Source organism: Inquilinus ginsengisoli (assembly GCF_031453975.1).
GTDB lineage: Bacteria > Pseudomonadota > Alphaproteobacteria > DSM-16000 > Inquilinaceae > Inquilinus > Inquilinus ginsengisoli_A.
This window is the reverse complement of record NZ_JAVDPW010000011.1, coordinates 113473-227813: the sequence shown is the minus strand read 5'-3', so window position 1 is coordinate 227813 and position 114341 is coordinate 113473. Positions and strand designations below refer to the sequence as shown.

Annotated in this window: 99 protein-coding genes (2 of these 99 only partly in view); 47 read left to right on the top strand and 52 right to left on the bottom strand. The window is 70.3% G+C overall.

Features of this window, described 5'->3' with window-relative positions:
- Positions 1-532: the 3' portion of an MlaA family lipoprotein gene (locus E9232_RS29050; protein WP_309800176.1), read on the top strand. Its footprint begins 296 nt before the window's first position; the window shows 532 of its 828 coding nt (coding positions 297-828); the start codon falls outside the window, past its left edge; it ends in the stop codon at positions 530-532.
- A 49-nt stretch (positions 533-581) separates the two neighbouring features.
- Here the strand turns inward: E9232_RS29050 and E9232_RS29045 are convergent, their stop codons facing one another.
- Positions 582-1220, bottom strand: a complete 639-nt coding sequence (locus tag E9232_RS29045; protein ID WP_309800173.1) for an ABC transporter substrate-binding protein — start codon at positions 1218-1220, stop codon at positions 582-584.
- Between the two features lie 58 nt (positions 1221-1278).
- On the bottom strand, positions 1279-3228 hold the full coding sequence (gene dxs, locus E9232_RS29040; protein WP_309800168.1) for a 1-deoxy-D-xylulose-5-phosphate synthase: 1950 nt from the start codon (positions 3226-3228) through the stop codon (positions 1279-1281).
- Between the two features lie 239 nt (positions 3229-3467).
- Between dxs and ispH the strand changes: the two genes are divergently transcribed.
- Together ispH and hpnH are read left to right on the top strand one after the other, a co-directional pair.
- The gene (ispH, locus tag E9232_RS29035) at positions 3468-4406 is read left to right on the top strand and encodes a 4-hydroxy-3-methylbut-2-enyl diphosphate reductase (protein ID WP_309800166.1); all 939 of its coding nucleotides are present in this window, start codon (positions 3468-3470) and stop codon (positions 4404-4406) included.
- Between the two features lie 107 nt (positions 4407-4513).
- Entirely contained in the window at positions 4514-5608 is a 1095-nt protein-coding gene (gene hpnH, locus E9232_RS29030; RefSeq protein ID WP_441740755.1) for an adenosyl-hopene transferase HpnH, read from the top strand.
- Here the strand turns inward: hpnH and E9232_RS29025 are convergent.
- The 5 genes from E9232_RS29025 to E9232_RS29005 all read right to left on the bottom strand — a co-directional run bounded on the left by E9232_RS29025 (position 5555) and on the right by E9232_RS29005 (position 11725).
- Positions 5555-6217: a phosphorylase family protein gene (locus E9232_RS29025; RefSeq protein WP_309800161.1), complete on the bottom strand. Its 663-nt coding sequence runs from the start codon at positions 6215-6217 to the stop codon at positions 5555-5557. The genes hpnH and E9232_RS29025 overlap by 54 nt on opposite strands.
- 292 nt (positions 6218-6509) lie before the next feature.
- Positions 6510-8459, bottom strand: a complete 1950-nt coding sequence (gene shc / locus E9232_RS29020; RefSeq protein ID WP_309800158.1) for a squalene--hopene cyclase — start codon at positions 8457-8459, stop codon at positions 6510-6512.
- The gene (locus tag E9232_RS29015; RefSeq protein WP_309800156.1) at positions 8456-9631 is read right to left on the bottom strand and encodes a glycosyltransferase; all 1176 of its coding nucleotides are present in this window, start codon (positions 9629-9631) and stop codon (positions 8456-8458) included. Before E9232_RS29015 ends, shc begins: the two co-directional genes overlap by 4 nt.
- A gap of 8 nt (positions 9632-9639) precedes the next feature.
- A complete protein-coding gene (hpnA, locus tag E9232_RS29010; RefSeq protein WP_309800153.1) occupies positions 9640-10635 on the bottom strand; it encodes a hopanoid-associated sugar epimerase in 996 nt (331 codons plus the stop codon).
- A gap of 334 nt (positions 10636-10969) precedes the next feature.
- On the bottom strand, positions 10970-11725 hold the full coding sequence (locus E9232_RS29005) for an SDR family oxidoreductase (protein ID WP_309800150.1): 756 nt from the start codon (positions 11723-11725) through the stop codon (positions 10970-10972).
- Positions 11726-12291: 566 nt separating this feature from the next.
- Here E9232_RS29005 and E9232_RS29000 point away from each other — a divergent pair.
- Together E9232_RS29000 and hpnE are read left to right on the top strand one after the other, a co-directional pair.
- A complete protein-coding gene (locus E9232_RS29000) occupies positions 12292-14019 on the top strand; it encodes a squalene/phytoene synthase family protein (protein ID WP_309800147.1) in 1728 nt (575 codons plus the stop codon).
- Complete coding sequence (gene hpnE / locus E9232_RS28995; RefSeq protein ID WP_309800144.1) at positions 14016-15278, top strand: hydroxysqualene dehydroxylase HpnE; 1263 nt, start codon at positions 14016-14018, stop codon at positions 15276-15278. The genes E9232_RS29000 and hpnE overlap by 4 nt, the downstream gene beginning before the upstream one ends.
- Before the next feature lie 154 nt (positions 15279-15432).
- Here the strand turns inward: hpnE and E9232_RS28990 are convergent, their stop codons facing one another.
- From E9232_RS28990 to E9232_RS28980, 3 genes are all read right to left on the bottom strand, one after another.
- Entirely contained in the window at positions 15433-16470 is a 1038-nt protein-coding gene (locus tag E9232_RS28990; RefSeq protein ID WP_309800141.1) for an LLM class flavin-dependent oxidoreductase, read from the bottom strand.
- Positions 16471-16712: 242 nt separating this feature from the next.
- On the bottom strand, positions 16713-17507 hold the full coding sequence (locus E9232_RS28985; RefSeq protein WP_309800138.1) for a phytanoyl-CoA dioxygenase family protein: 795 nt from the start codon (positions 17505-17507) through the stop codon (positions 16713-16715).
- A 2-nt stretch (positions 17508-17509) separates the two neighbouring features.
- Positions 17510-18268 (bottom strand): phosphocholine cytidylyltransferase family protein, encoded by a 759-nt coding sequence (locus E9232_RS28980; protein ID WP_309800137.1) that lies wholly within the window; start codon positions 18266-18268, stop codon positions 17510-17512.
- A gap of 126 nt (positions 18269-18394) precedes the next feature.
- Between E9232_RS28980 and aepX the strand changes: the two genes are divergently transcribed.
- The 5 genes from aepX to E9232_RS28955 all read left to right on the top strand — a co-directional run bounded on the left by aepX (position 18395) and on the right by E9232_RS28955 (position 23980).
- Entirely contained in the window at positions 18395-20071 is a 1677-nt protein-coding gene (gene aepX, locus E9232_RS28975; RefSeq protein ID WP_309800135.1) for a phosphoenolpyruvate mutase, read from the top strand.
- Between the two features lie 207 nt (positions 20072-20278).
- Entirely contained in the window at positions 20279-21448 is a 1170-nt protein-coding gene (gene aepY, locus E9232_RS28970) for a phosphonopyruvate decarboxylase (protein WP_309800132.1), read from the top strand.
- On the top strand, positions 21445-22449 hold the full coding sequence (locus E9232_RS28965; protein ID WP_309800130.1) for a lysylphosphatidylglycerol synthase domain-containing protein: 1005 nt from the start codon (positions 21445-21447) through the stop codon (positions 22447-22449). Before aepY ends, E9232_RS28965 begins: the two co-directional genes overlap by 4 nt.
- Positions 22446-23552 carry a 2-aminoethylphosphonate--pyruvate transaminase gene (locus E9232_RS28960; RefSeq protein WP_309800128.1) on the top strand — a complete coding sequence of 369 codons (1107 nt, stop codon included), beginning with the start codon at positions 22446-22448 and terminating at the stop codon, positions 23550-23552. Before E9232_RS28965 ends, E9232_RS28960 begins: the two co-directional genes overlap by 4 nt.
- Positions 23549-23980 carry a DUF2141 domain-containing protein gene (locus E9232_RS28955; RefSeq protein WP_309800125.1) on the top strand — a complete coding sequence of 144 codons (432 nt, stop codon included), beginning with the start codon at positions 23549-23551 and terminating at the stop codon, positions 23978-23980. The genes E9232_RS28960 and E9232_RS28955 overlap by 4 nt, the downstream gene beginning before the upstream one ends.
- Here the strand turns inward: E9232_RS28955 and E9232_RS28950 are convergent.
- The gene (locus E9232_RS28950) at positions 23971-24603 is read right to left on the bottom strand and encodes a CDP-alcohol phosphatidyltransferase family protein (RefSeq protein WP_309800123.1); all 633 of its coding nucleotides are present in this window, start codon (positions 24601-24603) and stop codon (positions 23971-23973) included. The genes E9232_RS28955 and E9232_RS28950 overlap by 10 nt on opposite strands.
- 236 nt (positions 24604-24839) lie before the next feature.
- Here E9232_RS28950 and E9232_RS28945 point away from each other — a divergent pair, with 236 nt between their 5' ends.
- Both E9232_RS28945 and E9232_RS28940 read left to right on the top strand, forming a co-directional pair.
- Entirely contained in the window at positions 24840-25436 is a 597-nt protein-coding gene (locus E9232_RS28945; RefSeq protein ID WP_309800121.1) for a YcbK family protein, read from the top strand.
- A 180-nt stretch (positions 25437-25616) separates the two neighbouring features.
- The gene (locus tag E9232_RS28940) at positions 25617-26381 is read left to right on the top strand and encodes a tetratricopeptide repeat protein (protein ID WP_309800119.1); all 765 of its coding nucleotides are present in this window, start codon (positions 25617-25619) and stop codon (positions 26379-26381) included.
- Positions 26382-26418: 37 nt separating this feature from the next.
- Here E9232_RS28940 and E9232_RS28935 read toward each other — a convergent pair whose 3' ends face one another.
- The 7 genes from E9232_RS28935 to E9232_RS28905 form a co-directional block, all read right to left on the bottom strand.
- Positions 26419-27111, bottom strand: coding sequence for a CpaD family pilus assembly lipoprotein (locus E9232_RS28935; RefSeq protein WP_309800117.1), 693 nt, complete (start codon positions 27109-27111; stop codon positions 26419-26421).
- 8 nt (positions 27112-27119) lie between these two features.
- Positions 27120-28748, bottom strand: coding sequence for a type II and III secretion system protein family protein (locus tag E9232_RS28930; protein ID WP_309800116.1), 1629 nt, complete (start codon positions 28746-28748; stop codon positions 27120-27122).
- Between the two features lie 8 nt (positions 28749-28756).
- Positions 28757-30853, bottom strand: a complete 2097-nt coding sequence (gene sctV, locus E9232_RS28925; RefSeq protein ID WP_309800114.1) for a type III secretion system export apparatus subunit SctV — start codon at positions 30851-30853, stop codon at positions 28757-28759.
- A complete protein-coding gene (locus E9232_RS28920) occupies positions 30850-31185 on the bottom strand; it encodes a hypothetical protein (protein ID WP_309800112.1) in 336 nt (111 codons plus the stop codon). Before E9232_RS28920 ends, sctV begins: the two co-directional genes overlap by 4 nt.
- 5 nt (positions 31186-31190) lie before the next feature.
- The gene (locus E9232_RS28915; RefSeq protein WP_309800110.1) at positions 31191-31565 is read right to left on the bottom strand and encodes a hypothetical protein; all 375 of its coding nucleotides are present in this window, start codon (positions 31563-31565) and stop codon (positions 31191-31193) included.
- A gap of 30 nt (positions 31566-31595) precedes the next feature.
- On the bottom strand, positions 31596-32579 hold the full coding sequence (locus E9232_RS28910) for a SctD/MshK family protein (protein WP_309800108.1): 984 nt from the start codon (positions 32577-32579) through the stop codon (positions 31596-31598).
- A gap of 111 nt (positions 32580-32690) precedes the next feature.
- The gene (locus E9232_RS28905) at positions 32691-32867 is read right to left on the bottom strand and encodes a hypothetical protein (RefSeq protein WP_309800105.1); all 177 of its coding nucleotides are present in this window, start codon (positions 32865-32867) and stop codon (positions 32691-32693) included.
- Positions 32868-33312: 445 nt separating this feature from the next.
- Here E9232_RS28905 and E9232_RS28900 point away from each other — a divergent pair, with 445 nt between their 5' ends.
- The 13 genes from E9232_RS28900 to E9232_RS28840 all read left to right on the top strand — a co-directional run bounded on the left by E9232_RS28900 (position 33313) and on the right by E9232_RS28840 (position 42798).
- Entirely contained in the window at positions 33313-34008 is a 696-nt protein-coding gene (locus E9232_RS28900) for a secretin N-terminal domain-containing protein (protein WP_309800103.1), read from the top strand.
- A gap of 47 nt (positions 34009-34055) precedes the next feature.
- The gene (locus E9232_RS28895) at positions 34056-34544 is read left to right on the top strand and encodes a hypothetical protein (RefSeq protein WP_309800101.1); all 489 of its coding nucleotides are present in this window, start codon (positions 34056-34058) and stop codon (positions 34542-34544) included.
- Positions 34545-34550: 6 nt separating this feature from the next.
- Positions 34551-35354: a type III secretion system inner membrane ring lipoprotein SctJ gene (sctJ, locus tag E9232_RS28890; RefSeq protein WP_309800100.1), complete on the top strand. Its 804-nt coding sequence runs from the start codon at positions 34551-34553 to the stop codon at positions 35352-35354.
- Positions 35351-36013, top strand: coding sequence for a SctK family type III secretion system sorting platform protein (locus E9232_RS28885; protein ID WP_309800097.1), 663 nt, complete (start codon positions 35351-35353; stop codon positions 36011-36013). The genes sctJ and E9232_RS28885 overlap by 4 nt, the downstream gene beginning before the upstream one ends.
- The gene (gene sctL, locus E9232_RS28880) at positions 36006-36629 is read left to right on the top strand and encodes a type III secretion system stator protein SctL (protein ID WP_309800095.1); all 624 of its coding nucleotides are present in this window, start codon (positions 36006-36008) and stop codon (positions 36627-36629) included. Before E9232_RS28885 ends, sctL begins: the two co-directional genes overlap by 8 nt.
- Positions 36626-37978, top strand: coding sequence for a FliI/YscN family ATPase (locus E9232_RS28875; protein WP_309800093.1), 1353 nt, complete (start codon positions 36626-36628; stop codon positions 37976-37978). The genes sctL and E9232_RS28875 overlap by 4 nt, the downstream gene beginning before the upstream one ends.
- The gene (gene sctO / locus E9232_RS28870) at positions 37975-38460 is read left to right on the top strand and encodes a type III secretion system stalk subunit SctO (protein ID WP_309800091.1); all 486 of its coding nucleotides are present in this window, start codon (positions 37975-37977) and stop codon (positions 38458-38460) included. Before E9232_RS28875 ends, sctO begins: the two co-directional genes overlap by 4 nt.
- A complete protein-coding gene (gene sctQ / locus E9232_RS28865) occupies positions 38457-39551 on the top strand; it encodes a type III secretion system cytoplasmic ring protein SctQ (RefSeq protein ID WP_309800089.1) in 1095 nt (364 codons plus the stop codon). Before sctO ends, sctQ begins: the two co-directional genes overlap by 4 nt.
- The gene (sctR, locus tag E9232_RS28860) at positions 39544-40197 is read left to right on the top strand and encodes a type III secretion system export apparatus subunit SctR (protein ID WP_309800086.1); all 654 of its coding nucleotides are present in this window, start codon (positions 39544-39546) and stop codon (positions 40195-40197) included. Before sctQ ends, sctR begins: the two co-directional genes overlap by 8 nt.
- Positions 40198-40204: 7 nt before the next feature.
- Positions 40205-40504 (top strand): type III secretion system export apparatus subunit SctS, encoded by a 300-nt coding sequence (gene sctS / locus E9232_RS28855; RefSeq protein ID WP_309800084.1) that lies wholly within the window; start codon positions 40205-40207, stop codon positions 40502-40504.
- The gene (gene sctT / locus E9232_RS28850) at positions 40501-41307 is read left to right on the top strand and encodes a type III secretion system export apparatus subunit SctT (RefSeq protein WP_309800082.1); all 807 of its coding nucleotides are present in this window, start codon (positions 40501-40503) and stop codon (positions 41305-41307) included. Before sctS ends, sctT begins: the two co-directional genes overlap by 4 nt.
- Positions 41304-42305 (top strand): EscU/YscU/HrcU family type III secretion system export apparatus switch protein, encoded by a 1002-nt coding sequence (locus tag E9232_RS28845; protein ID WP_309800081.1) that lies wholly within the window; start codon positions 41304-41306, stop codon positions 42303-42305. The genes sctT and E9232_RS28845 overlap by 4 nt, the downstream gene beginning before the upstream one ends.
- A 91-nt stretch (positions 42306-42396) precedes the next feature.
- Entirely contained in the window at positions 42397-42798 is a 402-nt protein-coding gene (locus E9232_RS28840; RefSeq protein WP_309800079.1) for a DOPA 4,5-dioxygenase family protein, read from the top strand.
- 28 nt (positions 42799-42826) lie between these two features.
- Here the strand turns inward: E9232_RS28840 and E9232_RS28835 are convergent, their stop codons facing one another.
- Positions 42827-43450: a TetR/AcrR family transcriptional regulator gene (locus E9232_RS28835; RefSeq protein WP_309800077.1), complete on the bottom strand. Its 624-nt coding sequence runs from the start codon at positions 43448-43450 to the stop codon at positions 42827-42829.
- Positions 43451-43755: 305 nt separating this feature from the next.
- Here E9232_RS28835 and E9232_RS28830 point away from each other — a divergent pair, with 305 nt between their 5' ends.
- Positions 43756-46920, top strand: coding sequence for an efflux RND transporter permease subunit (locus E9232_RS28830; RefSeq protein ID WP_309800074.1), 3165 nt, complete (start codon positions 43756-43758; stop codon positions 46918-46920).
- Positions 46921-46938: 18 nt separating this feature from the next.
- Entirely contained in the window at positions 46939-48105 is a 1167-nt protein-coding gene (locus E9232_RS28825) for an efflux RND transporter periplasmic adaptor subunit (RefSeq protein WP_309800072.1), read from the top strand.
- Positions 48106-48129: 24 nt separating this feature from the next.
- Here E9232_RS28825 and E9232_RS28820 read toward each other — a convergent pair whose 3' ends face one another.
- Positions 48130-49197, bottom strand: a complete 1068-nt coding sequence (locus E9232_RS28820; protein ID WP_309800070.1) for a LacI family DNA-binding transcriptional regulator — start codon at positions 49195-49197, stop codon at positions 48130-48132.
- Positions 49198-49483: 286 nt separating this feature from the next.
- Between E9232_RS28820 and E9232_RS28815 the strand changes: the two genes are divergently transcribed.
- The 5 genes from E9232_RS28815 to E9232_RS28795 all read left to right on the top strand — a co-directional run bounded on the left by E9232_RS28815 (position 49484) and on the right by E9232_RS28795 (position 54595).
- Positions 49484-50287 carry an ABC transporter ATP-binding protein gene (locus tag E9232_RS28815; RefSeq protein WP_309800068.1) on the top strand — a complete coding sequence of 268 codons (804 nt, stop codon included), beginning with the start codon at positions 49484-49486 and terminating at the stop codon, positions 50285-50287.
- Positions 50288-50289: 2 nt separating this feature from the next.
- Complete coding sequence (locus tag E9232_RS28810; RefSeq protein ID WP_309800309.1) at positions 50290-51138, top strand: ABC transporter permease; 849 nt, start codon at positions 50290-50292, stop codon at positions 51136-51138.
- Between the two features lie 94 nt (positions 51139-51232).
- Positions 51233-52279, top strand: coding sequence for an ABC transporter substrate-binding protein (locus tag E9232_RS28805; RefSeq protein ID WP_309800066.1), 1047 nt, complete (start codon positions 51233-51235; stop codon positions 52277-52279).
- A gap of 16 nt (positions 52280-52295) precedes the next feature.
- Entirely contained in the window at positions 52296-53600 is a 1305-nt protein-coding gene (locus E9232_RS28800; protein ID WP_309800063.1) for a M24 family metallopeptidase, read from the top strand.
- Positions 53597-54595 (top strand): amidohydrolase family protein, encoded by a 999-nt coding sequence (locus tag E9232_RS28795; protein ID WP_309800060.1) that lies wholly within the window; start codon positions 53597-53599, stop codon positions 54593-54595. Before E9232_RS28800 ends, E9232_RS28795 begins: the two co-directional genes overlap by 4 nt.
- Positions 54596-54602: 7 nt before the next feature.
- Here E9232_RS28795 and E9232_RS28790 read toward each other — a convergent pair whose 3' ends face one another.
- Positions 54603-55250 carry an SGNH/GDSL hydrolase family protein gene (locus E9232_RS28790; RefSeq protein ID WP_309800058.1) on the bottom strand — a complete coding sequence of 216 codons (648 nt, stop codon included), beginning with the start codon at positions 55248-55250 and terminating at the stop codon, positions 54603-54605.
- Positions 55251-55266: 16 nt separating this feature from the next.
- On the bottom strand, positions 55267-56772 hold the full coding sequence (locus E9232_RS28785) for a serine hydrolase domain-containing protein (RefSeq protein WP_309800056.1): 1506 nt from the start codon (positions 56770-56772) through the stop codon (positions 55267-55269).
- 125 nt (positions 56773-56897) lie between these two features.
- Between E9232_RS28785 and E9232_RS28780 the strand changes: the two genes are divergently transcribed.
- The 3 genes from E9232_RS28780 to E9232_RS28770 all read left to right on the top strand — a co-directional run bounded on the left by E9232_RS28780 (position 56898) and on the right by E9232_RS28770 (position 59417).
- A complete protein-coding gene (locus tag E9232_RS28780) occupies positions 56898-57803 on the top strand; it encodes a GntR family transcriptional regulator (protein WP_309800054.1) in 906 nt (301 codons plus the stop codon).
- 116 nt (positions 57804-57919) lie between these two features.
- Positions 57920-58984: an isocitrate/isopropylmalate dehydrogenase family protein gene (locus E9232_RS28775; RefSeq protein WP_309800052.1), complete on the top strand. Its 1065-nt coding sequence runs from the start codon at positions 57920-57922 to the stop codon at positions 58982-58984.
- A gap of 13 nt (positions 58985-58997) precedes the next feature.
- Positions 58998-59417: a cupin domain-containing protein gene (locus E9232_RS28770; RefSeq protein WP_309800050.1), complete on the top strand. Its 420-nt coding sequence runs from the start codon at positions 58998-59000 to the stop codon at positions 59415-59417.
- 31 nt (positions 59418-59448) lie between these two features.
- Here E9232_RS28770 and E9232_RS28765 read toward each other — a convergent pair whose 3' ends face one another.
- The 12 genes from E9232_RS28765 to E9232_RS28710 all read right to left on the bottom strand — a co-directional run bounded on the left by E9232_RS28765 (position 59449) and on the right by E9232_RS28710 (position 73226).
- Positions 59449-60534, bottom strand: coding sequence for a pyridoxal phosphate-dependent aminotransferase (locus E9232_RS28765; RefSeq protein ID WP_309800048.1), 1086 nt, complete (start codon positions 60532-60534; stop codon positions 59449-59451).
- A gap of 45 nt (positions 60535-60579) precedes the next feature.
- On the bottom strand, positions 60580-61539 hold the full coding sequence (locus E9232_RS28760; RefSeq protein WP_309800046.1) for a threonine/serine dehydratase: 960 nt from the start codon (positions 61537-61539) through the stop codon (positions 60580-60582).
- A complete protein-coding gene (locus E9232_RS28755) occupies positions 61536-62363 on the bottom strand; it encodes a helix-turn-helix transcriptional regulator (protein ID WP_309800045.1) in 828 nt (275 codons plus the stop codon). Before E9232_RS28755 ends, E9232_RS28760 begins: the two co-directional genes overlap by 4 nt.
- Before the next feature lie 19 nt (positions 62364-62382).
- Complete coding sequence (locus E9232_RS28750) at positions 62383-63930, bottom strand: ABC transporter substrate-binding protein (protein ID WP_309800043.1); 1548 nt, start codon at positions 63928-63930, stop codon at positions 62383-62385.
- A 61-nt stretch (positions 63931-63991) separates the two neighbouring features.
- Entirely contained in the window at positions 63992-64924 is a 933-nt protein-coding gene (locus E9232_RS28745; RefSeq protein ID WP_309800040.1) for a Rossmann-fold NAD(P)-binding domain-containing protein, read from the bottom strand.
- Positions 64925-64951: 27 nt separating this feature from the next.
- The gene (locus E9232_RS28740; protein ID WP_309800037.1) at positions 64952-66634 is read right to left on the bottom strand and encodes an ABC transporter ATP-binding protein; all 1683 of its coding nucleotides are present in this window, start codon (positions 66632-66634) and stop codon (positions 64952-64954) included.
- On the bottom strand, positions 66631-67452 hold the full coding sequence (locus tag E9232_RS28735; protein WP_309800035.1) for an ABC transporter permease: 822 nt from the start codon (positions 67450-67452) through the stop codon (positions 66631-66633). Before E9232_RS28735 ends, E9232_RS28740 begins: the two co-directional genes overlap by 4 nt.
- Positions 67453-67504: 52 nt before the next feature.
- The gene (locus tag E9232_RS28730; RefSeq protein ID WP_309800033.1) at positions 67505-68449 is read right to left on the bottom strand and encodes an ABC transporter permease; all 945 of its coding nucleotides are present in this window, start codon (positions 68447-68449) and stop codon (positions 67505-67507) included.
- Positions 68450-68489: 40 nt separating this feature from the next.
- Positions 68490-70043 carry an ABC transporter substrate-binding protein gene (locus E9232_RS28725; protein WP_309800031.1) on the bottom strand — a complete coding sequence of 518 codons (1554 nt, stop codon included), beginning with the start codon at positions 70041-70043 and terminating at the stop codon, positions 68490-68492.
- Positions 70044-70105: 62 nt separating this feature from the next.
- Positions 70106-70984 (bottom strand): alpha/beta hydrolase family protein, encoded by an 879-nt coding sequence (locus E9232_RS28720; protein ID WP_309800030.1) that lies wholly within the window; start codon positions 70982-70984, stop codon positions 70106-70108.
- A 4-nt stretch (positions 70985-70988) separates the two neighbouring features.
- A complete protein-coding gene (locus E9232_RS28715) occupies positions 70989-72065 on the bottom strand; it encodes an amidohydrolase family protein (RefSeq protein ID WP_309800028.1) in 1077 nt (358 codons plus the stop codon).
- 273 nt (positions 72066-72338) lie between these two features.
- Positions 72339-73226 (bottom strand): GntR family transcriptional regulator, encoded by an 888-nt coding sequence (locus tag E9232_RS28710; RefSeq protein WP_309800026.1) that lies wholly within the window; start codon positions 73224-73226, stop codon positions 72339-72341.
- Positions 73227-73345: 119 nt separating this feature from the next.
- Between E9232_RS28710 and acnA the strand changes: the two genes are divergently transcribed.
- The 3 genes from acnA to E9232_RS28695 all read left to right on the top strand — a co-directional run bounded on the left by acnA (position 73346) and on the right by E9232_RS28695 (position 80249).
- Positions 73346-75958, top strand: coding sequence for an aconitate hydratase AcnA (gene acnA / locus E9232_RS28705; RefSeq protein WP_309800023.1), 2613 nt, complete (start codon positions 73346-73348; stop codon positions 75956-75958).
- 230 nt (positions 75959-76188) lie between these two features.
- Positions 76189-76680, top strand: coding sequence for a (2Fe-2S)-binding protein (locus E9232_RS28700; RefSeq protein ID WP_445351994.1), 492 nt, complete (start codon positions 76189-76191; stop codon positions 76678-76680).
- Positions 76677-80249 (top strand): molybdopterin cofactor-binding domain-containing protein, encoded by a 3573-nt coding sequence (locus E9232_RS28695; RefSeq protein ID WP_309800020.1) that lies wholly within the window; start codon positions 76677-76679, stop codon positions 80247-80249. Before E9232_RS28700 ends, E9232_RS28695 begins: the two co-directional genes overlap by 4 nt.
- A 38-nt stretch (positions 80250-80287) precedes the next feature.
- Here E9232_RS28695 and E9232_RS28690 read toward each other — a convergent pair whose 3' ends face one another.
- The 3 genes from E9232_RS28690 to E9232_RS28680 all read right to left on the bottom strand — a co-directional run bounded on the left by E9232_RS28690 (position 80288) and on the right by E9232_RS28680 (position 85304).
- A complete protein-coding gene (locus tag E9232_RS28690) occupies positions 80288-81250 on the bottom strand; it encodes an OmpA family protein (RefSeq protein ID WP_309800019.1) in 963 nt (320 codons plus the stop codon).
- Positions 81251-81795: 545 nt separating this feature from the next.
- Positions 81796-84153, bottom strand: a complete 2358-nt coding sequence (locus tag E9232_RS28685; protein ID WP_309800017.1) for a xanthine dehydrogenase family protein molybdopterin-binding subunit — start codon at positions 84151-84153, stop codon at positions 81796-81798.
- A 200-nt stretch (positions 84154-84353) separates the two neighbouring features.
- Positions 84354-85304, bottom strand: a complete 951-nt coding sequence (locus tag E9232_RS28680; RefSeq protein WP_309800015.1) for an AraC family transcriptional regulator — start codon at positions 85302-85304, stop codon at positions 84354-84356.
- A gap of 147 nt (positions 85305-85451) precedes the next feature.
- On the opposite strand from E9232_RS28680, the gene E9232_RS28675 reads away from it, so the two are divergent.
- Positions 85452-86660 (top strand): MFS transporter, encoded by a 1209-nt coding sequence (locus tag E9232_RS28675; protein ID WP_309800014.1) that lies wholly within the window; start codon positions 85452-85454, stop codon positions 86658-86660.
- A gap of 123 nt (positions 86661-86783) precedes the next feature.
- Positions 86784-87716 (top strand): succinylglutamate desuccinylase/aspartoacylase family protein, encoded by a 933-nt coding sequence (locus E9232_RS28670; RefSeq protein WP_309800012.1) that lies wholly within the window; start codon positions 86784-86786, stop codon positions 87714-87716.
- Between the two features lie 29 nt (positions 87717-87745).
- On the opposite strand, the gene E9232_RS28665 is transcribed toward E9232_RS28670, so the two are convergent.
- Positions 87746-88756, bottom strand: coding sequence for a LacI family DNA-binding transcriptional regulator (locus tag E9232_RS28665; RefSeq protein WP_309800010.1), 1011 nt, complete (start codon positions 88754-88756; stop codon positions 87746-87748).
- Positions 88757-88927: 171 nt separating this feature from the next.
- Here E9232_RS28665 and E9232_RS28660 point away from each other — a divergent pair, with 171 nt between their 5' ends.
- Genes E9232_RS28660 through E9232_RS28645 form a run of 4 tightly spaced genes read left to right on the top strand, consistent with a single transcriptional unit; the run spans position 88928 to position 93324 of the window.
- Positions 88928-89872 (top strand): sugar ABC transporter substrate-binding protein, encoded by a 945-nt coding sequence (locus E9232_RS28660; RefSeq protein ID WP_309800006.1) that lies wholly within the window; start codon positions 88928-88930, stop codon positions 89870-89872.
- 49 nt (positions 89873-89921) lie between these two features.
- On the top strand, positions 89922-91484 hold the full coding sequence (locus E9232_RS28655) for a sugar ABC transporter ATP-binding protein (protein WP_309800004.1): 1563 nt from the start codon (positions 89922-89924) through the stop codon (positions 91482-91484).
- On the top strand, positions 91481-92476 hold the full coding sequence (locus E9232_RS28650) for an ABC transporter permease (protein WP_309800002.1): 996 nt from the start codon (positions 91481-91483) through the stop codon (positions 92474-92476). Before E9232_RS28655 ends, E9232_RS28650 begins: the two co-directional genes overlap by 4 nt.
- Before the next feature lie 11 nt (positions 92477-92487).
- Complete coding sequence (locus E9232_RS28645) at positions 92488-93324, top strand: N-acyl homoserine lactonase family protein (RefSeq protein ID WP_309800000.1); 837 nt, start codon at positions 92488-92490, stop codon at positions 93322-93324.
- 25 nt (positions 93325-93349) lie between these two features.
- Here the strand turns inward: E9232_RS28645 and E9232_RS28640 are convergent, their stop codons facing one another.
- From E9232_RS28640 to E9232_RS28615, 6 genes are read right to left on the bottom strand one after another with little or no spacing between them, the layout of a single operon-like run.
- On the bottom strand, positions 93350-94345 hold the full coding sequence (locus E9232_RS28640; protein ID WP_309799998.1) for a carbohydrate kinase family protein: 996 nt from the start codon (positions 94343-94345) through the stop codon (positions 93350-93352).
- Positions 94333-95430 carry an ABC transporter ATP-binding protein gene (locus E9232_RS28635; RefSeq protein ID WP_309799996.1) on the bottom strand — a complete coding sequence of 366 codons (1098 nt, stop codon included), beginning with the start codon at positions 95428-95430 and terminating at the stop codon, positions 94333-94335. Before E9232_RS28635 ends, E9232_RS28640 begins: the two co-directional genes overlap by 13 nt.
- Before the next feature lies 1 nt (position 95431).
- Positions 95432-96931 carry an argininosuccinate lyase gene (gene argH / locus E9232_RS28630; protein ID WP_309799994.1) on the bottom strand — a complete coding sequence of 500 codons (1500 nt, stop codon included), beginning with the start codon at positions 96929-96931 and terminating at the stop codon, positions 95432-95434.
- Positions 96932-96933: 2 nt separating this feature from the next.
- Complete coding sequence (locus E9232_RS28625) at positions 96934-97776, bottom strand: carbohydrate ABC transporter permease (protein ID WP_309799993.1); 843 nt, start codon at positions 97774-97776, stop codon at positions 96934-96936.
- Positions 97776-98672 carry a carbohydrate ABC transporter permease gene (locus E9232_RS28620; RefSeq protein ID WP_309799992.1) on the bottom strand — a complete coding sequence of 299 codons (897 nt, stop codon included), beginning with the start codon at positions 98670-98672 and terminating at the stop codon, positions 97776-97778. Before E9232_RS28620 ends, E9232_RS28625 begins: the two co-directional genes overlap by 1 nt.
- Positions 98673-98723: 51 nt before the next feature.
- On the bottom strand, positions 98724-99998 hold the full coding sequence (locus tag E9232_RS28615; protein WP_309799990.1) for a sugar ABC transporter substrate-binding protein: 1275 nt from the start codon (positions 99996-99998) through the stop codon (positions 98724-98726).
- A 156-nt stretch (positions 99999-100154) separates the two neighbouring features.
- Here E9232_RS28615 and E9232_RS28610 point away from each other — a divergent pair, with 156 nt between their 5' ends.
- Together E9232_RS28610 and E9232_RS28605 are read left to right on the top strand one after the other, a co-directional pair.
- Positions 100155-101351: an ROK family transcriptional regulator gene (locus tag E9232_RS28610; protein ID WP_309799988.1), complete on the top strand. Its 1197-nt coding sequence runs from the start codon at positions 100155-100157 to the stop codon at positions 101349-101351.
- Positions 101338-103785: a PIG-L family deacetylase gene (locus tag E9232_RS28605; protein ID WP_309799985.1), complete on the top strand. Its 2448-nt coding sequence runs from the start codon at positions 101338-101340 to the stop codon at positions 103783-103785. The genes E9232_RS28610 and E9232_RS28605 overlap by 14 nt, the downstream gene beginning before the upstream one ends.
- A gap of 8 nt (positions 103786-103793) precedes the next feature.
- On the opposite strand, the gene E9232_RS28600 is transcribed toward E9232_RS28605, so the two are convergent.
- Positions 103794-106655: a hypothetical protein gene (locus tag E9232_RS28600; RefSeq protein WP_374710664.1), complete on the bottom strand. Its 2862-nt coding sequence runs from the start codon at positions 106653-106655 to the stop codon at positions 103794-103796.
- Between the two features lie 259 nt (positions 106656-106914).
- On the opposite strand from E9232_RS28600, the gene E9232_RS28595 reads away from it, so the two are divergent.
- Entirely contained in the window at positions 106915-107142 is a 228-nt protein-coding gene (locus tag E9232_RS28595) for a hypothetical protein (RefSeq protein ID WP_309799981.1), read from the top strand.
- A gap of 96 nt (positions 107143-107238) precedes the next feature.
- On the opposite strand, the gene E9232_RS28590 is transcribed toward E9232_RS28595, so the two are convergent.
- The 7 genes in view from E9232_RS28590 to E9232_RS28560 are tightly spaced (at most 50 nt apart) and all read right to left on the bottom strand, a layout consistent with a single transcriptional unit that may run on beyond the window.
- Positions 107239-108006, bottom strand: a complete 768-nt coding sequence (locus E9232_RS28590) for an SDR family oxidoreductase (RefSeq protein WP_309799979.1) — start codon at positions 108004-108006, stop codon at positions 107239-107241.
- A 15-nt stretch (positions 108007-108021) separates the two neighbouring features.
- The gene (locus E9232_RS28585; RefSeq protein ID WP_309799977.1) at positions 108022-109539 is read right to left on the bottom strand and encodes a sugar ABC transporter ATP-binding protein; all 1518 of its coding nucleotides are present in this window, start codon (positions 109537-109539) and stop codon (positions 108022-108024) included.
- Positions 109539-110468, bottom strand: coding sequence for a sugar ABC transporter substrate-binding protein (locus tag E9232_RS28580; RefSeq protein ID WP_309799976.1), 930 nt, complete (start codon positions 110466-110468; stop codon positions 109539-109541). The genes E9232_RS28585 and E9232_RS28580 overlap by 1 nt, the downstream gene beginning before the upstream one ends.
- A 50-nt stretch (positions 110469-110518) precedes the next feature.
- The gene (locus E9232_RS28575) at positions 110519-111502 is read right to left on the bottom strand and encodes an ABC transporter permease (protein ID WP_309799974.1); all 984 of its coding nucleotides are present in this window, start codon (positions 111500-111502) and stop codon (positions 110519-110521) included.
- 37 nt (positions 111503-111539) lie between these two features.
- The gene (locus E9232_RS28570) at positions 111540-113018 is read right to left on the bottom strand and encodes an FGGY-family carbohydrate kinase (protein WP_309799973.1); all 1479 of its coding nucleotides are present in this window, start codon (positions 113016-113018) and stop codon (positions 111540-111542) included.
- A gap of 2 nt (positions 113019-113020) precedes the next feature.
- A complete protein-coding gene (locus E9232_RS28565) occupies positions 113021-113971 on the bottom strand; it encodes a transketolase family protein (protein ID WP_309799971.1) in 951 nt (316 codons plus the stop codon).
- A protein-coding gene (locus E9232_RS28560; RefSeq protein ID WP_309799969.1) for a transketolase crosses the window boundary here: on the bottom strand, positions 113968-114341 show its 3' end. The gene runs 490 nt beyond the window's last position; the window shows 374 of its 864 coding nt (coding positions 491-864); its start codon lies off the right edge, out of view; the stop codon is at positions 113968-113970. The genes E9232_RS28565 and E9232_RS28560 overlap by 4 nt, the downstream gene beginning before the upstream one ends.

Here is a 114341-nt window from a genome sequence, read left to right as displayed (position 1 = left end):
CCTGAACAAGGTGCTGCAGGGCGATCCCGGCGCGGCTGGCAAGACGCTGCTGCGGTTCCTGGCGAATTCCACCTTCGGCCTCGGCGGCCTGTTCGACGTCGCCACCCCGCGCGGCGTGACCCACCAGCCGGCCGGCGATTTCGGCGCGACGCTGTACAGCTGGGGCATCGGCGAAGGCCCCTATCTGGTGCTGCCGCTGCTCGGCCCGTCCAACCCGCGCGACACGGTCGGCTTCGCGGTCGATTCGGTCAGCAGCCCCTGGGGCTACATCGTCAACATCCCGACCGAGGCGAGCGTCGGCATGTTCGTGGCCAAGGGCATCGACATCCGGTCGCGCACGGTCGATGCCAGCGACGAGCTGGAGCGCAACTCGGTCGACTACTATGCGACGCTGCGCAGCGTGTTCCGGCAGTACCGCCAGGCCGAGCTCGACGGCAACAAGGCCCCGGCCGACGGCGATCTCTACAACGACCCGGCCGCCGGCGCCGGTGGCGGCACCTTGCCGTCGTCCCAGCTGCCGACCATTCCCTGACCAGGCCGTCCCGGCGGAGGCATCGCCTCCGCCGGAAACCGGCCGGGGATCACTTTTTCGGCGTCAGCTCGACGATCTTGCTTTCGATCATCTTGACCAGCCCATCGCCGCCGCCGCTGCGCAGCGTCGCCCCGAAATCGGAGCGGTAGTTGGCGAGTTGGCTGATGGTGCCGTTCAGATACACGTCGATGATCTGCCAGCTCGGCCCGTTGGCCCGCAGGCGGTAGTTCAGCGCCACCGCGCCGCCATTGGCCATGACCAGCTTGGTCGCGACCACCTGGTCGCCGCCGGTGACCGACGTGGCGGCGGCGCTTTCAAACTTCTCACCGTTATAGCCGGCGAAGCGGGCGGCATAGGTCGTGATGCTGAAGCGGCGGAACACGTCGACGATCTTCTGCTGCTGGTCCGGCTTCAGGGACGCCCAGTCCGGACCGACGGAGATCCGCGCCATCAGCGGCAGGTTGAACACCTGGTCGAGCACCGGAGCGAGCTTCTGATAACGGCCCTGGAACCCCAGCGAATCGGCATTCTTCATGACGTCGAGCAGGGCTTGGTCGAGGGTGTCGATGACCTGGCGCGGCGAGGTGGCCGCCGCGGCCTGCTGGGACGCCGCCGGTGCTGCGGCGAGCGGAAGCGGGAGCAGCAGCGCGAGGGCCACGGCGAGGCGGGGAAGGACAGGCGAGCGCATGGTCTTCTTCCGATCTGGGACGGTTGTGGACGGTCGCCACCGAAGTTCACGAAGCGGTTTAGCCAACCAATGATGGTTTCAACCCGGCCTCGTGCCGAGAAGTTCCGAGCGCCGTGAGCGCCGTCGCCACGATGTGGGCGGCGTTCAACGCCGCGGCTTCGTACTGGGCGGCCGGCGTGTCGTGGTCGATGAAGCGGTCGGGCAGCACCATCGGCCGGATCTTCAACCCGGCGTCGAGCGCCCCGCTGACCGCGAGATGGTGCAGCACATGTGACCCGAAGCCGCCGATCGCGCCTTCCTCGATCACGATCAGCACCTCGTGCTCACGGGCCAGCCGATCGACCAGCGCGGCGTCCAGCGGCTTGGCGAATCGGGCGTCGGCGACCGTGGTGCGCAGGCCGAGCGCGTCCAGCTCCTCCGCCGCCTTCAGGCTCTCCTGCAGCCGGGTGCCGAGGCTGAGGATGGCGATCGGGCCGCCGCCCTCGCGGATGATTCGGCCGCGGCCGATCTCCAGCGGCTCGCCCCGCGCCGGCAACGCGGCACCGGTGCCCTCGCCGCGGGGATAGCGCACCGCCGAGGGCCGGTCGTCGATCGCCGCCGCGGTCGCGACCATGTGCATCAGCTCGGCCTCGTCGGCCGGCGCCATGATCACGATGCCCGGCACCATGCCGAGATAGCCGATGTCGAAGCTACCGGCATGGGTGGCGCCGTCGGCGCCGACCAGCCCGGCCCGGTCGATGGCGAAGCGGACCGGCAGCGACTGGATGGCGACGTCGTGGATCACCTGGTCGTAGGCGCGCTGCAGGAAGGTCGAATAGATCGCGCAGAACGGCTTCATCCCCTCCGCCGCCAGGCCGGCGGCGAAAGTGACCGCATGCTGCTCGGCGATGCCGACATCGAAGGTGCGGTCGGGGAAGCGCTTGGCGAAGGCATCGATGCCGGTGCCCGAGGGCATCGCGGCGGTGATGCCGACCACCAGCGGGTCCGCCTCGGCCTCGGCCACCAGGGCGCGGCCGAACACCGCGGTGTAGCTGGGCGCGGCCGGCGTCGCCTTGACCTGGGTGCCGGTGACCACGTCGAACCTGGCGACGGCGTGCAGCTTGTCCGCGGTCTGGGCGGCCGGAGCGTAGCCATGGCCCTTCTCGGTCACGACATGGACCAGGATCGGCCCCGGGTCGCGCCAGTCGCGCACATTGCGCAGCACCGGCAGCAGGTGGTCGAGATTGTGCCCGTCGATCGGGCCGACATAGGAAAAGCCCATCTCCTCGAACAACGTGCCGCCGGTGACGAAGCCGCGGGCATACTCCTCGGCCTTCTTCGCCGCCCGGGCCACCGGCGACGGCATCATGGCGGTGACATCACGCACCAGGTGCCGCAGCGAGCGGTAGGGTCGCGACGAGATCAGCCGCGACAAATACGCGCTCATGGCCCCCACCGGCGGCGCGATCGACATGTCGTTGTCGTTGAGCACGACGATCAGCCGCGACGCCATCGCCCCGGCATTGTTCATCGCCTCATAGGCCATCCCGGCGCTCATCGACCCGTCGCCGATCACGGCGATGACGTTGCGCTGCTCGCCCTTCGCGTCGCGGGCCACGGCCATGCCGAGCGCGGCGGAGATCGAGGTCGAGCTGTGGGCGGCGCCGAACGGGTCGTATTCGCTCTCCGACCGCCGGGTGAAGCCGGACAGCCCGCCGCCCTGACGCAATGTGCGAATACGGTCCCGCCGGTCGGTCAGGATCTTGTGCGGGTAGGCCTGGTGCCCCACATCCCAGATCAGCCGGTCGTTCGGCGTGTCGAACACGGCATGCAGGGCGACGGTCAGCTCGACCACGCCGAGGCCGGCGCCGAGATGACCGCCGGTGACCGAGACGGCATCCAACAGCTCGGTGCGCAGCTCGTCCGCGATCTGCTTGAGCGCGTCGTCGTCATTGAGGTTGCGGAGGCTGGCAGGTCCCTGAAGCTGATCGAGGAGCGGTGTTCGACTATCCGTCCCGGGTCGTCCCATCAAACGTCGCTCCCAAATCTCCTCGGCGGAGGCATCGTCCCGATATCGCGCTCCGGCGGCCTACAGAGTAAGCACATCTGCGGGTGGCGAGCAATTTGACGATTGGCAAGAGGGCATCTCCGTTGCGGTTCCGTCATGGTCACGCGTAGTGACACACGAAGTTGACGCGTTGTATGTTTCAAATGAGAGCGATTCACTCTGGCGTCCCCCTGCTTCCAAGCCAGACCCAAAGGTGCCGTATGCGGATCATCTTGGCCCAACCCCGAGGCTTTTGCGCCGGCGTTGAGCGAGCCATAGAAATTGTCGAGCGGGCGTTGGAGATCTACGGCCAGCCCGTGTATGTCCGCCACGAGATCGTGCACAACCGGCACGTGGTCGAGAGCCTGCGCGCCAAGGGCGCCCGGTTCGTCGACGAGCTCGACGAGGTTCCGGCCGGCAGCATCACGATCTTCAGCGCGCATGGTGTCGCCCAGGCGGTCGAGGCGGATGCCGAGCAGCGGGGGCTGCAGGTGATCGACGCCACCTGCCCGCTGGTCTCGAAGGTCCATATCGAGGGCCGGCGTTATGCGGCACAGGATCGCACCGTCATCCTGATCGGCCATGCCGGCCACGCCGAGGTCGAGGGCACCACGGGGCAGATCCCCGGCGGCGTGACCCTGATCTCGTCGGTCGAGGATGTGGCCACGCTGCAGGTGCCGGACCCGGACAAGGTGTCCTACATCACCCAGACCACGCTGAGCGTCGACGACACCAAGGCCGTCATCGACGCGCTGAAGGTCAAGTTCCCGGCGATCGTCGGGCCGGACACCAGGGACATCTGCTACGCCACCCAGAACCGCCAGGGCGCGGTGCGGGAACTGGCGCAGATCGTCGATGTCCTCTTGGTGATCGGGGCCCGCAACAGCTCCAATTCCAATCGGCTGCGCGAGATCGGCGACGAGCTCGGCGTGCCGAGCTACCTGATCGACGACGCCTCGGGCCTGGACCCGGAATGGCTGGTCGGCAAGAATACCGTCGGCGTCACCGCCGGCGCCTCCGCACCGGACAGCCTGGTGCAGGAACTCGTCGAAACTCTGCAACGCTTCGGTGAGGTCGAGGTCTCGACCCTGCAGGGCGTCGCCGAAAACATCCGCTTCCGCCTGCCCTCCCAGTTGACCGTGCCGGTCCCTGCCGAGTAGGCAGGGCCGCACGGCCTGGGTTTCGGCTGAAAGTCTGTGAAGGTCCCATGGGTATTCCGCTTCAACAGCAGATCCGTATTGGCGCTTATCTTCTCAAGCAGCACGTCTTGGGAACCAAGCGCTATCCGATGGTCCTGATGCTGGAACCGCTGTTCCGGTGCAACCTGGCTTGCGCCGGCTGCGGCAAGATCGACTATCCCGACGAGATCCTGAACCAGCGCCTGTCGGTGGCCGACTGCCTGCAGGCGGTGGATGATTCGGGCGTGCCCGTGGTCTCGATCGCCGGCGGCGAGCCGCTGCTGCACAAGGAGATGGCGGAGGTGGTGCAGGGCATCATCGACCGCAAGAAGTACGTCTACCTGTGCACCAATGCGCTGCTGATGGAGAAGAAGCTCGACCAGTACAAGCCGAGTCCATTCCTGATCTGGTCGGTCCATCTCGACGGCGACCAGGAGGACCACGACCGGTCGGTGTGCCAGGACGGCGTCTATGACCGCGCGGTCAAGGCGATCAAGGCCGCCAAGGCCCGCGGCTTCCGCGTCAACATCAACTGCACGCTGTTCAACAACGCCGTGCCGGAGCGCGTCGCGGCCTTCTTCGACGACGTCAAGGAGATGGGCGTCGACGCCATCACGGTCTCGCCCGGCTATGCCTATGAGCGGGCGCCGGACCAGGAGCATTTCCTGAGCCGTCAGACCACCAAGCAGCTGTTCCGCGACATCTTCAAGCGCGGCGAGAACGGCAAGCGCTGGTCGTTCAGCCAGTCCACGATGTTCCTCGACTTCCTGGCCGGCAACCAGACCTATCACTGCACGCCCTGGGGCAACCCGACGCGCACCTATTTCGGCTGGCAGCGGCCCTGCTACCTCCTGGGCGAGGGCTATGCCCAGACCTACAAGGAGCTGATGGAAGACACCGACTGGGACAAGTACGGCACCGGCAACTACGAGAAGTGCGCCAACTGCATGGTGCATTCCGGCTACGAGGCCAGCGCGGTCAAGGACATGTTCCGCAACCCGCTGAAGGCCTTCCTGGTCAGCATGCGCGGCATCCGCACCGAAGGGAAGATGGCGCCCGAGATCTCGCTCGACCGTCAGCGTCCCGCCGAGTTCGTGTTCTCGTCCCACGTCCAGAAGGCGCTGGACAAGCTACGCCACACCCCGAAGGTGGCCGCGGCGAAGGGCGCCGGCGGCGGCAAGTAGCGCCGCCATTGCCGCACCGCTCTGCCGCCCCAGGCGGATGAGCGCCGGTAACTGACCAGGGCTGCGGGCCAGGGCCCGCAGCACCGGCCCCACCGCGGGCCTTCCCTCCGCATCCAGACCGACCAGCGCGGCCGGCGGCAGCCCATGCGCCGCCGGGTCCGCCACGGCCCGCAGCACGCCGAAGGGCAGCCCGGCCGCCACGGCGGCGGCTGCGAGCGCAGCACTCTCCAGATCGACGATGTCGGCGCCGCTGTCGCGGTGCAGCGCGGCCTTGGCCGCCGAGGTGTCGACGATGACGTCCCCGCCCCAGACCACACCCCGTGAGGCGCCCGGCAGGGCGGCCGCCAGCTGCACCGCCAAGCCGGGATCGCAGGCGTGATCGCCGGCGCGGGTACGGACCGCGGTGCCGATCACCAGGTCGCCGCTGCGCAGGCCCGGCGCCAGTCCGCCGGCGATGCCGAAGCTGAGCAGCGCCGTGGCGCCCTGCGCCACCAGGTCCCGTGCCAGCGCCTCCGCCCGCGCCGGATCGCTGGCCGAGCACAGCACCAGCGGCGAGATCGCCCGTGCGATCTCCGCCTCCCTGGCCAGGCCGGTCAGGATGCCGAGCATGGGTCGCTCCTCATCCAGACCAGCCCGTCATCCCGTGCGCGCTGCGGCGCGAAGTGCCGCTGCGCAGACACGGGATCCCGTCGCGGCCCAGAGGAGATCCCCGCTTTCGCGGGGATGACGATGAGGGGGAGAGGTAGGATTTCCCTCTGCAGAGACCGTCTGGAAGCGCGTTGGCGTGAGTCGGCTGGTGGTGGCGCCGAGAACCGGCGCGCAGCGGACGTTTGGTCCGTGAGCACCGGAAGCGCAGGCGCCGCCATCAGACGGCCGCGCCGGCGCGCTTCCAAGCGGTCTCTCACATCCCGACCTCGATCCGGCCGCTGTTGCTGTCGCGCAGGCGGCGGTAGCGGGACAGGGCCCAGGTCGGGAAGAAGGCGGGGTAGCCGTGATAGCGCAGGTAGAACACCCGGGGGAAGCCGACCGCGGTGAAGCTGGGCTCGTCCCACAGCCCGTCGGGGCGCTGCTGCGCCGAGATCCAGGCGATGCCCCGGGCCACCGCGGGATGGTCGGTCTCGCCCGCCGCCATCAGCGCCAGCACCGCCCAGGCGGTCTGCGACGCGGTCGAGGTGGCCGGCGTCATCTCCGGCTTGCCGGCATAATAGCTGTCGCCGGATTCGCCCCAGCCGCCATCCTCGCGCTGCTGCGCCAGCAGCCAGGCCACGGCGCGGCGGATATAGGGCGCTTGCATGTCGGCCGCGACCGCGTTGAGGGCGCACAGCACCGACCAGGTGCCGTAGATATAGTTGGTGCCCCAGCGCCCGAACCAGGAGCCGTCGGCCTCCTGCTCGCGCCGCAGGAACTCCAGCCCGCGCGCCACCACCGGATCGTCTGCGCGCCTACCTAGCTGGCCGAGCATGCTGAGGCAGCGCGCCGTGACATCCGATGTCGGCGGGTCGAGCAGCGCGCCGTGGTCGGCGAAGGGGATGTGGTTGAGGTAGTGGTAGGTGTTGTCGACCTCGAACGCCGCCCAGCCGCCATTCTTGCTCTGCAGCCCGACCAACCATTCGACGCCGCGGTCGATCGCCTCGCGGTAGCGCTCCGGGTCGGCGCGGTGCATCGCCATCACCACCACCGCGGTGTCGTCGAGGTCGGGATAGTGCGGGTTGGCGTACTGGAAGGCCCAGCCGCCGGGCCGCACATCCGGCCGTCGGTCGGCCCAGTCGCCCTTGACGTCCAGCACCTGCTTGCCGACCAGCCAGTCGAGGCCCCGCTTCGCCCGCGCCACCGCCTCAGGGTCGCCGGCATCCAGCAGCGCATGGGCGGTCAGGGCGGTGTCCCACACCGGCGACAGGCAGGGCTGGGCGTAGGTGACGCCGTCGACGGTCTCGACCAGCTTCTCGACCGAGGCCCAGGCGGTCTTGAGGTCCGGATGGTCGTCCGGATAGCCCAGGCATTTGAACATCATCACGGAATTGGCCATGGCCGGGTAGATCGCGCCCAGCCCGTCCTCGCCGTTCAGCCGCTCGGTGACGAAGGCCACGGCCTTGTCGACCGACTTACGCCGCCGCGGGAAGAACGGCTCGATCGGCCGCAGCATGCCGTCCAGGCGGCGGAAGAACCGGCCCCAGAAGGTGCCGTCGGCATGGACGTGCCAGTTCTTCACGTTCTCCGGCGGCTCGACCATCAACTCCTGGATCGACAGCGCGCCGGGTGAGGCCGGCCGCGGCTTCTTCGCCATCAGCACCAGCAGCGGCACGATCACCGTCCGGCTCCAGTACGACACCTTATTGAGCTGGAACGGGAACCAGGAGGGCAGCACCATGATCTGCACCGGCATCACCGGCACCGCCCGCCACGGCACCTGCTCGAACAGGGCCAGCAGGATGCGGGTGAAGACATTGGCGCGGGCGGCGCCGCCGGCGGCCAGGATGGCGGCGCGGGCGCGGGCCATGTGCGGCGCGTCGACATCGTCGCCCGCCGCCTTCAGCGCGAAATAGGCCTTCACGCTGGCGCTGATGTTGAACGGCCCGTCATGCCACAGCGGCCAGCCGTCATGCGTGGCCGACTGGATGCCGCGGATGTAGGTGGCCAGCAGCGCCTCCTTCTCGCGGTCGACCACGCCGAGGAAGTGCTTCAGCAGGATGTATTCGGCCGGGATGGTGGCGTCGGCCTCGAGGATGAACGCCCAGTGGCCGTCCTCGCGCTGCAGGCCGAGCAGCCCGTCCACGCCGCGGCCGATCGCCTCGTCGAGGGTGGTGCGCGTGGGCGTGGCGAGGTCGGCGGTCTGGGGGCTGTGCATGGTCATGGCGAGGGGTTTCGGGGCTGACGGGACGGGGCGGGCGAGGCGCCGGGCTGGTCGTAGACGCGGCCCTTCCAGGCCCCGCCGACGCCGGCCCAGTGGCGCCGCGCCGAATCGATCGTGGCGCCGAGATAGACCAGCGCCGCGACCGGCAGGAACGGCGCCCACAAAGGCGAGCGCCGGTAGAACAGCAGCATGGGCAGGTAGCACCCGCTCATGATCGCCCAGGCGGCCAGGGCGACATATCGCGCCGCCCCCTGCCCCGCGATCGTCACGACCGGCGGCACCAGGTAGGTGACGACCAGGCCGGCGACGGTCCCGGCCAGCAGCCAGGGCGAATAGCGCAGCTGGGTATAGGCCGTCCGGGCCACCATGCGCCAGATCTCGCCGACATGACCGTAATCGCGCAGGCTTTCCGCCTCGTCGGTGAGGTCGAGCCGGATCCGGCCGTGGCGCTTCAGCGCTGCCGCCAGGGTGCAGTCGTCGATCAGCGCGTCGCGGATGGACTCGATGCCGCCGATCCGGGCCAGGGCGGTGCGCCGCACCAGCATGCAGCCGCCGCCGGCGCCGGCGGTCGGCCGGTCGGCGCGGTTCACCCAGGCGAAGGGGTACAGCATCTTGAAGAAGAACACGAAGGGCGGGATCAGCCAGCGTTCGGCGGCGGCGACGCAGCGCAGCCGCACCATCTGCGACACCAGGTCGAGCCGGTCGATCTCGCCCCGCGCCACCAGCTGCGCCAGATTGCCCGGCCGGTGGATGATGTCGCCGTCGGTCAGCAGGACCCAGCGCGCGTCCGGCGCCACCCGCTCCGCCGCCGCCACGCCCTGCGACACCGCCCACATCTTGCCGACCCAGCCGGGCTGCAGCGGCGTGCCGAAAATGACGGTCAGCCGGTCGGCGGCGCCGACCTCCGCCGCCGCGGCGCGGGCCAGGTCGGCGGTGCCGTCGGTCGACTGGTCGTCGACCACCACCACCTGCAGCCGGCCGGCATAGGCCTGGCGCAGCAGCGAGCCGACGGTGCCGCCGATGCCCTCGGCCTCGTTGCGCGCCGGGATCACCACCACGACATCGGGCCAGCTGGACGGCAGCGGCGCCTCGGGCGCGGTCGCGGTCTCCCAGAACCGGCCGCGGAACAGCCACAGGTTGAGCCAGACGACGAGGCTGGCAATCGCGAGCACCAGGCCGATCATTTCAGGTAGCCGTTGGTCCGGAACCAGTCGAGCGCATCGACCAGAGCCTGCCCCGCCGGGCGCGGCCGGTAGTCCAACGCACCCCTGGCCTTGTCGGAGGAGAAGAACATGGTGTGCCGCGCCATGCGCAGCGCGTCGCGGGTCACCATCGGCTCCTTGCCGGTCAGGCGCGACACCGCCTCGGCCACCAGCGCCACCGGCCAGATCGGGCCGAGCGGCAGCCGGATCTTCGGCGCCCGGCGCCCCACCAGGACGGCGATCTCGGCCAGGATGGCGGACAGGGTGAAATCCTCGCCGCCCAGGATGTAGCGCTCGCCGGGTGCGCCCCGGGCGAAGGCGGCCAGGTGGCCCTGGGCGACGTCGTCGACATGGACCAGGTTGAGGCCGGTGTCGACGAAGGCGGGGATCCGCCCGGTCGCGGCCTCGACGATGATCCGGCCGGTCGGGGTCGGCTTGACGTCGCGCGGCCCGATCGGGGTCGAGGGGTTGACGATCACCACCGGCAGGCCGGTCTCGGCGGCCGCCAGCCGCGCCGCATCCTCGGCCAGGAACTTCGAACGCTTGTAGGGGCCGATCATCTCGGCCGCGGTCGCCAGCGTGGTCTCGTCGGCCGGCCGGCCGTCGGGCCGGTGGCCCAGCGTCGCCACGCTGGAGGTGTAGACGGCGCGGGCCACCCCGGCGGCGGCGGCGGCGCGCAGGATCGCGGCGGTGCCGTCGACATTGGCCCGGTACATCGCCTGCGGGTCGCGGACCCACAGGCGATAGTCGGCCGCGACATGGAACAGGGCGGTGCAGCCGGCCAGCGCCGGGGCCAGGGTGGCAGGATCGGCGAGGTCGCCCTCGACCGGCTCGACCTCCAGCCCGGCGAGGTTGCGCCGGTCGCTGGCCGGGCGGACCAGCGCCTTGACCCGGTGGCCCTGAGCCAGCAGCGCGCGGGCGACCGCCGAGCCGACGAAGCCGGTGGCCCCGGTGACGAGGGCGATCTCGCTCATGCGGCCCCGCGGCCGCCGATTGAACGCCCGCCCGTCGAACGCGGGACCTGTCTCGGCAGTGTCATCATGGCGGCGAGACTGTCGAAGCGGGCCCGCCACCGCAACTTAAAAGGACGTAGCCCTCCCCGGCCCCTGCTGCATGCGGGGGGTCGGCGGATGAAAGCTGGCACCTTGCATGGCCTCTCCACCCCCTTTCGTCATTGCGAGCGCAGCGAAGCAATCCATGGCGCCGCCTGGCATGGATTGCTTCGTCGGCTCGCCTCCTCGCAATGACGAAGAGGGGTGTGGCGCGGCTGAAAGGCGACGCGAAGGGCTGCGGTGGCCGACCACGTCTTCAGTCCGGGTTCATCGCCGCGAAGGTGGCGTCGTAGCGACCGTCCCGCTCGGCCCAGCGCCGAGCGCGGTCGCGCTCGACCAGCACCTCGCCCCGGGGATGGTCTCCCCGCTCCAGCAGCTGCATCACCTCCGCGACATAGGCGGCGACCGGCATGGCGCGCGGGTCGGAGGCCCGGCGGGCGCCGGTCAGCGCCGTCTGCACATAGGGCGGCGCGAGTTCGAGCACTTCGACGGGGACGCTGCGGAGCTGGTGACGCAGCGACTGGAGCCAGGAGTGCAGGAACGCCTTGCTGGCGCAGTAGGCCGGGAAGTCGGCACGGGGCACGAAGGCGAGGTTGGAGCTGGTGGCGATGATGGTCGCGTCCGGCCGTCCTTTCAGCACCGGCAGCAGCGCCGCCGTCACGCGCAGCACGCCCAGGATGTTGGTCTCCACGATCGCCTGGGCGTCGGCGGCATCCCAGCCGTCTGCCGCCATGTCCTCCGCCCGCGAGATGCCGGCGTTGGCGATCAGCACATTGAGGTCGGGAAAGCGCGCGCGAATTTCGGTCGCGAGGCGGGACAGCGCGGCCGGGTCATTGAGGTCGAGCGACATCCCGACCAGGCCGGGGCGACCGGCCGTGACTTCGTCCAGCAGGGCCTGCCGCCGCCCGGTGACGATGACGCGGTTGCCGCGCTGGTGCAGGGCCTCGGCCAGTGCCCGGCCGATGCCGCTGGTGCCGCCGGCGATCAGGATCGTGTTGCCGGTGATCTTCATGATTGCTGCCTTTCGTCATGAGAAAGGCGACGGCGGCCCCTGCCGCGAGCCATCCCGGGACGACAGCCGACGTCGCGGCGGGGACAGGCCCGGCCAGGATGGATGTGTCGAGCGGGCGAGCCGCAGAGCAGGAGAGTGAGGACATACCGTCGCGCCTTTTGCCTCGAGATCTCCCTGCTGGGACCTTCTCGACCAAGGACGCGTTGGATGACGGTAACGCCTACGGCAGCGCCATCGAGGCGGCTGCGGGCGGATGGTTAACGCCTGGGGAGCCCGACCGTCAAGCGGCCATGGCGTGTCGCCTCCCCCGCCTCCCCCTTCGTCATTGCGAGCGCAGCGAAGCAATCCATGGCGCCGCCTGACATGGATTGCTGCGTCGGCTGCGCCTCCTCGCAATGACGAAGAAGAGTGCGGGACAGGGGACAGTGCGGCGCTTGGTCCGCCGGCCTTTGCCTTGACAATTCCGGGGGGTCTGCGATCTGGTGGCCCGGTTCAGGGCCGCGCGACGGTTCAGCCGTCGCGCCGTCGTTTCCCGATCGGCCCTGGCCGATAGTAGACAGGCGATCATGACCGTGCCGGCCGACCGAGCCATTGCCGACTCTTCTCCGCCCGCCGGCGGTGCGCCCACTGCCGTGGAGGTGGCGGCGTCCAAGACCTCGCGCCAGGAGAACTTCCCCGTCGGGTCCTGGCTGCTGCCCAAGGCGCTGCGGCCGCATATCGCCGCCTTCTACCGCTTCGCCCGCACCGCCGACGACATCGGCGACGACCCCGACCTGGCACCGGCGGAGAAGCTGGCCCGGCTGGACGCGCTGGAGGCGGGGCTGACCGGGCCGGGGCCCGACTCCACCACCGCGATCCGCGCCTCGATCGCCGCGACCGGCGTCGGGCTGGTGGATTGCCGCGACATCCTCACCGCCTTCCGCCGCGATTCCGAGAATCGCAGCTGCGCCAGCTGGGACGACCTGATCGACTATTGCCGCTACTCCGCCAACCCGGTCGGGCGCTACCTGCTGCGGCTGCACGGCCAGGCGGAATCGACCTTCCCGGCCGGCGACGCGCTGTGCACCGTGCTGCAGATCCTGAACCACCTGCAGGATTGCGGCGACGACTGGCGCAAGCTGCGCCGCATCTATGTGCCGACCGACTGGATCGCGGCGGCCGGCGGCATCGACCGCTTCTTCACCGCCGACGAGGCCTCGGCCCGGCTGCGCCGTCCGGTGCTGGACCGCTGCCTCGACCTGGTCGACGCCATGCTCGACACCGCCACCACCCTGCCCGGCCAACTGACCTCGCGGCCGCTGGCGGCGGAGGTCAGCGTCATGCTGTGGCTGGCGCGCCGGCTGGCCGCCAGGCTGCGCGCCGGCGACCCGCTGCTGGGCCGGGTGGCGCTGGGCAAGAGCGACTTCGCCAGGGCGCTGCGCCCCGGCCTGTCGGTGATGGCCTTCGGCGCCAGGCCGCTGGACGATGCGACGCTGGTGCGGATGGCGGTCTTCCGCGCCAAATCCTCCTTCGCCGCCGGCATGCGCATCCTGCCGCCGGACGGCCGCCGCGCCATCTACGCCGTCTACGGCTTCTGCCGCCAGGTCGACGACATCGCCGATTCCACCGCGACGGTCGAGGAGAAGATCGCCGACCTCGCCGCCTGGCGCGAACGGCTGGACCGCATCTTCGCCGGCCGGGGCGAAGACCCGCTGGACCGCGAGATGATCTGGGCGATCCGGCGCTTCGACCTGCCGCGCGCCGAATTCGACGGCATGCTCGACGGCATGACCATCGACGCCGCGGCGGAGGTGCGGATCGCCGACCGCGCCGGGCTGGCGCATTACGCCCGCTGCGTCGCCGGCACCGTCGGCGTCCTGGCGGTCAAGATCTTCGGCTGCCCCGATGCGGCCAGCGAGGCCTTCGCCGTGGCCCAGGGCGAGGCGCTGCAGCTGACCAACATCCTGCGCGACGTCGACGAGGATGCCGGGCTGGGCCGGCTGTACCTGCCGGAGAGCTGGCTGCGCGAAGCCGGCATCTCGACCGACGCGCCGATCCCCACCATCGTCGCCGACCCACGGATCGCCCAGGTCTGCGCCCGGCTGGCGGCCGACATCGTGCCGCTCTACGCCGCCCTGCCCGGCCTGATGCCGCCGGGCACCGAGAAGCGGATGAAGGCGGCGCTGATCATGCAGCACAGCTATCGCCGCATCTTCGAGATGCTGCAGGCCCGCGGCTACACCGACCGCCGCGTCCGGCCGCGCCTGTCGAAGCGCGAGAAGCTCGGCATCCTGCTGTCGGCCCTGCTGAAGTGACGGCGCATGTGATCGGCGGCGGCCTCGCCGGGCTGGCCGCCGCGGTCGAGCTCGCCCGCACCGGCATCCCCGCCGTGGTGTACGAGGCCACGGCACGCCCCGGCGGCCGCTGCCGCGCCTTCCACGAGCCGGTGCTGGACCGCATCATCGACAACGGCAACCACTTGGTGCTGTCGGGCAACCGCAACGTGCGGCGCTATCTCGAGCTGATCGGCGCGGCCGACCGGCTGGCCGCCCCGGCCCGGCCGGGCTTCCGCTTCGTCGACCTGACCCGCGGCCGCGAGTTCACCCTGCGGCCCAACCGCGGGTCGCTGCCGTGGTGGATCCTGCGCGCCGGGCGCCGGGTGCCGGACACCCGGGCCGGCGACTATCTGGCGCTGCGCCGCCTGTCCAAGGCCGGGCCGGCCGACACCGTGGCCCAGGCCTTCCCGGCCGGCGAGCTGTATCGCTGCCTGATCGAGCCGCTGGCGGTCTCGGCCCTCAACACCCCCGCCGACGAGGCCTCGGCCCGCGGCCTGTGGGCGGTGGTGGAGCAGACCCTGGCCAAGGGCGGCGCCCAGACCATTCCGCTGATCGCCCGCAACGACCTGGCCGACACCTTCATCAACCCGGCGCTGGACTTCCTGCACCGCCGCCGCGTCACGGTGCGGACCGGGACCCGGATCAAGGCGCTGCATCTCGACGACGGCCGGGTCGAGGCGCTGGAGCTGGACCAGGGGCTGCTGCCGCTGGCGCCGGACGACCAGGTGGTGCTGGCGGTGCCGCCGGCGATCGCCGCCCGGCTGGTGCCGGGGTTGGTGGTGCCGGAGGCGGACGAGCCGATCGTCAACGGCCATTTCGCCATCCCGCTGCGGGACGAGCCGCACGACATCGCCGGCATCGTCGGCGGCACGGCGCATTGGGTGTTCCGCCGCCCCGGCATCGCCAGCACCACGGTCAGCGCCGCCCGCGACCTGGTGGACGCGCCGGCGGAGGCGATCGCGGCGCTTCTGTGGGCCGATGTGGTGCGGGCCTTCCCGGACCTGGCCGGCGACCTGCCGCTGTACCGAATCATCAAGGAGAAGCGGGCGACCATCCGCCAGACCCCGGCCGACGAGGCCCGGCGTCCGCCCTGCTCCACCGGCTTCGCCAATCTGTGGCTGGCGGGCGACTGGACCGCGACCGGCTTGCCGGCGACGATCGAAGGCAGCCTGCTGTCCGGCTTCCGCGCCGCCGAGCACATCCGCGGCCGCGGCACGGCCCGTGGCCGGAAGCGGTGATCGTTGGGTTCTGTTGCGGGTTTAATTTTTATTGTCATGCCACGGCTTGACCGTGGCATCCAGGGACGGCCAGAGCGGCTCTCGATGGCCCCTGGATTGCCCGGTCAAGCCGGGCAATGACAGTGATGGGGATGGTGGGCCGGCGCCCTACGCATCATGCCGAGGCCAGCATGTCCCGCACCAGCGGCGCCACCTTGCTGCCGAACAGCTCGATGCTGCGCATCAGCTTGGGGTGCGGCAGGGTGCCGGCGCTGTACTTCATCTGGAAGCGCGCGGCGCCCAGCGCCGTGACCGTGGCGACGATCTTGCGGGCGACCGTCTCCGGCGACCCGACATAGAGCGAGCCGTGCTCGGCCTCGCGCTCGAACTCGTCCTGCCCCATCGGCGGCCAGCCGCGCTCGCCGCCGATGCGGTCGCGCATACGCTTGTAGTCGGGGTACAACTCCTCGCGCGCCTGGGCGTCGGTGTCGGCGACATAGCCGGGCGAGTGGATGCCGATCGGCAGCACCGGCTTGCCCAGCTGCGCAAAGGCGCGGTGGTACAGGTCGACATAGGGCCGGAAGCGCTTGGGGTCGCCGCCGATGATGGCCAGCGCCAGCGGCAGCTCGTAGCGCGCGGCGCGGACCACCGATTCCGGGCTGCCGCCGACGCCGATCCAGGTCTTCAGCCGCCCGGTCTCGACCGGCGGAAACACGCTCTGGTTGCGCAGCGGCGGGCGGGTGGTGCCCTGCCAGGTCACCGGCTCCTGCCGCAGCAGCGCCGCGAACAGGTCCAGCTTCTCCTCGAACAGCGTCTCGTAGTCGCTCAGCGCGAAGCCGAACAGCGGGAAGGATTCGGTGAAGGAGCCGCGACCGAGGATGACCTCGGCCCGCCCGTTCGACGCGGCATCGAGGGTGGAGAAGCGTTGGAAGACGCGGATCGGGTCGTCGGAGCTGAGCACCGTGACCGCGGAGCCGAGATGGATCCGGCTGGTGCGGCCGGCGATCGCCGCCAGCAGCACCTCGGGCGCGGACACCGCGAAATCGGCGCGGTGATGCTCGCCGACGCCGAAATAGTCGATGCCGAGCTGGTCGGCCAGCACGCCTTCCTCGATGACGTCGCGCAGCACCTGCCCGTGCGGCAGCAAGGCGCCGTCCGCACCAGTGGTGACGTCGCCGAAAGTGTCCAGGCCGAGTTCGAGGGGCTGTGCCATCAGGGTCTCTAGGTCGCGGGAATCGTCACCGCAGAGATGGCCCCCGGGCGCGGCCGGTCAACGGCGCCCGCGGAAACAGACTGTCCTACGGATGGATCTTCTCGCCCGCGCGCTCCGTCGCAGCGCTCCCCAATTGTCATGCCACGGCTTGACCGTGGCATCCAGGGGCGGCCAGAGCAGCTCTCGGTGGCTCCTGGATTGCCCCGGTCGAGCCGGGCAATGATAGGAAGAGGAAGCCGCGACTACACCCGGAACTTGTAGGCCTTGCCCGGCTCGCGCTCGATGTCGGGCGGGAAGTTGGCCCGCTTCTCCGCAAAGTAGCGCTCGCGGTGGTCGCCATCGGCCAGGCGGTTGTAGGTCAGGTACAGGATGCGCCGCGCCTTGTCGGTCAGGTTCGGCTTCGAGGCGTGCGGGGCGTAGCTGTCGAAGAACAGCACGTCGCCCGGTTCGGTCGTCACCGGGTCCAGCGTGAAGCCCGCCATCTGGGCGTCGGTCAGCGGCTTCCACTCCTCGCCGATCATCCCCGTCAGGCGCGGCGTGTCCGCCATCTCCAGGCAGCCGTTCTCGACCGTGGCGCGGTCGACCGAGACCATCACGGTGAGGAAGATCGGGGCGTAGCGCGACCAGCCGGCCTGCTGGTCCTGGTGCGGCTCGAACCCGGCGCCGCCCGCCATCTTGAAGTTGATCTTCTCCTTGTACAGGCAGGAGGGACCTTCGAGCAGCTGCTCCACCGCCTGGAACAGCCGGCCGCCGCGGACCAGCCCGTCGAACTGCGGGTGGTAGGGGCAGAAGTTCTCGATCCGCTGCACCACGCGCTGGTTCGGGTCCAGCAGGCTGGGCTCGTAATAGACCATGTGCTTGCCCGGCTCTTCGGGCATGGCGCTGAGCTCGTCGGTCCAGCGGGTGATCGCCGCGGTCTCGGCCGCGTCGAAGAAGCCGCGGGCGGCGACCCAGCCGGTGCGCCCGTAGGCCGCAAGGTCTTCGGCGGAAAGCGGGCCGGCTGCGCCGGTGCGGCCGGGGGGCAGGGAATCGGGCATTCTCAACGCTCCAACTGCGGCAGGATCTCCTGTCGCGCGCGGGTGACATCCACGTCGAAGTCGATCTCGGTCCAGGGCAGGTCGCTGATGTCGGCGACGCCGAAACGGCCGGGCTCGGCCAGGATCAGGTCGCGGATCGCTTCCTCATACTCCACAGTGGTGATGCCCTGGCCGACATACCAGTCGGTGCGCTCACCGAGCGCACGCGCCATATCGGGCGAGAAGCGGAAAAAGCCGACCGATTCCCCGTGCCAGTCATGGGCGTGCTCGGGCTTCTTGCGGAAGTCGACGATGACGTCGCCGCGGAAGCAGATCTTCACCGGCTCGTCGCCCGGCTCGATCTCGCGGTCGACCAGCAGCGTGTTCTCCGGCGCCGCGGCCAGCAGCCGGCCGATCATGGCGGCGCCGTACAGCACGTCGCCATCCATCAGCACGACCGGGGCGCCGGACGACAACAGGTCGCGCTGGGCCCACAGCGAGACCAGGCTGCCCTCGCGGTAGCGCGGGTTCTCGACGAAGCGGATGCGGCTGGTGAGGCCGAGCCGCTCGATCTCATGCCGGATCGAGTCGCCCTCATGCCCGATGGTGATCGAGATGTCTTCGACCCCATTGGCGTGAAGCGCGGCGATATGCCGTTCCAGCAGCGATCGGCCGCCGAACTGAAGGAGGATTTTTGGGCCGTCCACGGCCGTTCCCAGGCGTCGCCCGACCCCGGCCGCGAGGATGATCGCGGCGGTCGAACGCCCATCGCTATATGACAAGACCGTGATGCTCCGGTTGCATTTTTCGGACGCAGGATGAAGATACAGGCCGATATGGCGGCCCGGCAAGGCGCTGGACGTCTGAGATTCCGCAACCCGGACATCCGGTTCAGGACTGAAGACGCGATGAAGGCTTTCGAAGAGACCGCCTCGGCGGGCCCGTCCAGCGGCGCTGCCGCCGAGCGGAATGGACGCCCGAAGACGGTGTTCGCGGCGCTGCGCGAGGAGATCGCCTCCCCGTCGCTGTCCTTCCTGATGGAGGCCCATAACGGCCTGTCGGCCAAGATCGTCGAGGAAGCCGGCTTCCGCGGCATCTGGGCGTCCGGCCTGACCGGATCGGCCAGCCTGGGGCTGCGCGACAGCAACGAGGCGTCCTGGACCCAGGTGCTGGACACCCTCGAATACATGGCGGATGCCACCAGCCTGCCGATCCTGGTCGACGGCGACACCGGCTACGGCAACTTCAACAATGTCCGCCGCCTGGTGCGCAAGCTGTGCGAGCGCGGCATCGCCGGGGTCTGCATCGAGGACAAGCTGTTCCCGAAGACCAACTCCTTCATCGGCGAAGCCCAGCCGCTGGCGGACATCGATGAGTTCTGCGGCCGCATCAAGGCCGGCAAGGACAGCCAGACCGACGACGACTTCATCCTGGTCGCCCGGGTCGAGGCCCTGATCTCCGGCCGCGGCATGGAAGAGGCGCTGCGCCGGGCCGAGGCCTATCACGCGGCCGGGGCCGATGCGATCCTGATCCATTCCAAGAAGTCGACCGCGACCGAGATCTTCGAGTTCACCGAGCGCTGGGCCAACCGGTCGCCGGTGGTGATCGTGCCGACCATGTACTACGCCACCTCGACCGACCTGTTCCGCCAGGCCGGCATCTCGACCATCATCTGGGCCAACCACCTGCTGCGGTCGTCGATGACCGCGATGCGCGAAACCGCCCGGCGGATCTTCGAGGACCAGTCGTTGCGCGAGGTCGAAGGCCGGGTGGCCAGCGTCCGCGACATCTTCGCCCTGGTCGGCAATGCCGAGCTGGAGGCGGCGGAGCGCCGCTACCTCCCCGGCAAGGCGGCGCCCAAGGCCGTGGTGCTGGCGGCGTCGCGCGGCGACCTCGGCGACCTCACCCGCGACCAGCCGAAATGCATGATCGACGTGCGCGGCCAGTCGCTGCTGCAGCGCCTGGTCTCGACGCTGGGCGACAGCGGCCTGCGCGACGTCACCGTGGTCCGCGGCTACCGCAAGGAGGCCGTGGCCGTCCCCGGCATCAAGACCGTCGACAACGACCGCTTCGCCGAGACCGGCGAGGTGTTCTCGCTGGCCCAGGCGCGCAAGGCGCTGGATGGCGAGGCGGTGGTCGCCTATGGCGACGTGCTGTTCCGCCGCTACATCCTGGACGGGCTGATGTCGAGCGAGGGCGATATCGTCGTCGCCGTCGACGGGTTGAGCCTGTCGGTCAAGGACCCGAAGAAGACCGTGCGCGACCTGGTGGCCGCCGACCGGCCCTATTCCGGCAGCTATCTCGACGACACGCCGGTGCATCTGAAGTCGATGTCCGAGTCGATCCCGTCGGCCGAGGTCAGCGGCGAATGGATCGGCCTGGCCCGGTTCAGCACCCAAGGCGCCGCCTGGCTGCGCGAGGAGATCGACCTGATCGAGGCCGAAGGGCTGCTGGAGACGGCGGATTTGCCGCTGCTGCTGACCCGCCTGGCGGCCAAGCATCCGGTGGTGGTGCAGTACTTCACCGCCCATTGGCTGGATGTCGACACGCTGAGCGACCTGGCCGACGCGCGCAACTTCACCTAGAGCCGGCCACCCCAACTATCAGCTTTTATTGTCATTGCCCGGCTCGACCGTGGCATGACAATAGAAGTCGAGGGCGCTTTCCAAGACCTGATATGGGTCCGAATGATACATAAGGTCGCGTGGTGGGCGTCGCCCACAACCCAGCCCGTACCGGAAATGCAAGCAGATGCGCTTCCATCCCGGGTCCTGGCGCTCTAGAACGTCGGCATGATCACCGCAGACGATTTCATCGCGGCGGCGAAGACGCGTGGCCACGACTTCTACACCGGCGTGCCGTGCAGCTTCCTGACCCCGCTGATCAACGGCGTGCTGTCGAGCCAAGCCCTGACCTATGTCGGTGCGGCCAGCGAGGGCGAGGCGGTGGCGATTGCCGCCGGCGCCTGGCTGGCCGGCCGCAACACCGTGGTCATGTGCCAGAACTCCGGCCTGGGCAACGCGGTCAACCCGCTGACCTCGCTGAACGCGCCGTTCCGCATCCCGACGCTGTTCGTCACCACCTGGCGCGGCCAGCCCGGCCAGCCGGACGAGCCGCAGCACGAGGTGATGGGCCGCATCACCCAGGACCTGCTGAGCCTGATGGAGATCCCGCAGGCGCCGTTCCCGGCCACGCCGGAGGCCCTGGGCCCGGCGCTGGACGAGGCCGTGGCGGAGATGGCCGGCGGCATCCCCTATGCCTTCGTGATGAAGAAGGGCGATGTGCGCGACGAGGACCTGCAGGCGCTGCCCCGCACCCTGCCGCGCCCCGGCCGCCGCGCCGACTGGCCGGAGGCCGGACCGCGCCCGACCCGCGCTGCGGTGCTGGAGCGCTTCCTGACCCTGACCGACGACCGTACCGCCGTGGTCGCCACCACCGGCAAGGCCGGCCGCGAGTTGTTCACCCTGGCCGACCGGAAGCAGCACATCTACCAGGTCGGGTCGATGGGCGGTGCCTCCGGCATGGCGCTGGGCGTGGCGCTGAACACCAAGGCACCGATGGTGGTGCTGGATGGCGACGGTGCCGCGCTGATGAAGCTGGGCACCTTCGCCACCATCGGCGCCCAGGCGCCTGACAATCTGATCCACATCCTGCTCGACAACGGCGTGCATGATTCGACTGGTGGCCAGGCCACCGTCTCCGCCTCGGTCGATTTCGCCGCCGTCGCGCTGGCTTGCGGCTATCAATTCGCCGCGTCCTGCAGCAGCCTGGACGGTTTCGAGGCGGCGTTCCGCGCCGCGTCCGAATCCCCGCGCCCCGCTCTGATCCATGTCCGCATCGCCCCGGGATCGATGGAGAAGCTTGGCCGCCCGACAGTCGGGCCGGTCGACGTCGCCCGGCGCTTTAAAGACTTCCTTGCCGGCATCCGCCCGGCCGCAGCGAGTGTCGGCGCCGCATCATGAAATGGCCCGCCTGCATCGGGATCGCCGTCGGCCTGACGGTCGCGGTCGTGCTGGTCTGGCTGACCGGCGCGGCGGAGATCTGGGCGGCGCTGGCCGGCGCCGGCTGGGGCATCCTGGCCGTCATCGCCCTGCACTTCCCGCAATTCCTGTTCTCGTCACTGGGTTGGCGGGTGCTGGTGCCGGAGCGGCCGGTGCCGCCCTTGACCTTCTTCATCCGGCTGCGCTGGATCCGCGAGGCGATCAATTCGCTGCTGCCGGTGGCGCAGATCGGCGGCGAGCTGATCACCGCCCGGCTGCTGGCCATGCGCGGCGTGCCGCTGAACCGGTCCGGCGCCGCCATCGTCGTCGACCTGACGACGCAGATGGCCAGCCAGGTGGTGTTCACCGTGTTCGGCCTGGTGCTGCTGTTCCTGGGCGCCCATGACGGGGCGATGACGCCCTGGATCATCGCCGGCGCCGGCGTCGGCCTCGTGCTGGTGGTACTGTTCGTCGGCGCCCAGCGCTTCGGCATGTTCAAGGTGCTGGAACGGGCCCTGATCCGCTTGGCCGACAAGTTCGGCTGGTCGTCGCTGGGCGAGGTCTCCGGCCTGCACGATTCGATCGTGTCGCTGTATGGCGACCATGCCCGCCGGGTCTGGACCTCGGGCGGCCACCACCTGGTGTCCTGGCTGCTGGGCTGCCTGGAGATCTGGGCGACGATGTGGGCGCTGGGTCTCGAGCCCAGCCTGCGCGAGGCGGTCATCATCGAGAGCCTGGCCCAGGCCGTCCGCGTCGCCGGGGTGCTGGTGCCGGGCGCGCTGGGGGTGCAGGAGGGCGGCTTCATCGTCATCTGCGGCCTGCTGGGCATCCCGCCGCACAGCGCCGTGGCCATGGCCCTGATCCGCCGCATCCGCGAGATCGCGCTGGGCGTCCCCGGCCTGGTCGCCTGGCAGATCATGGAAGGCAAGCACCTGGCCCGGCGCCGCGCCCGGGCCCGTGCGGCATCGGAGGCGTCGTCATGACGCGCAGCCCGGAAGACCCGATTCTGCTGACCCCGGGGCCGCTGACCACCGCGATCGAGACCCGCCGCGCCATGCTGCGCGACTGGGGCTCGCGCGACCGCGCCTTCATCGCCATGACCGCCGAGCTGCGGCAGCGGCTGCTGGACGTTGCCCATGGCGGGACCAGCCATGTCGCCATCCCGCTGCAGGGCAGCGGCACCTTCATCGTCGAGGCCGCGATCGCCACGCTGCTGCGGCCGGCGGACAAGCTGCTGGTGCTGGTCAACGGCGCCTATGGCGAGCGCATGGTCGAGATCGCGCGGCGCCTGGGCCGCTCGGTCGAGGCCCTGCGCTGGCCGGAGGACCGCCCGGTCGACCCGGCCAAGCTGGACCGGGCGCTGGCGGCGGATCCCAAGATCACCCATATCGCGCTGGTGCATTGCGAGACCACTTCGGGCCTGCTGAACCCGCTCGAGCCGGTGGCCGAGGTCGTCGCCGACCATGGCCGGGCGCTGATCCTGGACGCCATGAGCAGCTTCGGCGTCCTGCCGATCGACCTGTCGACGACGAAGGTCGCGGCGGTGCTGGCGTCGAGCAACAAGGGCCTGGAAGGCGTGCCCGGCCTGGGCTTCGCCCTGGTCGAGCGCGCCACCATCGTGGCGGCGAAGGGCAACAGCCCGTCGCTGAGCTTCGACCTGCACGACCAGTGGCGCGGCTTCGAGGGCAACGGCCAGTGGCGCTTCACCCCGCCGGTGCAGGTGGTGGCGGCGCTGGTCGAGGCACTGCGCCTGCTGGAGGCGGAGGGCGGCGCCCCCGCGCGGCTGCGGCGCTACCAGGACAATTTCGACACGCTGGCCGAGGGCATGGCGCGGCTGGGCTTCCACCTGTTCCTCGACCCGGAGGAGCAGGCGCCGATCATCGCCACCTTCCATCCGCTGGACGATCCGCACTTTGCCTTCGATCGCTTCTACACGGCGCTGGCGGCGCGCGGCTTCCTGATCTATCCAGGGAAGCTGACCAAGGCCGAGAGCTTCCGCATCGGCTGCATCGGCGCCCTGGGCCGCGCCGACTTCGAGGCCCTGCTGGTCGCCGTCGAAGAGGCATTGGGGGAGTTGCGCCGATGAAGGCCCTGCATGCTCTTGCCTTCGCCACCGCCGCCCTGCTGGTCCTGGGCAGCGGCGTGGTCGCCGCGGCAACGGTCGAGATCACCGTCACCAACATCCATGAGGCCAAGGGCACCATCCGGATGTCGCTGTGCCCGGAGGCGCTGTTCCTGAAGGACAACTGCCCCTACAGCGGCAGCGCCCCGGCGGTCGCCGGGCAGACCACCGTCGTGATCACCAACGTCCAGCCCGGGATCTACGCCGCCCAGGGCTACCAGGACGTCAACGACAACCACGAGATCGACCGCACCCTGCTGGGCGTTCCGGAAGAGGGCGTCGCCTTCTCGCGCAATCCGTCCTATCTGTTCTCGCCGCCGGACTTTAAGGACGCCTCGTTCACCGTCGGCCCCCGCGAAGCGCTGATCAGCGTCCGCCTGCGCTACTTCTGAGCCCCCGATGGCGCACCCGACTCCGGCGCGCCCTCCCGCGTCCGGCGCGACAGCAGGCCCAGCCCGGCCGCGATCGCCGGGGTGATCACCGCGGCCGCGATCAGCATCGGCCAGGTCAGGTCCACCCACACCAGCACCGGCACCACCGCCAGGGCATCGTCGGGGTCGAGCACCACGCCGCGACGGCGCATGGCGTAGCGCGACAGCTCGACCACCTTGATCACGTTGAGCTGCCAGAACAGCACCGCGATGCTGATCCCGGCCGCAAGCCCGAGCAGGATCGGCTCGACGCCGCCCCCGTCCCGCGCCAGCCCGATGCCGATGCCGATGAAGGCGATCGCCTCGGAGAAGCAGTCGGTGACCAGGTCGTAGCGGTGGCCGCCGGGGGTCATCCGGCCGGTCTGCCGGGCCAGTTCGCCATCGGCCCGATCGAACAGCATCGACACCAGGAAGAGCACCCCGCCGAGATCGACCCAGAGGCCGCCGCCCTGGGCGAAGGCGACCGCCGCGGCGATGCCCGTGACCAACCGCACCGTGGTCAGCTGGTTGGGGGTGACGCCGGTCGGCGCGATCCGCCGGACCAGGGGACGAACGATGCGATGGATCAGGGTGTCGTGGCTCATCCGGTTCCGCTACCTCCAAGCCCCCCTTTTGAGGGCCTTCCGCCTTCCAATTTGGGGGCCTCAATTGTCTCTAAACCATCCCTTGCGAATGATCCGCTATGATCTCAGCATGCCGCCGATGCTCCAGCCTCCGGTCTGCAACACACGTGCGGCGGGATTGCAATCCGTCGCCGGCCCGGCAAAATGCTATACAAAACCGGGCTGAAGTATCTTCGCCTGTCGAGGATGGTTTTCGTATGACCGCGTCTCTTCCGTCCCGGGCCTTCGGCCCGACCCTGACCCGGCGTGCCGCGCTGGGGGTCGTCGGCGGCATCGCGCTGGCCGGCCCGGCCGCCCGTGCCCTGCCCCCGGCAGCCCGCCCGGGATCGCTGCTGGACGAGTTGCACGACCGGGTGACGCCGTATCTGGAGCTGGGCCACGCCCACACCGGCGAGAGCTATGTCGGCCAGTTCTACGGCGCCGGCGGCTACGACGTCACCGAGCTGCAGAAGCTGGACTGGTTCCTGCGCGACTGGCGCCAGAAGCAGAGCGTGCAGATGGACCCCCGGCTGTTCTGGGCCCTGGCGGTGATCCGCACGGTGTGCCAGCGCGCCGGCTTCAGCGGCAAGGCGACGATCAATTCCGGCTACCGCACGCTGCAGACCAACTCCTCGCTCGAAGGCACCGCGCGGAATTCGCTGCACATGGCCGGCCGCGCCATCGACCTGACCTTCGAGAAGGTGCCGCCGAGCCAGCTGGTCGGCTGCGCCCTGGCGCTGCAGATCGGCGGCGTCGGGCAGTATCCCGGCTTCACCCATATCGATTCCGGCAACCTGCGCACCTGGGAAGGCTGACCGCCGCCCGCGGTCCCCAGGACGCGCGGCGCCCGGGCGCGGATGCCGGACCGGATTCCCAATCCCAGGGTCGACGCGGCGGCGGGATCGTTCTATCCATGAGCCAGGGATTCGTGACCTTTCCAAGCGCGCCCGCCAGAGGCGCACCGGACTCGCTGCTTCAAGGGGGAGCCCGCCGCCATGACATTCCACCTCGCCCGTGCCGCCGTTGTCGCCGCCACCCTAATCGTTGTGGGATGCGGTGAATCCTCGACCACGTCACTGCTGCGGATGGGCGACAACATCCGCACGGCCGGCGACCCCGACACCGCCATCACCCTGTACCAGAAGGCGGCGACGGAGGACCCCAGCAACCCGCAGCCGATGGTCAAGCTGGGCGACGCGCTGGTGCAGACCGGCGACCCGGCGCGGGCCGCGGGCTACTACAACGCCGCCCTGGCGATCGATTCCGACAATGTCGATGCGCTGCGCGGCCTGGGCAAGGTGCAACTGGCCCAGGGCAGGCCGCAAGAAGCCATCGCGGTGCTGGACCAGGCCCTGGCGAAGAAGCCGGACGACGTGCCAACGGTCCTGGCCAAGGGCACGGCCCTGGCCCTGCTGGGCCGGCCGAAGGAGGCGCAAGTGCTGTATCAGCGGGCGCTGACCAAGGCGCCGAGCAATGTCAGCCTGAAGACCAACCTCGCCTTGTCCTACGCCCTGGCCGGCGAGACCGGCGAGGCGGTGCGGGTGATGCGCGAGGCGGCGGCGGCGGCCGACGCCACCACGGTGCAGCAGCGCAACCTGGCCCTGGTCCTGGCCCTGGACGGCAAGACCCAGGATGCCCGCAGCGTCGCGGCCGCGGCCCTGCCGGCGAAGGAGGCGCGTAGCCTGCTGAACGCCGCGCGCCGGATCCGCGGAATCAAGGACCCGGCGCGCCGGGCCCAGGCGATCGGTACCATCGGATAGGTCCGGACGCCCGCCGGGGCGTGGCCGGCCGGGCGGATCAGGGAGACGTGGTGCCGCCGGTGGTGGCCCCGCTGCCGGCCCCGGTCGTGTCGCTGGGCGGCAGCACCGCCCCCGCTTGGCTGCCGGCGTCGTCCGGGCTGGACAGCCCGTTGGCCTCGCCGGCGCCCGGCAGTTGCAGGTAGCGTTCGGCCGCGCGCACCGAGGGGTTGGCGAAGGCCGGCCCGGTCGGCCGCCCGCGGAACAGGTCGCCCTTGCGCTCGACCTGCAGCGCCATGTTGATGTCGCTGGAGCAGCCCAGCGGCAGGTCCTCCGGCAGCGATCCGTCCGGGTTCAGGCAGCGCTTGGGCCACAGCACCCCCTGCCCCGCCGCGGCCACCTGCACCTCGTCGCCGACGCCGGGGTCGTCGACCAGCGCGACGTTGTAGCGCCCCGCGCCGCGCAGCACCGCCGACACCGCCTGCTGCCGCGCCGCGGCCCGCGGCCCGCCGGCCGCCACCGTGACTGTCGCCCCGGGGCTGAGCCCGGCGCCGCGGATGAAGTCGACCAGGCGCGTGCGCTCGGTTGCGCTCAGGCTCGACGCCTGTGGCGCGAACAGCACCGGATGCGCCACCGGGGTCGACAGGGTGGTGTAGCCGTCCTCCGGCCAGTCCGGAATCTTGTGGTCGCAGGCCGCCAGGAAACCGGCCAGGACCAGGGCCGCCACATGGTGCGGTCGGAGCGGGAACGTCATCGCGAGTCCTATTCGAGCACGAAGCCGGCGCTGCCGCCGGTCATGGAGGGGGACGAGCGCGCGCGCCGCACCGTCGGCTCGGTGCGCTGGGCCGGCAAGGCGAGCGCCTTCGGCGTGTCGGTCGGCTTCATCAGGAACGGGGTGATCAGGATCACCAGCTCGGTCTCGTTGCGCTTGTACCGGCTCGACTGGAACAGCTTGCCGATGATCGGGATGTCGCCGAGCACCGGGATCTGGTCGGCCACGTTCGACATGTTGCGCTGGAACATCCCGGCCAGGGCGAAGGTCTGGCCCGAGCCCAGCTCGATCGTGGTCTCGGCCCGGCGAACGATCAGCGACGGCACCGAAAAGCCGCCGCTCTCCACCCGGGCGTCGTCGCTGAGCTCGCTGACCTCGGGCTTCACCCGCATCGCGATGCGCTCGCCCGGCAGCACGGTCGGGGTGAAGGACAGCGACACGCCGAACTGCTTGTACTGGATGGTCACCGTCTCGTTGCCCTGCGGCACCGGGATCGGGAATTCGCCGCCGGCCAGGAAGTTCGCGGTCTCGCCGCTGACCGCGGTCAGGGTCGGCTCGGCCAGGATGTTGACCACGCCTTCGCGCTGCAGCGCGTCGATCACGGCGTCCACGTTGTAGCCGCCGCTGTGGTACCCCGCGGTGGCGGTGCCGACCCCGCCGACCCCGGGGAAGCCGCCGCTGACCAGGCCGATGTTGAACTTGCCGATGTCGAACATCGACTGCCAGTTGACGCCGAGATTCTGCACCGCGTTGCGTTGGACCTCGGCGAAGCGGACGCGGATGCCGACCTGCTGCGACCCCTGCACCGTGTTGAGGTTCATCGCGCCGCCGGCGTTGCTGCCGAGTTGCTGGGCCAGGGCGTCGAGCTTCATCGCGCTGCCGAGATCCGGCGCCGTGCCTGACGTCACCGGCCGGTCCTGGATGTAGCCCAGCTGGCCGGAGCCGGCGGGCGCCACCCGTGCCGCCTCGCGCTGGGCCGCCATCTCGTCCTGGCTGACCCGGACATTGGCCGCCGCCACCACCTGGTCGGCGCCGCTGAGGGCGAACAGGTTGGTGGTGCCGGTGGACACGCCGTAGATGTAGGCCGACCGGGCCGACACCATCTCGACGTCGAGCACGTTGGGGTTGGCCACCAGCACGGTCTGCACCGGCTGCGAGAAGGTCAGCAGGTTGCCCTGCCCGACCTTCATCTCCAGCATCGACCGGCTGGGCGTCACCACCGGCGAGACCGTCATCGCCCGCGGCGGCGCCGGCGACACCGTCATGCCCGAGGTTCCAGGCGCCGGGGTTCCGGGGACGGTGGGCAGCGGCTCGCCCGGCACGGCCTGCGGCACCGCAGACGGCGGCGGTTCCGGCGGCGCGGTGACGATCTTCGGCGCGGTGGCGGGAGCCCGCATCGCGGTGACGTCCTCACCCGGCATGCCGGGCGCGGCCTGGGCCGACATGGTCGGCGACACCGGCTGGGCCGGCGCCGGCTGGACCGTCATGCCGGGCGTTTCGGTCTGGGCCCAGGCGTCGTTGACCGTGACGCCCGTGACCGTGGCGGCCGCAAGCGCGATCAGCAGGCCGGTCGGAAGCAGGGCGCGGCGCAATCGACCCAGGGATCGTGATCCGTCCATATCCCCCCTCATTCCGCGGCCGCCCGGTCGAGCCCGGCCTCCGCGTCCGTGCGGCCGCGCCGACCGGTCAGGCGGACCACCGCCACCGGCTGCACCGTGTAGTCCGGCGCGATCTCGGCATAGGACAGGACCGCCGCGTCGATCTGGTTGCGGGCCAGGGTCTGGCGCAGGAAGCGGCGGGTGTCGAGCGCGGTCAGGATCGCCGGCGGCCGGCCGGCGGCCCCGACCCGGGCGAGGTGGCCGCGGATGGTGTCGACCAGCTCCTCGGCCTGGCCTTCCGGCAGGGCGAGATAGGCGCCGACCGAGGTCTGCCGGATCGACTGGCGGACCAGGTCCTCGGCGCCGCGGTCGAGGATCAGCGCGTGGATCACCTTCCGTTCGTCGGCATGGGCGTGGCAGATCTGCCGCTTCAGCCCACCGCGGACATATTCGGTCAGCAGGATCACGTCCTGCTCCTTCGGTCCCCACTCGGCCAGCGTCTCCAGCACCAGCCGGTGGTTGCGCAGCGACACGCCCTCCTCCAGCAGCCGGCGGAAGACGTCGGCGACCTGGTTGATCGACAGGTTGCGCTGGGCCTCACGCACCAGGTCGCCGCGCGTCGCCTCGATGCCCCTGAGGAAGGCCTGGGTCTCCTGGATGCCGAGGAAATGCGGGGCGTAGCGGCGCAGCGCCCGGGTCAGCGCCTCGGCCACGATCTCCTCCGCCGTGGCATGGCCGACCCCGGCCTCGGCCAGCGCCGCCTCGTGCCGGGCGTCGATCCAGTGCGCCGGCGCGCCGCCCTCGCCGTCGTCGGACTCCGCTTCGAGATCCAGCAGGTCGAGATGCATCGGATCGTCGCGCAGCAGCAGCCGGCCCGGGCGGGCCGCCCCGGCGTCGACCGGCACCCCGTCGAGGTCGATCCGGAAGCGGTCCGGCGCCAGCGCCCCGTCCGGCACCACCCGGGCGACCGGGAAGGGCACGCCGAGCGCCAGCTCCAGCCCCGTCGCCGCGTCCTGCGCCAGGCGCTCCGCCGCGGGCTGGCCCAGCCCCGCCGCCAGGTCGGCGCCGAGATGCAGGGTCACGGTGTCGTCCGCCACGGTCTCCGCCGCGACCCGCCGCTCCTCGTCGCCGGCCGCCACCGCGGCCGAAGCCGCCTGGCGGCGCCGGCGCAGCAGCACGCCGCCGGCCATCACCGCGGCGATGGCCAGGAAGATCGCGGTCGGGAAGCCGGGGATGAAGCCGAGCAGCGCCACCACCCCGGCGGCCATCAGCAGCGCGGTGGGGTTGGCGCCCATCTGGCGGGTGATGTCGGCGCCGAGATTGCCGCTTTCGGCGGTGGTCACCCGGGTGACGACGGTGCCGGCGGTGATGGCAACGAACAGGGCCGGGATCTGCGCCACCAGCCCGTCGCCGATGGTCAGCAGCGAATAGACGTGCAGCGCCTGGCCCAGCGACATGCCGTGCGACAGCATGCCGATGGCGAGGCCGCCGATCAGGTTGACGGCGACGATCACCAGTCCGGCGATGGCGTCGCCCTTCACGAACTTCATGGCGCCGTCCATGGCGCCGTAGAGCTGGCTTTCCTTCTCCAGCGTCTGCCGCCGGCGCGTCGCCTCGGCCAGGTCGATGTCGCCGGCGCGCAGCTCGCCGTCGATGCTCATCTGCTTGCCGGGCAGCGCGTCGAGGGTGAAGCGCGCCGCGACCTCGGCCACCCGCTCGGCGCCCTTCACCACCACCACGAACTGGACCACGGTGATGATCAGGAAGATCACCAGCCCGACCGCCAGGCTGCCGCCGATGACGAATTCGCCGAAGGTCTGGATGATCGAGCCGGCGTCGGCCTGCAGCAGCACCAGCCGGGTGACGCCGATCGACAGCGCCAGGCGGAACACCGTGGCGATCAGGATCACCGAGGGCAGCACAGACAGTTCGAGCGGGCTGCGCAGATAGACCGACACCATCAGCAGCAGGACCGCGAAGGTCATGTTGCAGGCGATCAGCACGTCCACCACCACGGTCGGCAGCGGCAGGATCATCAGGAAGATGGTCGCGACCAGCAGCGCGACGATCATCAGGTCCTGCCGGCCGGTGGCGGCGGTCAGGGCGGATTGCAGCCGCGCGGTCATGCCGCCACCCGCCGGTCCGGCGCGTCGAGATAGTCGCGGAAGGCGCGCCGCGCGGCCTCGATTTCGCCCAGCTGGTGCAGGGCGCGGCTGCGCAGCAGGTGCCGCGCCGCGACCGGCGCCTCTTCCTGGTCGAGCCGGTCGAGGACGGCGATGGCGCGGTCCGGCCGGCCGACCGCAAGCGAGGCCACGGCCACCGCCCGCAGCGCCGCCGGGTCGGGCCGGTCGTCGCGTGAGGCCAGCAGCAGCGCCAGGGCCAGCGCCCGCCGATTCTGGCCGTGCCGGAGATAGTCGAAGACGAGCCGGTGCAGGGCGTCGCGCTGGGCGGGCGTCATCCGTGTCACCCGCCGATCAGGTCGTTGAGGCGGACCCGCAGCAGGTCGTGCTTGCGCAGTTCCTGCAGCAGCACGGCGCTGCCCCAGCGCGCCAGCCGGTCGTCCGGCGCCTCGGCCTGCAGCAGGTCGATGATCCCGGCCAGGGTCTCGGCCTGGCCGAACGGGTTGGTCGAGATCTCGCCGCCATCGGCCGGGCGGATGTAGTCCAGCACCTCCTCGCGCAGCCGCGAGGTGCGGCCGCGACGCGACCGGGCGGCCCCGGCCCGGCGAGGTGCCGCGGTGCCAACCGGCCCGGCCGGCCGGGCGGTGGCGGCGCCTTCGGACGGGTCGCCCGCCCGGATCCCGTCGAGGGGTTCGGTGCGTGCCCGGATCGTCGTCATCTCGCTTCCCCCATTGCCCCGGCCGGCCCGCTAAGGCTTGGCGGGGTCGGTCAGGGCCATCACGAAGCTCTGACCGGTTCGGCTGCGCAGGGTCACGGCATCGGCGCGGATCGTGGCCACGGACCAGCCGCCGCCGAGGTCCGCGCCTTCGAAGTACTTCGAGCCGGTGTGGGTGATGAGATAGGGGTTGGCGCCGGTCCAGACCGCCTGGATCACGATCTCGGGCGCGCCGCTCGACTGCCCGGTCGCCACCTCGGACGCCAGCTGGGCAGAGGCCGCGAAGGTGCGGTCGAACCAGGCCTGGATCTCGCGCCACTGCACCATGTCCGCCGCCGAGAGGCGGCCGGAGGCGACGATGCGGCTGTCATTCACCGCCAGGGTGAGGCCGGCGAGATGGGCCGAATCGATCCGCTCCTGCAGCGCCTCCGCCGGCGTCTGCTGCCGCGGCACGACCGGGGTCAGGGCGGCCGTCTGGATCACCCGCTTCTCGGCACTGGCCGCATCCGCGGCCGGCGCCACGGCGCGGTCGTCGCCATCGGTGCGGGAGCTGCCGGAGGACAGCGCGATGCCGGACAGGCCGCCCAGCGCCACCATCAGCGCCGCGACGGCGGCGATGGCGTGCAGGCGCGGCACCCGGCCGCCGACCTCGACCGGGCTGCGCAGCACGATGCGGGACGACCCCAGGGTCAGCTCGGCCGGCAGGGCCAGGCTCAGCGCCGACCCCGGCTCCACCGCCTCGGCCCGTCCCGGCACCGAGACGGGACCGGCCAGCGGTTCGATCCGAACGCGCCGTCGGTCGATATCGATCAGGGTGTGGACCGGCGCCAGCGCCTCATCGGCGAGAACGATGTCCGAATCGAGCCCGCGACCGACCCGATAGGTCGCGAGTCCCAGCTTCTGGGCCGTGCCGGCGTTGGGGCCTTCGACCACGAACAGGGTGACCGAGGGCGGCGGGCGCCGGAACCCCAGGGAGGTAGCCGCTTCGGACAAGGCGGTCCCGAGTTTCGAGGGCATCGCACACCTCACGGACATCCCGACCATCAGCGAAGTCGAGCGCGACTGCATTGCAGCCGCGCTCGAAAAAAGACGACAGAAGTTCCTGACGAACGATCAGAAGAGCGCGGGTCAGCCCTGGCCCGCGGCCTTCAGCGCCGTCTGGGAGCCCTTCTCGTTGTCCGAGAGGGTCTGCTGCAGCTGCGCGTTCCTGAGAGTGCTCTCCCAGTTCTTCTTCGACATGTCGTTGGTGAGCTTCTCGTAGTCGGCGGCCGTACCGGTTCCGCTCGGCGCTGGGACGTTGGACATGCTGTTCTCCTTCGAGTGGCGACGCGGCAAATTCCAAACCAGGGGCCGTCAGACGGCCGTGAAGATGCCTGCAGGATTGTCGACCCATCGGCTTTCTAACAGGAGCCGGACGCTTCGATATCCCGCAGCGATCTCAACACGACGAACCAGCATTACCCCCAGGCTCTCGACACATTCAGCCAAGAGCCTGATAAAATATGTAGCAAAACCTGGACAGGTCAACCCAATTTAGACCAGCAACGCCTCATGTCTCGTCATGCAAACGCATGCCGAAAACTTTAACAAAAAAGTCTGGAACCGAATCGGCTGTTCAGCCGTTTGGGCACGACGCGCTTGGTCTGGACTGCTGTGATCGCCGTCTTGATTGGGTTTTGCGCCCGCGGCGGCAGCGGTCTATATAAGCTGGACGCGGACTTGGCGATTGGGGGATCGACAGGAAGTCTTGATGCAGGCGGCAAAACCTATTGCGACCCGCGTCTCGGCGCTGATCACCGGCTTTTCGCCGCGCTGGGGCCGTGCGGCCGTCGCGCTGTCCATCCTGGGAATGGCGACCGCGCTGGGCCCGGCGACCGGGCTGGCGCAGCAGGCGCCGGCCGGGCCGGCAGCGATCCCCGCCCCTGCCTCGACCGCCCCCGCCGCGGTGTCCGGCCGGGGCACCATGCCGTGGCCCGACCGCCCCTACCCCTACGTGATCCTGGACCAGGACATCCGCGATGTGCTGGCCGCCTTCGGCAGCAATCTCGACGTCCCGGTCAAGGTCAGCGACAAGGTCACGGGCCGCGTCCGGGGCCGGCTGCCGCAGCTGACGCCGCAGCAGCTGCTGGACCACCTCGCCGCCAGCTACGGCCTGCAATGGTACTATGACGGCCAGGTGCTCTACGTCACCACGGTCGAGGAGGCGGCGTCGGAGATGGTGCCACTGGGCGCGATCGGGTTCGAGGACCTGCAGGCGTCGCTGGCCAGCCTGCACCTGGACGACCCCCGCTTCCCGTTGCGGCCGCTGCTGCGCGCCAATGTGGCGCTGGTCTCCGGCCCGCCCCGCTACGTCGCCCTGGTCAAGGAGACGATGCAGGCGCTGCAGCAGGCCTACCAGTTCCAGACCACGATCGTGCGCGGCCGAATCGGGAAACCCGGATCGTGACCGCGCCGCAGCCCCACCCGACCCACGCAAGAAGCCGAGGCTGACCCATGGTTGTCATCTCGCCCGCCGTCCTCCACGCGCCGATGCCGATCGAGCCCAAGGCCGCGATCCAGCCGGTCGCGCTGCCGCTGGACCCGAAGGCGGCGAACGTCTTCGACTACGCCCTGCCGCTGCAGCCCAGCCAGAAGTCGATCGCGGATTACGCGCCCAGCCTCAAGGCCAAGCTGCTGGCCAATCCCGGGGCGATGGGCGACCGGATGCTGCAGTCGATCGAGTCCTTCCACAAGGACACGCTCGCCATGCGCGCCTCGACCACGCCCCAGCCGCCCGCGGCCTCGACTCCCGGCCCCGCGACGGCGTCGGGCCCGGCGGCGCAGCATCCGGGCAAGGAGAGCCCCGAGGCCAGCCACTGGAAGGACATCAGCGCCCTGATGGAGAAGACCGCGCAGTTCAACGGGCAGATGATCCGGTCCGCCCTGATGACCACGGTCGTCCAGAAGGGCACCAGCGGCTTCACCGACCTGCTGAAGGCCTGAACCACCTTGCGCAACCGAGCCGACCGCGGCACTCCGCCGAACCGCTCCGCCTGGGCGAAGCCGCTTCGCGGGCTGGCGCTTGCCGGGCTGCTGCTGCTCGCCGCCTGCAAGGTCGACCTCTACAGCGGACTGGAGGAGCGCGAAGCCAACGAGATGGTCGCGATCCTGCTGCACCAGGGCATCCCGGCCGAACGCACGGCGACCAAGGATCGCGGCCTGGTGGTGTCGGTCGAGGAGGACCGCTTCGCCGATGCGGTCGACCTGCTGCGCCGCAACGGCTACCCCCGCGAGCACTATGATTCGATCCCGACGATCTTCAAGGGCGACGGGCTGGTGTCGTCACCGGTCGAGGAGCAGGCGCGGCTGATCTATGCGCTGAGCCAGGAGCTGTCGCGCACCATCTCGCAGATCGACGGGGTCTATTCCGCCCGCGTCCATGTCGTGCTGCCGGATGCCGAGGGGCTGAAGGCGTCGGCGACGCCGTCCTCCGCCTCGGTCGTCATCCGCCATCACGCCGACATCGACCTGACCAAGCTGACGCCCGAGATCAAGATGCTGGTGGCCAACGGCATCAAGGGCCTGCTGTACGAGAACGTCTCGGTGGTGTTCCTGCCGACCGCCGTCGGCGCCACGACGCCGCCGATCCAGGATCCGCTGACCAACATCGCCGGCGTCTGGGTGCACCAGTCCAGCGCCCCCTGGCTGGAGGGGCTGCTGACGGTGCTGGGCCTCGCTTTGGCGGCCGCGGCCGCCGCCGTCGGCTGGATGCTGTGGCGCCGGCGCGGCGCAGCCCCGCAGGCGGCGGAATGACCTCGGGCGTGGCGGCCGGGAGCCGGGCGGCCGAGGACCGGCTGGCGCCGCGCCGCTTCGACCAGGCGGTGGCGCTGCACGCCCATCCGGCGCAGCTGGGCCGGATCTTTCCCGGCCTGCCGGACGCCGCCGCCCGGCTGCTGCTCGACACCCCGCGGATCCGGCCGCGCCTGTCGGCCCTGCTGCGGCAGCGCCTGTCCCTGATGCCCTGCGACGCGGCGGCTTGGCAGGGCGACACCGCCCGCATCGCCCAGCTGGCGCCGGCCGAGCTGGATCGCGCCGTTCTGCATGCCGGTGCCGCGGCCCTGGCCGCCCGGCTGCGCACCGTGGTGCTGGGCGCCGAGATCCGCCGCGTCACCACCCGGATCGGCGCCGAGGCCTACAGCTTCGGCCTCGGCCACAAAGGTACGGTGCCGGCGATCGACGGCATGGACGAGACGCCGATCGAGGATGCCGTGGAACGGGCCGGCCTGCTGTGCCTCGCCGCCTGGTGCGCCACGGCCGGCGCCGCCGTGGGCGAACGGCTGCGGCTGCGGCTGGCGCCGGAGCGCTGGCCCGCAGCCCCCCTCCCCGTCCCCCAGCAGGCGGCCGCCGCCGCGCTGTTCGCGACCGCCGCACGGTTCGCAACCGCCGCGCGGGCGGTGGCGCCCCATGGCTGAGACGACCCCGCCCGGACCCGCCTTCCGCGCCGGCCGCCCGGTCCTGAAGGCCGCGTCGCTCAGGCAATGGCACGACGCGACGCGCTTCCTGGCCGAGGCCGAGGCCCATGCCGCGCGGCTGCGCGCCGAGGCCGACGCCGCCTTCGCCGACGGCAAGGCCCGCGGCCATGCCGAGGGGCTGGCCGCGGGGCAGCAGGAGGCGGCGACGCTGCTGACCGCCACCGGCGTGCAGATCGACCGCTACTTCGCCGGGCTGGACCAGACCCTGGCCGACCTGGTGCAGCAGACCATCGAGCGCATCCTGGGCGGGTTCGACCGGCGCGAGCTGGTGCTGCAGGCGGTCGCCCACGGCCTGCGCCAGGCCCGGCTGGACCATGCGGCGACGCTGCGGGTGGCGCCGGAGCTGGTGGCCGCGCTGCGCGACCGGCTGGCCGACCCGGGCCAGGAGCTGGGCGACATCGCCCGCCGCGTCACCGTCGAATCCGATCCCGGCCTGGCCGGCGACACCTGCGTGATGGTGACCAGATACGGCCATGTCGAGCTGGGCATCGACGCCCAGCTGCGGGCGCTGCGCGACGGGCTGCGCCGCGCCGGGCCGGGCGAGGCCGCGCCATGACCCAGCCGCCACCGGTCATCCCCCTGAAGCCCCGCGCCGACCCGCTGCAGGCGCTGCGGCGGCGCCTGGAGGAGGCCGACCCGCGCCCGGTCAAGGGCCGCGTGGTCAAGGCGATCGGCGTCACCGTCCATGCCGAGATCAACGACGCCCGGCTGGGCGAAATCTGCGAGCTGCGCGACCCGCAGACCGGGCACGTCATCCTGGCCGAGGTGGTCGGGCTGGTCGACGGCGCCGCGGTGCTGACCCCGATCGGCAGCCTGCAGGGCCTGTCGACCCGGACCGAGGCGATCCCGACCGGCCGATCGCTGCGGCTGGGCGTCGGCCCCGGCCTGCTGGGGCGGGTGCTGGACAGCCTGGGCCGGCCGCTCGACACCGCCGAGCGCGGCCCGCTGGACACCGACGCCACCTATCCGCTGCACGCCGAGGCGCCGCCGGCGCTGCTGCGCCCGCTGATCACCCGGCCGATGCCGCTGGGCATCCGCGCCATCGACGGGCTGCTGACCTGCGGCGAGGGCCAGCGCATCGGCATCTACGGGTCGCCCGGCACCGGCAAATCCTCGCTGCTGGCCCAGATCGTCAAGGGCGCCGACGCCGATGCCATCGTCATCGGGCTGATCGGGGAGCGCGGCCGCGAGGTGCGCGAATTCATCGACCGCCATCTCGGGCCCGAGGCGCTGCGGCGGGCGGTGATCGTCACCGCCACCTCGGACCGGCCGGCGATCGAGCGGGTCAAGGCCGCCTTCGTCGCCACCGCCATCGCCGAATACTTCCGCGACCAGGGGATGCGCGTCGCCCTGCTGATGGACAGCATCACCCGCTTCGCCCGCGCGGTGCGTGAGATCGGGCTGGCGGCGGGCGAGCCGCCGACCCGCCGCGGCTTCCCGCCCTCCTTCTTCGCCATGCTGCCGCGGCTGCTGGAACGCGCCGGGCCGGCGGCCAAGGGGTCGATCACCGGCTTCTACACCGTGCTGGTCGAAGGCGACGCCGCCACCGACCCGATCGCCGACGAGACCCGCGGCCTGCTGGACGGCCATGTCGTGCTGTCCAAGGCCCTGGCCAGCGCCGGCCATTTCCCGGCGATCGACGTGCTGGACAGCCGCAGCCGGGTGATGGACGCGGTGATCGACGCCCCCCATCGCCGCGCCGCGGTGCAGGTCCGCCGGCTGATGGCCAAGCATGCCGACATCGAGCTGCTGCTGCAGGTCGGCGAATACCGGGCCGGCAGCGACACGCTGGCCGACGAGGCGGTGGCCAAGATCGGCGACATCCGGCGCTTCCTGCAGCAGGATTTCGACGAGGCCACGCCCTATGGCCAGACCCGCGAACAGCTGGAGCGGCTGGCCCGATGAAGCCCGATCCCCTCGACCGGCTGCGGCGGCTGCGCCACGACCGCGAACGGCTGGCGATCGAGGCGCTGGGCCGCGAGCGCGCCGAGCTGGCCGCCGCCGAGGCCCGCGAGCGCCAGGCCGAGGCCGACCGCGCCGCCTATGAGCGCGACCGCGCCGAGCAGGAGGCCCGGCTCTACTCCGCCGCGCTGGAGCAGCCGATGCGGGCCGATGCGCTGGAGCGGCTGGGCGACCGGGTGTCCGGCCTGGCCGCGGGATCGCGGCGCCAGGCGGCGACGGTGCGGGAGCGCCAGGGCGAAACCGCCCGGGCCGAGGCCGACACCGCGGCGGCGCGCCAGGGCTGGCGGGGCCGGCGCCGGGACGCCGACCGGCTGGACCAGCTGGCCGACCGTCAGGGCGCCGCCCGGCGCAAGGCCACCGAGATCCGCGACGACCTCGCGGTCGAGGACGAGGCGAGCATGGCACCGCGGGGAGGCCGGACATGACCGCCGCCACGCCGCCGGCGCAGATTCGCGAGGCCGACGCTCTGACGTCGCCGCCGGCTGCCGCCGGCATCGCCTATACCCCGCCCCGGCTGACCAGCGCGCAGGCCGGCGACGCCAACGCCGCGGCCCGGCGCTGCCGGCCGTTCGAGATCAAGATCGGCGGGCAGGAGATCGCGGCCCCGCTGCACGTCACCCCGACCCTCGGGCTGCCGCAGGATGCGACGGCGGCGGCGATCACCTGCCGGCTCGGCACCGGCCGCGTGGTGATCCTGGCGCCCGGAATGCTGGTCGATGCGCTGCTGACCGAGGCGGCCGGCCTGCCGGCGCGCGACCTGGAGCCCGATCTGGCGGCCCTGCTGCTGGAGGCCCTGCTGGCCGGGCTGCTGCCGGCGCTGGAAACCGCCGGCGGCGTCCCGATCGCGATCGAGGCGGTCGGCTGGGCCCCGGCCGAAGCTCCGCCGGCGGCCTTCCACTGCAGCGTCGGGCTCCGCCACGGCTTTTCCGAAGCGGCGCTGCACGTCGCCGCGGATGCCGCCGCTTGGCCGCCCCTGCGCCGCCTGATCGACGCCGCGCCGAAGCAGGACGCGCCGCTGGCCGGCCTGCCGGTGCCGCTGGCGGTCCGCATCGGCGCCGTGCGCCTGGCCCTGGCCGATCTAAGGGGCCTCGAGCCGGGCGACGTGGTGTTCCCCGACGTCGCCTGCCGCGCCGGCGAGGCCCTGGTGGTGTTCGGCGACAGCTGGGCCCACACCGCCAAGCGCGACCGGGCGTCGATCGTGATCACGACGCCGCGGCAGCGCCTGGACCTGCAGGATGGAGGACAATGGATGGCGGATCCCGACAGCGGCGCCGAGGCGCCGTCGGCGGAGCGGCTGGACGATCTGCCGGTGACGCTGGTGTTCGAGCTGGGCCGCAGCGAATTGCCGCTCGCGGCGGTGCAGGGGCTGGCGCCAGGCGCGGTGCTGGACCTCGGCCGCGATCCCGGCGAGGCCGTGGACATCGTCGCCAACGGGCGCCGCATCGGCCGCGGCGAGATCGTGCGGATCGAGGACGCCCTGGGCGTGCGGGTGGTGCGGCTGTTCGGCGATGACTGAGGCGCAGCCCGACATCCTGCCGCTGCTCGGCATCGTCGCCATCGTCGGGCTGATGCCGTTCCTGATGGTCACCCTGACCGCCTTCCTGAAGATCTCGGTGGTCATGGTGCTGCTGCGCAACGCGCTCGGCATCCAGCAGACGCCGCCGAACATGGTGCTGTACGGCATCGCCCTGATGCTGACCGTCTACATCACCGGCCCGGTGTTCTCCGAGATCTACGCCCGGGTCAGCGACCCGTCGCTCAGCCTGCGCAGCGTCACCGACTGGCAGGCGGCGCTGCAATCCGCGGCGGAGCCGGTGCGCGCCTATCTGCTGCGCTTCACCGACCCGGCCGAGCGCGACTTCCTGCTGTCGGCCACCGCTAAGGTGTGGCCGGCCGAGGCCAGCGCCGCCGCCACGCCGAACGACCTCGTCATCCTGATCCCGTCCTTCGTGATCTCGGAGCTGACCCGCGCCTTCGAGATCGGCTTCCTGCTGTACCTGCCCTTCATCGTCATCGACCTGATCGTCTCGGCGATCCTGATGGCGATGGGCATGATGATGGTGTCGCCGCTCGCCATCTCGGTGCCGTTCAAGCTGTTCCTGTTCGTCATGGTCGACGGCTGGTCGCGCCTGCTGCACGGCCTGATCCTGAGCTACAGCTGAGACGGCGATGAACCAGGCGGTGATCGCGCATCTGCTGCAGGAGGCGCTGAGCCTCACCCTGCTCCTGTCGCTGCCGGCGCTGGGCATCGCCGCCGCGGTCGGGCTGCTGGTCGGCCTGTTCCAGGCGGTGACCCAGATCCAGGACCAGACCCTGCCGATGGCGATCAAGGTCATCGCCGTCGTCCTCAGCCTGGTCCTGCTCGGCCCGCTGCTGGCCAGCCCGCTGGTCCGCTACACCGAACGCATCTTCACCGACTTCCCGCAGATCACACGCGGCGCCGTGCCGCCGGCGGCGGACCGGCCGTGAACCTCGACTCGCTGAACGGTCTGGTCGACCTGTTCGGCCCCTATCTCAACGGCCTCGCGGTCTCGGTCGCCCGCGCCATCGCCATGGCGACGGTGCTGCCGATCTTCAGCCGGCTCGGCCTGACGGGCCTGCTGCGCAACGCGGTGATGATCGCCATCGCCCTGCCGATGCTGCCCCAGGCGACGGCGGAGCTGGCGGCGCTGACCCCGCTGGGCCCGGCGCAGACCCTGGTCCTGGTCGCCAAGGAGGCGATCATCGGCGTGCTGCTGGGGCTGCTGTTCGGCGTGCCCTTCTGGGCGGTGGAGGCGGCGGGCGAGATCGTCGACATGCAGCGCGGCGTCAACGGCGCCTATCTGCTGGACCCCAACGCCTCGGGCCAGGCCTCACCGATCGGCACGCTGTTCGTCATGGTCCTGCTGGCGCTGTTCTTCGCCGGCAACGGCATGGGCCTGCTGGCGGAGGCGCTGTACCGCAGCTACGCGCTGTGGCCGGTGACGGCGCTGCTGCCGCCCTTCACCGGCGAGACCCCGGCACTGCTGCTGGGGCTGCTGGACCGTGTGGTCCGGCTGGCGCTGCTGCTGGCGGCGCCGCTGGTGATCGTGATGCTGCTGGGCGACATCACCCTGGCGGTGATCGGCCGGATGGCGCCGCAGCTCAACGTCTTCGACCTGTCGCTGTCGGTGAAGACGGCGGCGCTGCTGCTGGTGCTGCCGGTCTACGCCGTCTTCCTGGTGCCCTATTTCGCCGAGAGCCTCGGCTCGATCCACGGCGTGCTCGACCTCGCCCGCACGGTGCTGCCATGAGCCAGCCGAGCGAGGAAAGAAGCCTTCCCGCCAGCGCCAAGAAGCTGACCGACGCGCGGCGCAAGGGCCAGGTCGCCCACAGCCGCGACCTGGTGACCGTGGTGGCGCTGATCGCCGGCGGGCTGTACCTCGCCGTCGAGGGTTCGGCGATCATGGAGACGCTGCGCGCCATCCTGGTCGAGCCGATCGGGCTGACCGGCAAGCCGTTCCGCGACACCTACACCATCCTGCCGACCATGCTGGCGCTGGCGGCGCGGATCGTGGCGCCGCTGGTCGCGATCGTCATCGTCGCCAGCATCCTCGCCAACGTCGCGTTCCTGCGCGGCATCCCGCTGTCGCTCGACCCGTTGGTCCCGCGGGGCGACAAGATCAATCCGGTCACCGGCTTCCAGCGGCTGTTCAGCCTGCGCAACGTGATCGAGTTCGTGAAGGCGATCCTCAAGGTCTGCGCCCTGCTGACGGTGATCGGGCTGCTGGCCATCGGGGCGCTGCACGCGCTGCTGGTCGCGCCGCAATGCGGCCGCGACTGCATCGGGCAGGTGCTGGTGGCGACGCTGAAGCCGGTTCTGATCGGCATCGCCGCGGTGCTGCTGGTCTTCGCCCTGGCCGATATGGGCCTGCAGCGCTGGCTGTTCCTGCGCGACCAGCGGATGACGCGCACCGACATGAAGCGTGAGCGCAAGGAGCAGGAGGGCGACCCGCAGATCCGCAGCGCCCGCAAGCGGCGGCAGCAGGCCATGGCGACCGGCACCGGCGCCGCCACGCTGTACCTGACCGACGGCACCGTCACGGTCGGCATCCGCTTCGTGCCCGGCGACACGCCGGTGCCGCTGCTGGTCAGCAAGTCGCGGAATCGGGTCGCCGGCAGCGCCGTGCCGGTGGAGACCGCCCCGTCGCTGGCCCGCCAGCTGCACGCCAAGGCGCGGGCCGGCGAGGCGGTTCCGGGCGAGCATTTCGACGCCCTGGCCCGGATCCTGCTGCGGCTCGGCCTGATCTGAGGCCTGGCCGAAAACCCATCTCATCCCTTCCCAGAGGGATGCCGGGTCGAGCATGCTTGGCCCGAGCGAAGGACGAGAGGAGACCCGGCCGATGGCGCCACGACCGATCGCGGAGATCGCCAGCTACCACGCCCATGTCTACTACGACCCGGCCACCCGCGACCGGGCGGAGCGGCTGCGCGGCTGGATCGGCGAGCGCTTCCGGGTGCGGCTGGGGCGCTGGCACGACGTCAGGGTCGGGCCGCACGGCCAAGCGATGTACCAGATCGCCTTCACCGCCGAGGCGTTCGCGACGCTGGTGCCGTGGCTGATGCTGAACCATGGCGGCCTGAGCATCCTGGTCCATCCCAACACCACGAATCCGCGCCGCGACCACCTGGCCGACGCGGTCTGGATCGGCACACCCGTGGCCATCCATGGCGACAGGCTGCCGGAGGAGGACGAGGCGGAGGCCCCGCTGGAGCCGAACACCACGCCGGACCGGTCCGCCTGAGGACGGTCCCGACAGGCAGTAGCCCCGGTCAGGCCGTGGCGGGCTGGCGTGTCAGGAAGGCGGCGATGATGGCTTCGCCCATTCGGATGAAGCGCGCGCTCGGCCCCTCGGCGCCGACGCTCTGCCGGCTGACGCGGGCGCCTTCGAGCAGCAGCCACAGCGTGTCGGCCAGCAGTTCCGGCTGGGTGGCGCCGGCGGCCCGGCACAGCCGCACCAGGCGGTCGCGCTGGGCGGTCTTGAAGTCCTCGATCACCCGCCGGGCGGGATGGCCATCCTCGGTCAGTTCGATCGCGGCGTTGACCATGTCGCAGCCGCGGCTGTCGGCGATCGCGCATTCGGCGCCCATCCGGACCCAGTCGTGCAGCTGCGCCAGCGGGTTGCCAGGATGCTCGTCCTCGAACCTGGCCCAGATCTCGTCGGCTTCGGTCGCGAAGCGGTGCAGGCACTCGACGATCAGGTCGTCCTTCGAGCCGAAGTGACGATACAGGGTCATCTTGTTGGTGCCGGCGGCCTCGGCGATCGCATCGACGCCGACCCCCCGGAAGCCATGCTTGTGGAACAGGTCGCGCGCGGTGCCGAGGATCCGGTCGCGGGGCCGGAGCTCGCCGCTGGGGCCTGGCAGGCCGTCCTTCGGGGGTGTGATGGTGGTCATAGCCTTGAAACGTCCTTGACCGTAGTCTCGGTCTAGACCAATATGCATGTTACTTACCGGTAACACCCCAGCGGAACAGGGTCAAGACCTGATCCGGCCAAGGGTGTTGGGGGCGGCTTCAAGCTTCGCTTGACGACGCCCCGGCCGAACGATAATCAACCATAAGGTTAATTAACCTGGGGGTTCACTATGGCCCGTCGCCCGACGGCCTCGGCACGTTTGTGCAGCCTGCGTCGATCCGGCGCCGGACGGCTCGATCATGCCTGGATCCTCTGCAACTGCAACGCGGCCAGGTCGAACGGGTCATGATCAACTTCTTTATCCAGCGCCCGATCTTCGCCTCGGCGATCGCCGTCATCATGGTGCTGGCGGGCGGCATCTCCTACTTCCTGCTGCCGGTGTCGCAGTTCCCCGACATCACGCCGCCGCAGGTGGTGGTCAGCGCGGCCTATCCCGGCGCCAGCGCCCAGGTGGTGGCCGACACCGTGACGACGCCGCTGGAGCAGCAGATCAACGGCGTCGAGGGCATGATGTACATGTCGTCGACCTCGTCGAATGACGGCACCTCGAACATCACCGTCACCTTCCAGGTCGGCTACCCCCTCAGCATCGCCGCGGTCGACGTGCAGAACCGCGTGTCGCAGGCGGCCTCCTCGCTGCCGGCGATCGTCAACCAGGGCGGCGTGACGATCCAGAAACAGAACCCGAATTTCGTGCTGATCGTCGACCTGACCTCGCCGGACGGGTCGGTCGACCCGGTGGAGCTGAGCAACTACGCCTATCTGCAGATCGTCGACCCGATCAAGCGCCTGCCGGGCGTCGGCAATGTCCAGATCTTCGGCGAGCGGCGCTATTCCATGCGCATCTGGCTAGACCCCGACAAGCTGGCCAATCTGGGCGTCACCGCGGTCGACGTGCAGAACGCGGTCGCCGAGCAGAACGTGCAGGTGGCGGCCGGCAAGATCGGCCAGTCGCCGGCCCCCGCAGGCACCGCCTTCGAGCTGCAGGTCAACGCCACCGGCCGCCTGAGCGACCCGGCACAGTTCGGCGACATCGTCGTCCGCGCCGACCCGGCGACCGGATCGGTGGTGCGGCTGCGCGACGTCGCCCGGATCGAGCTGGGCGCCCTGCAATACTCGTCCTCGGGCTATTTCGGCGGCCGGCCGGCCGTGGTCGTGGCCGTCTTCCAGCAGCCGGGGTCGAACGCCCTGGCGCTGCAGGAGGCCGTGCAGTCCAAGATGGATGAGCTGAAGCAGCGCTTCCCCAAGGGCATCGAATACGGCATCCACTACGACACCACCCGCTTCGTCTCCGCGGCGATGGAAGACGTGCTGAAGACGCTGCTCGAAGCGCTGGCGCTGGTCGTGCTGGTGGTCTTCATCTTCCTGCAGAACTGGCGCACCACCCTGATCCCCGTCATCGCCATCCCGGTGTCGCTGGTCGCGACGCTGGTGATCATGGAGGGCATGGGCTTCTCGCTGAACATGCTGAGCCTGCTCGGCATGGTGCTCGCCATCGGCCTGGTGGTCGACGACGCCATCGTTGTGGTGGAGAACGTCGAACGCCAGCTCGAGGCCGGCCTGCCGCCGCTGGCGGCAACGCGCAAAGCGATGACCGAGGTCACCGGCCCGATCATCGCCACCACCGCGGTGCTGATGGCGGTGTTCATCCCGGTCGCCTTCATTCCCGGCGTATCGGGCCGCCTGTACAACCAGTTCGCGCTGACCGTCGCCATCTCCGTCGGCCTGTCGGCCTTCAACTCGCTGACGCTGAGCCCGGCCCTGAGCGCCGCGTTCCTGCGGCACCGGCCGCACACCCCCTTCGTCCTGTTCCGCTGGTTCAACGCCGGCTTCAACGCGCTGTCGCACGGCTATGCGGCGCTGGTGCGGTTCCTGATCCGGATCCGCTGGCTGGTCATGATCCTGTTCGTGGCCGGGCTGGGCCTGACCTATTGGGTGTCGACGCGCCTGCCCTCGACCTTCCTTCCGGTCGAGGACCAGGGCTATTTCTTCGTCGTCATCCAGCTGCCCGACGGCGCTTCGCTGGAGCGCACCGAGGCGGTGGCGAAGAAGACCCGAGCCATCCTGGAGGCGACGCCGGGTGTCGAGACGGTCGGCGAGATCGTCGGCCTGAACTTCCTGACCAGCGCCGCCCAGTCGAACTCCGCAGCCCAGTTCGCCATCCTGAAGCCCTGGTCCGAGCGCGGCCCGGACCAGAGCGCATCGGCCCTCGCCAAGCAGGTCGGCGCCCAGCTGTGGCAGATCCCCGACGCCTTCGCGCTGGCCTTCGACCCGCCGTCGATCCCCGGCATCAGCACCACGGGTGGTTTCGAATTCCAGATCGAGGACCTGTCCGGCCAGGGCGCCATAGCCCTGAACGCGGCAACCCAGGCGGTGCTGGCCGAGGCCCGGAAGCAGCCCGAGCTGGATGCCCAGCAGATGTTCAGCAGCTTCAGCACCACCACGCCGCAGTACAATTACGACCTGGACCGCAACAAGGCGAAGATGCTGGGCCTGACCCTGCCCGACGTCTTCAACACGTTGCAGATCTATCTGGGGTCGCTGTACATCAACGACTTCAACCTGTTCGGCCGCACCTTCCGCGTCACCATCCAGGCGGACAAGGATGCCCGCGGGTCGGCGACCGATATCACCCGCCTGTATGTCCGCAATTCCTCGGGCGGGATGGTGCCGCTGAGCACGCTGGGTGACCTGAAGCCGATCGCGGGGCCGGACACGGTGCCGCATTACAACAACTACACCTCGGCGAAGATCAACGGCGCCCCGGCGCCGGGCTACAGCTCGGGCCAGGCGATCGCGGCGATGGAGCGGGCGGCCGCCACGGCGCTGCCGCGCGACTTCACCTATGAATGGACCGGCATCACCTTCCAGGAGTTGCAGGCAGGATCGGTCGCGGCCCTGGTGTTCGGGCTGGCCATCATCTTCGTGTTCCTGATCCTGGCGGCCCAGTACGAAAGCTGGTCGATGCCGTTCATGGTGCTGCTGGCGGTGCCGCTGGCCCTGTTCGGCGCCTTCGCCGCGCTGTGGGCCCGGTCGATGCAGATCGACGTCTACTCGCAGATCGGCCTGGTCATGCTGATCGGCCTGGCCGCCAAGAACGCCATCCTGATCGTGGAGTTCGCCAAGCGGCTGCGCGAGGAAGGCCACAGCATCGTCGAAGCAGCGGCGGAAGCCGGTCGGCTGCGGCTGCGTCCCATCCTGATGACGGCCTTCGCCTTCATCCTGGGCGTAGTGCCGCTGATGATCGCCACCGGTGCCGGCGCCGCCAGCCGCCAGTCGATCGGCACCACCGTGTTCGGCGGCATGCTGGCCGCCACCATCCTGACCCTGATCTTCGTCCCCGTGTTCTACGCCGTGATCGAATCCTTGCGCGAACGTCGCGGCGACACGAACAGCCCCCATGCCACCGACGGCCATCGGCTCGAGCCGAAGGCCGGCCCGGCCGAATAAGCACTGGAGAACCGCGCCATGGGCGTCCGTACCGTCATCCTGGGATCGATTGCCGTGGTCGCCGCCGTTGCTGCCGGCCTGTACCAGACCGGCCACCTGCCCCTGGGCTTGCTGCTCAGCAGCCCGGTGCAGGCAGAAGCTGCGGCGCCGACCGGGGCGCCCCCCGCCATGCCGGTGCCGGTGGCGGCGGTGCTCAAGCGGTCGCTGCCGATCTATCTCGACTACTCCGCGCGCACCGAATCGATCGCCGCCATCAGCCTGCAGGCCAAGGTCTCCGGCTATATCCTGTCGCAGCCGGCAGCCGACGGCACCGACGTCAAGCAGGGCGACCTGCTGTACAAGATCGACCCGCGCGACTTCCAGACCGCGCTGGACCAGGCCAATGCCCAGCTGCAGCGAGACCAGTCCAACATCGACTATCTGCGCTCGAACTATGACCGCGGCAGCGAGCTGACCAAGAACGGCTGGCTGGACAAGGACACCTACGACCAGCGCCAGAGCAATCTGAAGCAGGCCCAGGCGACCCTCGCCAGCGACCAGGCGGCACAGCGCCAGGCCGAGCTGAACCTGGGCTACACCGAGCTCCGGGCCCCCTTCGCCGGGCGGCTCGGCCGCAACCAGGCGCCGGTGGGGACGCTGATCGCCAACGGCGGCAGCCCGGTCAACACCCTGGTGCAGCTCGACCCGATCTATGTGACGTTCAACCCCAGCGAGGCCGAGCTGGCCAAGATCCGGGCCGCGAAGACCGCGGGGAAGGTCGCGATCGACGTGCTGCTACCGGGCGAGACCGAGGCGACGCATAAGGGCGAGCTGACCTTCCTGGACAATTCCGTCGACAACCGCACCGGGACGATCCTGGCGCGCGCCACCGTCGGCAACGGCGACTTCGGCGTGCTGCCCGGCCAGTATGTCCGCGTCCGGGTCCATCTGGAGCCGCAGCCGGGCGCCCTGATGGTGCCGCAGGTCGCGGTCGCCGCCAGCCAGTTCGGGCGCTACGTCTATGTCGTCAGCAAGGACAACCGGGCGGAACAGCGCCTGGTGACCCTGGGGCCGACCGATGGCGACCTGGTCGCCATCGAGAAGGGCGTGGCCGAGGGCGACCAAGTCATCACCGGCAACCTGCAGAAGATCTTCTACCCCGGCATGCCGGTGCAGCCCCAGCAGCAGGTCGCCGCCGGGTCATAAGGCCGGCAGGAACCAACCGCGGCCTTACGCCTTGGCCCGGCCGCGGGCGACGCTGACCGCGGGCAGGGCCTGGGTGGAGCCGCGGATCACCATCTCGACCGGCAGCACGATGTGGCGGGCCGGGGCCGGCTCGGCCGAGCCGCTGCGCTCGGCCAGCATCTCGATCAGCAGGTCGGCGGCGGCGTGGCCGGCCCTGTACTGCTCGACCCGGATGGTGGTCAGCGGCGGGAACAGCCGGTCGGCCAGCGGCATGTCGTTGTAGCCGGTGACCGACACGTCCTCCGGGCAGGACAGGCGCCGCCGCCGCAGCGCCGCGATGGCGCCGATGGCGAGCAGGTCGTTGGCGCAGACCAGGGCGGTGAAGCCGCGGTCGCGGGCCAGCAGCTCTTCGGCGCAGCGCTCGCCCTCGGCATCGGTGAAGCCGCCGGCGAACACCACCAGCCCGTCATCCTCGGCCAGCCCCATCGCCGCCCGGTACTCCAGGAAGGCCTGGTGGCGGCTGCGCCCGGTCGACAGGTCCTGCGGCCCGGCGATCGCGGCGATGCGGCGATGGCCCAGCGACGCGAGGTGGGTCAGGATGCGCCGCACCCCCTCGCGCTCGTCATGCGCCACCGAGGCGATGCCGGCATCGTCGACCCGGCGGTTCACGGTGACCATCGGCAGGCCTTCCTGCGCCAGCCGCCCGACCACGGAATCATTGGCCGTGACGCTGGCCATGATCAGGCCTTCGACGCCCCGCGCCAGCAGCGTGTCGACGATCGCCGCCTCCCGCCGCAGGCTGCTGTCGGTGTTGCCGAGGATCGCGATGTAGCTGTGCCGCATCAGCGCGTCGTCGGCGCCGCGGAAGATCGGCGGGAACACCGGGTTGGTGATGTCGGGCACGATCACACCGATGGTGCGGGTGCGGTTGGTCTTCAGCGAATAGGCCGCCGCGTTGGGCCGGTAGCCCAGCCGCTCGCTGGCCGCCACCACCTGCTCGGCCACCTCCGGCGTGATCAGGTGCCGGGTCTTGGGGTCGAGCGCCCGCGACACGGTGGAGACATGCACCCCCAGCGCCGCAGCCACATCCTTCAGCGTCACCCGCTTCCTCATCGCCCCTGGCGCCTCCCTGGTCCGGCCCCAGTATAGGGGCTTGTGCAATCGTTATCAAAACCGAAGAGCCTCCGCGGCCTGGAAGCTCGGAAACCTGCCGATCCCGGGGCGGTCCAGCGGCTGGCAACTCCACCAGAAACCCTCCTGACACCGGCTTACTCTCGCGGCTGCAGCTCGCCTGCCTGCGATTTTCGCCGAGTTGGCTATTGACGCTCCGGGTTTCGTTCGATTAGCCTGCAATCGTTCGCATAAGAACGCCACAAGGCGCCCATTGGGAGGACATCCGATGACGGAGCATGGCCCGGCCATCGTGGCTGACAATGCCAGTAAGCTGTTCGCAGACGGCGCGGTGGTCGCCTTCCGGCGGCTGAGCCTGGAGGTCCGCAGCCGGGAGATCCTGTGCATCGTCGGCCCCAGCGGCTGCGGCAAGACCACCCTGCTGCGCTGCATCGCCGGCCTGACCGACATCAGCGACGGCCGGCTGGTGGTGCATGGCAAGCCGGTCCAGGGCCCGCCCGACGGCGTCGCCACCGTGTTCCAGCATTTCGGCCTGCTGCCATGGAAGACGGTCTACGACAACGCCGCCTTCGGCCTCGCCATGGCCGGCACGTCGTCGACGATCATCCGCGAACGGGTAAACCACTATCTCGCTTTGGCCGGCCTGACCGGCTTCGAGAAGCACTATCCCTACCAGTTGTCCGGCGGCATGCAGCAGCGGGTCGGGCTGGTCCGCGCCCTGGCCACCAACCCGTCGGTCCTGCTGATGGACGAGCCCTTCGCCGCGCTGGACGCCCAGACCCGCGAAGTGCTGCAGGAGGAGCTGCTGGCCCTGATGCAGCGGCCGGACGAGCGCAAGACCATGGTGTTCATCACCCATTCGATCGACGAGGCCATCATCCTCGGCGACCGCATCGCGGTGATGAGCGCGCGGCCGGCCCGCATCGCCGAGATCATCGACCTGCCTTTCGGCTGGCCACGCGACGTCGACGCGGTCCGCGCCGACCCCCGCTTCGCCGCGCTGCGCGAGCACATCTGGAACCAGCTTCGCCCGCAGCGCGCGGGCGCCAGAGCTAAGGAGGCCGTGGCGTGACCATGACCGTTCCCATGCCGGCGACGCCGGCCGACCAGGGCATCGCCGACGACCAGGCGCGGGCGAAGCAGGCCAGCGCCCGCCGCCGCCGGCGCCAGGGGCGGCAGCTCATGGCCATCCGCCTGACCTCGCTCGCCATCATGCTGGTGCTGTGGCAGGTGGTCGGCGCCCGGATAGACCCGATCCTGTTCACCACCCCGATCGCCGTGGCCAAGGCGGCGGTGCTGATGATCGGCAGCGGCGAGCTGTGGCGCTATCTCGGCCCCAGCCTGCTGGTGTTCGTCTACGGCCTGGCCCTGGCCGCCGTGTTCGGCATCACCGTTGGCCTGGCGCTGGCCCGCTACCGCATGCTCGACGCCGCCTTCGACATGTACATCACCTTCCTCTACTCGACCCCGACGGTGGCGATCGTGCCGCTGATCGTGCTGTGGGTCGGGTTCGACACCACGGCGAAGGTGGTGATCCTGTTCCTGTTCGCCTTCTTCCCGCTGGCGATCAACACCTACCAGGGGGTCAAGAACGTCGACCCCGGCCTGCTCGATGTCGGCCGCGCCTTCCGCTGCTCCGAACGGCAGCTGTGGACCAACATCATCATCCCGGCGGCGTTGCCTTTCATCGTCACCGGCCTGCGCCTGGCCGTCGGCCGCGGCCTGATCGGCATGGTGCTGGCCGACCTCTACACCGCGATCTCCGGCATCGGCTACCTGATCCTGCGCACCGCCAGCACCTTCCAGATCGACCGCATGTTCGTGCCGATCGTCACGCTCGGCCTGCTCGGCGTGCTGACCACCGCCCTGCTGCGGCTGCTGGAGCGCAAGGTCGCGCCCTGGACCGTCGCCCACCGCGAGTAACCGCCGGCCGGACAGGCTGGCGGACAAGAAACTGTCGACAGCCCCGGCAGCCCGACCATCGCGGGCCGAGGCCGGGCCACAGGGAGGACAATCGATGACGATGCCGTTCCCAAGGATCCGCTCGACCCTGGCCGTGTCCGCCTTCGCCGCCGCCCTGTTCGGCGCCGCGGCCGGGGCGCAGGCGGCCGACTGCCCCAACGGGCTGCGCGACCTGAACATCGGCGTGTCGGTGGTGCCGCCGAACGTGGTCCACACCACGCCCTACATCGCCAAGAGCTTGGGCCTGTTCGAGAAGCACTGCATCAACGCCAACATCATCGCCTTCGAGGGCGGATCCTCCGCCACCGTCATCGCCGCGCTGCAGCAGGGCAAGATCATCGCCAACGTCACCGCCGCCATGGTCGGGTCCGGCATGAAGGCGCATCAGATCTGGGGCTTCGCGCCGCGGCTGCCGCAATCCTACGTCGTGGCCGAGGAGATCAAGACCAAGGCCGACCTGAAGGGCAAGCGCCTCAGCGCGGCCGGCGGCGGCGTCGGCGGCTTCAACTGGCTGATGGCCCGGGCCCTGCTGCACGATGCCGGCCTGACCGTCGACGACGCGCAGTTCGTGTCCCAGGGCCTGGCCGGCCGCCTGCCCGGCCTGGTCGCCGGCCAGCTCGACGGCGTGTCGCTGCATCCCGAGGACGTGTTCCTGGCGGCGCAGCAGAAGCCTGGGGCCCATGTCCTGGTGGTGCTGGCCCAGGCGATGCCGGACTATGTGTTCAACATCTATGGCGCGTCGGACGAGTTCATCAAGAACGATCGCGACCTGCTGACCGACGCCGTCGCTGCGATGATCGAGGCCAACCGGATGATCTACCGCGACAAGGACAAGGTCATCCCGATCATGATGGAGGCCAGCGAGAAGCCGAAGGAGGCGGTCGAGTTCGCCTGGGCCGAGCTGACCAAGAACTGCATCTGGTCGGTCAATATCGGGCTGGACCGCAAGCGCACGGAATGGACCATCGCCAACAGCGTCGAGCTCGGCGACATCCCGCCGGACCGCAACCTGACCTATGAGCAGCTGGTCGACCAATCCATCGCCGAGGCCGCGCTGAAGAAGGTCGGCGGCCCGACCGAGATCAACGGCTGTTCGGCCTGAGCGGGGAACCATCGCGATGAACCACACCCCCACGCCCCGCGCCGCCCTGCCCTGGGAGGAGCTGCGCACGCGGCTCGACCAGAGCCCCGCCTTCAACGCCATGCGCGGCACGCCCTACTACCGCCACGCCCGCTACGAGCAGTTCTCGCCCCAGGAATACGCCCGCCGCCACACCGCATTGCGCGCCAAGATGCAGGAGCTGGAGCTGGACTGCGTCATCGCCGGCGGCGGCCCCAGCCATTGGAGCTTCGGCGGCGGCATGCTGTGGCTGTCCGGCCATTGGGAATGGCACGCCCTGGCCAACTACGTGGTGTTCCCGCGCGAGGGCGAGCCGACCCTGATCTACTCGATGGGCGGCACCCATATCGAAGCGGTGCGGCGCGAGACCGCCGGCGCCTTGTCCGATGTCCGCCCCAGCCGCAGCGGCAAGTTCGCCGAGGTCATGGTCGAGCGGCTGCGCGAACTCGGCCTGGAGCGCGGCCGCATCGGGCTGATGGAGATCGACCCGCGCCACGGCGACTACATGCCGGTCAACCAGTACAATGTGCTGCGCGAGCAGCTGCCGGAGGCCGAGTTGGTGTTCACCCGGCGGCTAATGCACGAGCTGCTGTCGGTGCACAGCGAGGAGGAGCTGGACTGCATCCGCCATGCCGGCAAGCTGTGCACCCGGGCGATGGAGGCGATCGCCGAGCGGGTGCGGCCGGGCGTGGCCGAATACGAGCTGCGGGCCGCGGCCGGCGCCGCCATCCTGGAAGGCAATGGCGACATCGACTTCCTGATCATCGGCTCGACCCCGATGGCCGACCCGGCGATGGTGTTCGGCAACCCCCGCCCCTCCAGCCGCCGTCTCGAATCCGGCGACATCATCCTGATGGAGCTGGCCGCCGGCTATCGCGGCTACAGCGCCCAGATCGGCCAGCCGATCTGCCTGGGCGAGCCGCCGGCGCAGGTCCGCCGGTTCTGGGATGAGATCGCCGAGCCCGGCTACACCAAGATGGTGGCCGAGATCGGCCCGGGCCGGCCGGTCGAGGCGCTGCGCACCGCCGGCGAGTTCTTCCGCCAGAACGGGGTGCAGTCGCGGCCGATCCATGTCCACGGCATCGACTTCGTCTCGGACGGCCCGCATGTCTATGCCGACCACATCGATGTCGAGCCCTATGAGGCGGTGATGAAGCCCGGCATGGTGATCATGGCCGAGCCCAACCCGATCACCGCCGACGGCACTCTCGGCATGTTCGTCGGCCACACCTTCATCGTCACCGAAAACGGCCGCGAATGCGTCGACACCTGGCCGCTCGAACTCACAATCGTGAAAGCATGACCCGTCTGCGCCCCGGCCCGATCGACACCCACGCCCATATCGTGCCCGAGGGGCTGCTGCGCCGGTTCGAGGCCGGCGAGCGGGCCGGCTTCGCGGTCCAGCGCGGCGCCGATGGCGTCCGCGTCACCCTGGCCGGCAAGGCGGCGCGGGTGCCGCTGGCGCCGGGCATGCACGACATGGCGATCCGCGAGCGGGCGATGGCCGAACAGGGCGTCGCCGCCCAGATCCTGTCGCCCTGGATCGCGCTGTGCGATTGCAGCCTGGGCGAGGCCGACGCGGCGTGGCTGCACAGCGCCGTGAACCTGGAGATCGCGGCGGTGGTGCGGGCCGCGCCGACGCTCTATGCCGGGCTCGGCACCGTGCCGCTGCACAGCCCCGACCTGGCCGTGGCGATGCTGCACGAGGCCGTCACCGATCTCGGCCTCGCCGGCATCGAGATCGCGACCTCGGTCGGCCCGGACCTCTATCTCGACGATCCCTCGCTGGACCCGGTGTGGCAGGCGGCCGAGGCGCTGGGCGCCTTCATCATGGTGCATCCGCCGCTGGAGCCGGCGACCGGGCCGTTCGGCGCCTACTACCTCAACAACCTGATCCAGAACCCGCTGCAGACAACGGTGGCCGGCGCGCGGCTGATCCTGGGCGGCGTGCTGGAGCGGTTCCCGCGGCTGCGCCTGTGCCTGGTGCATGGCGGCGGGCTGCTGCCCTACAATCTCGGCCGCCTGCGCCACGGCCACGAGGTGCGGCCGGAGGCCCGGGCGCGGCTGCAGGGATCGGTCGCGGACTCGTTCCGCCGGCTCTATTTCGACAGCGTCACCCACTCCCCTTCCGCCCTGGCCTTCCTGGTCGGCGAGAGCGCCCCGGGGCATGTGCTGCTGGGCACCGACTACCCCTTCGACATGGCCGACCCGGATCCGGTGCGGACGGTCCGGGACGCCGGCCTGGGTGCCGAGGACGAGGCCTTCATCCTCTCCACCGCCGCCGGCGCCCTGCTCTAGGTCCCGGTCACAGGCCGAGAAGGCCGGCCACGACGGGCACCAGGGCGCTGCCGATGGCCCGGGTGTTCCCGGCATCCAGATGGACGCCGTCGATCGGGGAGGCCACCGCCACGCGCGACACGTCGAAGAAGGCGCAGCCGCAATAGGTCGCGGCGTCCTGGTAGCGCGCCGCCAGCTTCCTGGATTCGGCGATGCTGCGGCCGCCGGCCGGCTGGCGGTCCCCGGCCAGGGTCTCGCCGAACAGCGGCGGGCCGACGATCAGCACCTGCGGCGCGGCGGCGCCCCTGCCATAGGGATAGGTCTTCGCGATCTCGACCAGCCGTTCGATCCCCGCCCCGGCGCCGATGGCGCTGCCGCAGACATGCGGCTTCAGGTCGTTGGCGCCGAGCATGATGATCACGAGGTCGAGCGGGTAATGGCTGCCCAGCAGAGTCGGCAGGATGCGCGCCCCGTTCCGCTCGGCGGCCGCCGCATGGTCGTCGAAGACCGTGGTCCGCCCGCCGAGGCCTTCGGCGATCACCCGGGCCGATCCGCCCAGCCCGGCCTCGAGCACGCTGGGCCAGCGATCCTCGTAACGGTGGCGGCCGCCGCTTTCGGGGTCGGCGCCCCAGGTCAGGCTGTCGCCGAAGGCAAGGATGGTCTTTATCCCGGTCAAAGCGGTCTCCCCGGTCTCACACTGCCCGCCCCAGCAGCGTCGGCCGTTCCAGCGGCCCGGCATTGGTGTTGACCCGGCGGTCCAGCCGGACGTCGCCGTCGCCGAAGGTCACGGTCACGGTGTCACAGAACGCGGTCTCGACGAAGCGCCAGGTCATGACGAAGCGGCGCTCATCCAGCCAGACGCCGCGGGCGACCACCCGCAGCACATCCGGCTGGTATTCGTGATGCAGCAGGTTGCCGGTCATGGTGGTGTCGCCTTCCACGCGATGGCCCAGCCCGGCCGCGATCCGGTGGGTGCCGCGATGGTCGGACAGGGTGAAGACGCAGCGATCCGCCGAGAACGCCAGCGAGATCCCGGACACGCCGTCCTCGTTCGGCTCGAACCGGAAGCGCCGGCCGTCGACCGTGGCCGCCATAGGGGACTGGGCAGCCCCCTCGATCTCGGGCAGCGCCAGGGCGGCGAGCCGGCCCGCCAGCACCGGCTGCACCCGGTCCGCATCCGGCCCCACCGCCCCGAGCGCGGGGAACAGATGCGTCCAGACGGCGGGGAACAGGCGCCGGTCGCCGTTGCGGATCGCCGCCGTGAACACGATCACCGCATCCTGCTCCGGCAGCACCACACACTGCTGGCCGTAGAGTCCGGAGGCGCGATAGCCGCCATGCGGCGCCATCCACCACTGGTAGCCATAGCCTTCGCGCCGCTCGGTGGCCGAGCGTTCGGATGGGTCGCGCGGCCGGAACCGCTTGCCGTCGAGGGCGGCCATCCAGACCTCGTCGACCTGGTTGCGCGTTGCCTCCCGCACCCACTCCGCCGGCAGGATCTGCCGCCCCTCCCACATCCCGCCCTGCAGGTGCAGCACGCCGAACTTGGCGACATCCTCGGTGGTGCAGCTCAAGCCGTTGCCGCCGGTGCTGAGCCCCTCGGGCGAGACGTCCCACCGCACCGGCCCGATGCCGAGCGGCCGGAACAGCCGTGGCTCGAGATAGTCGCGCACGGTCTGGCCGGTCACCCTGGTGACGATGGCGGAGAGCATGTAGCTGGAGGCGCTGCTGTAGATGAAGGTCTGCCCCGGTGCCTCATCCACCGGCTCGCGCAGGAACGCCGCAACCCAGCTGTCCTTCATCTGCCGCCATTCGCCGCCGGAAATGCCGGAGCGGTGGCCGGTGCGCATGGTCAGGAGATCGCGCACCGTCATCGCCGCCAGGTTGGCGCCGACCTCCGCCGGCAGCTGGTCGGGGAAGAAGCCGACCACCTTGTCCTCCAGGGTCAGCAGTCCTTCGCCGATGGCGAGGCCGATCGCAGTCGCGGTCCAGCTCTTGGTGGCGGAATGCTGCATGTGCACCCGGTCGGGGCCATAGGGCTGCCAGAACCCTTCGGCCACCACCGCCCCGGCGCGGAACAGCAGGAAGCTGTGCAGCTCCAGCCCCCCGTCGCGGATCTCGTCGAGGAAGGCCAGGATGCCGGCGGGATCGACGTTCTTCGCGGCCGGCGCCGCGCGCGGCAATCTGATGCTGGTCATCTCTGCTCCGCTCTCCTCGACAGGGTCCGCGCCGTGGCCGCAGCCATGGCAGGATCGGGCCCGCCGGTTGCGCTGCCGCCGCCCGGCGTCATACCCTGGTCCCAGGGCCATAAAATGTTTTTTGGATGACGATGTCCAGAGAAGAGAAGCGGAGCGACCCGGCGACGCGGCTGCAGGAGGACCTGGCCGACCGCATCGTCGCCCTGGCCCGCGCCGACGGCGTCACCCCGGGCCAGCGGCTGTACGAGCAGCCTCTGGCCCAGCGGCTCGGCGTGTCGCGATCGCCGGTCCGGGCCGCGCTCGACGCCCTGGCCGCCCGCGGCATCGTGATCCGGCGACCGCAGCGCGGCGTGGAGCTGGTGGCCCTGCCCGAGGCTGCAGCGACGAACGGAGCCGACGCCGCGGCGGGCGAGGATTTGCTGGTGCTGATCGCGCGCGACCGCGACCGCAGCCTGCTGGAGGACACCGTCTCGGAGACTGAGCTGATGCAACGCTACGGCGTGGCCCGCCCGGTGGTGCGCGCCACGCTGGACCGGCTGGCCGACCTCGACATGGTGCAGCGCAAGCCCGGCTATGGCTGGCGGTTCCTGACCAGCTGGAGCGCCGAGATCCGCCGCGACTCCTATCGCTACCGCATGATCGTCGAGCCCGCGGCGATCCTGGAGCCGGAGTTCCGCCTGGCGCCGGAATGGGCGGCGGAGATGCGGCGGCAGCACCAGCGCATCCTGGCCGCCCCGTGGGAGGAGACCTCCAGCCTCGCCTTCTTCGAGATCAACGCGGCCTTCCATGAGGGCATCGCGGAGGCCTCGGGCAACCGGTTCCTGCTGGAGGCGATCCGCCGCCAGAACCGGATGCGGCGGTTCTCCGTCTACAACTGGAAGCATGGGATCGAGCGGGTCCATGACAACCATGTCGAGCATATGGGAATCCTGGACAGCCTGGAGGACGGGGACGTGCAGCTGGCCGCCCTGCTGATGCGCCGCCATCTCGAACGCGCCAGCCGGCTGAAGCCGTCCTTCGCCCATGATTAATGAATATTGTTGATCAAAATACATAACGGTGCCAGAGAAGGCGCCACGTGACGATGCATGCCCCGGCAGCACGATGCCGACACCGGGCATGGCCCCAAGCTCCCCGTGAGGCGGATATGAAGATCCTGGTCCTTCCCGGCGACGGCATCGGCCCCGAGATCACCACGGCGACGCTGGCCGTGCTGCAGGCGGCCGGCCGGCGCCTGTCGCTCGGCTTCGCCTTCGAACAGCGCGACATCGGCCTGGCGACGCTGAAGACCCGCGGCACCACCCTGCCGGCCGAGGTGATGGCCGCGGTGCCGCAGGCGGACGGCGTCATCCTCGGCCCCGTCTCGCATTACGAGTACCCGGCCCGCGACCAGGGCGGCATCAACCCGTCGGGCGAGCTCCGGACCAGGTTCGAGCTCTATGCCAACATCCGGCCCTGCCGCTCGCGCCCCGACCTCAGCCTGCTGCGCCAGCCGATGGATCTGGTGATCGTGCGTGAGAACACCGAGGGCTTCTATTCCGACCGCAACATGTTCGCCGGCACCGGCGAGTTCATGCCGGACCCCGACATGGCCCTGTCGGTGCGTAAGGTCACCGCCAAGGCGTCGGCCCGCGTCGCCCGGGCGGCCTTCGAGATCGCCCGCGGCCGGCGCCGCAAGGTCACGGCGGTGCACAAGGCCAATGTGCTGAAGCTGTCCGACGGGCTGTTCCTGCGCGAGGTGCGCAAGGTGGCGCAGGACTATCCGGATGTGGCGCTGGAGGAGCTGATCGTCGATGCGGCCGCGGCCCATCTGATCCGCAGCCCCGACCGCTTCGACGTCATCGTCACCACCAACATGTTCGGCGACATTCTGTCCGACGAGGCGTCGGAGCTGTCCGGCAGCCTCGGCCTCGGCGGGTCGATCAATGCCGGCGACGAGTTCTGCGTCGCCCAGGCGCAGCACGGCTCGGCCCCCGACATCCAGGGCCGCGACCTCGCCAACCCGACCTCGCTGATCCTGTCGGCGGCGATGCTGCTGGACTGGCGCGGCCGCAGGGACGGGACTGCGGCGCTGGTCGGGGCCGCCAGGCTGATCGAGGCCGCCGTCGAGGCCGTGCTGGCCACCCCGGAGTCCCGCACCCGCGACATCGGCGGGACCAAGGGCACGGGCGACTTCACCGCGGCGGTGGTCGCCGCGATCGCCGGCCGCTGAACGGAGAACAGCGATGGCCGATGACACCCGCAGCGCCCCGGAAGCCGCGATCCTGCGCCCGGCGGAGATCACCCCGCATGAGCGCGGCGGCGGGGCCAGGACCATCCCGCTGGTCGCCCGGCGCATCGGCTCCACCAGCCTGCTCAACGGCATCACCGAATTCGGCCCGGGCGGCGCCATCCCGCTGCACACGCACAATTGCGAGGAAAGCGTGATGGTGCTGGAGGGCGAAGCGCTGGTGGAGATCGCCGGCATCACCCACCGCATGGGCACCAATGACACCACCTGGGTGCCGGCAGAGGTGCCGCACCGCTTCGTCAACGCCTCCGCCACCGGGCGGCTGCGGATCTTCTGGACATATGCGTCGGTCGACGCGACCCGCACCCTCGTCGCCACCGGCGAGACCCGCCGGATCGACGCCGAACGACGGTGACGGGTCGCGTCGTGTCGCTGCCGCCCCACCCTCACCCGCGCAGCGCGGCCGAGATCGCCTGCAGGCCGGCCTCGAACTCTTCCCCGGTCGGCCAGCCATAGCCGAGCCGGAAGAAGGTGTCGGGCATCTCGAACCAGTGGCCGGGGCCGACATAGCAGCCATGGACGTCCAGCAGCCGCCGGTAGAACGCGCCCGTGCCGCCCGGCGGCTCCGCCCGCATGCGGGGGAAGCAGACCACGCCGCCGGACGGCGCCACCCAGTCCAGGCGCTCCTCCCCGGCGATCCAGTCGGCGACCACGCCGCGCCGGCGCCGCATCTCCGCCAGCGTCGGCTCCAGGATGGCGGCCCGGTTCTGCAGGATCTGCTCCGCGATCCATTCGTCGACCACGCTGCCGCAGATGCTGATCTGCTCCTTGGCCGCCAGGAACACCTCCTGCAGCGCCGGATCGCGGGTGATGATCCAGCCGATCCGGATGCCGGGCACTCCATAGGCCTTCGACAGCGACGACACGCTGATGACATGGGACCCGAGCGACGCCGCCAGCGGCAGGGCACCGTCGAAGGACAGGTCGCGATAGGTCTCGTCGACCAGCAGGCGGCAGCCGGTGCGGCTGGCCAGATCGGCCAGGCCACGCAGTTCCGCCTCGCTGCACATCACCCCGGTCGGGTTGTGCGGGCAGGTCACGCTGATCAGCCTGGTGCGCGGCGTGACCGCGGCGGCGATGGCGTCCAGGTCGATGCGGAAGCCGTCCTCGAAGCGCAGGTCGATGGTGGTCATGGCGCAGCCGATCGCCCGCGGCGTCTCCAGGTTGGTGGCGTAGTTCGGCCGGATCACCACCAGGTGGTCGTCGCGGCCCAGCAGCGCGGTGGCGATGATGAACAGGGCCCCGGCGGCGCCGCCGGTGATCAGCACGTCATCCGGCTTCAGCCCCTCGCCATCGGCCGCGATCAGGGCGCGCAGCCCCTCGCTGCCGCGATGGGTGCCGTACAGCAGGGTCAGGTCCGGGATCTGCAGGCCCAGGCTGGAGATCGTCCGGTCCGCGACCGAGCTTTCGGAGAGATTATAGCGGATCAGCCCGTAACCGTACTCCTCGGGCGATTCCACCTCGATCGGCATGCGCGCATATCGCATTTAAGAACCTCTGATATCGGGGTCGCCCGCTCAGGCGGCGACCGCTTTGATGAAGGTGTCGAGCGCGATGTTGCGGCCGCACAGCACGACGGCGACCTTGCGGCCGCGCCATGCCTCGGCCTGCCGGACCAGCCCGGCCAGGGCGACCCCGGCCGCCCCCTCCACCATCCAGCGCTCCGCCCCGGCGATCCGCCGCATGGCCTGCGCGATTTCCGCCTCGGTGACGGTCACCCGGTCATCGATCACCGCCTGGCAGATCGGGAAGGTGATCGACCCCGGCTCGACCGCGCCGGCGGTGCCGTCGGACAGGGTGTCGCGCTCCTCGACATCGATGATTTCGCCAGCCTCCAGCGCGCCGAGCATGGCGGCCGAATTCTCCGGCCACACCCCGACGATGCGGGTCTGCGGCCGGATCTGCTTGATCGCGGTGCCCAGGCCGCCGACCAGCCCGCCGCCGCCGACCGAGACGAACACGGCGTCGAGGTCGGGCGCCTGCTGCATCAGCTCGACGCCCAGGGTCCCCTGCCCTGCCACGATATCGGCATCGTTGTAGGGCGAGACATAGGTCAGCCCCCGCGCGCCCGCATCCCGCCGCGCCGCCAGCTCGGCCGCGATCGGCGGACCGTCGATCACCACCAGCTCGGCGCCCAGGCTGCGGATCGCATCCATCTTCGAGCGGGCGGAGGACGCGCCGACATAGACCGTGACCGCAACGCCCGCCAGCGCCCCCGCACGGGCCAGAGCCTGGCCGTGATTGCCGGTCGAGGCGGTGATCACGCCCTTGCGCCGCTCGGCGTCGGGCAGCGTGTGGATCTTGTTGGTGGCGCCGCGCAGCTTGAAGGACCCGGTCGGCTGCAGATGGTCCGCCTTCAGCAGCACCTCGCAGCCCAGCGCGTCGGACAGGACCCGGCTGCGGTCCAGCGGCGTCACCAGCACCTGGGGCCGGATCGCCTCATGCGCCGCCATGATCCGATCGAACAGGGATGTCATCTCACTCTCCCGCAGAACGTCTGGGCCGCGATGGTGCCGGGCGCCGCGTCGCCGCGCCATCCCTCCAGGGAGGGGGGTGTCGTTGTGCCCCGACCCCAGGCGAACAGTTCGGCCAGCGAGCCGATGCCGAGTTTGCGGAAGATCTGCTTGCGGTGGTCCTTGACCGTGTGGCGGCTGATGGCCAGGCGCGCAGCCACGGCGTCGGAGGAGCAGCCGGCCAGCAGCAGCCCGGCGACCTCGCCTTCGCGCGGCGACAGGACGCCTTCGGCGGGCGCTGGCTGCCCGGAACGCGACAGGGACAGATGTTTGTCGAATGCCGCCGCGATCGGCGCCTGCAGGTCGTCGAGCGGCCGCAGGTCGCGCAGCGTGGCCGGGCGCGGCCGCCGCTGCCGGTAGAAGCCGAACTCGACGATGCCGTCACCGACCTCGAGATGCAGGCCGATCTCCTCCAGCCGTTCCGGCCAGCCGATGGTGCGGAAGCCCAGCTCCTCCTCCGGCGCCGGCACCGTGTGGCGGGCGACGGGACCGCGCCGGGGTGGCGGCCGGCGGGCGAAGTCCCGGGCCCGGAACGCGCCTGTGGCCGGGGGCCGCGCCAGGATCGGGTTGGCCGCATGGGTGACGCGGACATAGGTCTCGATGCCCTGCCGCCCCCCGGCCAGGTCGAAATTGTCGAACAGCAGGGCGGGGCGCCGGCCGCGGCCGTGGATCACGACGGCGGCAAGGTCGAACCCGACCAGTCCGCCGACCGCACCAGCGGCGACCGCCGGGAAGCCCGGATCGCCGATCGCGCCGATGATCTGCGCAAGCGCTTGTGCGGAGGACATCGGCGGCGGCCTTTCCGGATTACGGCTTGAACGAGACGCCCCAGGCGCGCGGCGTCCCCAGGGCCCAGCCCTTGTAGCCCACGACATTGGCGCGCGCCGCACCGGTGCGCACCCCGGAATAGAGGGTGATCATCGCGACGTCGTCACGATACAGCGCCTCCAGCTTGTCGAGCAGCGCCTGCCGCTGCGCGATGTCCGAGGTCTCCATGCTGGCGGCGAGCAGCTTCGCCGCCTCCGGGTTGTCCCACACCTTGCGCGGCTGCTTGGTCTTGTCGCCCGAGAACATCTCGAAGGACAGCGACGGGTCGAGGCGCGCGGAGAAGCCGTGCGACATGATCTGGTAGTTGCCGGCGAGGTAGCGGTCCTGCTGGGTCGCCCAGTCGATCACCTCGAGCTCGATGTTCAGCCCGGCCTCCTGCGCCATGGCCTGGGCCAGGATGGCCTGGTCGAACATCGGCTGGTAGCGCTTGTTGGTGATCATCTTGATCGGCCGGCCGTCATAGCCGGCTTCGGCCAGCAGCGTCTTCGCCGCGGGAATGTCGCGCTGGACGATCACGGATTGCGGTGCCTTGTGGAAGGCACTGGCGGGCGGGATCGGCGAGTTGTTCGGCTGCGACTGCCCCGACGTCACCTGGCCGACCAGCTCCGGCATGTCGAGCGACAGCAGGAACGCCTTGCGGATGCGGACATCCGACAGCAGCGGGTCGTTGGTCTGGAACAGGAAGTCGCTGATGTTCATGGTCGGCGACGTGTCGGTCACCAGGTCCGGGGTGGACTGGTACTCCGCCACATCGGCGTTCTCGACGTCGTAGTTCAGGTCGATATCCCCGGTCAGCAGCGCGGCCTTGGCCGTCGATTCATCGGGGATGACCAGGAAGCGGAGCTTGGGGATCGCCACGGTCTTGTTGCCGGTCAGCCCGTCGCGGTCGCCCGGCAGGGATACATAGTGGTCGTTGCGCAGCAATTCGATGTACTGGCCGCGCTTCCATTCGCCCAGCTTGTACGGGGCGGTCGTGACCGGCGTCACCCACTTCCCGTCCCGGCCCAGCGAGCTGCGGTGGTATATGCCGGTGCCGCCGCAATCCGGCCGGGCCAGCGTGCCGAGGAACAGGGCCGACGGCTTCTCCAGGGTGAAGACGACCGTCTTGTCGTCCTTGGCCGTGACATCCGCGACCTTCACCGCGCCGCGGCCGTCGACCTCGGTCAGGCAGCGCCAGCCGGTGTCCGGGTCGGTGTAGCGCTTCCAGTCGAACAGCACGTCGGCGCTGGTGACCGGCTCGCCATTGCTGAATTTCAGGCCGTCGCGCAGCACGAAGGTGTAGGTCCGGCCGTCCGGCGACACGTCGACCGACTTGGCCAGCAGCGGGCCGACCGTCGCATCCTCCTTGAACGCCACCAGCCCCTCGAACAGATGGGTCTGCACCAGGTCGGTGTTGCCGTCCCGGTTGGTTCCGGGGTCGAGCGAGCGGATGTCGGCGTTGAGCCGGACCAGCAGCGTGTCGCCGCCGGCCAAAGCCGGCGTGGCCGCGAGGCAGGCCACCAAAATGGGCAATACGATCGCTTTCATCGGAAACCCCCGTGTTTGTCTTGGTTGTTGCCTCGGCGGGCCGCGTTCAGGCCCGCCTGACCTAGGCCTCTCCGTCCGGCCGCAGGCCGCGCCACACCACCTTGGCGATCTCGGCGTCCTGCACCGCGACGCCGGTCAGGTCGGCCACGACGATGTCGTCCGGCCGGAAGGCGACCGGCGATGCCAGCAGGGTGCCGAGCTCGACCAGCGCCGCCGCATCGACCAGCCCGGCGCGCACGGCCCATCCGGCCTCGCCGTGATCCACGGATTGGGCGCGGGAATCGACGATGATCCGGGCGCGGCCCAGGATCGCGGCCTCCAGCTCCTGCTTGCCCGGGCTGTCGGCACCCAGCGCCACGATCCGGGCGCCAGGGCGGATCATGGCGTCGGTCAGCAGCGGCGCCGTCGCCGGGGTGGTGGTCACGATCAGGTCGGCGCGGGTGCACAGATCGGGCAGGCCGACGGCCTGGCCGCCCAGCTCCGCCGCCAGGGCCTCGGCGCGATCGCCGTTGCGCGCCCAGACCAGCACGGTGCGCAGGCCGAGGACCCGGGCGATCAGCTGCGCCTGCAGCCGCGCCTGGATGCCGGCACCGACGATGCCGAGCGTGGCGGAACCGGGCCGGGCGATCGCCCGGGCGGCGATGGCGCCGGCCATGGCGGTGCGCCGGTCGGTCAGCTGGCCCTTGTCGTGCAGCACCGCCAGGATCTCGCCGGTCTCGGCGCTGATCACCGCCATGAAGCCGTTGCTGGAGGACAGGCCGCGTTCGGAATTGCGGTAGAAGCTGGTGGCCAGCTTGACCACGAACACGTCGTCGCCGGCGATATGGGCGCCCTTGACGTGGCAGTCGCCCGGCGGGTCGGTGAAGCCGAGATGGCCGACCGCGGTGACCTCGACCTCGCCGGCGGAATAGCGGCGGAATCCCGCCTCCACCGCCGCCAGGGCCGCGTCCTCGTCGAGGGCCGCCAGGATCTCCGGAAGTTCCACCACCCTCATGCCGCGATCCTCGCTTCCGTGCCGACCCTACAGGGCCTCGGCCATTGCCGGCGGCCGCGCCGCCGCCTTGTCGCCGTCCAGCCGCCACAGCAGGCGCACCCCGCCATTGGGGGCGTTCTCCAGCGCCGGCACGGCCGACAGCAGGCGTCTTGTATAGGGATCCTTCGGCGCGTCGAAGATCTGGTCGCGGGTGCCCTCCTCGACGATCCGGCCCTCGCTCATCACCACGACGCGGTCGGCCACCTGCTCGACCACGCCGAGGTCATGGCTGATGAACAGGCAGGAGAAGCCATGCCGCGCCTGCAGCCCGGCGAACAGCTCCAGGATCTGCGCCCGGACGGTGACGTCGAGGGCCGAGACCGGTTCGTCGGCGATGACGAATTTCGGCCGGCGCACCAGGGCGCGGGCGATCGCCGCGCGCTGGCGCTGGCCGCCCGACAGCTCATGCGGATAGCGCCCGGCAAAGGCCTCGCCGAGGCCCACCTCGCCCAGCACCTCGCGCACGCGCTCGGCCTTGCGGGCCCGGCCCATGCCCTCGACGAAGCGCAGCGGCTCGCCGACCAGCCCGCCGATGGTCATGCGCGGGTCGAGCGACGAATACGGATCCTGGAACACCATCTGGCAGTTCAGGCGGTAGTTCCAGTAGCCGGTCTCGCTGCGGGTGATCGGCTGGCCGTCGAACAGGATCTCGCCCCCGGTCGGCCGCACCAGCCCGGCGATGGCCTGGCCGAGCGTGGTCTTGCCCGAACCCGACCCGCCGACCACGGCGACGACCTGGCGCGGTGCGACCTGCAGACTGATGCCGTGCAGGGCGCGCTTGCCCTCCTCCCGCCGCAGCAGGCGCCGGCGCCCGGGATAATCGACCACGAGGTCGCGCACCGCGACGATCGGCGTCTCGTCGGCTGGGAAGCTGCGCGACGGGCCGCGCAGCGGCATCGCCGCCAGCAGCTTGCGGGTGTAGGGGTGGCGCGGCCCGGCCAGCAGGTCCTGGGTCGCGCCCTGCTCCACGATCTCGCCCTGGCACATGACGATGACACGGTCGCTGTAGCGCGCCACCATGCCGAGGTCGTGGCTGATCATCAGCACGGCGGTGCGGTGCTCGCGGGTCAGCCCGACCATCAGCTCCAGCACGTCGCGCTGCACCACGGCGTCCAGCGCCGTGGTCGGCTCGTCGGCCACCAGCAGCGCCGGCTGCAGCAGCATCACCGAGGCCAGCATGATGCGCTGCCGCATGCCGCCGGAGAACTGGTGGGGATAGGAGGCCAGCGCCCGCTCCGGATCACCCAGGCCGACCCGGCGGAGCATGTCCAGGATCAGCGCCCGGCGCTCGGCCGGCTTCAGCTTGCGGTGCAGCGCCAGCCCCTCGTCCAGCTGCTCGCCCAGCAGCATCGACGGGTTCAGCGAGGTCATCGGCTCCTGGAACACCATGCCGATGCGGGCGCCGCGTAGCGCGCGCAGCCGCTTCGGGGCCATGGAGGTGACCTCCTGGCCCTCGAACCGGATCGACCCCGCGGCCCGCCGGATGGCCGGCGGCACCAGCCCCATCACGGCGCGCGCCGCCAGGGTCTTGCCCGAGCCGGATTCGCCGACGATGCCGACGATCTCGCCGGGGTTGACCTCGAAGCTGACGCCGTTGACCACCACGGTTCCGGCCCCCGCAATCTGCAGCGTGAGATCGCGGACCGAGAGCAGCGCGTCCTGGGCGGTCATCGCGTGCCCCTCATGCGCGGATCGAGCCGGTCGCGGATGGCGTCGCCCAGGAGGTTGATGCCCAGCAGGGTGAGCGAGATGCACAGGCCGGGGAAGATGCCGAGCCAGACCGCCTGGGCGATGTAGGGCCGGCTGCTGGCCAGCATGTTGCCCCAGGTCGGCGCCGGCGGCGGCACCCCGAGCCCGAGGAAGGACAGCGAGCTTTCGGCCAGCAGCGTCCAGCCGAACATCGAGGTCGCCAGCACGGTCAGCGGCGCGATGCAGTTCGGCATGATGTGGCGGGCCATGGTGTAGGCCTCGGAATTGCCGATGACGCGCGAGGCGGAGACGAACTCCAGCTCGCGCAGCGACAGCACCGTGCCGCGCATGATGCGGGCGACCGATGGGGTGTAGGCGAGGCCCAGCGCCACGATGATCCCGTATTTGTTGGCGCCGACGACGGCGAGCAGGCCGAGCGCCAGCAGGATGCCGGGGAAGGCCAGCAGGGCGTCGTTGAAGGCCATGATGATGCGGTCGGCCCAGCCCCTGACATAGCCGGAGAAGACGCCGATGACGGTGCCCAGGCTGACCGCGACGGTGACCGTGAGCAGGCTGATCCAGGCGCTGGTCGCGGCGCCGGCCATCAGGCGGCTGAGCACGTCGCGGCCGAATTCGTCGGTGCCGAGCCAGTGCAGGCCGCTGGGCGCCGCCAGCTTGGCGCGGAAGCTGAGCGCCAGGGGGTCGTACGGCGTCCACAGGGCGCCGCAGCATGCGGCGACGAGCAGAGTGCCAATGATGATTCCACCGATGGCGGCGCTGAAGGAGAGGTGCTTCTTCATTCCACGGCCACCCCCGGGTGGCCGCCAGTGGCGGCGCTGAAGGAAGGGTTCATCATTCGACGGCCACCCTGGGGTCGAAAATCGGGTAGCAGAGATCGACGATCAGATTGACGAGGACATAGGTGACCGCGACGAACAGCAGGCACCCCTGGATGACGGGATAGTCGCGGGCGAAGATCGAATCGACCAGCAGACGGCCCAGGCCCGGGATGGTGAACACCGTCTCCACCACCGCGATGCCGCCGAGCAAATTGCCCAGCACCAGGCCGATCAGGGTCCAGGTCGGGCCGAAGGCGTTCTTGAAGGCGTGCCGCCGCAGCACCGCGAATTCCGACAGGCCCTTGGCCCGGGCATGGGTGATGTAGTCGAGCCGCAGCACCTCGAGCGTCGAGGCGCGGGCCATGCGCAGGATCACCCCGGTCTCGTGCAGGAACAGCGTCACGATCGGCATGACCAGGTACAGGAGCCCCCGCATCGGGTCCTCGCCGATCGAGACGTAGCCGACCACCGGCAGCCAGCTGAGCTTGAGTCCGAGGAACAGCAGCAGCAGCAGGCCGAGCCAGAAGGTCGGCACCGACAGGAACAGCGTCGCCGTCGCCACCACCGCGACGTCGGTCTTGCTGTTCTGGCGCCAGGCGGCGATGACCCCGGCCGGCACCGCCACCAGGCTGGCCAGCAGCACCGCCGCCAGCACCACCTGCGCGCTGATCGTGAAGCGCGACAGGATCAGCGGCAGCACCGCCTCCCCCGAGGTGATCGACTGGCCGAGGTCGCCCTGCAGCAGATGTCCGAACCAGATCGCGAACTGCACGACGATGCCCTGGTCGAGGCCGAGCCTGGCCCTGAGGTCGGCCAGGCTGGCCGGGTCGGCGAGGTCCCCCAGCATCAGGGACGCCGGGTCGCCCGGGATCAGCCGGATCAGGACGAACACCGACACTGCGACGATCAGCAGCGTCGGCACCGCCATGGCTATGCGCGTCAGCGCGAAGCGGAGCATGTCATCGTCTCTTGCATGGGGGACCTTCTGGCGCGGCCGGTCAGCTTTTGCCCACGTCCCACAGGATCAGGTTCGACGCCCAGGGCTTGAGGCCGGTGATGCGCTTGTTGTGCGCGAGGCAGTCGTTGTCGTTGTGGGTGAAGATGACCGGCACATCCTCCAGCAGCATCTTGTGGAGGGTGTCGAACAGCGCCTGGCGTTCCTTGGGATCCGTGACCTTCATCGCCTTGTCGATCAGGGCCAGGGCCTCCGGGTTCTCCCACACCTTGCGCGGCTGCTTGTCCTTGGGGCCCGAGATCTGCTCGAAGCCGAGCGCCGGATCGAAGCGCAGCGAATAGGACGTCGCCTCCATCATGTAGGCGCCGGTGTTGTACTTATCGAGCTGAGTGGCCCAGTCGAGCACCTCGATCTGGACGTTCAGGCCGATCGCCTGCCACATCTGCTGGGCGATGACCGCGGTGTTGAAGCTGGGCACCGTCGACCGCTTGTTGGCGTAGATGGTGATCGGCTCGCCCTTGTAACCGGACTCTTCGAGCAGCTTCTTGGCGTGCTCGGGATCGTAGGTGAAGCCCTGCTGCTCCACCGGGCCGTAATATTGCGACGTCCGGTAGATCGGCGAGTTGTTCACCTTGCCGAGCCCGTCGGTGACGGCGCTGACCAGTTCCTCATAGTCGATCGCCGCGGCCATGGCCTGGCGGATCTTGATGTTCTTCAGCACGGGATCGCGGGTCTGCAGGATGATGCTGTGGCGGACCGGGTTGGTGCCGAGCTCGACCGCAAGGTTCGGGTCAGCCTGCAGCTCCGCCACCTCGCTTTCCGGCACCGACGACACGTCGATCGCGCCGGATTGCAGCCCGGCCTTGACGGTCGCGGCGTCGGGGACGGCGAGGAAGCGCACCTGCTTCACCAGCGCCTTCTTGAGGCCCAGGAACCCGTCGCGCTTGTCGCCCGGGGGCGAGACATAGTCGTCGAAGGCGTCCAGCGTCACCGACTGGCCGCGCTTCCATTCGCCGAATTTGAACGGGCCGGTGCCGATCGGCTTGTCCCAGCTGCCATCGGCCTTGACCGACTCCTGGTTCAGGATGCCGGTGCCGCAGCAATCGGTCAGCGCCAGCGTGTTCAGGAACATCGCGTTCGGCTCGTCCAGCGTCATCACGAAGGTGTCGGGGTCCGGCGCCGTGGCGGACACCACCTTGATGCCGTTACGGCCGTCGAAGCTGGGCAGGCACCGCCATTCCGTCTTCGGGTCCATGTAGCGGTTCCAGCTCCACAGCACGTCGGCCGAGGTCATCGCGGCGCCGTTGTGGAACTTCACCCCCTTGCGCAGGGTGAAGGTGTAGGTCTTGCCGTCGGGCGAGACGTCGATCTTCTGCGCCAGCAGCGGCCCGACCTCTCCGCCCTCGGAATATCCGACCAGGCCTTCGACCACGTGCAGGATCACGATGTCGGTGTTGCCGTCCCGGTTCACCCCGGGGTTCGAGCTGCGGATGTCCTGGTTGAGGGCGGCGGTGATGGTCTGGGCGAAGGCCGGGCTGGCAAGCCCGGCCAATGCAGTGGCCCCAGCAAGCGTAGTGGCCAGCAGCAAGCGTTTCATGGTCAGCCTCCTGTTTGGTTCTCGGCGGCGCCCTTGTCTTCGGCGCCTGCTCTTGTGATCGGTCAGGTCGCGTTGCGGCCCGCCCTGCGCTGTCCCAGCACCTCGGCCAGGAAGGTCTGGACCGGCGGCACCGCCTGCATTCCGTCATGGGCCATGTTCGCCACCTGGTCGAAGCGGACGGCGACGCCCGCCGCCTGGAACGACGCCTTCAGGCTGGCCAGGCGCTCCGGCCGGGTGCTGCCGGCGTGGTTGGCGTCCGGCATCCAGTGGCGGCTGCCCGGACGGTGGGTGATCTCCCAGGTCTCGAGATCGGCGGCGCCGACCACCATCTGCACCGGCACCTGCGCCAGTGCGGCCGTGTCGACGGCGGCGCCGAACAGCGCCTGCACATTCCGGGTGCCGACCCACCAGTCCCGCGTCGGGTCGAGCAGGGTGACCGAGCCGGGCGCGCCGATGCAGGCCGCCCACAGCCGGTCGGGATGCAGCATCAGGAAGCGATGGGTGAAATGGCCGCCGCCGGAATAGCCGAACAGGGCGAAGCGGTCGAAGGCCTGCCCGTAGCGCTCGCCCACCTCCGCCACGATGTCGAGCAGCGCCTGGTCGTAGCGGATGCCGGCTTCGCGCATGTATTTGAAGCCGTCGCGGTTGCCGTCGCCCAGCACGCCGACCGGGAACAGCGGCGCCAGGATGATGCAGTTGTTCCAGCGGCCGAATTCGGCGAAGGCGTCGCGGTACCCGACGAAGTCGCGCCCGGTGCCGTGCATGGCGACGACCAGGTCGGGGGCCGTGCCGCCCGGGGCGATCGGCGGCACGTACAGGCAATAGGCGAAGCGCGGATCGGCCTTGCTGGCGAAGATGGTGGTGCGGTCGAAATCGAACTGGGCCCGGTTGCGCTCGGCGAATTCGGCGGCCGGGTCACGGGCCAGGGCGGCGTCGGTCATGGTTTCATCTCCTGGTCGGCGAAAAGCGGGGGCGCGGCACGGGCGCCCGGCCGAGATCGATCCGGTACGCCTGCGCGCCGTTGCGGCTGAAGAACGCCGCCTTCTCCGCCGCGGAGAAGCCGTGCGTCAGCCGCTTGAAGGCGTTGACCAGCGTCCGGTAGCTGCAGCTCTGCTTGTCGACCGGGAAGTTGCTCTCGAACAGGCAGCGGCCGACGCCGAAGCGCTCGAAGCATTCGTCGATATAAGGCTTCCAGGCGGCGGCCAGCTCCGGCGATCCCGGCGGCGCGGCCCGCTCGTGGAAGCCGAAGCCGTAATAGAGCATGCCGAGCCCGCCGATCTTCATCAGCACATTGGGGCATTGCGCCAGCGCGGCGATGCCCCGGCGCCACAGCGCGAACACCTCGTCCCGGCGGCCGGCATAGGGGCCGACGCCCAGCGGCCCGCCGACATGGTTGACGATGATGATAGTGTCCGGAAAGGCGCGGGCTAGGTCCGCCACCGCTTCCAGCTGCAGGTGGAACGCCCAGGCGTCGAAGTTGAGGCCGAGCGGCGCCAGCCGGGCGAAGCCGTCGCGGAAGGCCGGATCCAGCGCCAGGGCGCGCGGCCCCGGCTGGCCGAACATGCCGATGCCGGCCGCATCCCAGCGCAGCGGCTGGCGGATGCCGCGGAAACGGCCCTGCCCAGCCTCGATCTGGGCCTCGAGCACCGCCTGCACCCGGTCGCCGAGGCGGAGATCGGCCCGCCCGACGATGCCGGCGCACAGGCCCGTCCCGGTGCCGGCAGCCGCGGCTTCCGCCGCGATGAACTCGGTCTCGCCGATCGGGCGCATCTCCTCCGGACCGTCCGGACGATAGCCCGCGCCGCATTCGATGCTGACAGTGGCAACCACATTGTGGCCGCCGAAATCCGCCGTGAGGTCGGCCGGCAGGTAGTCGCCGCGGTCGCGCCGCCACAGGTGATGATGGGTGTCGACGATGGGGAGGCCGGGGTCGAGCGCGGGCTCCAGGTCATCCGCCTGCCATTCCGCCAGCTCGCGCAGCGACCGCACCGCATTCCGGCTGGGATCGTAGGGCGCGATCATCCGGCCCGCCCCCGATCGGCGGCCACGCGGAAGCGCGGAAAGCGCCGCAGGCTCATGCCGATCGTTCCTCTGGCATTTCCGGACCCTCCAGATCGTCAGGCGTGAACACCGGTTGGATGGCGTCCCGCCGGGAATGTCCCTATGGGCGACCCTCAAGCCTTGGGGTGCCCTTGCTGTCCGATCGATTGCATATTGATTTTACGTAAGTCAATTTGTTTCTTCGGGCAAACCACCGTTGTCGTCGCGCCGGACCCTGACGGACCGGTCGGAAGCCTAGCCCAGGGTCCCATCGGACTTCAGTTGGAGGGCGTATTCCAGATGGAAGCGCATGAACTCGGCCGCCTTGGCGAATTCGCCCGCCTCCAGCAGGTCGAGGATGCGGAGATGTTCCAGCGACTGGCCGACCAGGCGGCTGCGGTCGACCGTCTTGCGGTACTCCGCCAGGCGGCGGCTGGCGTTCACCCGCCGGATGGATTCGACGAAATACAGGTTCCCGGAGCCGGCGACGATCATCTCGTGGAACTGGGAGTTGATCTCGAACAGCTTGGTGCGCGAGAGGGTGCGATAGTCGCCGTCCAGCAGGCTCTGCTGCTGCGCCCGGGCGCGCCGGAACGCCTCCTCGTCGACCGTGAAGCCCGGCTGCAGGATGGCGGCCGGTTCGATCGCGATGCGGAACAGATAGGCCATGCGATAGGCCTCGCCGGAGGTCAGGACCGGCAGGAAACCCCAGCCTTTCCCGGGCAGACGCTCGATCCAGCCCTCCCGCGTCATCCGGGTCAGGATCCGCATCGCCTCGCTGCGCGAGAGGTCGTAGCGGCGCATGACCTCGTTCTCGCTGATGCGGTCCGGCAGCAGGCCCGACAGGCGATCATCGGCGATCTGGAAATAGACCTCCTCACCGGCCTCCGGGCTTCCCTCGCCGGAGATGTCGGCCGCCAGCGCCGCCGGGTCCTGCGCCAGGAAGAAGCCGCGATTGGCCTCGCGGCGGACGATGCCCTTCGCCTCCAGCAGCTTCAGCGCATCGTTGATCGGCGACCGCGACACCCGGAACAGGTCGGCCAGCTTCTGCGCCGGCAGGTGGTCGTTGGCCCGCAGCGGCTGGTCGCGCGCGTAGTCGAGGATGCGGGCGGCGATCTGCGGTGTCAGCGGCGACTGCGGCATCGGTTTCCTCACTGCACTCCGCCCGCGCCTTGCCCGAGGATGGGCAACGCGACCGTCATTGCATTATATATCAGCACTATGCAATAAGGCATCGACTTTCCGCGACGGGCTGTTCCTGGATGACGTCTAGCACTCTCGACCTGGGCGGTCAGCCCGTCCGCTTCATCGACCTGGCGGCGCTGCTGGGCGCGGACCTCTCGCGGTTCCCCTGGTCGATGCGGATCATCATCGAGAATGTCGTCCGCCATGCCGGCGCTCCCGGCCCCGACGCCTGCGCCCCCTTCCGCGACTGGCTCGGCCCGCGCCGCAGCGATGCGGAGATCGCCTTCCACCCGACCCGGCTGCTGATGCACGACACCACCTGCGTGCCGGCGCTGGTGGACATTGCGGCGATGCGCGACGCGCTGGCGGAATCGGGCGGCGACCCGGCCGCGCTGAACCCCGTCCTGCCGGTCGACGTCTCGGTGGACCATTCGGTGGCGGTCGACCGCTACGGCACGGCCGACGCGCTGGCCTTCAACATGGGCCGCGAGATCGAGCGCAACGCCGAGCGCTACCGGCTGATGAAATGGGCCACCCAGGCCTTGCGCGGCGTCACCGTCCACCCGCCCGGCACCGGCATCATGCACACCATGAACCTGGAGCAGCTGTCGAGCGTCGTCGCCCTGGCCGACAGGGCGGACGGCCCCTGGGCGGTGCCGGACACGCTGATCGGCACCGACAGCCACACGCCGATGGTCAACGGCATCGGCGTGCTGGGCTGGGGCGTCGGCGGGATCGAGGCCGAGAGCGTCATGTTCGGGATGCCGGTCATGCTGCGCATCCCCGACATCGTCGGCGTGCGGCTGACCGGAGTGCTGCGGGACGAGGTGCTGTCGACCGACCTCGCCCTCGCCGTCACCGAGCGCCTGCGCCAGCACGGGCTGTCCGGCGAGTTCGTGGAGTTCTTCGGCCCCGGTGTCTCGTCGCTGTCGGCCGGCGACCGGGCGGTGGTGGCCAACATGGCGCCGGAGTTCGGCGGGTCGACCGGCTATTTCCCGATCGACGGGCGGACCCTGCGCTATCTCGCCGAGACCGGGCGCCCCCCGTCCCTGCTGGACCGGGTGGAGGCCGTCGCCCGGCGCCAGGGCCTGTGGTTCGACCCGCAGGCGACGCCGCTGTACACCGATGTGGTCGGGATCGACCTCGACGGCATCGCGACCAGCCTTGCCGGGCCGTGGCGGCCGCAGGACCGGCTGTCGCCCGCCGCGGCGCCGCGTGCCCTGGAACAGGTGCATGGCCGCCCGCTGCACCCCGCCCCGGACAGCGCCACCCCGCCGGACGGCGCCGTCGCCCTGGCCGCCATCACCAGCTGCACCAACACGTCGGATCCCCGGCTGCTGGTCGCCGCCGGCCTGCTGGCCCGCAAGGCGCGGCAGCTGGGCCTGCGCCCGCCGCCCTGGGTCAAGACCTCGCTGGCGCCGGGATCGCCCGCCGCCGCCCGCTATCTCGAACGCAGCGGCCTGCTGGCCGACCTCGAGGCCCTCGGCTTCGGCATCGTCGGCTATGGCTGCACCACCTGCATCGGCAACTCCGGCCCGCTGGCGCCGGTGATGGATGCGGCGATCCGGGGCGGCCTGGCCGCGGCGGCGGTGCTGTCCGGCAACCGCAACTTCCCCGGGCGGGTGCATCCGCAGATCGAGGCCGGCTTCCTGGCCTCGCCGCCGCTGGTCGTCGCCTATGCCCTGGCCGGCGACGTCGCCCGCGACATCCTTACAGACCCGCTGGGCCAGGCACTGGACGGCCGGCCCGTCTTCCTGCGCGAGCTGTGGCCGGGCGGGGCCGAGATCGACCTGGCGCTGCGGGGCGCGAGCAATCCCGAAGACTTCGCCGCCGCCTTCGCCGCCGCGCATGACAACGCCGCCTGGAACGCCCTGGAGGCCCCGGCGACGACGCTGTTCCCGTGGAGCGGGGCCTCGAACTATGTGAGCCCCCCACCCTTCGCCGCGCAGGACCAGCCGCGCCGGCTGGGATGCTACCGGGCGCGGGCGCTGATGGTGCTCGGCGACGACATCACCACCGACCACATCTCGCCGGCCGGGCAGATCCCGGCGGAGAGCGACACCGGCGCCTATCTGGCCGATCGCGGCGAGGATGTGCGCGACCTCAACGTCTTCGCCGCGCGGCGGGGCAATTGGGAGGTGATGCGGCGCGGCCTCTACACCAACCGGACGGTCCGCAACCTGCTGGCCCCGGCGCTGGCCCCCGGCACCACGATCCATGCCCCCTCGGGCGAGGTGCTGCCGCTGTGGCGGGCGGCACAGCGCTATCGCGACGCGGCCATCCCGGTGGTGCTGCTGGCCGGCGACCGCTACGGCGCGGGGTCGTCGCGGGACTGGGCCGCCAAGGGCGTGGCGCTGCTGGGCGTGCGCGCCGTCCTGGCCTCCAGCTTCGAACGGATCCACCGCTCCAACCTCGTCGGCATGGGCGTGCTGCCCCTGCGCCTGCCGGAGGGGTGCCGCCCCGCCGACCTGGCGATCACGCCGCAGGACTGGATCGAGGTCGATGCGCCGCCCGAGGCGCTGCGCCCGCGTGGCACCGCGCAGGTCAGGATCCGGCGTCCGCACGGGCAGGTCGATGCGTTCGAGGCGGCCGTCGCAGTGGAGACCCAGCTCGAGGTCGCGGTCCTGCAGGCCGGCGGAATCATGCCGCTGATCATCGCGCGCGCCGCGACGCCTGGACATGGTCGATGAAGGCTCCGAGCCCCGCCCTCGGAGGCGTCTAGGCAGTCGCCGCCACCCGGAAAAGCCGATCGCCGCCCGGGTGCCGGCTCCCGATGCAAAAATCATTTGTACACCAACAATAGGCGCGCCAATAATCGATTGCTGCTGGAGTCGCCCTGCCGAGGAAACATGTACACTGGCCTGCGGCCTGATCGCGCTGTCGCGCTTCGCCGTCCGTATGTGAGCATGGCTGGACCCCGGTGAAGATCGCGAGGGCGGACATCGTTGTGAAGGTGAACGGCGCGGAGATGCGGTCCCCCGCCGATCCCGCCACGCCCCTGCTGCATGTCCTGCGCAACGATTTCGGGCTCAATGGCCCCAAATACGGCTGCGGCCTGGGCGAATGCGGCGCCTGCATGGTGCTGGTCGACGGCAAGGCGGCACGCAGCTGCGTGCTGCCGGTGGGCGCGACGGCAGGCCATGCCGTGACGACGCTGGAGGGGCTGGGCACCGTGGATGCCGCCCATCCCGTGCAGCGCGCCTTCATCGAGGAACAGGGCGCCCAGTGCGGCTACTGCCTGAACGGCATGATCCTGCGCACCGTGGCGCTGCTGGCCGTGAATCCGCACCCGTCCGACCGGGACATCCGCGAGGCGCTGCGGTTCAACCTGTGCCGCTGCGGCACCCATGTCGAGATCCTCGCCTCGGTGCATCGCGCAGTCGTCCTGACCAGCGGGCCGCGCGCGCCATGACCCCATCCGCCCTGGCGGGCCTGACCGCCCAGGAATTGTTCGACGAGGCCGGGACCCTGCTGGTCTATCGGATGAACGGGACCGCCATCGAGCCCTTCATCTGCCTGTCGGCGCAAGGCGCGGTGATCGGCTATTCCGGGCATGTCGATCTCGGCCAGGGCATCCGCACCGCGCTGAGCCAGATCGTGGCGGAAGAGCTCGACATCGCCGTCGCGTCGGTCGAGATGGTGCTGGGCGACACCGCGCGCGCGCCGGACCAGGGCGCGACCATCGCCAGCGACACCATCCAGAACACCGCCGTGCCCCTGCGCCAGGCCGCGGCCCAGGCCCGCACCGCGCTGCTGGACCGCGCCGCCGCATGGCTGGGCGTGGCCGTCGGCGTCCTCCGGGTCGAGGACGGGCTGATCGGGGTCGAGGGCGGCAACCGGCGCGTCGGCTACGGCGAGTTGCTGGAGGGCGAGCGCATCCGGCTGGTGCTGGACGACCGGCAGGCGGTCAAGCCCGCCTCCGACTACCGCATCGTCGGGCAGCGCCAGCCGCGCGTCGACATCCCGGCCAAGGCCACCGGCGGCCTGGTCTTCGTCCATGATGTCCGGATCGACGGCATGCTGCATGGCCGCGTGGTCCGGCCGCCCTATGCCGGCGTCGACCATGGCCCGTTCGTCGGCACCAGCCTGATCGCGGTGGACGAGGCGTCGGTCCGCCACCTCCCCGGCTTCGTCGCCGTGGTGGCGATCGGCGATTTCGTCGGCGTCGTCGCCGAGCGGGAGGAGCAGGCGATCGCAGCCATGGACGCCCTGCGGGTCGAATGGAAGCCGGTGCCGCGGCTGCCGGAGCTGGACGACCTCGCCGGCGCCCTGCTCGCCAACCCCTCCACCGCGCGGCGGCTGGAGGACAAGGGCGATGTCGCGGCCGCGCTGGCGGGCGCGGCGACTCGGCTGGCACGCCGCTATGTCTGGCCCTACCAGCTGCACGGCTCGATCGGCCCATCCTGCGCCGTCGCCGATGTGATGCCGGGCGGGGCCCGGGTCTGGGCCGGCACCCAGAACCCCCATCCCCTGCGCGCCGACATCGCCCGGCTGCTCGACCTGCCGGAGGGCGCGGTCGACCTGGTCCGCATGGAGGCGGCGGGCTGCTATGGCCGCAACTGCGCCGACGACGTGGCGGCGGACGCCGCCCTGCTGTCGCGCGCGGTCGGCCGCCCGGTGCGGGTCCAGTTGACCCGCGAGCAGGAGCATGTCTGGGAGCCCAAGGGCACCGCCCAGCTGATCGAGGTCGATGGCGGGCTGGACGCGGCGGGCGACGCCATCGCCTATGACTACCAGTCGCGCTACCCCTCGAACGGCGCCCCGACCCTGGCGCTGCTGCTGACCGGCAAGGTCCCGCCGGTGCCGCAGGTGCTCGAGATGGGGGACCGCACCTCGATCCCGCCCTACGACTACGCCAACCGCCGCGTCACCATCCACGACATGCCGCCGATCGTGCGCGCCTCATGGCTGCGCGGCGTCTCGGCCCTGCCCAACAGCTTCGCGCATGAGAGCTGGATCGACGAGGCCGCGGCGGCGGCCCAGGTCGACCCGGTCGAATACCGGCTGCGCTACCTGCACGACCCGCGGGCCCGCGACCTGGTCGAACGCACCGCCGCCGAGGCCGGATGGGTGCCCCGCACCTCCTGGGGTTCCGAGGGCGGCGACGGCGACATCCTGCGCGGCCGCGGCTTCGCCTATGCGCTGTACGTCCACAGCAAGTTTCCCGGTTATGGCGCGGCCTGGTCGGCCTGGGTGGCCGATGTCGAGGTCAACCGGGCGACCGGCGAGGTGGCGGTCACCAAGATCACCAACGGGCACGACGCCGGGCTGATGATCAACCCGGCGGGGGTGCAGCACCAGATCCACGGCAACGTCATCCAGTCGATCAGCCGCGCCACCCGCGAGGAGGTGCGCTTCGACCGCGGGATGCCGGCGGTGCGGGAATGGGGCGGCTATCCCCTGATCAAGTTCCCGGACGTGCCGCCGATCGAGACGCTGATGATCGAGCGGCCGGACCAGCCGCCGCTGGGCGCCGGCGAATCCGCCTCGGTGCCCAGCGCGGCCGCGATCGCCAACGCGATCTACGACGCCTGCGGCATCCGCTTCCGTGAGCCGCCGTTCACGCCGGAGAAGGTGAAGGCCGCACTGGCCCGAGAGGGCATGCTGGCATCGCCCACGCCGCAGATGCCGGTTCCGCTGCCCGCGCTGGGGCAGCCCGTGCCGCCGAGCCGCAGTCATCGATCCTGGAAGGCGTGGCTGCTGGGCGCCGGCGCCGCCCTGGCCGGGGCCATGGTGGCGGCCCTGCCCTGGCGGCCGGCCATCGCGCCGATCGCCCGCCCCGACCCGTCGGTCTATTCGGCGGCGACGATCGAACGCGGCCGCCAGCTTGCCGCCCTCGGCGACTGCGCCGTCTGCCACACCGGGCCGGACGGCGTGGTCAATGCCGGCGGCCATGCCATGGCGACGCCCTTCGGCACCGTGGTCACGACCAACATCACGCCCGATGTCGAGACCGGCATCGGCGCCTGGTCCTATCCCGCCTTCGAGCGCGCCATGCGCCAGGGCATCAGCCGCGACGGGCACCACCTCTATCCCGCCTTCCCCTACACCCACTTCACCCGGGTGGCGGATGCCGACATGCAGGCGCTGTACGCCTATCTGATGGCGCAGGAGCCGGTGCATTCGACGCCGCCGGCGACGAAGCTGCCCTTCCCCTTCAACCTGCGGCCGCTGGTGGCCGGCTGGAACGCGCTGTTCCTGCGCAGCGGCGAGCTCCAGCCGGATCCCGAGCGCTCCGCCGACTGGAACCGGGGGCGCTATCTGGTCGAGGGACTCGGCCACTGCTCCGCCTGCCATGCGCCGCGCAACGCGCTGGGTGCCGAGAAGTCCGGGCAGGACGCGATCCTGGCAGGGGGCTGGGCGGAAGGCTGGGAGGCGCCGGCGCTGAACGGCCTGTCCAAGGCGCCGGTGCCGTGGAGCGAACAGGATCTGTTCGACTACCTGCGCACCGGCTATTCGCCGCTGCACGGGCCCGCCGGCGGCCCGATGGCCCCTGTCGTGGCCGAGCTGGCGGCGCTGCCGGACCAGGACATCCGCGCCATGGCGACCTATCTCGCCTCCCATGGTCCCGCTGATGTCGCGGAGAGCGACCGCACCGCGGCCGTCCAGGCGATTGAGGCCTCGGCCGCGTCGGCATCGACCGAGATCAGCCGCGCCGGCCGGCTCTATGACGGGGCCTGCGCGGTGTGCCATGACGGCGGCGAGCGGCCGGACCTGTTCGGCATCCGCCCGTCCCTGGCCTTCAACAGCAATGTGCATTCGGACCACCCGGACAATTTGATCCGCGTGATCCTGAACGGGGCGGCCAGCCCGACACTGGCGCATGCCGGCGCGATGCCGGCCTTCGGCCCGGTGCTGGACGACAGCCAGATCGCCGACCTGGCCGCCTATATCCGCGGCCGCTTCGCCCCCGGCAGACAGCCCTGGGAAAACACCGCGGACACCGTCCGGCGGCTGAGGGCGGACCCGGCCGCCCATTGATCTGACGGAAGGGGGCCAGCGCCCCCTTCCCTCCGGCCTCAGTTCAGGACGATCTCGACCCGGCGGTTCTGCGGTTCGCGCACACCGTCGGCGGTCGGCACCAGCGGATCGGCCTCGCCGACGCCGCGGACGACGATCGCATTGTCGGCGACCCCGTCGGTCACCAGTTCGCGGCGCACCGCTTCGCCGCGGCGGACCGAAAGCGCCTGGTTGTACTTGTCAGACCCCGACCGGTCGGTGTGGCCGGTGACGTTGATCTGCGTGGCCTTGCCCTGCAGCGCGTCGGTGGCGGCCGAGTTGACGATCTGCTTGGCCTCCGGCGTCAGCTTCGAGCTGTCGAAATCGAAGAAGACGAGATAGCTGCGGGCCTGGGCGATCGGCGCGACCTCCTCCGCGACCGGGGCCTCACCCTCGCCGAAGGAGTAGCGCAGGCCGACCAGAATGCTGTGGTTGTTGTTGCTGTCCGACTTGATCCGGACGCCATTGTCCTGGAAGGTCTTACCCTGGGTGCCGAAGTAGCGGTATTCCAGGGTGGCCGCCATGTTCGGCATGAAGTTGTACGCCACGCCGGCGATGCCCTGATACGCGAAGGCCGCCTTGGTCGAGTCGAAGAACCGCCCGCCGCCGCTCGGGTTGAAGTCGGCGTCGATCAGCGCCAGGCCGACGCCGGCGCCGACATAGGGCACGAAGGGCGAGCCGAAATCGAAGTCGTAGTAGCCGTTCGCCATCAGGCCGTAGGTGGTCTGGTGGTTGTTGCCGTCATGGCTGTTCTCACGGATGCTGGCCTCCAGGTCGCTGCGGAAGCCATTCCCGAAGGCGTAGCCGACATAGAGGTCGCCCGCCGGCCCGACGTCATAGTCGTCCTTGTTCAGGTTGTTCCCCTGCAGAAAATTGACGCCGGCACCGGCGCCGACATAGATGCCGGGCGCCTGCTGCGCCATGGCTGGCGTTCCAGCGAGCAGCGCGGCCGCTCCGGCGGCGAAGACATAGCGTCTGTACATTCCTGACTCCACGAGTGGTTGGTCGGTCTGATTTCACCGGCTCGTCCCCATGCCGACCATACAGATGCATACGTCCTTGAATGTATGTCAAAATGGCGCAGGGCGACCATGTTGCAGGTTGAAGCCGATTCACATCGACCCAGGGACATTAGGAATTCGGCGTAAATGCAGGCCGAGCCTTGAAAAAATCGGGAGCCGACCCCGCCTTCACCGCGGCTATCAGCTGCGCACCAGCTGTCGCACCCGCATCGGATGGGCCGAGGCACTGCTGTCTTATCGGGTGGGGTGCCGATCTGAACGGAGGCCATCCCAAAAGAAAACGGGCCGCAAAGATGCGGCCCGAGTTTAGGGAGGAAACGCCCAAGAAGTGCGTTACGGCCTACAGCATCGCTGCATACCGCACCGCAACATAACCACATTCCCGACGAGAGTGGCAAGCCCTAAATGATGAAAGTTTATTCATTCACAGGACTGCCTAAAAAACTTGCTCCCGTGGCCTCAGAAGCGGCGAGACCGCCCCTCCGGAAGGCAACGGCAGCAGGCCGTCACACCCGCTGCGCCGCGATGAGGTTCCAGATCGCGAGCGGAGTCGCGGGCATGTTCACATGCCGGATGCCGAGACCGGAGAGGGCGTCGACCACGGCGTTCATCACGGCCGGCAGTGAGCCGGCGCAGCCCGCCTCGCCGCAGCCCTTGGCCCCCAGGGGGTTGGTCGCGGTCGGCTGCGGCCGGCTCTCGAAGGTGAAGACCGGCGGCGCGTCCGCGGCCCGCGGCAGCTGGTAGTCGACGAAGGAGCCGGTGGTCAGCTGGCCGTCCGAATCATAGACGGTGCGTTCCATCAGGGCCTGGCCGATGCCCTGCATCACGCCGCCATGCAGCTGGCCTTCGACCAGCAGCGGGTTCACCAGCGTGCCGAAGTCGTTGACCATGACATAGCTGACAACCGCGGTGATGCCGGTGTCCGGATCGATCTCGACCTCGGCGATGTGGCAGCCATTGGGATAGGCCGACGGCGCCTGCTTGAAGATGTGGTCGACGTCGAGTGTGTCAGGGATATCGGCCGGCAGGCTGAGTCCCGCGGCGAGCCGGCCGGCGAGCTCCATGATGCCGACGCCGCGGTCGGTGCCGGCGACGGTGAAGCGGCCATCCTCGAACTCGACGTCGAAGGCCCCGGCCTCCAGCAGGTGGCCGGCGATCTGGCGCCCCTTCTCGATCACCAGGTCGCCCGCCTCCAGGATCGCGGCGCCGCTGGCCATGATCGACTTCGAGCCGCCGGTGCCGCCGCCGGCGATCAGGCGGTCGCTGTCGCCCTGGACCAGGCGGATGCGGTCGAACGGGATCCGCAGCTTCGAATGCAGCACCTGGGCGAAGGCCGACCAGTGGCCCTGGCCGTAGTCGAGCGTGCCGGTGACGATGGTGACGGTGCCGTCCGACTCGAAATGGATGCCGCCCATCTCGTTGGTCGGCGGCGCCGTGACCTCGAGATAGCAGCCGATGCCGCGGCCACGCAGCCGGCCCCGGGCGGCGCTCTCCGCCCGGCGGGCCGCGAAGCCGGCCCAGTCCGCCGCCTCGATGGCACGGCCGAGCAGGCCCGGAAAGTCCCCGCTGTCATAGGCCGTGCCCGCCGGCGTCCGCCACGGCAGCTGGCCCGGCGCCACCATGTTGCGCCGGCGCAGCTCGACCCCGTCGAGGCCGAGTTCGGCGGCCGCCGTGTCGATCAGCCGCTCCATGTAGTAGTTGCCCTCCGGCCGGCCGGCGCCGCGATAGGCGCCGATCGGCACGGTGTTGGTCACGGCGCAGATCGTGTTCACCTCGACCAGCGGCGTGCGGTACATGCCGATCGAGTTCTTGGCGATGTTGAGGGTGGTCATCATCGGCCCCACCGGCGACAGGTAGGCGCCGAGATTGCCGTAGCCCGTGAAGCGGGTGGCGAGGAACTGCCCGTCGGCGTCGAGCGCCAGTTCGGCGACCACCTCCATGTCCCGCCCATGATGATCGGACATGAAGCTGTCGGAGCGCTGGTCGGTCCACTTCACCGGGCGGTCGAGCAGCCGCGCCGCATGCATGAGACAGACATATTCCGGGAACACCGCGCCCTTCATGCCGAAGGAGCCGCCGACATTGCCGGTGATCAGATGGACCCGGTCGGCCGGAATGCCCATCGCCTCGGCCAGGTTGTTGCGCTTGCCGAACACGCCCTGGCTCGGCGCATGGACGGTGAAGCGGCCGGTCGCGGCGTCATAGCCCACCACCGCCGCGCGCGGCTCCATCGGGTTGACGACGATGCGGTTGTTGAGGATCTCCAGCCGCGTGACATGCGTCGCCCGGGCGAAGGCCTCCGCCACCTTCTCCGCATCGCCGAAGTGATAGTCGAGCACCACATTGCCGGGCGCGTCGTCATAGAGAAGCGGCGCATCGGGCCGGATGGCATCGCCGACGCTGGTGACCGCCGGCAGCGGATCGATGTCGAGCTCCACCGCCTCCGCCGCATCGCGCGCCTGATGGGCGGTTTCGGCGATCACCACCGCGACCGGGTCGCCGACGAAGCGCACCTTGCCCGAGGCCAGCGCGTGGCGCAGCGGGGTCGTCATCGGCGACCCGTCGCGGTTCTGGAACGCGATCACGCATTTCAGCGGCCCGTAACCCATCGGGGCGAGATCGGCCGCGGTGTAGATCGCGAGCACGCCCGGCATGGCGCGGGCCGACTCGGTCGAGATGGCCCCGATCGTGCCATGGGCATGGGGGCTGCGCACGAAGGCGGCATAGGCCTGGCCCGGCAGGCTGACATCGTCGGTGTAGCGCCCCTCGCCCCGCAGCAGGGTCGGGTCTTCCAGGCGGGAGACGGGCTGGCCGATGCCGAATTGCAACGCGGCGACGTCTTCGGCCGTGGCTGGCTTGTTCATCGGTGAGGTCTCGATGCTGGCTGGCGGCACCTCGGCCTCGCCCATGATCGCAAGGCGCCGGCCAAGGTTCGAAGGACAATAGCTCCAGACTAAAGGTCGTCACCGGGATGAGAGAAGCCGATTTGGCAACACTCCTGTCCGATGGGCGCAGGCCTCGACGGTGTCGGCGGGCGATTCGCCCACCCCCGCGGCGCGACCGCCTACGCGGCGTGCCCCGCGCCGGCAGGAGCCTTGGTGCGGACGGCGCCGGGCGATTGCCCGATCACCCGCTTGAAGGCCCGGCTGAAGGCGGCCTGAGACCCGTAGCCGAGACGATGCGCCGCAGCCTCGATCGGCATGCGGTCGCGCCCGATCCACTGCGCCGCCAGGCGCATCCGCAGATCCGCCAGATAGCGCAGCGGGGTCAGGCCGGTGACCGCCAGGAAGCGCTCGGCGAAGACCGAGCGGGAACTGCCCATCTCCGCCGCCAGCTCCGCCACCGTCCAGTCCCGCCCGGGATCGCGGTGCAGGGCGGTGATGACCCGGCCCAGCCGCGCGTCGCGCAGCGCGTCGATCCAGCCGCCACCGGCAGCGCCGCCGCAGCCGCACTCCACCCAGCCACGGACGATGGAGGCCGAGACGACATCGGCCAGCCGCGCCAGGATCGCGGCGAAGCCCGCCCGCTCCGTGCACGCCTCGCGCGCCATGGCCTCCAGCATCGGCAGGATCTCGGGATAGCGGTCGAGCAGTGTGCCGACCATCATGACCTCGGGCATCAGCGCCACCAGCGGATGCATGCCGCCGAGGTCGAATTCCATGCAGCCGCTGAAGACCAGCACGCCCTTCGCCCCGCCGGATTCGTCCGGCACGGCCCGGATGGCGCCGACGGTCTTGCACAACGGCGCGGTCTCGAAGCTGGCGATGTCGCGGCTGGGCAGGTCCGGCGCGGATAGCAGCTCATGCGCCCCGCCGCGCGGCAGCAGCACGGCGTCGCCGGTGCCGAGCGCCTGAAGCGCCCCGCCCGATGTGCGCAGGAACACCGGGCCGCGGGCGATGAAGTGGAACTGCGCCCGACCCTCGACGATGCCGAAGCCGATCCCGAAGGGCGGCGCGATCTCGATCCGGCGATACTGCACCCCGACCAGGCGCATCCCGAGGAGCAGCTCGCTCACGAGATCGTCCGAGGGTCGGGGGTTGGCCGCCTCAGGCTGCATTTCGGACGCAGGGTCAAACATTCCGGAGTATCTGGCATAGATCGTCCGGGGAGTCCATCTTACCTTCTGCTGCATCGCAGCAGAACCTCTTCGAGAGACAGACAGATGAGCGATTGGACACAGCGGGCGGATGCGGCGCCGGCGCGGGAGGCACCGGCCTGGGGTGCCGTCTTCTCGATGACGCTCGGCGTGTTCGGGCTGGTGACGGCGGAGTTCCTGCCGGCCAGCCTGCTGACGCCGATGGCGGCGGATCTGGGCGTGTCGGAGGGCGTGGCCGGCCAGGCGGTGACGGCGACTGCGGTGGTGGCGCTGGTCATGAGCCTGCTGGTCTCGGCCGCGACCCGGCGCGTCGACCGGCGGATCGTGCTGCTGGCCTTCTCGGTCCTGCTGACGGTCTCGAACCTGCTGGTCGCCTTCGCCCCCGGCCTGCCCGCCCTGCTGCTCGGGCGCGTGCTGCTCGGCCTGGCGCTCGGCGGCTTCTGGACCATGTCCGCGGCCACGGTGATGCGGCTGGTGCCCGAGGCGATGGTGCCCCGGGCCCTTTCGCTGCTGTTCAGCGGCGTCTCCGCCGCGACCGTCGTCGCCGCCCCGGTCGGCAGCTATCTCGGCGACGTGATCGGCTGGCGCGACGTCTTCCTGCTGGCGGCGGTGCTGGGCGTGCTGGCGCTCGCCGTGCAGTTCGCGACGCTGCCGCGGATGGCGCCGAGCGGGCTGACCCGCCTGCGCACCCTGGTCGAGGTGCTGGCGCGGCCGCAGGTCGGGCTCGGCATGATCGCCGCCCTCCTGGTGTTCGCCGGGCATTTCGCCTTCTTCACCTATATCCGCCCGTTCCTGGAGACGGTGACCGGGGTCGGCATCACCGGCGTGTCCGGCATCCTGCTGGGCTTCGGCATCGCCAATTTCCTCGGCACCTTCCTCGGCGGCGTGCTGCTCGAACGCAGCATGCGGCTGGCGATCCTGCTGATGCCGCTGGCCATGGGCGTGCTCGGGCTCGGCTTCGTGGCCCTGGGCGGCGGCGCCCCGGTGGCGAATGCGGTGATGGTGGCCCTGTGGGGCGTCGCCTTCGGCGCCGTGCCGGTGGCCTGGTCCACCTGGCTGACCCGCACGGTTCCCGATGAGGCCGAGAGCGCGGGCGGCCTGCTGGTCGCGGCGATCCAGTTCGCCATCGCGATGGGAGCCGCCGCCGGCGGCGCCATCTTCGACGTGAGCGGCGCGCTGGGCGTCTTCACCGCCAGCGGCCTCGTCCTGTTGCTGGCGGCGCTGATGATCCTGGTCGGCATCAAGGGCCGGACCACCGCCACCGTAACCCCGTAACATCCGTCGGGGTTGCCGGCGCCCGGTTTCATCGGGCGCCGGCTGGCGGTCCATGAAGGGGCTATCCCGGCCTCCTCCTCGGCGGCAATCTACCCAGCCCGCAGCCCCTTCAGCGAGTTCGAGATGGACACATTGCCGGCCCTGCACACCGGAACGCCCCGTTCCGAGCGCGGCTTCATCACCCCGGTCGAGGGGCTGGAGATTCCGTTCGGCCTGGTCGAGGGCGCGGCGCCCGGCCCCATCCTGCTGGTGACCGCGGGGGTGCACGGGTCCGAATACTGCTCGATCGAAGCGGCGCTGCGCCTGATGGGCCAGGCTCCGGACGGCCTGGCGGGCACGATCCTGGTGCTGCCGATCCTGAACCCGTCGGGCTTCCGCCAGCGCAGCATCTATGTGATGCCGGAGGACGGGCGCAACCTGAACCGGATGTTCCCGGGCAGGCCGGACGGCACCTTGAGCGAGCGCCTGGCGGACTGGCTGGTGACCAAGATCTATCCGCAGGCGGACGCCTATCTCGACCTGCATGGCGGCGATCTCAGCGAGGCGCTGGCGCCGTTCTCGCTGTTTCCCAGCGGCAGCGAGGCCTCGCAGGCGCTGGCGATCGCCTTCGGCCTGCCGGTGTCGGTCGCGGCGGGCGGCGAAGGCTACACCATCAACGCGGCCGGGCGGCTGGGCGTGCCCAGCCTGATCGCCGAGGTCGGCGGCAACGGCCTGTGGGACGAGGCCGGCGTCACCGCGATGACGGCGGGGATCGACCGGGCGCTGCACCATCTCGGCATGATCCCGGGACCGGTGCCGGCGGCACCGCAGGAGCGGCCGCGGATGGTGACGATGTGGGTTCCCGCCGCCGGCGCCGACGGACTGTGGTACCCGGCAACCGAGATCGGGCAGACGGTCGCGGCGGGCGACGTGCTCGGTGAGATCCGCGACGTCTTCGGGGCGGTGCGCGAGACCATCCGCTCGCAGCAGGACGGCTTCATTCTGTACCGCTTGAGCAGCCTGGCCGTGAACCGGGGCGAGGCCCTGCTCGGGGTCGGAACCCCGCTCCAGAATTGACCGAACGTTCGGTCAGCCTTTGATGCCCCTTACAGGCTGATGGGGCCGCAGCTGTCGCCGAGGACCAGCGCGGGCTGGAACACCACATTGCGCGGCGGCAGCTCCATGCCCCGGTCGATGCGGTCGACCAGCAGCCGCAGCGCCTCGTTGGTCATGTCGCCGACCGGATGCTCCGTCCGGGTCAGCCGGGGGCGCAGGCCCCCGATCCCCGGGATGGTGTCGGTCGATGCGATCGAGATGTCGTCCGGGCAGCGCAGGCCGAGATCGACCATCGCCCGCATCGCGCCCAGGGCCATGACGCCGTTGGCGACATAGAGAGCAGAGGGCCGGTCCGGCAGCAGCAGCAACTCGCGCGCCACGGAATAGGCCACGTCCTCGCGGAACTCGCCGCTGCGGACATGCTCGGGCCGCGGGGCGGCGCCGCGCGCCTCCATCGCCTGCAGCATGCCCTCGAGACGGCCGCGGCCGGTGGTCAGGTGCAGCGGGCCGGTGATCGTGCCGATCCGGCGGTGGCCGAGGTCGAGCAGGTAGTTCGTCACCTGCTTCGCCGCCGAGATGTTGTCGAGGGTCACGGTGTCTGACCGGTCCTCGTCCACGGTGCGGCCGAACAGCACCATGGGCATCGAATTGCCCTCGAAATCGCGCCGCAGATAGTGCGAGGGCAGCCCGACCGGCACCAGGACGACCCCATCGCAGGACAGCATCCGGATCCGCGACAGGGCGCGGCGCTCCGCATCCGGCTTCTCGTCGCTGTTGAACACCACCAGCGAATAGCCCCAGGCGGCCACCGCCGCCTCGGCCGCGCAGACGATGCGGGCGAAGAACGGGTTCGCCAGATCCGCGACCACCAGCGCGATCAGCTGGCTGCGGCCGCGCTTCAGATTGCGGGCGACCGCCGACGGCGCATACTGCAACTCGCTGATGGCGGCCAGCACGCGGGTCCGCAGGGACGGGCTGACATAGGCCGTCTCGTTGACCACGGCGGAGACGGTGGCGGTCGAGACACCGGCCAGCCGTGCGACATCTTTGATGGTTGCCACCGAACACTCAGCTAATCGTTTCGCCGACTTTCGCCTATCGATACAGCCTTGTCCAGCCGACATGTATCGAATTTTACGCTTGCAAGAACGAACGAGATTGTCGAGTTTAGCGAAACGGTTAGATGGCGTTCGCTGGACCTTGCGCGACACGCCGCGAAAGGGAGGAAGACCATGAAGACCCCGCTGTTCGGCATGCTCGCCGCAATCCTGGCCCTGCCGGCCGGCACGGCCGTGGCGCAGGACAAGCCCCTGCTCGGCATCGTCTCGATCGCCGCGACCGAGGCCAACAACGTCCGCTACATCGCCGGCGCGACCGCGGCGGCCAAGGAGCTGGGCTGGGAGGTGTCGGTGATCGACGCCGCCGGCAACGCCGACCAGGCCAATGCCGCGATCCAGAATTTCGTGCAGCGCGGCGCCGGCGCTGTCGTCGACATGGTGTTCCCCTATTCCTCGATCGGCGCAGGCCTGGCCGCGGCCAAGGATGCCGGCGTGCCGGTCGTGACCTGGGGCGGCGGGCTGGGCAGCAGCGTGGCCGCCACCAACGGGTCCGGCGCGCCCCTGGCCCAGCCGGTGATCGACAAGCTGGTCGCGGATCTCGGCGGCAAGGGCAGCGTCCTGGCCCTGACCTACCGCACCGGCGAGGTCTGCCGGAACCGCGAGTCGCTGTTCGACGAGATCGTGGCCAAGAGCCCCGGCATCACCGTCACCAAGAACGAGGTGCGGATCCCCGGCTATTTCCAGGACGGCGCGGAATACGCCAACGCCTGGCTGGCCTCGCACCCGCAGGGCGACGAGGCCCTGGCGATCTGGGGTTGCTGGGACGATCCGGCGATCGGCGCCATCGGATCGCTGCGGCAGCAGGGCCGCGACGACGTCAAGGTGTACGGCGTCAACGGCAACGCCCAGGCCATCGAGAACATCCGCAGCGGCCACATGGACGCGACAGCATGGGAAGACAGCTACACCGAGGGCCACCAGATGGTGAAGCTGCTGGTCGACATCAAAGCCGCCGGCGCCGGCTGGACGCCGAAGGCGGTCGAGGTTCCGGCCGTCCTCGTCACCAAGGACACGGTCGAGCAGTTCGTGAAGGATCATCCCGAGGCGCTGGGCAAGTGAGCTGCGGACGGCGAATGGCGGTCGGACGGCGCAGAATCCCGGGCGGCGCATGAGCACCCAGGACCCTTCCCCGGCATCCGCCGGCCCCTTCCTGGTCGCCCGGGAGGTGGCGAAATCCTATGGCGGCGTCCAGGCGCTGAAGGGGGTTTCGCTCTCGCTCGACGCCGGGCGGGTGCATGGCCTGGTCGGCGCCAACGGCGCCGGCAAGTCGACGCTGATCCGCGTGCTGGCCGGCCTGACCCACCCGGATGCCGGCGAGGTCAGGATCGACGGCACCGCGGTCGCCATCGCCTCGCCGCAGGACGCCACCGCCCTGGGCCTGGGCTTCATCCACCAGGAGCTGGCCTTCGTCCCCGGCATGACGGTGCTGGAGAACATCATGCTCGGCGTGCCGAAGAAGCGGCGCCTGGGCATGGTCGACTGGGCGGCGATCGAACGCGACGTGGCGCCGATCGCCCGGCGGGTGGGCATCACCGCCTCGCTCCATGCCGATGCCAAGACGCTGTCGATCGCCGAGAACTGGCTGATCAGCATCTGCCGGGCGCTGGTGCGCAAGGCGCGGCTGATCGTGATGGACGAGCCGACGGCGTCGCTGTCGGCGAGCGAGAGCGAGAGGCTGTTCGGCATCATCGAGGATTTGACCGCCTCGGGCGTCGCCATCCTCTACGTGTCGCACCGGCTGGACGAGATCCTGCGGCTGTGCCACCGCGTCACCGTGTTCCGCGACGGCCGGTCGGTGGCCGAGATCGGCAAGGCCGCGTTGACCCGGACCGCCCTGGTCGAGGCCATCGTCGGCGGCGAGACCCGGCCGGCGGACGCGGCCCGCGGCGAGCCCGTCGGCGGCGATGCCGTGCTGCGGGTGTCGGGCATGGCCCGCCAGCCCCGGGTCCAGGGCGTCAGCTTCGAACTGCGCCGCGGCGAGGTGCTGGGCATCGGCGGCCTGGTCGGCGCCGGCCGCACCGAGCTGGCGCGGCTGATCTACGGCGCAGACCGGGCCGAGGCCGGGACCATGGTGCTGGACGGCGCGCCCTTCGCCCCGCGCAGCCCCGGCCAGGCGGTCGCGGCCGGGCTGGGGCTGGTGCCGGAGGAGCGCCGGGCCGAAGGCCTGGTCCTGACCAAGAGCGTCGCCTTCAACCTGCAGATCGCCAATCTCAGGCAGATCATCCGCGCCCCGGCGCTGCCCCTGATCAGCCATCGGCGGCGGGAGGCGTCGTCGCTGGCGATCGTCCGCGACCTCGCGATCAAGACCCGCAGCATCGAGACACCGGTCGGGCGGCTGAGCGGCGGCAACCAGCAGAAGGTGGTGATCGGCCGCTGGCTGCTGCGCGGGCCGAAGGTGCTGATCCTGGACGAGCCGACGCGCGGCGTCGATATCGGGTCGCGCGGCGAGATCCACCGCCTGCTGCGCGACCTCGCCGCCCGCGGCATGTCCATCCTGGTGATCTCGTCCGAGCCGGACGAGCTGCCCGATCTGTGCGACCGCGTCCTGGTCATGGCCGAAGGCCGGATCGTGCGGGAGCTGGCGGGGCGCGCGATCACCCGCAATTCCATCGTCGAGGCCAGCTACGCCGCCGGCCATGCCGCGGCCGCGGCCGAAAGGAGTGTCCGATGACGCAGACCGCCGCCGCGAGCCGCCGTCTGTCGCCGCAGTCGAAGCTGGCCCTGGGCCTGTTCGCCCGCTACGCCACCATCCTCGGGCTGGTGCTGATGATCCTGGCGTTCTCGGTGCTCTCCCCCCGGGCCTTCCCCACGGTCAACAACTTCACCAACGTGCTGAACCAGGCGTCCCTGGCGATGATCATCGCCGGCGGGCTGACCCTGGCGGTGGTGGTGGGCGAGCTGGACCTGTCGATCGGCTTCGCCGCCAGCCTGCACGGCGTGCTGGTCACCGGGCTGATCGTCGGCAACGGCCTGCCGATCCCGGTCGCCATCCTGATCGTGCTGGTGCTGGGCGCGCTGATCGGCCTGGTCAACGGCCTGATCGTGACCAAGATCAAGGTCAATTCGGTGATCGCCACCCTGGGCGTCGGCACCATCCTGACCGGCCTGTCCTTCGCCTATTCCGCCGGCGTCCCGATCGTGTCCGGCGTGCCGGAGGCGTTCCTGCAGATCTCGCTCGGCCGCTGGCTGTTCGGCATCCCCAACAACATCATCATCATGGCGCTGGTGCTGGGCGCCCTGTGGATCCTGGTCGAGCGCACCGCCCTGGGGCAGGAGATCCAGGCGGTGGGCGGCAACCCGGCGGCGGCCCGCCTGGCCGGCATCAATGTCGACCGCATCAAGACGCTGGGCTTCGTCGTCTCCGGCATGTGCGCCGCGCTGACCGGCATCCTGCTGGCCTCGCGCCTGGGCAGCGGCACCACCAGCGCCGCCGACAGCTATCTGCTGACCGCCTTCGCCGCCGTCTTCCTCGGCTCCGCCACGCTGCGCGACGGCGAATTCCATGTGCTGGGCACCATGGTCGGCGCCCTGATCATCGCCTTCGGCTTCAACGGGCTGAACATCTTCGGCGCCCCGACCTATTCCCAATACGTGCTGCAGGGCGCCATTCTCATCATCGCCGTCGGGCTTTCCAGCCTCGGCCGGACGATCGCGGAACGCTAGGAGATCTCGGTATGCCTTCGGACCCGACCTGGGACGTCCATATCGTCGAATTCGCCCGCTCGAAGGACCAGCCGGTGGCCAGCCTGGTCCACGGCACCCATGACGAGGGCGTGGTCGACCTGCCCTTCTCCTTCGTGCTGGCCCGGCGCGCCGGCCGGGTCGTGCTGATCGACACCGGTTTCATGAAGGAGGGCAGCGGCGCCGAGATGAGCGTGCGCTTCGGCATCCCGGACTGGATCTCGCCGCTGCGCATGCTGGCCGAGCTGGACGTGATGCCGGAGGCGGTCACCGACATCGTGCTGAGCCACGCGCATTTCGACCATATGGGGTCGATCGGCAAGTTCCCGAACGCCCAGATCTACATCCAGAAGCGCGAGATCCTGAGCTGGGTCGAGGCGATGGCCCTGCCCCCGCGCTTCGGCTTCCTGACCCAGATCATCAACCCGGACGACCTGCGGCGGGCCTTCGATGCCTCGGTCGAACACCGGCTGCACCTGGTCGACGGCGACCGCGACGACATCCTGCCCGGGCTGCATCTGCGCCTGGGCGAAGGCCACACGCTGGGCCAGCAATTCGTGATCCTGGAGACCGCCCGCGGACGTCTCGTGGTCTCCGGCGACTGCGTCTATGCCGCGCGCAACGTCTGCGGCCACAACCATGACGGCGTCTATGTCCCCCTGGCCAACGGTGTCGGCAGCGTGTGGGAACAACTGAAGACGATCGACCGCATCAACACCGCGATCGACGGCGACATGAGCCGCCTGATCATCCTGCACGACAGCGACCGCTGGGCCGGCCTGCCCGTGGTGCGGGAGATCGAGGGCTTCAGGATCGTCAAGGCGGCTTAGGCCGCCCCGGCCGACGACGCCCCTCTCAGGTCAGCGCGGTCAGGGACGTCGCGGTTTTCCGTCGGGCAGCGCCGGATTGCTTCGTTGCCTGGAGACGGCCAGCCGTCGCCTCGATCGAGTCGCGCGTGCCGATGGACTCCGCCCCACCGGCCCGCTGCACCGACAGGCTGCCGCAGGCGACGGCCCAGGCGAGGCACACATCCAGCGGCTCGCCGTCCAGCCAGCGATCGAGAAAACCGGCGTCAAAGGCATCGCCCGCCCCTGTGGTGTCGACCACCGGGACCGGCGGCGCCGCGGCGCGCAGCCTCTCGCCGGCCACCTCGGCCACCGCGCCCTCGCCGCCCAGCTTGATGGCGACCGCCGGAATCCGCGCCGCCAAGGCGTCGAGCGCGGCCTCGGGCGTCGCCGCCCCGGTCAGGGCCAGGGCCTCCGCCTCGTTGGGGAAGAACAGGTCGACGCCGTCGAGCAGCCCCAGGGCTGCCGGGTCGGCGATCGCCACCGCATCCCAGCTGCAGTCGAGCGACACCGTCAGCCCGCATTGCCGGGCCCGGGCGACGAGATCGGGGATCTCGCGCAGGGTCGCGAGCTCCGCGATGTGCAGATGGCGCAGGAGACCGCTGGCCAACGCCGCATCAAGGGTCGCCGGCTCGGCCTTGCCGGCACGGCGGGTCAGGAAGGCGCGGTCGCTGTCGACCGCCATGGCGACCGTGAGCTGCGGCCCGGCATCGGCCGCGCGGTCGAGCCAGCGCAGATCGACCCCGCTCGCGGCGAGCGGGCCGTCGAGCCCCCGCCCGAAATGGTCGATCCCGATCCGGGCCGCCAGCGCCGCCGGCCGGCCGAGCCCGGAGAGATGGGCGGCGGTGATGAACGCGCCACCGCCCGGCACCAGCGTGACGTCCCGGGCGAAATGCTCCCGCCCCGGCTCCGGCATCGCGTCGAGCCCGGTGAAGACCAGATCGGAATAGAGGCGGCCGACGCAGAGGACAAAACCTTCGGGGGACATGGCGGTCAGGCCTGGCACAGCGTCTGCTCGCTTTCGGCGTCGAAGAGATGAAGCGTGTCGTTGGCCGCGGCCAGCCGCACCGTACCGCCCACCGGCGGCGGCCGCCGGCCCGGGGCGGTGCCGACCACGGCCGCGCCGGCGGCATCGACATGCAGCAGGGTTTCCGGACCCAGCGGCTCGACCACCGACACCGTGCCCTCGATCACCAGGGCATCGGCCGCGGCTTGGCCCTCGACCGCGGCGAGGTCGTCGGGCCGTACGCCCAGCAGGACACGGCGCCCCGGCGCGACGCCCGCGGCCGCCGCCGGCAGCGGCGCCGATCCGCCCCCATCCAGCGCCACCGCCACGCGCCCGTCGACCACCGCGACCTGCCCCGGCAGCAGGTTCATCGGCGGGCTGCCGATGAAGCGCGCGGTGAACACGTTGGCCGGGCGGTGATACAGCTCGGCCGGACTGCCGACCTGCAGGATGTGGCCGTCGCGCATCACCACGATGCGGTCTGCCAGGGTCATCGCCTCGACCTGGTCATGGGTGACGAAGACGATGGTGCTGCCCAGGCGCTGGTGCAGCTTCTTGATCTCCAGCCGCATCTGGCCGCGCAGCTGGGCGTCGAGGTTGGACAGCGGCTCGTCGAACAGGAACACCGCCGGGTCGCGCACCATGGCGCGGCCGATGGCGACGCGCTGGCGCTGGCCGCCCGACAGCTCGGACGGGCGGCGGTCGAGATAGGGGGTCAGGCCCAGCAGGGTCCCCGCCTCCTCCACCTTCCGGTCCTTCTCCGCCTGCGGCAGCCGGGCGCTGCGCAGGCCGAAGCCGATGTTCCGACGCACCGTCATGTGCGGGTAGATGGCGTAGTTCTGGAACACCATGGCGATGTTCCGGTCCTTCGGCTCCAGCGTGTTCACGGCGCGGCCGCCGATGCGGATCTCGCCGCCGTCGATCTCCTCCAGCCCCGCGATCATGCGCAGGGTGGTGGACTTGCCGCAGCCGGACGGGCCGACCAGCACGACGAATTCGCCATCGGCGATGTCGAGGTCCAGGCCGTGGATGACCGGATTCTTGCCGTAGGTCTTGACGATGCGGCGCAGCGACACGTCGGCCATGTCAGCCCTGTCCCTTCAGCACGATGTCGAAACAGGAGTCGAGCATGGCGGACGCCCCCTTCTCGCGATCGGCCGCGGTGGCGGCGTTGGCCGCGAATGTGTCCAGCACGGCGTCGTAGCCGGCGAAGGCCTTGTCCAGCGGCTCCGGCGCCGGGCCGCCGAAGCGGGCGCGGACGGCGACGAAGTGCTCCGGCGAGACGATCTCGCGGAACCGGGCCTCGTCCACGGTCGATGGCCGCCCGCAGGTCTCGGCGAAGGCCTGGCCGAACGGGGCGAAGCCGGCCTCGGCCAAGCTGCCGCGGGCGGCGACCACCGCCTTCGCCGTGGCCGCCGCGATCTCATGCGCCTGGCGGAAGGACAGGCCTTCGATCCGCACCAGGCTGTCCGCCAGCTCGGTGACGGTGATGCAGCTGCGGTCGATGTTGCGGCGAACCTTGTCGCCGTCGATCGTCACCGCGGCGACCAGGCCGGACAGCAGGTCCAGCACCCGGCCGGCGAGGTCGAAGGCGGCATAGCCCTGGCCCTGGGTTTCGCCCTCGCTGTCGTTCATGTCGGTGAAGGGCGTGTTGTGCATCACCGTCAGCATCGACCGCGCCCGGGTCATGGCGTGCGACGCCAGCAGGCGCAGATGCTCGATCGGCACCGGGTTGCGCTTCTGCGGCATGATCGAGCTGATCTGCACGAAGGCGTTCGGCACGTAGAGCTGCCCGACCTCGAAGCTGGACCAGAACTGGAGGTCCTGCACCAGCCGGCCGAGATGCAGCATCATCAATTCCAGCGCGGCATAGGTCGAGGTGACGTAGTCGACCGCGGCGATGCAGCTGTAGGAGTTCTGCAGCGGCGCCGAGAAGCCCAGCAGCTCCGCCATGCGGTGCCGGGCGATCGGGAAGCCGGTGGTGGTGATCGCCGCCGCCCCCATCGGGCAGAGGTCGACGATGGCACGCGCCGCCTGCAGCCGCGCCAGGTCGCGCAGCAGCACCTCGATCGCGGCGGCAAGGTAGTGGCCGAAGGTGGTCGGCTGGGCCGGCTGGCCGTGGGTGTAGGCGACGATCAGCGTCGCCCGCTCGCGCCGCGCCGTGTCCAGCAGGCTGCGGGCCAGGCCGCGCGCCTTGGCCGACAGGGCATCGATCCGCCCCTTCAGCGCCAGCTTGAACAGGGTGTGGTCGATGTCGTTGCGCGACCGGCCGGTGTGCAGCCGGCCGGCGATGTCGGGCCCCAGCCGGCGCTTCAGCTCGGCCTCGATCAGGAAGAAGAAGTCCTCGACCTCGCCGGTGTAGGTCAGCGCCTCGACATCGAGGTCGCGCTCGATCCCGACCAACGCCCCGCCGATGGCGGCGGCGGTGGCGGCGTCGAGCACGCCGGTCTCGGCCAGCATCACCAGATGGGCGCGGTCGACGCGCTGGAAATGGTCGCGATAGTGCCGCTTCGCCCCGTCGAACAGCGGCGCCAGCACCGTCTCGGCATAGACCGGCGCGGGAAAGCGGCTTTCGTCCTTGATCATGACTATCCCTTCAGCCCGGCGAGGACCACGCCGCGCACGATGTAGCGCTGGAACACCAGGAACACGATCAGGGTCGGCAGCGTCGCGATGGCGGCACCGGTCATGATCACCTCCCACTGGACGCCCTGCTCGAACGAGAAGCTCGTGAGGCCGACGGGGACGGTATAGTGCTCCTTGCTGTTGGTCACGATCAGCGGCCAGATGAAGGCGGTCCAGTTGCCCAGGAAGGTGAAGATCGCCAGCGCCGACAGGGCCGGCGTCACCAGCGGCATGGCGATCTGCCACCAGATCTGGAACTCGTTCAGCCCGTCGATCCGCGCCGCCTCCAGGAAGTCGTCCGGCACCGTCTCGAAGAACTGCTTCATCAGGAAGGTGCCGAAGGCGGTCATCATGCCCGGGAACATGATGCCCCAATAGCTGTCCAGCCAGCCGAGGGTCTTCGCCATCACGTACCACGGGATCACCAGCATCTCGGTCGGGATCATCAGGGTCGACAGGATGGCGATGAAGACCAGGTAGCGGCCGCGGAAGCGGAACTTGGCCAGGGTGTAGCCGACCAGGCTGTCGAAGAAGACGTTCGACAGGGTGACGATCACGGCGATGCCGAGCGAGTTGAGGAACCAGCGGAAGAAGCGCCCGTCGCCGAGAACATAGATGTAGTTCTCGAGCGTCGGCTCCTTGGGGATCAGCGACAGCTCGCCGACCTCATGCGGGAATTTGAACGAGGTGGCGAACATGTAGAGGATCGGCATCACCATGACGATCCCGCCGATCAGCAGCAGCGTCCAGGCCACCACCCGCCCGGGCCGGATCCGGCGCCCCATGATCACGGTCGCGGTCGCCATCAGCGGTCCCTCAGGATGCGGAGCTGCAGCACCGAGATGCCGAGCAGGACCAGGAACAGGATCACGGTCTGGGCCGCGGCATAGCCCATGTCGAAGGACCGGAACGCGGTCTGGTAGATCATCAGCACCAGCGGCTTGGTCGAATTCAGCGGGCCGCCCGGATCGTTCAGGGTGATGTTGTAGACTTGGTCGAAGATGCGCAGGAACGCGATCGAGCTGAACACCACCAGGAACACAAAGGTCGGCTTCAGCAACGGCAGCGTGATCTCCCACAGGATGGTCCAGCGCGACACGCCGTCGACCCGCGCGGCCTCGTAGTAGCTGATCGGGATGGCCCTGAGGCCGGCCATGAAGATCACCACCTGGAAGCCGAGCCCGGCCCAGATCGCCGGCGCCAGCACCGCCGGCAGCGCCTGGACGGTGGAGCGCAGGAAGGGCTGCTGCGGCAGGCCGATGCTGGCCAGGGCGTTGTTGAACACGCCGATCGGCACCGGCTGGTAGAACCAGCGCCACACCCAGGCCATCGCCACCGCCGTGGTCAGGAACGGCAGGAAGTACAGCGCCCGGATGAAACCGTGCATGAAGCGGACCTTGTCGAGCCGGTAGGCCACGACGAAGGCGATCACCAGGCTGAGCGGGGTGCCGATCAGCAGGTACAGGAAGGTGTTGCCGAACACCTTCCAGAACAGCGGGTCCTCGACCAGCCGGACGTAGTTTTTCAGCCCGACGAAGTTGGGGGTGCCGAGCAGGTTCCAGTCGGTGAAGGACAGCCAGAAGGCGTCCAGTGTCGGCCAGAACCGGATGACGATGTAGAACAGCACCGGCACGGCCAGGAAGCCCCAGGCCCAGACCACCTGCTTGGCCCGCACCGACAGGCCCGCGACGGGGGATCTCATGCCGGCCCCCGCGCCATTTCCCGCACCGTCACGCCCCTCATCCCGGTCCCGTCACTTCTTCTGGTAGTAGCGGTCGAGGATCTCCTGCTCGGCCTTGGCGGCCTCGGCCAGGGCGGCGTCGACCGGCTGGTTCTGCAGCACCACGCGGTTGACCATGTCCATCGACACCTGGCGCTCCGCCGCCTCGTCCACGAACAGCGTGGTGTGGGCGTAGTCCAGGCCCTTGATGAACGGGGCGTAGACCGGGTTGGCGATGTTCTTGTCGCTGAGCGCGACCGACCGGCGGGCCGGCAGCTCGCCCACCGTCTCGAGCCAGATCTGCATGGCCTCGGGCGAGGTCAGGAAGGCCAGGAACTTCTTCGACGCCTCCAGCTTCTCGCCCTGGGCCTTGGTGGTGATCGCGTTCACCCAGTAGCTGGCGTAGTTCGAGCGCGTGCCGTCCGGCCCGGCCGGCAGCTCGGCGACGCCGTATTTCAGCCCGCGCACGGCGTCGAAGGAGCCGAGGCGGAACGAGCCGTCGATGGTCATGCCGGCGCGGCCGGCCTTGAAGGCGGCCTGGCCCTCATCCATGAAGCCGAGCTGGCTGACGCCGTACTTGGTCTGGAAGTCGAGATAGTATTGCAGCGCCTTGGCGCCGGCCGCGTTGGCGTAGTTCACCGTCTTGTAGTCGTTCAGGTACGGCTCGCCCCCGAACTGGCGGACCAGCACCTCGCGCCACCATTGGTGGTCCTGGCCGTTCATGTCCATGGTGATGCCGACCTGGGTGAGGTTGCCGCCATCGTCCTTCTTGGTCAGCTTCTGGGCGAACTGGACCAGCTCGTCGAGATTGGCCGGGGCCTTCTCGGGGTCGAGCCCGGCTTCCTCGAACAGCCGCTTGTTCCAGAAGATGGCGAGCGAACGGACCGCGGTCGGCAGGCCGTAATAGTCGTCGCCGCGCTTCATCGCCTTCACCATCGGGAAGAAATCGGCCTCGATGGCGTCATGCGGGAAGGTGTCGGTCGGCAGCGGCTGGATCAGCTTCGCCGCCACGAAATTGTCGAGCCAGCCATAGAACAGCTGCACCACGTCCGGCCCTTCGCCGGCCGGGATCGCGGCCGCGACCTTGGTCTGGTAGTCGGCATAGGGGAAGTTGGTGTGCTTGACGGTGATGCCGGGATTGTCGGCCTCGAACTTCGCGATCAGCGTGTCGATCGCCTTGACCCGGGAATCGTAGAAATACTGCCAGTACTCGATCTCGACCGCCTGCGCCGCCGAAGCCGCGCCGCACAGGCCGAGCGCGAAGGCCGTCGCCAGCGCCATGCGCCGGATGCCGCCGAAACCTGCCATCTCCCCCTCCATCCCTGTCTTGTTCGGGCCTTGCAGCCCATTGGTCTCGTTCCCAATCGATCACAGGCCGAAAGCCCGAGTCAATAACTCAACATAGTTGAATTATTGTATTGGCCGCAGCACCCTGCACCCGGAGACTCCGGGAGACGGGCCCGCATGGCGATCGGCAACAATTCGGGCAAGACCCGATCCTACAACCGCCGGGTGGTGCTGGAGACCGTGCGGCTGCAGGGCACGGTCAGCCGCACCGAGATCGCGCGACGCACCGCCCTGACCACCCAGGCCGTGTCGAACATCACGGCCGCGCTGCTAGCCGAAGGGCTGCTGCGCGATGCCGGCCGCCGGCGCAGCGGGCGAGGCCAGCCGCCGATCGAATACGAGGTCAATCCGGATGGCGGCTTCACCATCGGCGTCGAGATCGGGCCGCGGTTCCAGCAATCGGTCCTGGTCAATCTGGCCGGGCGCGTCCTGGCGAGCCGCACCTCCGCGGTCGACGACCCCACCCCCGCCGGCATCGGGCCGTGCCTGCGGCGCGAGATCGATGCGCTGCTGGAGTCGGCCGGGGTCGCCCGCGCCGCGATCCTCGGCGCCGGGGTCGTGATGCCGGGTCCCTTCGGGATCGAGGGGCTGAGCTCGGTCGGCCCCACCGCCGTGCCCGGCTGGCTGGCGATCGACGCCGCCGCCTTCCTCGGCGAAGCGCTCGGGATGCCGGTCCTGGTCGAGAACGACGCCACGGCGGCGGCGGTGGGCGAGCGGCTGCACGGCGTCGCGCGCGAATTGCGGGACTTCTGCCTGGTCCATTTCGGCACCGGCATCGGCCTCGGGCTGGTCCTGGGCGGGCAGCCCTACACCGGCGCCTTCGGCAATGCCGGAGAGCTGGGCCATGTCACGGTCGAGCCGCGCGGCCGCCCCTGCCCCTGCGGTGGCCAGGGCTGCCTGGAATGCTACGCCTCGCTGCATTCGCTGGCCGAACAGCTGGGCGGCGCGGCCGATGTCGACGCCCTGATCCGCGACGGGGATCCGCGTTTCAACGCCTGGATCGACATCGCCGCCGAGAAGCTGCTGATCATGGTCGGCATCCTGGAGAACCTGTTCGATCCCGAGGCCATCGTGTTCGGCGGTCGCCTGCCCGACGCCGTACTGGACCGGCTGATCGCCAGGATCGGCCCCTTGCCGAACACCGTGTCTCACCGGTCCGGCCGGTCGGTGCCGCGCCTGCTGCGGGGCACCACCGGCGGGCTGACGCCGGCGCTGGGCGCCGCGGCGCTGCCGGTGTTCGAGACCCTGACACCCGATTTCGGCGCCGTGATTCGCGCCCGTGATACCGGAGGATCGTCCCATGCCCGCCGATGAGGCCCTCATCCGCCGCCAGATGGCCCAGCCGAGCGTGCTGCGGCTCCACCGCGCCCTGTCGCGGCTGAAGAGCACCGTCACCCTGCTCGACACCGGCGCCCATCCGGACGATGAGAGCAGCGCCATGCTGGCCGCCCTGTCGCTGCGCGATGGCGTTCGCGTCGTGCTGCTGTGCTCGACCCGCGGCGAAGGCGGCCAGAACGCGATCGGGCCGGAGCGCGGCGGCGACCTGGCGGCGCTGCGCAGCCGGGAGATGGAGGAAGCCGCCCGCGTGCTCGATGCCGGCGTCACCTGGATCGGCCATGGCCCGGACGATCCGGTGCATGATTTCGGCTTCTCCAAGAGCGGCGTCGACACGCTGCGCCGCTGGGGCCATGAGCGGGTGGTGGAACGGCTGGTCCGCGCCATCCGGACGGAGCGGCCGGACATCGTGATCCCGACCTTCCTCGACGTGCCGGGCCAGCACGGGCACCACCGCGCCATGACCCAGGCGAGCCGCGAGGCCGTCGAGCTGGCCGGCGACCCCGCCGCCTTCCCCCAACATGCCGCCGCCGGCCTCGCCCCATGGTCGGCGGCGAAGTTCTACCTGCCCGCCTGGTCGGGCAAGAGCGCGTCCTATGACGACGACCTGCCGCCGCCGGAGGCGACCGTGACGGTGCAGGCTGGCGACCGCGATCCGGTCGCCGGCGCCACCCATGCCCAGATCGGCCAGTGGTCGCGGCTGGCGCACCGCACCCAGGGCATGGGGGTGTGGCGCGAGGCGGTCCCCTCCCCCTGGCCGCTGCATCGGGCCTATGCCGTGCCCGGAATGCCGGCGATGGAGACCTCGATTATGGATGGGCTGCCCGCCACAGTCGCCGCGCTGGCCGACGCCGTCGACGGCATCGAATGCCAGGCATCGCTGCGAACCGCCCAGGCCGCGATCGACCGGGCCATCGCGGCCTGGCCGGACAGCGATGCCGTCGCCGCGGCGGCGGCCCAGGCCCTGACCGCGATCCGCGCAGTCCTGGCATCCCGGCCCGAGCAGGCCGCGCCCATCCTGGACCACCGCCTCCGCCGCAAGGTCCGCGAACTCGAGCAGGTCCTGTTCGTGGCGTCGGGTCTGGATGTCCGCGCCTTCGCCGAGCCGGCCGAAATCGCGCCCGGCGGGACCTTCGCCATCACGGCATTGCACGCCGCGGACGCCAGCGCCACCGAGATCGCGCTGGCACCGCGGCTCCCCGGCGGCTGGGCCTGGGAGACCGACAGCGCAACCGGCGAATTCCGGATCCACGTTCCCGACGATGCCCCGATCACCCTGCCCTTCGCGCCGGGCTTCGATCCGCTGGGCGGCAACGGCCTGGCCTCGGTCGAGGTCACCTTCACCCTGGCCGAGGTCCGGGCAAAAGCGACCATCGACCTCGACGAGCCGGTCCGGGTCCTGCCCGCCGCCTCCGTGACTCCGGCTTCCGATGCCATCGTGGTCAACCTGGCCCGGCCATCGGCCCCGCGGCCCCTGGGCCTGAGGCTGCAGAGCCTTCGGGGAACGGCCGCGGCGGCACGGAGCATCGGCATCACGGCCCCCGCAGGCTGGGAGTCGTCAGGCCCTGGCTCGGTCGAAGTGCCCGGGGATGCAGGCGTCGCCTCGATCGAGACGGTTCTGACCCCACCCACCACCGCCGGCCTTCACGAAGCCGTCGTCACCGTCGACGGTCAGCCGGGCTGGAGCGTCCGGCGCATGAATTACCCCCATCTTGGGCCGGTGGTTCGCGCGGCCCCGGCGATCCTGCGGCTTCGCACGCTCGAGGTCGCCCTGCCGGACGGCGTTCGCGTCGGTGTCGTCGGCGGCGGCAGCGACCGTGCGGACGCGTGGTTGCGTCAGGTCGGTCTTGCCGTCGACCCGATCGATGCCGGAACCCTGACAGGCGGCGACCTGGGCGATTGGGACACCATCCTGGTCGGCGTCTTCGCCTTCCGCACCCGGCCGGAGCTGGCCGCCGCGACCGCGCGGCTGCATCGCTGGGTCCGGGACGGCGGCCATCTGGTCACGCTGTACCATCGTCCGATCGACGCATGGGCGCCGCAGTCGACGCCGCTGGCTCCGTTGACGATCGGCCACCCCTCCTATCGCTGGCGGGTGACCGACCCCGCCGCCCCGGTCCGGGTGCTGCGGCCGGATCATCCGCTGCTGACCGGCCCCAACCCGATCGGCGATGCCGACTGGGCCGGCTGGGACAAGGAGCGCGGGCTGTATTTCGCCAGCGGGTGGGATCCGGCCTACGAGGCGCTGCTCGCCATCGGCGACCCGGGCGAGACGCCGCTGCAGGGCGGGCTGCTGTCGGGCCGCTTCGGCCAGGGCCGCCACACCCATGTCGCCCTGGCCCTGCATCACCAGTTGGACCGGCTGGTGCCCGGCGCCTTCCGGCTGATGGCCAACCTGATGCAGCGGGCCTAGATGGCATCTCAGGGCAGCGCCACCACCCCGCTCGAGATCAGCTTCAGCTTCCAGTCATCGGCCGCGGAGCCGTCGAGGTTGAGGTGGTCGACCAGGTATTTCAGGCGCTCCGTGTCGTCGCCCTTGGCCGTGCAGAAGCGGTCCTGCAGATAGAAGGGCGGGGCCGCCTGGTAGAACAGCGTGGCCTGCACCGCGGCCGGGTGGCTGCCGGCCGGCAGGTCGGCCAGCGCCACGTCGTAGACCAGGCTGTCGCCGCCGCCCGAGATGTAGTCGGGATCGTCGTCGACGGCGGTGGCGCCGGCCTCCTTCGCCAGATCTTCCGTCGCGCCCAGCGCGGTGGCGATCTGGGTGCGCTCGGGCAGCGGCAGATAGCCATGCGGCAGGATGCGGTTGTCCTTCACCGTGTTGCAGATCGACAGGAAGCTGGTGGTCAGCATGCCCTTCGGGTCGGTGCCCGGGCCGCAGACCGGTGCCGAATTGTCCAGGGGCGGCGTGGAGACCAGCTCCTGATAGATCTGGGTCTGGTCCTGGCGGGTGATGCGCTGGAAATGCGGCTGGTGCAGCCGTGCCTCCGGCTGGATGCGGGCCGTGCAGTCATCCGTCCACCAGTATTCGCCGTCGAGTGGCGTGTTGGTCTGGTCGACCAGCGCGCCCGACGCGTCGGTGCGGCCGGAGGCCCAGAGCGTGGTGCCGTTCTGGTCCAGCACCTGGAACTCCAGGAAGACGCGGCGGAAGCCGACGCCGGAGGGCAGCTTGTGCCCGGCCTTGTTGTTGACGGTCACCGTCGCCTGCAGCCGCCCGCCCGCCGTCGACACGCCGCTCACTGCCACGTCGGCGGTCTGGTTTCCGGCCATGTCGAGCATCGCCTGCTCGGTCCGCAGCAGCGGGTCGAGGCCGCGTGAGGTCAGCATCGGGTCCTGGGTCGGGATGCCGAGCACATCGGGGAATTGCTGCGCGATCTTGGTCAGGAAGACGTTGAGGCCGACCAGCGTGTGCGCGGCGAAGCCATCGCGCACGGGCAGGTCGATGTCGTCAGGCCCGAGATTGTTCTCGGCCTCCGGGAAGTTGCTGAACTCCTGGATGCTCGCGATCTTGCTGCGCATCGGCCTGCCATCCGCGGTCTTCGACGGCATGTGGCAGGCCTGGCAGGTCTGGGCCAGGCTGCCCGGCCCCTGCGGCAGCGGGCCGTCGGGCGTGGTGCCGGTGCGGTAGGCGCTGAAGGCCCATTCCGGATAGGTCGTCTGCTCGTAGATGCGGGTGATGGGCTGGCCGTTCTGGAGCACCGGCAGATGCACCGAATGGCAGCTGCCGCAGACCTCCGAACTGGTGATGGCCACGTCATGCACCGGGGTGATGCCCAGCGCGTTCTCCATCGGCTTGACCTTCGGCATCTCGAACGGGCCGATCAGCTTGTCGGGCGGGCCGACCAGGAAGCTGCCGGTGAAGGTGCGGGCGAAGCCGGTGTTGTGCGGATTCAGGAAGGCCTGGCGCTCGGCAATGCAGGCGTTTTCCGGGGTGCCGGCCGCGGCCTTGGTCGCGGCTTCGCCCAGGGCCATGCGATGGCAGGCGGCGCAGGAGATGCCGTCGCGGGCCAGCATGCCGTATTGCGCATGCGGCGCAGTCGGGTTGTCGTCCGGCCAGGGCACGGCATTCACCATCTCGCGGGTGAAGTCGGGGCACTCGCCGCCGGTCTGGCTGAACATGTCGATGTGGAACTGGCGCTGGCCCTGGATGCCGTGGCAGCCGAGGCAGGTGTCCTCGACGAGGCCGGGCTTCGCGGCGGGATGGAAGCTCTGCATCTCGCTGGCCAGCTGGGCGAAGAAGAACGGGTCGCGCCCGGCCAGCCCCATCGGCGAGGTGCGCCAGGTGCCATAGGGCGACAGGTTGATCAGGTTGGCACCATGCGGGTTCGGCATCGTCATGTCGAACTGCAGCCCGGTGCTGCCGGCGTCATGACACCCCAGGCACTGGGTCGAGGTCACGAACTCATCCGACGCATGCGGGCCGCCGGCGCCGACCCAGGTGTTGTCATAGGTCGCCGACGGCATGTTCACGACCGTATCCCGGGGCGGCGTCTTCAAGAGATAGGCGCGCAGGGCCTGGTCGACCGCCGGGTCGGCCTGGCGCAGCGGCTGCTCCAAGGGCCCGACCTCGTCCGGAACTGCCACGTCGTGGTGATGGTCTTCCGGCGGCGGCGCCATGAACCAGGACTGGCTGAGATAGACCAGCGGCCGTCCCGGCTCGCCCTGGATATTTCGCGGCGAGGCGAAGGTGAGGTTGTCCTTCGCCGAGGCATGGCAGTTCATGCAGTACTGGCCGAAGCCCTGGACGGGGAGATTGTTGGCCGGGCCAGGCGGCCAGTCCGGCGCCCAGCCGCTCTTCGGCCCGAAGCCGTACCAGCCCCAGTACCAGCCGTCATGCGACGCCGTGCTGTCGCGGACCATGATCGCCGCGCCGGAGGTCGGGAACAGCTTCACCGGGTCGACGTCGGCGCAGGCGGCGGCCGGGTACGGGAACATCTCCTTCACCATGATCGCCCCGTCGGGGACGGGTGGCGGCGGGTTCGATGCGCCCCCCTCGCCGGAGCGGTTCTTGACCAGCCATTCCGCCATGTCGGGCGAGTACCAGATCACCACCGGGGCATGGGTGCCGAAGCCGGTGCCCTTCCAGGCGCCCGCCGCCAGCGACGCGACGAAGGGGCCGGCGTCGCGGACATGCTTGTCGCGCCGCCAACCCGCAGCCTCGTTGCGGTGGCAGTAGTTGCCGAAGAACTGGTTGAGCTTGGCCTGGTACTGGTCGAGCGGCAGGGCCGACGGGTTGCGGACGGCCGCGGTCAGGCTCTCGCACAGGGCCGGGTCCGTCGGAATCATCGGCACGGACCGTTCGGCCGAGCACTGTGCCGGGTCGGCAGCACTCGGATTGGCGGACAAGACGACGCCGGCCGCCATGAGCATAGCGATATAAAGCCGGCTCGCTGCCCTGCGCCAATCAGCTGATCTTATTGGTTTTTGCACAATGCACCATATCATCTGCCGGCGAGCTGCCGATCAATTGACCAAATCCAAATACGGATCCGCCCCAATGGCCGAATGCTTAACGCTTCAATATAGCCGAAGCCTATCACTTGGCTTGAACGGCATCTATTTTCCTAATTTGCGCAAAATTATTCCAAAACGCCCCTCAAAGAGAGCGGAAAGCGGCGGATTTGTCATCCGGCTCGTATTCGGCATCGACGAGTTCGACGACGAGGCCCGCGAGCGCGGCGTTCTCGCGGTCCAGCGCAGCCTGGTGGCGGGCGTCGAGCGCGCGTCGCTGGACCCAGCCGATACCGAAATCGGCGGCATCATGTCATCCTGAATGAGGCAATCGGCAGCCTGAAAAGCACTCCTTTCAGCGTCGCAAATCGCAAACGTCCGCCCGCTGACCGAAAGCCCGATATGCGATGGGCTCGGACTACCAGCAGACGAAGCCGCCATCCACGATCAGGTCGACGCCGGTGCAGAAGGACGACGCCGCGCTGGCCAGGAACACCGCCGGGCCGACCAGCTCGTCCACCGTCGCCATCCGGCCCATCGGCGTGTCGCGCTCGAAGATCTTGCGCTGTTCGGCCACCTCGGGCCGCAGGTTCATCGGCGTCAGCGTGTAGCCGGGACTGATCGCGTTGACCCGCAGGCCGCGGTCGGCCCATTCCATCGCCAGGCTCTTGGTCAGGTGGATCACCCCGGCCTTGGAGGTGTTGTAATGCGCCTGCAGCAGGCCGCGGTTGACGATCGAGCCCGACATCGAGGCGATGTTGATGATCGAGCCCCGCTTCCGCGGCAGCATCGCCTGCGCCTCGGCCTGGGCGGAGAAGAAGACGCCGGTCAGGTTGACGTCGAGCATGCGCTGCCACTGCGCCTCCGCCATCTCCTCCGCCGCCGTGGCGTTGGCGATGCCGGCGCAGTTGACCGCGACCTCCAGCGGCCCCAGCTGCGCTTCGGCCGCCCCGACCGCGGCGGACAGGTCGGCGACCTTGGTCACGTCGCCGGTCAGCACCAGCGCGCGGCGGCCAAGCGCCCGGATCCGGCCGGCGGTGTCGGCCAGGCCGGCCCCCGCCGCCGCAAGGTCGAACAGGGCGACGTCGGCACCGGCCTCGGCCAGGCCGACCGCGATGCGCTGGCCGATGCCGCTGCCGGCGCCGGTGACGAAGGCGATCTGGTCATCGAGCCGGAAGATCTGCACGGGATTCCCCTGTGTTTAACGGGTTGCGAGTTCCATCACGGCGACGCGGCTGGCCTGGTCGCGGTCGAGGATGCCCTGGTTGCGGCCGCGGGCCAGCACCATGACCCGGTGCGACAGGCCCAGCACCTCGTCTAGATCGGAGCTGACCACGACCACCGCCATGCCGGAGGCGGCAAGGCCGGCGATGACGTCGTAGATCGCGGCCCGGGCGCCGACATCGATGCCGCGGGTCGGTTCGTCCAGGATGAACACCTTGGGGTCGCGCGCGATCCATTTCGCGATCACGACCTTCTGCTGGTTGCCGCCGGAGAGGTTGCCGGCGCGCTGGCCGGGGGCGCCCTTCACCCCCATCCGCGCGATCAGCCCGGCGGCGAAGCCGCGCACCCGGGCGGGGCTGATCCAGCCGCCGGGGGCGATGCGGTCGAAATTGGCATAGGCGATGTTGTCGGCGATGGAGTGGTCCAGCACCACGCCCTGCAGCTTGCGGTCTTCCGGCACCAGCATCACCCCGGCACGGATCGCATCCGCCGGACCGTGCAGCGCCACCGGTTTGCCGTCCACCGCCACCCGGCCGGCGGCGATCGGGTCGGCGCCGACGACGCCGCGCACCAGCTCGGTCCGCCCGGCGCCGACGATGCCGGCGATGCCGAAGATCTCGCCCGCCCGCACGGTGAAGCTGATGTCGCGATAGGCGCCGTCGGCCGCGGCGAGGCCGTCGACCTGCAGCCGGACCGCGTCGCCCGGCACCGTCACCGCCGGGAACATCCGGTCGACGCTGCGGCCGACCATCTGTTCGACCAGCGTCTTGACCGGCACCTGCGCCGTGTCGTGGGTGGCGACCAGCCGCCCGTCGCGCAGCACCGCGATGCGGTCGGCGATGCGGGCGATCTCGTCCAGCCGGTGGCTGATATAGACGAAGGAGACGCCGTCGCGGCGCAGCCGGTCGATCTGCTGGAACAGCCGCTCCGTCTCCTCCCCGCCCAGCGCGGCGGTCGGCTCGTCCAGGATCAGCAGGCGGGAGTTCAGGGTCAGCGCCTTGGCGATCTCGACCTGCTGCTGCGCCGCCACCCGCAGCCGGCGCACCGGCGTGGTCGGCGCGATGTCGAGGCCCAGCCGCCGCAGCTGCTCGCCGGCGCGGCGGTTCATCTCCGCCCGATCGATCCGGCCGCCGCCGGTCGGCAGCCGGCCGACGAACACGTTCTCGGCGATCGTCAGATCCGGCAGCAGCTTCATTTCCTGGTGGATCAGGCCGATGCCGGCCGCGATCGCATCCCCCGGCGCCGCCGGGGCATAGGGCCGGCCCTGCCAGCTCATCGTCCCGGCGCTGGGCGGCACCAGGCCAGAGATGATCGAGGACAGGGTCGACTTGCCGGCGCCGTTCTCGCCCAACAGGGCCAGCACCTCACCGGGCCGGATGTCGAGGTCGACCCCCTCCAGCACGGTGATGCCGCCATAGGCCTTGCCGATGCCGCGGATGGAGAGCCCCTCCGGGCCCTCCGCCGCGGCGGCGCGAACGGTCGCCGGTGCAGCCATTACGGATGCTTCTCGATGAAGCCGGCGACGTTGTCCTTGGTCGTCAGAGTTGCGGCCTGCAGCTGTTCCGCCGGCACCTTCTTGCCGTCGGCGAGGTCGAGCGCCGACTGCAGCGCCAGCCGGCCCATCTGCTGGGTGGTCTGGGTCATGGTCGCGTCCAGCGTGCCGCCTTGCACCGCCTTCAGCCCGGCGACGTCGCCGTCGAAGCCGAAGATCCAGGTCTTGTGGTCGAGATTGGCGACCTTGACCGCCTGCGCGGCGCCCAGTGCCAGGGCGTCGGCCCGGCCGAAGAACACCGAGATGGTCGGGTCGCGCTGCAGCATGTCCTGGGCGATGTTGAAGCCCTCATCCTGCATCCAGGCGGTGCTGGCCTGCTTGGCGCTGACCGTCAGGCCCGGGCACTTGGCCAGCGCCTCGGTGAAGCCCTTGTCGCGGTCCTGCTCCGGCGTCGTGCCGATCTGGCCCTGGATGACGGCGACATTGCCCTTGCCGCCGGTGACCTTGCAGACATAATCGCCCAGGGTGCGGGCGGCCGCGACGCTGTCGGTGGCGATGAAGGTGTCGCCCGGCGCATCGGCCGGGTTGCGGTCGACGGCGACGACCGGGATGCCGGCCGCCTTCGCGGTCTTGACCGGGACGCTGGCGGCGGTGGCGCCGGCCGGGATGTAGATCAGCGCGTCGATCTGCTGGGTGATCAGGTCCTGGATCTGGCTGACCTGGGTGGCGGAATCGCCCTTGGCGTCGACGGTGACGACCTTGATCCCCTGCTCCTTGGCCGCGGCCTCGACCGACTGCTTGATCTGGTTGAAGAAATCAGCCTGCAGGTTGGCGACGGCCAGGCCGATCACCTTGTCCTTGGCCCAGGCGGGGGAGCCGAGGGCGGTGCCGGCCAGCAGCGCCAGCGCGGCAACGACGATACGGGTCTTCATGGGTGGATCCTCTCCTGTTGCGACGGTCCTGCCGTCTTTGTGTCCCCGGGTCAGCGGTTGTTGCGCCGGCCGAGGGTGTCGAAGGTGACGGCGGCGGCGATCACCAGGCCGATCACCACCTGCTGCACGAAGGGCGAGACGCCGAGCAGGTTCAGCCCGTTGCGCAGCACGCCGATGATCAGGACGCCGACCACCGTGCCGCCGATGCTGCCGACGCCGCCGGACAGGCTGGCGCCACCGATCACGACCGCGGCGATGGTGTCGAGTTCGTAGCCCAGCCCGGCGCTGGGCTGGGAGGAGTCGAGCCGCGCCGCCAGCGCCATGCCGGCCACGCCGGCCAGCGCCCCGGCCGCGGCATAGACCGCGATCGTCACCCGGGCGACCTTGATGCCGGCCAGCCGCGCCACTTCGCGGCTGCCGCCGATGGCGTAGAGGTTGCGGCCGCCCGGCCGGAAGGTCAGGTACAGCCAGCTGACCGCGACCAGCACGACGAACAGGCCGACGGTCGCCGACAGGAAGCCGAAATTGCGGGTGATCGCCAACGAGGTGAACCAGTCGGGATAGCCGACGATCTGGGTGCCGTCGGTCAGGATGTTGGCCAGGCCGCGCGCCACCGACATCATGGTCAGGGTGGCGATGAAGGCGGGCAGCCGCGCCAGGGTGATGAGCAGGCCGGAGGCCAGGCCGCACACCGCGCCGGCGCCGATGCCGAGCAGGATGGCCAGGGCCATCGGCAGCTCCATGTCGCGCGCCAGCCAGCCCATCACCATCATCGACAGCGCCAGGACCGACCCGACCGACAGGTCGATGCCGCCGATCACGATCACCGCCGTCATGCCGATGGCGAGGATGCCGAGCACGGTGATCTGGTCGAGCACGTTGAGCGCGTTGCGCACCGACAGGAAATGATCCGAGGCGAAGGAGAAGATCACGCACAGCAGGACCAGGCCGATCAGCGGGCCCTGGGCGCCGCTGGTCAGGCTGAGCCGCGGCAGGAACGTCCTGTGGGCCGGTCGGTCGATGCGCGCTTCCATTCCCTACATCCTTTTTCGTGTCATCCGGCAGGGCAGCTCAGCGCCCCGCCGTCTCCGGCGGCTTACCTGAGGCGCGCCGCACCGCCTGCCGCCAGCCGTCCCGCTCGGTCCCGCGCCGCTCCGCCGGCATCACCGGGACGAAGCCGTGGCGGTCGCGGGGCAGCGCCTTCAGATCGTCCCAGGACCACAGCCCGGCGCCGAGCCCGGCGAGATGCGCCGCGCCGAGCGCCGACAATTCGGCGGTGTCCGACCGCAGCACCTCGCAGCCGGCCAGGTCGGACAGCAGTTGCATCAGCACCGGGTTGCGGGTCGGGCCGCCATCGACATGCAGGGCGTGGACCCGGCCGACGCTGCGATCGATCGCCTCGACCACATCGGCGATCTGGTGCGGGATCGATTCCAGCGCCGCGCGGGCCACCGCGGCCCGGCCGGTGCCGAGGCTGAAGCCGGCCAGCAGGCCGACGGCATTCACGTCCCACCACGGCGCGCCGAGGCCGTTGAAGCCCGGCACCAGGAACACGCCATCGCTGGACGCATTCGCCGCCAGGTCGGCGAGGTCCTGGGTCGACAGGCCGAGCAGATCCGCCACCCACCGCAGCGTCGACCCGGCGGCGCGGATATTGCCCTCCGCGGCCAGGGCCGGGCCGTCGACCGACCAGGCGATGGTCAGGCACAGGCCGGGATCGAGCGCATCGGCGTCGTCGACCAGCCCCATCACCGAGGAGCCGGTGCCGGTCGTCGCCTTGATCTGCCCAGGCACGAAGGCGCCATGGGCGAACAGGGCGGCGTGGGAATCGCCGAGCACGGCGGTGACCGGCACGCCGTCCGGCAGCGGGCCGAGGCCGCGCACGGCCGGGAACGGCCCGGTCGAGGACACCACGCGCGGCAGCGCCGCCTCCGGCACGCCGAACAGGGCGAGCAGGTCGGGGTCCCAGGCGGCGCGGCGGACATCGAGCAATTGGGTGCGGGAGGCGTTGCCGGCCTCGGTCACCGCGTCGCCGCCGAAGCGGCTGAGCAGCCAGGCATCGATGGTGCCGAGGCAGATCTCGCCGGCCTTGGCCCTGGCACGGTCCGGATCGAGCGTATCGAGCAGCCATTTCGCCTTGGCGGCGGAGAACATCGGGTCGAGCGGCAGGCCGCTGCGCCGCCGCACCAGCGCTTCCGTCCCGGGCGTCCGCAGCGCCTCGCACACCGGGCCGGTGCGCTGGTCCTGCCAGCTGATCAGCGGCGACAGCGCCTCACCGGTCCTGCGGTCCCACATCACAAGGGATTCGCGCTGGGTGCTGAAGCCGACCGCCGCGACCCGGTGCGGGTCCTGGCCGTCGAGACACGCGGCCACGGCCGCCCGCACGCTGTCCCAGATCGCCGCCGGGTCCTGTTCGACCCAGCCCGGCCGCGGATGGCTTTCGCCCAGCGGCGCCATGCCGCGCGCCACCACCGCCCCCGCAGAATCGACCAGCAGCGCCTTGGTGGAGCTGGTACCCTGGTCGATGGCGAGGATGAGCGGGGCCGGCACGGTCAGCCCACCAGCTGGCGCGCGGCAGCGGCGATGCCCTGCGCGTTCAGTCCGAAATGGTCGAGCAGGAAGGCGGCGTCGCCGGTCGGGGCGAAACCGGTGACGCCGAGGATGCGCATCGGCACCGGATGGGCCTGCGATACCAACTCGGCAACCGCACCGCCCAGGCCGCCCTGCACCACCGCCTCCTCCACCGTCACGATCCGGCCGGTCTCCTTGGCGGCGCGGACCAGCGGCGCTGGGTCGAGCGGCTTGATGGTGGCGACGTTGAGCACGCGGGCTTCGATCCCCTCCCCCGCCAGCAGCGAAGCGGCCTCCAAGGCGCGCGACACCATGGTGCCGGTGGCGACCAGGGTAACGTCCGTCCCGGCCCGCAGTTCCTGGGTGGCGCCGCCGTCGAAATCGGTGCCGGCCGGGGTCACCTCCGGCACCGGGAAGCGGCCGACGCGCAGGAACACCGGGCGGCCGGCGCCGGCGGCCCAGCGCACCGCGTCCCGCGTCTGGGTCGGGTCGGCCGGCACCATCACGGTGAGGTCGGAGATCGCGCGGGTCCAGGCGAGATCCTCGATCGAATGATGGGTCGGCCCCAGCTCGCCATAGGCCATGCCCGGGCTCATGCCGCACAGCACCACATGGTAGAAATTATAGGCCGCATCGGCCTTGATCTGCTCCAGCGCCCGGCCGGTCAGGAAGGGCGAGGCGGCGCAGACGAAGGGGATGAACCCGCCATTGGCCAGGCCGGCGGCGACCCCGACCATGGTCTGTTCGGCGATGCCGACATTGACCAGCCGGTCGGGGAATTCGGCGGCGAAGGCGACCAGGTTGCTGGAGCCGACGGAATCGTTGCACACCGCGACGATGCGCGGGTCGGTGCGGGCAAGGTCGATCAGCGTCTCGGCGAAGGCCTTGCGGCAATCGAAGGTGCCGGCCTGGGCGACTTTGTCAGCGCTCATCGGGCCAGCTCCGCCAGGGCCTGTTCCACCTGTGCCGGCGTCGGCACCTTGTGGTGCCACTCCACCCGATCCTCCATGAAGGACACGCCCTTCCCCTTGATGGTGCGCGCGATCACGCAGCGCGGCTTGCCCGCGGGCGCGGCGGTGAAGGCCGCCCACAGGGCGCCATGGTCATGGCCGTCCAGCTCGACCACGTCCCAGCCGAAGGCGCGCCACTTGTCGGCCAGCGGCTCCAGCCGGTTGGTGTCCTCGGTGCGGGCGCCCTGCTGCAGCCGGTTGCGGTCGACGATCGCGGTCAGGTTGTCCAGCCTGCGGTGGCCGGCGGACATCGCCGCCTCCCAGTTGCTGCCCTCCTGCAGCTCGCCGTCGC

Excerpts from the sequence above, each read along its gene's own strand:
- E9232_RS29045 (WP_309800173.1), bottom strand. The coding sequence starts at position 1,220 with ATGCGCTCGCCTGTCCTTCCCCGCCTCGCCGTGGCCCTCGCGCTGCTG.
- dxs (WP_309800168.1), bottom strand. The coding sequence starts at position 3,228 with ATGGGACGACCCGGGACGGATAGTCGAACACCGCTCCTCGATCAGCTT.
- ispH (WP_309800166.1), top strand. The coding sequence starts at position 3,468 with ATGCGGATCATCTTGGCCCAACCCCGAGGCTTTTGCGCCGGCGTTGAG.
- E9232_RS29025 (WP_309800161.1), bottom strand. The coding sequence starts at position 6,217 with ATGCTCGGCATCCTGACCGGCCTGGCCAGGGAGGCGGAGATCGCACGG.
- shc (WP_309800158.1), bottom strand. The coding sequence starts at position 8,459 with ATGACCATGCACAGCCCCCAGACCGCCGACCTCGCCACGCCCACGCGC.
- hpnA (WP_309800153.1), bottom strand. The coding sequence starts at position 10,635 with ATGAGCGAGATCGCCCTCGTCACCGGGGCCACCGGCTTCGTCGGCTCG.
- E9232_RS29005 (WP_309800150.1), bottom strand. The coding sequence starts at position 11,725 with ATGAAGATCACCGGCAACACGATCCTGATCGCCGGCGGCACCAGCGGC.
- E9232_RS29000 (WP_309800147.1), top strand. The coding sequence starts at position 12,292 with ATGACCGTGCCGGCCGACCGAGCCATTGCCGACTCTTCTCCGCCCGCC.
- E9232_RS28990 (WP_309800141.1), bottom strand. The coding sequence starts at position 16,470 with ATGGCACAGCCCCTCGAACTCGGCCTGGACACTTTCGGCGACGTCACC.
- E9232_RS28985 (WP_309800138.1), bottom strand. The coding sequence starts at position 17,507 with ATGCCCGATTCCCTGCCCCCCGGCCGCACCGGCGCAGCCGGCCCGCTT.
- aepX (WP_309800135.1), top strand. The coding sequence starts at position 18,395 with ATGAAGGCTTTCGAAGAGACCGCCTCGGCGGGCCCGTCCAGCGGCGCT.
- aepY (WP_309800132.1), top strand. The coding sequence starts at position 20,279 with ATGATCACCGCAGACGATTTCATCGCGGCGGCGAAGACGCGTGGCCAC.
- E9232_RS28965 (WP_309800130.1), top strand. The coding sequence starts at position 21,445 with ATGAAATGGCCCGCCTGCATCGGGATCGCCGTCGGCCTGACGGTCGCG.
- E9232_RS28960 (WP_309800128.1), top strand. The coding sequence starts at position 22,446 with ATGACGCGCAGCCCGGAAGACCCGATTCTGCTGACCCCGGGGCCGCTG.
- E9232_RS28955 (WP_309800125.1), top strand. The coding sequence starts at position 23,549 with ATGAAGGCCCTGCATGCTCTTGCCTTCGCCACCGCCGCCCTGCTGGTC.
- E9232_RS28950 (WP_309800123.1), bottom strand. The coding sequence starts at position 24,603 with ATGAGCCACGACACCCTGATCCATCGCATCGTTCGTCCCCTGGTCCGG.
- E9232_RS28945 (WP_309800121.1), top strand. The coding sequence starts at position 24,840 with ATGACCGCGTCTCTTCCGTCCCGGGCCTTCGGCCCGACCCTGACCCGG.
- E9232_RS28940 (WP_309800119.1), top strand. The coding sequence starts at position 25,617 with ATGACATTCCACCTCGCCCGTGCCGCCGTTGTCGCCGCCACCCTAATC.
- E9232_RS28935 (WP_309800117.1), bottom strand. The coding sequence starts at position 27,111 with ATGACGTTCCCGCTCCGACCGCACCATGTGGCGGCCCTGGTCCTGGCC.
- E9232_RS28930 (WP_309800116.1), bottom strand. The coding sequence starts at position 28,748 with ATGGACGGATCACGATCCCTGGGTCGATTGCGCCGCGCCCTGCTTCCG.
- sctV (WP_309800114.1), bottom strand. The coding sequence starts at position 30,853 with ATGACCGCGCGGCTGCAATCCGCCCTGACCGCCGCCACCGGCCGGCAG.
- E9232_RS28920 (WP_309800112.1), bottom strand. The coding sequence starts at position 31,185 with ATGACGCCCGCCCAGCGCGACGCCCTGCACCGGCTCGTCTTCGACTAT.
- E9232_RS28915 (WP_309800110.1), bottom strand. The coding sequence starts at position 31,565 with ATGACGACGATCCGGGCACGCACCGAACCCCTCGACGGGATCCGGGCG.
- E9232_RS28910 (WP_309800108.1), bottom strand. The coding sequence starts at position 32,579 with ATGCCCTCGAAACTCGGGACCGCCTTGTCCGAAGCGGCTACCTCCCTG.
- E9232_RS28905 (WP_309800105.1), bottom strand. The coding sequence starts at position 32,867 with ATGTCCAACGTCCCAGCGCCGAGCGGAACCGGTACGGCCGCCGACTAC.
- E9232_RS28900 (WP_309800103.1), top strand. The coding sequence starts at position 33,313 with ATGCAGGCGGCAAAACCTATTGCGACCCGCGTCTCGGCGCTGATCACC.
- E9232_RS28895 (WP_309800101.1), top strand. The coding sequence starts at position 34,056 with ATGGTTGTCATCTCGCCCGCCGTCCTCCACGCGCCGATGCCGATCGAG.
- E9232_RS28885 (WP_309800097.1), top strand. The coding sequence starts at position 35,351 with ATGACCTCGGGCGTGGCGGCCGGGAGCCGGGCGGCCGAGGACCGGCTG.
- sctL (WP_309800095.1), top strand. The coding sequence starts at position 36,006 with ATGGCTGAGACGACCCCGCCCGGACCCGCCTTCCGCGCCGGCCGCCCG.
- E9232_RS28875 (WP_309800093.1), top strand. The coding sequence starts at position 36,626 with ATGACCCAGCCGCCACCGGTCATCCCCCTGAAGCCCCGCGCCGACCCG.
- sctO (WP_309800091.1), top strand. The coding sequence starts at position 37,975 with ATGAAGCCCGATCCCCTCGACCGGCTGCGGCGGCTGCGCCACGACCGC.
- sctQ (WP_309800089.1), top strand. The coding sequence starts at position 38,457 with ATGACCGCCGCCACGCCGCCGGCGCAGATTCGCGAGGCCGACGCTCTG.
- sctR (WP_309800086.1), top strand. The coding sequence starts at position 39,544 with ATGACTGAGGCGCAGCCCGACATCCTGCCGCTGCTCGGCATCGTCGCC.
- sctS (WP_309800084.1), top strand. The coding sequence starts at position 40,205 with ATGAACCAGGCGGTGATCGCGCATCTGCTGCAGGAGGCGCTGAGCCTC.
- E9232_RS28845 (WP_309800081.1), top strand. The coding sequence starts at position 41,304 with ATGAGCCAGCCGAGCGAGGAAAGAAGCCTTCCCGCCAGCGCCAAGAAG.
- E9232_RS28840 (WP_309800079.1), top strand. The coding sequence starts at position 42,397 with ATGGCGCCACGACCGATCGCGGAGATCGCCAGCTACCACGCCCATGTC.
- E9232_RS28835 (WP_309800077.1), bottom strand. The coding sequence starts at position 43,450 with ATGACCACCATCACACCCCCGAAGGACGGCCTGCCAGGCCCCAGCGGC.
- E9232_RS28830 (WP_309800074.1), top strand. The coding sequence starts at position 43,756 with ATGATCAACTTCTTTATCCAGCGCCCGATCTTCGCCTCGGCGATCGCC.
- E9232_RS28825 (WP_309800072.1), top strand. The coding sequence starts at position 46,939 with ATGGGCGTCCGTACCGTCATCCTGGGATCGATTGCCGTGGTCGCCGCC.
- E9232_RS28820 (WP_309800070.1), bottom strand. The coding sequence starts at position 49,197 with ATGAGGAAGCGGGTGACGCTGAAGGATGTGGCTGCGGCGCTGGGGGTG.
- E9232_RS28815 (WP_309800068.1), top strand. The coding sequence starts at position 49,484 with ATGACGGAGCATGGCCCGGCCATCGTGGCTGACAATGCCAGTAAGCTG.
- E9232_RS28810 (WP_309800309.1), top strand. The coding sequence starts at position 50,290 with ATGACCGTTCCCATGCCGGCGACGCCGGCCGACCAGGGCATCGCCGAC.
- E9232_RS28805 (WP_309800066.1), top strand. The coding sequence starts at position 51,233 with ATGACGATGCCGTTCCCAAGGATCCGCTCGACCCTGGCCGTGTCCGCC.
- E9232_RS28800 (WP_309800063.1), top strand. The coding sequence starts at position 52,296 with ATGAACCACACCCCCACGCCCCGCGCCGCCCTGCCCTGGGAGGAGCTG.
- E9232_RS28795 (WP_309800060.1), top strand. The coding sequence starts at position 53,597 with ATGACCCGTCTGCGCCCCGGCCCGATCGACACCCACGCCCATATCGTG.
- E9232_RS28785 (WP_309800056.1), bottom strand. The coding sequence starts at position 56,772 with ATGACCAGCATCAGATTGCCGCGCGCGGCGCCGGCCGCGAAGAACGTC.
- E9232_RS28780 (WP_309800054.1), top strand. The coding sequence starts at position 56,898 with ATGACGATGTCCAGAGAAGAGAAGCGGAGCGACCCGGCGACGCGGCTG.
- E9232_RS28775 (WP_309800052.1), top strand. The coding sequence starts at position 57,920 with ATGAAGATCCTGGTCCTTCCCGGCGACGGCATCGGCCCCGAGATCACC.
- E9232_RS28770 (WP_309800050.1), top strand. The coding sequence starts at position 58,998 with ATGGCCGATGACACCCGCAGCGCCCCGGAAGCCGCGATCCTGCGCCCG.
- E9232_RS28765 (WP_309800048.1), bottom strand. The coding sequence starts at position 60,534 with ATGCCGATCGAGGTGGAATCGCCCGAGGAGTACGGTTACGGGCTGATC.
- E9232_RS28760 (WP_309800046.1), bottom strand. The coding sequence starts at position 61,539 with ATGACATCCCTGTTCGATCGGATCATGGCGGCGCATGAGGCGATCCGG.
- E9232_RS28755 (WP_309800045.1), bottom strand. The coding sequence starts at position 62,363 with ATGTCCTCCGCACAAGCGCTTGCGCAGATCATCGGCGCGATCGGCGAT.
- E9232_RS28750 (WP_309800043.1), bottom strand. The coding sequence starts at position 63,930 with ATGAAAGCGATCGTATTGCCCATTTTGGTGGCCTGCCTCGCGGCCACG.
- E9232_RS28745 (WP_309800040.1), bottom strand. The coding sequence starts at position 64,924 with ATGAGGGTGGTGGAACTTCCGGAGATCCTGGCGGCCCTCGACGAGGAC.
- E9232_RS28740 (WP_309800037.1), bottom strand. The coding sequence starts at position 66,634 with ATGACCGCCCAGGACGCGCTGCTCTCGGTCCGCGATCTCACGCTGCAG.
- E9232_RS28735 (WP_309800035.1), bottom strand. The coding sequence starts at position 67,452 with ATGAAGAAGCACCTCTCCTTCAGCGCCGCCATCGGTGGAATCATCATT.
- E9232_RS28730 (WP_309800033.1), bottom strand. The coding sequence starts at position 68,449 with ATGCTCCGCTTCGCGCTGACGCGCATAGCCATGGCGGTGCCGACGCTG.
- E9232_RS28725 (WP_309800031.1), bottom strand. The coding sequence starts at position 70,043 with ATGAAACGCTTGCTGCTGGCCACTACGCTTGCTGGGGCCACTGCATTG.
- E9232_RS28720 (WP_309800030.1), bottom strand. The coding sequence starts at position 70,984 with ATGACCGACGCCGCCCTGGCCCGTGACCCGGCCGCCGAATTCGCCGAG.
- E9232_RS28715 (WP_309800028.1), bottom strand. The coding sequence starts at position 72,065 with ATGATCGCGCCCTACGATCCCAGCCGGAATGCGGTGCGGTCGCTGCGC.
- E9232_RS28710 (WP_309800026.1), bottom strand. The coding sequence starts at position 73,226 with ATGCCGCAGTCGCCGCTGACACCGCAGATCGCCGCCCGCATCCTCGAC.
- acnA (WP_309800023.1), top strand. The coding sequence starts at position 73,346 with ATGACGTCTAGCACTCTCGACCTGGGCGGTCAGCCCGTCCGCTTCATC.
- E9232_RS28695 (WP_309800020.1), top strand. The coding sequence starts at position 76,677 with ATGACCCCATCCGCCCTGGCGGGCCTGACCGCCCAGGAATTGTTCGAC.
- E9232_RS28690 (WP_309800019.1), bottom strand. The coding sequence starts at position 81,250 with ATGTACAGACGCTATGTCTTCGCCGCCGGAGCGGCCGCGCTGCTCGCT.
- E9232_RS28685 (WP_309800017.1), bottom strand. The coding sequence starts at position 84,153 with ATGAACAAGCCAGCCACGGCCGAAGACGTCGCCGCGTTGCAATTCGGC.
- E9232_RS28675 (WP_309800014.1), top strand. The coding sequence starts at position 85,452 with ATGAGCGATTGGACACAGCGGGCGGATGCGGCGCCGGCGCGGGAGGCA.
- E9232_RS28670 (WP_309800012.1), top strand. The coding sequence starts at position 86,784 with ATGGACACATTGCCGGCCCTGCACACCGGAACGCCCCGTTCCGAGCGC.
- E9232_RS28660 (WP_309800006.1), top strand. The coding sequence starts at position 88,928 with ATGAAGACCCCGCTGTTCGGCATGCTCGCCGCAATCCTGGCCCTGCCG.
- E9232_RS28655 (WP_309800004.1), top strand. The coding sequence starts at position 89,922 with ATGAGCACCCAGGACCCTTCCCCGGCATCCGCCGGCCCCTTCCTGGTC.
- E9232_RS28650 (WP_309800002.1), top strand. The coding sequence starts at position 91,481 with ATGACGCAGACCGCCGCCGCGAGCCGCCGTCTGTCGCCGCAGTCGAAG.
- E9232_RS28645 (WP_309800000.1), top strand. The coding sequence starts at position 92,488 with ATGCCTTCGGACCCGACCTGGGACGTCCATATCGTCGAATTCGCCCGC.
- E9232_RS28635 (WP_309799996.1), bottom strand. The coding sequence starts at position 95,430 with ATGGCCGACGTGTCGCTGCGCCGCATCGTCAAGACCTACGGCAAGAAT.
- argH (WP_309799994.1), bottom strand. The coding sequence starts at position 96,931 with ATGATCAAGGACGAAAGCCGCTTTCCCGCGCCGGTCTATGCCGAGACG.
- E9232_RS28625 (WP_309799993.1), bottom strand. The coding sequence starts at position 97,776 with ATGGCGACCGCGACCGTGATCATGGGGCGCCGGATCCGGCCCGGGCGG.
- E9232_RS28620 (WP_309799992.1), bottom strand. The coding sequence starts at position 98,672 with ATGAGATCCCCCGTCGCGGGCCTGTCGGTGCGGGCCAAGCAGGTGGTC.
- E9232_RS28615 (WP_309799990.1), bottom strand. The coding sequence starts at position 99,998 with ATGGCAGGTTTCGGCGGCATCCGGCGCATGGCGCTGGCGACGGCCTTC.
- E9232_RS28610 (WP_309799988.1), top strand. The coding sequence starts at position 100,155 with ATGGCGATCGGCAACAATTCGGGCAAGACCCGATCCTACAACCGCCGG.
- E9232_RS28605 (WP_309799985.1), top strand. The coding sequence starts at position 101,338 with ATGCCCGCCGATGAGGCCCTCATCCGCCGCCAGATGGCCCAGCCGAGC.
- E9232_RS28600 (WP_374710664.1), bottom strand. The coding sequence starts at position 106,655 with ATGATTCCGACGGACCCGGCCCTGTGCGAGAGCCTGACCGCGGCCGTC.
- E9232_RS28585 (WP_309799977.1), bottom strand. The coding sequence starts at position 109,539 with ATGGCTGCACCGGCGACCGTTCGCGCCGCCGCGGCGGAGGGCCCGGAG.
- E9232_RS28580 (WP_309799976.1), bottom strand. The coding sequence starts at position 110,468 with ATGAAGACCCGTATCGTCGTTGCCGCGCTGGCGCTGCTGGCCGGCACC.
- E9232_RS28575 (WP_309799974.1), bottom strand. The coding sequence starts at position 111,502 with ATGGAAGCGCGCATCGACCGACCGGCCCACAGGACGTTCCTGCCGCGG.
- E9232_RS28565 (WP_309799971.1), bottom strand. The coding sequence starts at position 113,971 with ATGAGCGCTGACAAAGTCGCCCAGGCCGGCACCTTCGATTGCCGCAAG.